This is a genomic window from Zooshikella sp. RANM57, from assembly GCF_050749885.1.
Classification (GTDB): Bacteria; Pseudomonadota; Gammaproteobacteria; order Pseudomonadales; family Zooshikellaceae; genus Zooshikella.
The window spans coordinates 230,687-346,029 of sequence record NZ_JBOIUB010000006.1 but is presented as its reverse complement, the minus strand read 5'-3'; the positions used below and the strand labels follow the sequence as shown (position 1 = coordinate 346,029).

At 40.8% G+C, this 115,343-nt stretch carries 93 protein-coding genes (2 of these 93 running past the window's edge); 56 read left to right on the top strand and 37 right to left on the bottom strand.

All coding sequences use genetic code 11. The annotated features are described in order from the left end of the window. The 4 genes from ACQ96U_RS14930 to ACQ96U_RS14915 all read left to right on the top strand — a co-directional run. A protein-coding gene (locus ACQ96U_RS14930; protein WP_431722072.1) for a sulfite exporter TauE/SafE family protein crosses the window boundary here: on the top strand, nucleotides 1–141 show its end. The gene continues 663 nt to the left of window position 1, outside the view; only the last 141 of its 804 coding nucleotides appear in the window; the start codon falls outside the window, past its left edge; it ends in the stop codon at nucleotides 139–141. A gap of 81 nt (nucleotides 142–222) precedes the next feature. Further along, entirely contained in the window at nucleotides 223–1,077 is an 855-nt protein-coding gene (lgt, locus tag ACQ96U_RS14925) for a prolipoprotein diacylglyceryl transferase (RefSeq protein WP_431722071.1), read from the top strand. A gap of 2 nt (nucleotides 1,078–1,079) precedes the next feature. Further along, nucleotides 1,080–1,913 (top strand): thymidylate synthase, encoded by an 834-nt coding sequence (locus ACQ96U_RS14920; RefSeq protein ID WP_431722070.1) that lies wholly within the window; start codon nucleotides 1,080–1,082, stop codon nucleotides 1,911–1,913. A 452-nt stretch (nucleotides 1,914–2,365) separates the two neighbouring features. Next, nucleotides 2,366–3,178, top strand: a complete 813-nt coding sequence (locus ACQ96U_RS14915) for a hypothetical protein (protein ID WP_431722069.1) — start codon at nucleotides 2,366–2,368, stop codon at nucleotides 3,176–3,178. Nucleotides 3,179–3,506: 328 nt separating this feature from the next. Here ACQ96U_RS14915 and maoP read toward each other — a convergent pair whose 3' ends face one another. Together maoP and ACQ96U_RS14905 are read right to left on the bottom strand one after the other, a co-directional pair. Beyond that, complete coding sequence (gene maoP / locus ACQ96U_RS14910; RefSeq protein ID WP_431722068.1) at nucleotides 3,507–3,821, bottom strand: DUF413 domain-containing protein; 315 nt, start codon at nucleotides 3,819–3,821, stop codon at nucleotides 3,507–3,509. Nucleotides 3,822–4,197: 376 nt separating this feature from the next. Further along, nucleotides 4,198–4,434, bottom strand: coding sequence for a hypothetical protein (locus ACQ96U_RS14905; RefSeq protein ID WP_431722067.1), 237 nt, complete (start codon nucleotides 4,432–4,434; stop codon nucleotides 4,198–4,200). Between the two features lie 812 nt (nucleotides 4,435–5,246). On the opposite strand from ACQ96U_RS14905, the gene ACQ96U_RS14900 reads away from it, so the two are divergent. Beyond that, nucleotides 5,247–6,035, top strand: a complete 789-nt coding sequence (locus tag ACQ96U_RS14900) for an alpha/beta fold hydrolase (protein WP_431722066.1) — start codon at nucleotides 5,247–5,249, stop codon at nucleotides 6,033–6,035. A 100-nt stretch (nucleotides 6,036–6,135) separates the two neighbouring features. Continuing rightward, on the top strand, nucleotides 6,136–6,894 hold the full coding sequence (locus ACQ96U_RS14895; protein WP_431722065.1) for a substrate-binding periplasmic protein: 759 nt from the start codon (nucleotides 6,136–6,138) through the stop codon (nucleotides 6,892–6,894). A 37-nt stretch (nucleotides 6,895–6,931) separates the two neighbouring features. On the opposite strand, the gene ACQ96U_RS14890 is transcribed toward ACQ96U_RS14895, so the two are convergent. Next, nucleotides 6,932–7,249: a DUF6482 family protein gene (locus ACQ96U_RS14890; protein WP_431722064.1), complete on the bottom strand. Its 318-nt coding sequence runs from the start codon at nucleotides 7,247–7,249 to the stop codon at nucleotides 6,932–6,934. A 166-nt stretch (nucleotides 7,250–7,415) separates the two neighbouring features. Next, on the bottom strand, nucleotides 7,416–8,057 hold the full coding sequence (locus ACQ96U_RS14885; protein WP_431722063.1) for a hypothetical protein: 642 nt from the start codon (nucleotides 8,055–8,057) through the stop codon (nucleotides 7,416–7,418). 346 nt (nucleotides 8,058–8,403) lie between these two features. Between ACQ96U_RS14885 and ACQ96U_RS14880 the strand changes: the two genes are divergently transcribed. The 5 genes from ACQ96U_RS14880 to ACQ96U_RS14860 all read left to right on the top strand — a co-directional run bounded on the left by ACQ96U_RS14880 (nucleotide 8,404) and on the right by ACQ96U_RS14860 (nucleotide 13,650). Beyond that, nucleotides 8,404–9,027: a DUF2799 domain-containing protein gene (locus ACQ96U_RS14880; RefSeq protein WP_431722062.1), complete on the top strand. Its 624-nt coding sequence runs from the start codon at nucleotides 8,404–8,406 to the stop codon at nucleotides 9,025–9,027. Nucleotides 9,028–9,225: 198 nt separating this feature from the next. Continuing rightward, nucleotides 9,226–9,966, top strand: coding sequence for a response regulator (locus ACQ96U_RS14875; protein WP_431722061.1), 741 nt, complete (start codon nucleotides 9,226–9,228; stop codon nucleotides 9,964–9,966). After that, nucleotides 9,953–11,398 (top strand): ATP-binding protein, encoded by a 1,446-nt coding sequence (locus ACQ96U_RS14870; protein WP_431722060.1) that lies wholly within the window; start codon nucleotides 9,953–9,955, stop codon nucleotides 11,396–11,398. The genes ACQ96U_RS14875 and ACQ96U_RS14870 overlap by 14 nt, the downstream gene beginning before the upstream one ends. 96 nt (nucleotides 11,399–11,494) lie before the next feature. Beyond that, nucleotides 11,495–12,754 carry an ABC transporter substrate-binding protein gene (locus tag ACQ96U_RS14865; RefSeq protein ID WP_431722059.1) on the top strand — a complete coding sequence of 420 codons (1,260 nt, stop codon included), beginning with the start codon at nucleotides 11,495–11,497 and terminating at the stop codon, nucleotides 12,752–12,754. A 122-nt stretch (nucleotides 12,755–12,876) separates the two neighbouring features. After that, the gene (locus ACQ96U_RS14860; RefSeq protein ID WP_431722058.1) at nucleotides 12,877–13,650 is read left to right on the top strand and encodes a substrate-binding periplasmic protein; all 774 of its coding nucleotides are present in this window, start codon (nucleotides 12,877–12,879) and stop codon (nucleotides 13,648–13,650) included. Between the two features lie 199 nt (nucleotides 13,651–13,849). Here the strand turns inward: ACQ96U_RS14860 and pyk are convergent, their stop codons facing one another. Next, nucleotides 13,850–15,292 carry a pyruvate kinase gene (gene pyk / locus ACQ96U_RS14855; protein WP_431722057.1) on the bottom strand — a complete coding sequence of 481 codons (1,443 nt, stop codon included), beginning with the start codon at nucleotides 15,290–15,292 and terminating at the stop codon, nucleotides 13,850–13,852. 17 nt (nucleotides 15,293–15,309) lie between these two features. Continuing rightward, nucleotides 15,310–16,314: a type I glyceraldehyde-3-phosphate dehydrogenase gene (gene gap, locus ACQ96U_RS14850; RefSeq protein ID WP_431722056.1), complete on the bottom strand. Its 1,005-nt coding sequence runs from the start codon at nucleotides 16,312–16,314 to the stop codon at nucleotides 15,310–15,312. A 154-nt stretch (nucleotides 16,315–16,468) separates the two neighbouring features. Here gap and edd point away from each other — a divergent pair, with 154 nt between their 5' ends. Together edd and ACQ96U_RS14840 are read left to right on the top strand one after the other, a co-directional pair. Further along, nucleotides 16,469–18,295 carry a phosphogluconate dehydratase gene (gene edd / locus ACQ96U_RS14845; RefSeq protein WP_431722055.1) on the top strand — a complete coding sequence of 609 codons (1,827 nt, stop codon included), beginning with the start codon at nucleotides 16,469–16,471 and terminating at the stop codon, nucleotides 18,293–18,295. A 103-nt stretch (nucleotides 18,296–18,398) separates the two neighbouring features. Continuing rightward, on the top strand, nucleotides 18,399–19,367 hold the full coding sequence (locus ACQ96U_RS14840) for a glucokinase (RefSeq protein ID WP_431722054.1): 969 nt from the start codon (nucleotides 18,399–18,401) through the stop codon (nucleotides 19,365–19,367). A gap of 191 nt (nucleotides 19,368–19,558) precedes the next feature. Here the strand turns inward: ACQ96U_RS14840 and ACQ96U_RS14835 are convergent, their stop codons facing one another. Genes ACQ96U_RS14835 through zwf form a run of 3 tightly spaced genes read right to left on the bottom strand, consistent with a single transcriptional unit; the run spans nucleotide 19,559 to nucleotide 22,458 of the window. Beyond that, nucleotides 19,559–20,227 carry a bifunctional 4-hydroxy-2-oxoglutarate aldolase/2-dehydro-3-deoxy-phosphogluconate aldolase gene (locus ACQ96U_RS14835; protein ID WP_431722053.1) on the bottom strand — a complete coding sequence of 223 codons (669 nt, stop codon included), beginning with the start codon at nucleotides 20,225–20,227 and terminating at the stop codon, nucleotides 19,559–19,561. A 22-nt stretch (nucleotides 20,228–20,249) separates the two neighbouring features. Continuing rightward, nucleotides 20,250–20,993: a 6-phosphogluconolactonase gene (gene pgl, locus ACQ96U_RS14830; RefSeq protein WP_431722052.1), complete on the bottom strand. Its 744-nt coding sequence runs from the start codon at nucleotides 20,991–20,993 to the stop codon at nucleotides 20,250–20,252. Further along, nucleotides 20,977–22,458: a glucose-6-phosphate dehydrogenase gene (gene zwf, locus ACQ96U_RS14825; RefSeq protein WP_431722051.1), complete on the bottom strand. Its 1,482-nt coding sequence runs from the start codon at nucleotides 22,456–22,458 to the stop codon at nucleotides 20,977–20,979. The genes pgl and zwf overlap by 17 nt, the downstream gene beginning before the upstream one ends. Nucleotides 22,459–22,832: 374 nt before the next feature. Here zwf and ACQ96U_RS14820 point away from each other — a divergent pair, with 374 nt between their 5' ends. Continuing rightward, nucleotides 22,833–23,711 carry a MurR/RpiR family transcriptional regulator gene (locus ACQ96U_RS14820; protein WP_431722050.1) on the top strand — a complete coding sequence of 293 codons (879 nt, stop codon included), beginning with the start codon at nucleotides 22,833–22,835 and terminating at the stop codon, nucleotides 23,709–23,711. 205 nt (nucleotides 23,712–23,916) lie between these two features. Here the strand turns inward: ACQ96U_RS14820 and ACQ96U_RS14815 are convergent, their stop codons facing one another. The 3 genes from ACQ96U_RS14815 to ACQ96U_RS14805 form a co-directional block, all read right to left on the bottom strand. Further along, nucleotides 23,917–24,756 (bottom strand): OmpA family protein, encoded by an 840-nt coding sequence (locus ACQ96U_RS14815; protein WP_431722049.1) that lies wholly within the window; start codon nucleotides 24,754–24,756, stop codon nucleotides 23,917–23,919. A gap of 117 nt (nucleotides 24,757–24,873) precedes the next feature. After that, nucleotides 24,874–25,155 (bottom strand): DUF427 domain-containing protein, encoded by a 282-nt coding sequence (locus ACQ96U_RS14810; protein ID WP_431722048.1) that lies wholly within the window; start codon nucleotides 25,153–25,155, stop codon nucleotides 24,874–24,876. A gap of 414 nt (nucleotides 25,156–25,569) precedes the next feature. After that, nucleotides 25,570–25,773: a hypothetical protein gene (locus ACQ96U_RS14805; RefSeq protein ID WP_431722047.1), complete on the bottom strand. Its 204-nt coding sequence runs from the start codon at nucleotides 25,771–25,773 to the stop codon at nucleotides 25,570–25,572. A gap of 73 nt (nucleotides 25,774–25,846) precedes the next feature. On the opposite strand from ACQ96U_RS14805, the gene ACQ96U_RS14800 reads away from it, so the two are divergent. Beyond that, the gene (locus tag ACQ96U_RS14800; protein ID WP_431722046.1) at nucleotides 25,847–28,030 is read left to right on the top strand and encodes a response regulator; all 2,184 of its coding nucleotides are present in this window, start codon (nucleotides 25,847–25,849) and stop codon (nucleotides 28,028–28,030) included. A gap of 79 nt (nucleotides 28,031–28,109) precedes the next feature. Here ACQ96U_RS14800 and ACQ96U_RS14795 read toward each other — a convergent pair whose 3' ends face one another. After that, the gene (locus ACQ96U_RS14795) at nucleotides 28,110–29,048 is read right to left on the bottom strand and encodes a cation diffusion facilitator family transporter (RefSeq protein WP_431722045.1); all 939 of its coding nucleotides are present in this window, start codon (nucleotides 29,046–29,048) and stop codon (nucleotides 28,110–28,112) included. A 330-nt stretch (nucleotides 29,049–29,378) separates the two neighbouring features. On the opposite strand from ACQ96U_RS14795, the gene ACQ96U_RS14790 reads away from it, so the two are divergent. Next, on the top strand, nucleotides 29,379–30,482 hold the full coding sequence (locus tag ACQ96U_RS14790; protein WP_431722044.1) for a hypothetical protein: 1,104 nt from the start codon (nucleotides 29,379–29,381) through the stop codon (nucleotides 30,480–30,482). Between the two features lie 48 nt (nucleotides 30,483–30,530). Further along, nucleotides 30,531–31,052, top strand: coding sequence for a dihydrofolate reductase (locus ACQ96U_RS14785; RefSeq protein WP_431722043.1), 522 nt, complete (start codon nucleotides 30,531–30,533; stop codon nucleotides 31,050–31,052). Between the two features lie 102 nt (nucleotides 31,053–31,154). Here ACQ96U_RS14785 and ilvD read toward each other — a convergent pair whose 3' ends face one another. Further along, nucleotides 31,155–33,011, bottom strand: coding sequence for a dihydroxy-acid dehydratase (gene ilvD / locus ACQ96U_RS14780; protein WP_431722042.1), 1,857 nt, complete (start codon nucleotides 33,009–33,011; stop codon nucleotides 31,155–31,157). 739 nt (nucleotides 33,012–33,750) lie between these two features. Between ilvD and ACQ96U_RS14775 the strand changes: the two genes are divergently transcribed. After that, a complete protein-coding gene (locus ACQ96U_RS14775) occupies nucleotides 33,751–35,046 on the top strand; it encodes a hypothetical protein (protein ID WP_431722041.1) in 1,296 nt (431 codons plus the stop codon). 21 nt (nucleotides 35,047–35,067) lie between these two features. On the opposite strand, the gene ACQ96U_RS14770 is transcribed toward ACQ96U_RS14775, so the two are convergent. From ACQ96U_RS14770 to ACQ96U_RS14745, 6 genes are all read right to left on the bottom strand, one after another. Then, entirely contained in the window at nucleotides 35,068–35,892 is an 825-nt protein-coding gene (locus ACQ96U_RS14770; RefSeq protein ID WP_431722040.1) for a LysM peptidoglycan-binding domain-containing protein, read from the bottom strand. A 140-nt stretch (nucleotides 35,893–36,032) separates the two neighbouring features. After that, complete coding sequence (locus ACQ96U_RS14765; protein ID WP_431722039.1) at nucleotides 36,033–37,565, bottom strand: hypothetical protein; 1,533 nt, start codon at nucleotides 37,563–37,565, stop codon at nucleotides 36,033–36,035. 831 nt (nucleotides 37,566–38,396) lie between these two features. Then, nucleotides 38,397–39,710 carry an amino-acid N-acetyltransferase gene (gene argA, locus ACQ96U_RS14760; RefSeq protein ID WP_431722038.1) on the bottom strand — a complete coding sequence of 438 codons (1,314 nt, stop codon included), beginning with the start codon at nucleotides 39,708–39,710 and terminating at the stop codon, nucleotides 38,397–38,399. A 144-nt stretch (nucleotides 39,711–39,854) separates the two neighbouring features. Beyond that, complete coding sequence (argE, locus tag ACQ96U_RS14755) at nucleotides 39,855–41,036, bottom strand: acetylornithine deacetylase (RefSeq protein ID WP_431722037.1); 1,182 nt, start codon at nucleotides 41,034–41,036, stop codon at nucleotides 39,855–39,857. 113 nt (nucleotides 41,037–41,149) lie between these two features. After that, complete coding sequence (locus ACQ96U_RS14750) at nucleotides 41,150–42,421, bottom strand: inorganic phosphate transporter (protein ID WP_431722036.1); 1,272 nt, start codon at nucleotides 42,419–42,421, stop codon at nucleotides 41,150–41,152. Between the two features lie 28 nt (nucleotides 42,422–42,449). After that, entirely contained in the window at nucleotides 42,450–43,130 is a 681-nt protein-coding gene (locus tag ACQ96U_RS14745) for a TIGR00153 family protein (RefSeq protein WP_431722035.1), read from the bottom strand. 239 nt (nucleotides 43,131–43,369) lie between these two features. Here ACQ96U_RS14745 and ACQ96U_RS14740 point away from each other — a divergent pair, with 239 nt between their 5' ends. The 11 genes from ACQ96U_RS14740 to ACQ96U_RS14690 all read left to right on the top strand — a co-directional run bounded on the left by ACQ96U_RS14740 (nucleotide 43,370) and on the right by ACQ96U_RS14690 (nucleotide 58,487). Beyond that, nucleotides 43,370–44,008 (top strand): inorganic triphosphatase, encoded by a 639-nt coding sequence (locus ACQ96U_RS14740; protein ID WP_431722034.1) that lies wholly within the window; start codon nucleotides 43,370–43,372, stop codon nucleotides 44,006–44,008. A 2-nt stretch (nucleotides 44,009–44,010) separates the two neighbouring features. Continuing rightward, nucleotides 44,011–45,819: a GspE/PulE family protein gene (locus tag ACQ96U_RS14735; RefSeq protein ID WP_431722033.1), complete on the top strand. Its 1,809-nt coding sequence runs from the start codon at nucleotides 44,011–44,013 to the stop codon at nucleotides 45,817–45,819. Between the two features lie 142 nt (nucleotides 45,820–45,961). Then, on the top strand, nucleotides 45,962–46,876 hold the full coding sequence (locus tag ACQ96U_RS14730) for an SPFH domain-containing protein (protein WP_431722032.1): 915 nt from the start codon (nucleotides 45,962–45,964) through the stop codon (nucleotides 46,874–46,876). Then, the gene (locus ACQ96U_RS14725; RefSeq protein ID WP_431722031.1) at nucleotides 46,876–47,373 is read left to right on the top strand and encodes an NfeD family protein; all 498 of its coding nucleotides are present in this window, start codon (nucleotides 46,876–46,878) and stop codon (nucleotides 47,371–47,373) included. The genes ACQ96U_RS14730 and ACQ96U_RS14725 overlap by 1 nt, the downstream gene beginning before the upstream one ends. Before the next feature lie 262 nt (nucleotides 47,374–47,635). Next, nucleotides 47,636–48,499 (top strand): hypothetical protein, encoded by an 864-nt coding sequence (locus tag ACQ96U_RS14720; protein WP_431722030.1) that lies wholly within the window; start codon nucleotides 47,636–47,638, stop codon nucleotides 48,497–48,499. Nucleotides 48,500–49,004: 505 nt separating this feature from the next. Further along, on the top strand, nucleotides 49,005–49,724 hold the full coding sequence (locus tag ACQ96U_RS14715) for a hypothetical protein (RefSeq protein ID WP_431722029.1): 720 nt from the start codon (nucleotides 49,005–49,007) through the stop codon (nucleotides 49,722–49,724). A 67-nt stretch (nucleotides 49,725–49,791) separates the two neighbouring features. Continuing rightward, on the top strand, nucleotides 49,792–51,654 hold the full coding sequence (locus tag ACQ96U_RS14710) for a carbohydrate binding domain-containing protein (protein WP_431722028.1): 1,863 nt from the start codon (nucleotides 49,792–49,794) through the stop codon (nucleotides 51,652–51,654). A gap of 930 nt (nucleotides 51,655–52,584) precedes the next feature. Then, entirely contained in the window at nucleotides 52,585–53,274 is a 690-nt protein-coding gene (locus ACQ96U_RS14705; RefSeq protein ID WP_431722027.1) for a hypothetical protein, read from the top strand. Nucleotides 53,275–53,313: 39 nt separating this feature from the next. Continuing rightward, a complete protein-coding gene (locus tag ACQ96U_RS14700) occupies nucleotides 53,314–55,203 on the top strand; it encodes a carbohydrate binding domain-containing protein (RefSeq protein ID WP_431722026.1) in 1,890 nt (629 codons plus the stop codon). A 502-nt stretch (nucleotides 55,204–55,705) separates the two neighbouring features. Further along, nucleotides 55,706–56,356: a hypothetical protein gene (locus ACQ96U_RS14695; RefSeq protein ID WP_431722025.1), complete on the top strand. Its 651-nt coding sequence runs from the start codon at nucleotides 55,706–55,708 to the stop codon at nucleotides 56,354–56,356. 484 nt (nucleotides 56,357–56,840) lie between these two features. After that, nucleotides 56,841–58,487 carry a M20/M25/M40 family metallo-hydrolase gene (locus tag ACQ96U_RS14690; RefSeq protein WP_431722024.1) on the top strand — a complete coding sequence of 549 codons (1,647 nt, stop codon included), beginning with the start codon at nucleotides 56,841–56,843 and terminating at the stop codon, nucleotides 58,485–58,487. 102 nt (nucleotides 58,488–58,589) lie between these two features. On the opposite strand, the gene aceF is transcribed toward ACQ96U_RS14690, so the two are convergent. Together aceF and aceE are read right to left on the bottom strand one after the other, a co-directional pair. Further along, nucleotides 58,590–60,212, bottom strand: a complete 1,623-nt coding sequence (gene aceF, locus ACQ96U_RS14685) for a dihydrolipoyllysine-residue acetyltransferase (RefSeq protein ID WP_431722023.1) — start codon at nucleotides 60,210–60,212, stop codon at nucleotides 58,590–58,592. Nucleotides 60,213–60,248: 36 nt separating this feature from the next. After that, a complete protein-coding gene (gene aceE / locus ACQ96U_RS14680) occupies nucleotides 60,249–62,903 on the bottom strand; it encodes a pyruvate dehydrogenase (acetyl-transferring), homodimeric type (protein WP_431722101.1) in 2,655 nt (884 codons plus the stop codon). A 269-nt stretch (nucleotides 62,904–63,172) separates the two neighbouring features. On the opposite strand from aceE, the gene glnE reads away from it, so the two are divergent. The 16 genes from glnE to ACQ96U_RS14600 all read left to right on the top strand — a co-directional run bounded on the left by glnE (nucleotide 63,173) and on the right by ACQ96U_RS14600 (nucleotide 82,471). Then, on the top strand, nucleotides 63,173–66,145 hold the full coding sequence (glnE, locus tag ACQ96U_RS14675) for a bifunctional [glutamate--ammonia ligase]-adenylyl-L-tyrosine phosphorylase/[glutamate--ammonia-ligase] adenylyltransferase (protein WP_431722022.1): 2,973 nt from the start codon (nucleotides 63,173–63,175) through the stop codon (nucleotides 66,143–66,145). A gap of 80 nt (nucleotides 66,146–66,225) precedes the next feature. Next, nucleotides 66,226–67,149 carry a branched-chain amino acid transaminase gene (locus ACQ96U_RS14670; RefSeq protein WP_431722021.1) on the top strand — a complete coding sequence of 308 codons (924 nt, stop codon included), beginning with the start codon at nucleotides 66,226–66,228 and terminating at the stop codon, nucleotides 67,147–67,149. Nucleotides 67,150–67,260: 111 nt separating this feature from the next. Continuing rightward, nucleotides 67,261–68,328, top strand: a complete 1,068-nt coding sequence (waaF, locus tag ACQ96U_RS14665; RefSeq protein ID WP_431722020.1) for a lipopolysaccharide heptosyltransferase II — start codon at nucleotides 67,261–67,263, stop codon at nucleotides 68,326–68,328. Nucleotides 68,329–68,352: 24 nt separating this feature from the next. Further along, complete coding sequence (gene waaC, locus ACQ96U_RS14660) at nucleotides 68,353–69,390, top strand: lipopolysaccharide heptosyltransferase I (protein ID WP_431722019.1); 1,038 nt, start codon at nucleotides 68,353–68,355, stop codon at nucleotides 69,388–69,390. Between the two features lie 11 nt (nucleotides 69,391–69,401). Then, nucleotides 69,402–70,535: a glycosyltransferase family 4 protein gene (locus ACQ96U_RS14655; protein WP_431722018.1), complete on the top strand. Its 1,134-nt coding sequence runs from the start codon at nucleotides 69,402–69,404 to the stop codon at nucleotides 70,533–70,535. 2 nt (nucleotides 70,536–70,537) lie between these two features. Continuing rightward, nucleotides 70,538–71,350, top strand: a complete 813-nt coding sequence (gene rfaP, locus ACQ96U_RS14650; protein WP_431722017.1) for a lipopolysaccharide core heptose(I) kinase RfaP — start codon at nucleotides 70,538–70,540, stop codon at nucleotides 71,348–71,350. A gap of 24 nt (nucleotides 71,351–71,374) precedes the next feature. Beyond that, nucleotides 71,375–72,127: a lipopolysaccharide kinase InaA family protein gene (locus ACQ96U_RS14645; protein ID WP_431722016.1), complete on the top strand. Its 753-nt coding sequence runs from the start codon at nucleotides 71,375–71,377 to the stop codon at nucleotides 72,125–72,127. A gap of 8 nt (nucleotides 72,128–72,135) precedes the next feature. Further along, a complete protein-coding gene (locus tag ACQ96U_RS14640) occupies nucleotides 72,136–73,629 on the top strand; it encodes a lipopolysaccharide kinase InaA family protein (protein WP_431722015.1) in 1,494 nt (497 codons plus the stop codon). 139 nt (nucleotides 73,630–73,768) lie between these two features. Then, complete coding sequence (locus tag ACQ96U_RS14635) at nucleotides 73,769–75,532, top strand: carbamoyltransferase family protein (protein ID WP_431722014.1); 1,764 nt, start codon at nucleotides 73,769–73,771, stop codon at nucleotides 75,530–75,532. A 64-nt stretch (nucleotides 75,533–75,596) separates the two neighbouring features. Continuing rightward, nucleotides 75,597–76,712, top strand: coding sequence for a glycosyltransferase (locus tag ACQ96U_RS14630; protein WP_431722013.1), 1,116 nt, complete (start codon nucleotides 75,597–75,599; stop codon nucleotides 76,710–76,712). After that, nucleotides 76,703–77,608, top strand: a complete 906-nt coding sequence (locus ACQ96U_RS14625; RefSeq protein WP_431722012.1) for a GNAT family N-acetyltransferase — start codon at nucleotides 76,703–76,705, stop codon at nucleotides 77,606–77,608. The genes ACQ96U_RS14630 and ACQ96U_RS14625 overlap by 10 nt, the downstream gene beginning before the upstream one ends. Nucleotides 77,609–77,615: 7 nt before the next feature. Further along, entirely contained in the window at nucleotides 77,616–79,052 is a 1,437-nt protein-coding gene (locus tag ACQ96U_RS14620; protein ID WP_431722011.1) for a PIG-L deacetylase family protein, read from the top strand. Continuing rightward, nucleotides 79,042–80,241: an O-antigen ligase family protein gene (locus tag ACQ96U_RS14615; RefSeq protein WP_431722010.1), complete on the top strand. Its 1,200-nt coding sequence runs from the start codon at nucleotides 79,042–79,044 to the stop codon at nucleotides 80,239–80,241. Before ACQ96U_RS14620 ends, ACQ96U_RS14615 begins: the two co-directional genes overlap by 11 nt. Beyond that, entirely contained in the window at nucleotides 80,234–81,346 is a 1,113-nt protein-coding gene (locus ACQ96U_RS14610; protein ID WP_431722009.1) for a glycosyltransferase, read from the top strand. Before ACQ96U_RS14615 ends, ACQ96U_RS14610 begins: the two co-directional genes overlap by 8 nt. Nucleotides 81,347–81,357: 11 nt before the next feature. Continuing rightward, nucleotides 81,358–82,155, top strand: a complete 798-nt coding sequence (locus ACQ96U_RS14605; RefSeq protein ID WP_431722008.1) for a hypothetical protein — start codon at nucleotides 81,358–81,360, stop codon at nucleotides 82,153–82,155. After that, the gene (locus tag ACQ96U_RS14600; protein WP_431722007.1) at nucleotides 82,142–82,471 is read left to right on the top strand and encodes a hypothetical protein; all 330 of its coding nucleotides are present in this window, start codon (nucleotides 82,142–82,144) and stop codon (nucleotides 82,469–82,471) included. The genes ACQ96U_RS14605 and ACQ96U_RS14600 overlap by 14 nt, the downstream gene beginning before the upstream one ends. A 58-nt stretch (nucleotides 82,472–82,529) precedes the next feature. Here the strand turns inward: ACQ96U_RS14600 and ACQ96U_RS14595 are convergent, their stop codons facing one another. The 7 genes from ACQ96U_RS14595 to ACQ96U_RS14565 all read right to left on the bottom strand — a co-directional run bounded on the left by ACQ96U_RS14595 (nucleotide 82,530) and on the right by ACQ96U_RS14565 (nucleotide 88,449). Continuing rightward, the gene (locus ACQ96U_RS14595) at nucleotides 82,530–83,426 is read right to left on the bottom strand and encodes a DUF6625 family protein (RefSeq protein WP_431722006.1); all 897 of its coding nucleotides are present in this window, start codon (nucleotides 83,424–83,426) and stop codon (nucleotides 82,530–82,532) included. A gap of 1 nt (nucleotide 83,427) precedes the next feature. Further along, complete coding sequence (locus ACQ96U_RS14590; protein ID WP_431722005.1) at nucleotides 83,428–84,300, bottom strand: glycosyltransferase family 2 protein; 873 nt, start codon at nucleotides 84,298–84,300, stop codon at nucleotides 83,428–83,430. After that, complete coding sequence (gene rfbD / locus ACQ96U_RS14585; protein WP_431722004.1) at nucleotides 84,293–85,198, bottom strand: dTDP-4-dehydrorhamnose reductase; 906 nt, start codon at nucleotides 85,196–85,198, stop codon at nucleotides 84,293–84,295. Before rfbD ends, ACQ96U_RS14590 begins: the two co-directional genes overlap by 8 nt. Continuing rightward, nucleotides 85,191–85,748, bottom strand: coding sequence for a dTDP-4-dehydrorhamnose 3,5-epimerase (gene rfbC, locus ACQ96U_RS14580; protein WP_431722003.1), 558 nt, complete (start codon nucleotides 85,746–85,748; stop codon nucleotides 85,191–85,193). Before rfbC ends, rfbD begins: the two co-directional genes overlap by 8 nt. A gap of 2 nt (nucleotides 85,749–85,750) precedes the next feature. Beyond that, nucleotides 85,751–86,620 carry a glucose-1-phosphate thymidylyltransferase RfbA gene (rfbA, locus tag ACQ96U_RS14575; protein ID WP_431722002.1) on the bottom strand — a complete coding sequence of 290 codons (870 nt, stop codon included), beginning with the start codon at nucleotides 86,618–86,620 and terminating at the stop codon, nucleotides 85,751–85,753. Between the two features lie 131 nt (nucleotides 86,621–86,751). After that, a complete protein-coding gene (gene rfbB, locus ACQ96U_RS14570; RefSeq protein ID WP_431722001.1) occupies nucleotides 86,752–87,768 on the bottom strand; it encodes a dTDP-glucose 4,6-dehydratase in 1,017 nt (338 codons plus the stop codon). 6 nt (nucleotides 87,769–87,774) lie between these two features. After that, nucleotides 87,775–88,449, bottom strand: a complete 675-nt coding sequence (locus ACQ96U_RS14565) for a hypothetical protein (protein WP_431722000.1) — start codon at nucleotides 88,447–88,449, stop codon at nucleotides 87,775–87,777. Nucleotides 88,450–88,766: 317 nt separating this feature from the next. Between ACQ96U_RS14565 and msbA the strand changes: the two genes are divergently transcribed. Beyond that, nucleotides 88,767–90,548 (top strand): lipid A export permease/ATP-binding protein MsbA, encoded by a 1,782-nt coding sequence (gene msbA, locus ACQ96U_RS14560; protein ID WP_431721999.1) that lies wholly within the window; start codon nucleotides 88,767–88,769, stop codon nucleotides 90,546–90,548. Nucleotides 90,549–90,564: 16 nt separating this feature from the next. Further along, on the top strand, nucleotides 90,565–92,004 hold the full coding sequence (gene hldE / locus ACQ96U_RS14555) for a bifunctional D-glycero-beta-D-manno-heptose-7-phosphate kinase/D-glycero-beta-D-manno-heptose 1-phosphate adenylyltransferase HldE (protein ID WP_431721998.1): 1,440 nt from the start codon (nucleotides 90,565–90,567) through the stop codon (nucleotides 92,002–92,004). Nucleotides 92,005–92,038: 34 nt separating this feature from the next. Here hldE and ACQ96U_RS14550 read toward each other — a convergent pair whose 3' ends face one another. Genes ACQ96U_RS14550 through ACQ96U_RS14540 form a run of 3 tightly spaced genes read right to left on the bottom strand, consistent with a single transcriptional unit; the run spans nucleotide 92,039 to nucleotide 94,996 of the window. Then, nucleotides 92,039–92,998 carry a hypothetical protein gene (locus tag ACQ96U_RS14550; protein ID WP_431721997.1) on the bottom strand — a complete coding sequence of 320 codons (960 nt, stop codon included), beginning with the start codon at nucleotides 92,996–92,998 and terminating at the stop codon, nucleotides 92,039–92,041. Then, on the bottom strand, nucleotides 92,991–93,773 hold the full coding sequence (locus ACQ96U_RS14545; protein ID WP_431721996.1) for an aldo/keto reductase: 783 nt from the start codon (nucleotides 93,771–93,773) through the stop codon (nucleotides 92,991–92,993). Before ACQ96U_RS14545 ends, ACQ96U_RS14550 begins: the two co-directional genes overlap by 8 nt. Beyond that, nucleotides 93,773–94,996, bottom strand: a complete 1,224-nt coding sequence (locus ACQ96U_RS14540) for an FAD-dependent oxidoreductase (protein WP_431721995.1) — start codon at nucleotides 94,994–94,996, stop codon at nucleotides 93,773–93,775. The genes ACQ96U_RS14545 and ACQ96U_RS14540 overlap by 1 nt, the downstream gene beginning before the upstream one ends. A gap of 160 nt (nucleotides 94,997–95,156) precedes the next feature. On the opposite strand from ACQ96U_RS14540, the gene waaA reads away from it, so the two are divergent. Next, nucleotides 95,157–96,476, top strand: coding sequence for a lipid IV(A) 3-deoxy-D-manno-octulosonic acid transferase (waaA, locus tag ACQ96U_RS14535; protein ID WP_431721994.1), 1,320 nt, complete (start codon nucleotides 95,157–95,159; stop codon nucleotides 96,474–96,476). Between the two features lie 142 nt (nucleotides 96,477–96,618). Here waaA and ACQ96U_RS14530 read toward each other — a convergent pair whose 3' ends face one another. Then, nucleotides 96,619–98,013: a TolC family outer membrane protein gene (locus ACQ96U_RS14530; RefSeq protein ID WP_431721993.1), complete on the bottom strand. Its 1,395-nt coding sequence runs from the start codon at nucleotides 98,011–98,013 to the stop codon at nucleotides 96,619–96,621. 529 nt (nucleotides 98,014–98,542) lie between these two features. Here ACQ96U_RS14530 and ACQ96U_RS14525 point away from each other — a divergent pair. The 5 genes from ACQ96U_RS14525 (at nucleotide 98,543) to parC (ending at nucleotide 105,244) form a co-directional block, all read left to right on the top strand. Further along, nucleotides 98,543–98,992 (top strand): DUF1249 domain-containing protein, encoded by a 450-nt coding sequence (locus tag ACQ96U_RS14525; RefSeq protein WP_431721992.1) that lies wholly within the window; start codon nucleotides 98,543–98,545, stop codon nucleotides 98,990–98,992. Between the two features lie 293 nt (nucleotides 98,993–99,285). Next, nucleotides 99,286–100,092: a 3',5'-cyclic-AMP phosphodiesterase gene (gene cpdA, locus ACQ96U_RS14520; protein WP_431721991.1), complete on the top strand. Its 807-nt coding sequence runs from the start codon at nucleotides 99,286–99,288 to the stop codon at nucleotides 100,090–100,092. Nucleotides 100,093–100,374: 282 nt separating this feature from the next. After that, entirely contained in the window at nucleotides 100,375–101,010 is a 636-nt protein-coding gene (locus ACQ96U_RS14515) for a YqiA/YcfP family alpha/beta fold hydrolase (RefSeq protein WP_431721990.1), read from the top strand. A gap of 12 nt (nucleotides 101,011–101,022) precedes the next feature. Then, the gene (parE, locus tag ACQ96U_RS14510) at nucleotides 101,023–102,909 is read left to right on the top strand and encodes a DNA topoisomerase IV subunit B (protein WP_431721989.1); all 1,887 of its coding nucleotides are present in this window, start codon (nucleotides 101,023–101,025) and stop codon (nucleotides 102,907–102,909) included. Nucleotides 102,910–102,985: 76 nt separating this feature from the next. After that, on the top strand, nucleotides 102,986–105,244 hold the full coding sequence (gene parC / locus ACQ96U_RS14505) for a DNA topoisomerase IV subunit A (protein ID WP_431721988.1): 2,259 nt from the start codon (nucleotides 102,986–102,988) through the stop codon (nucleotides 105,242–105,244). An 83-nt stretch (nucleotides 105,245–105,327) separates the two neighbouring features. Here parC and ACQ96U_RS14500 read toward each other — a convergent pair whose 3' ends face one another. Continuing rightward, nucleotides 105,328–106,557 (bottom strand): hypothetical protein, encoded by a 1,230-nt coding sequence (locus ACQ96U_RS14500; RefSeq protein WP_431721987.1) that lies wholly within the window; start codon nucleotides 106,555–106,557, stop codon nucleotides 105,328–105,330. Between the two features lie 319 nt (nucleotides 106,558–106,876). Between ACQ96U_RS14500 and serB the strand changes: the two genes are divergently transcribed. Next, the gene (serB, locus tag ACQ96U_RS14495; protein ID WP_431721986.1) at nucleotides 106,877–108,082 is read left to right on the top strand and encodes a phosphoserine phosphatase SerB; all 1,206 of its coding nucleotides are present in this window, start codon (nucleotides 106,877–106,879) and stop codon (nucleotides 108,080–108,082) included. Between the two features lie 154 nt (nucleotides 108,083–108,236). On the opposite strand, the gene ACQ96U_RS14490 is transcribed toward serB, so the two are convergent. The 3 genes from ACQ96U_RS14490 to epmB form a co-directional block, all read right to left on the bottom strand. Next, on the bottom strand, nucleotides 108,237–110,321 hold the full coding sequence (locus ACQ96U_RS14490) for an EAL domain-containing protein (RefSeq protein WP_431721985.1): 2,085 nt from the start codon (nucleotides 110,319–110,321) through the stop codon (nucleotides 108,237–108,239). A gap of 210 nt (nucleotides 110,322–110,531) precedes the next feature. Beyond that, nucleotides 110,532–112,322: a hypothetical protein gene (locus tag ACQ96U_RS14485; RefSeq protein WP_431721984.1), complete on the bottom strand. Its 1,791-nt coding sequence runs from the start codon at nucleotides 112,320–112,322 to the stop codon at nucleotides 110,532–110,534. A gap of 224 nt (nucleotides 112,323–112,546) precedes the next feature. Continuing rightward, nucleotides 112,547–113,563: an EF-P beta-lysylation protein EpmB gene (epmB, locus tag ACQ96U_RS14480; protein WP_431721983.1), complete on the bottom strand. Its 1,017-nt coding sequence runs from the start codon at nucleotides 113,561–113,563 to the stop codon at nucleotides 112,547–112,549. Nucleotides 113,564–113,594: 31 nt separating this feature from the next. On the opposite strand from epmB, the gene efp reads away from it, so the two are divergent. Continuing rightward, nucleotides 113,595–114,170 (top strand): elongation factor P, encoded by a 576-nt coding sequence (efp, locus tag ACQ96U_RS14475; RefSeq protein ID WP_431721982.1) that lies wholly within the window; start codon nucleotides 113,595–113,597, stop codon nucleotides 114,168–114,170. 414 nt (nucleotides 114,171–114,584) lie between these two features. Beyond that, nucleotides 114,585–115,343, top strand: the 5' portion of a protein-coding gene (gene epmA / locus ACQ96U_RS14470) for an elongation factor P--(R)-beta-lysine ligase (protein WP_431721981.1). It continues 234 nt past the right edge of the window; the window shows 759 of its 993 coding nt (coding positions 1–759); it begins with the start codon at nucleotides 114,585–114,587; its stop codon lies off the right edge, out of view.

The following is a 115,343-nucleotide window of genomic DNA, read 5'->3' as shown; positions in this document are numbered from 1 at the left end:
TTATTAGGCATCAATGCCACGAGTATCTGGTTTGCAAAACTCGGTGCTAAGTTTGCACATCAATTACCAGAAGATAAACTGCAGCTGGCATTTGCTGTTGTTTTGTTTGTAGTGGGTATTGATTTTTTGCTGTTCACATAATAGCCATCGAAGCAAGCTGCTAAGCACGTTATAATGCCTGGATGACTCATTATTCTTCATGACGAGGAGAAGGATTACACTGTGTATGTACATGATATAGATCCTATAGCACTCCAATTAGGTCCTTTAAAAGTACATTGGTATGGTTTGATGTACTTAGTTGGCTTTGCTGCGGGCTGGGCATTAATGTCGTATAGGGCCAAGCGGTCAAATGGGCTTTGGCAGGTGGAGCAGGTTTCAGATCTACTGTTTTATATTGCACTTGGTGTCATATTAGGTGGACGAATTGGTTCTATGTTGTTTTACCATTTTGATGCCTGGCTAGAGAACCCGTTGCAAGTATTTAAGGTTTGGGATGGCGGGATGTCATTTCATGGTGGGTTACTTGGCGTACTCATCGCGATGTATTTTTATGGCAAAAAAATCAATAAATCATTTTTCCAAATGACAGATTTTATTGCGCCCATGGTGCCGTTAGGGTTAGCGGCAGGAAGAGTCGGTAACTTTATTAATGGTGAACTCTATGGTCGAGTGACTGATGTATCCTGGGCAATGATTTTTCCTCAAGGTGGTTCGATACCTCGTCACCCATCTATGCTTTATGAAGGCGCTTTAGAAGGGGTTTTGTTATTTATCGTACTCTGGTGGTATTCACGTAAGCCAAGACCTCGTGTGGCCATTTCAGGTCTCTTCTTGTTAGGTTATGGGCTAGCCCGTTTTACTGTAGAGTTTTTCCGTGAACCGGATAGTCATTTGGGTTTTATAGCGTTTGATTGGTTGACGATGGGGCAGTTACTCACAGTGCCCATGATTATCTTAGGCATTGCTTTTATTGTTTATGCTTACCGTTGCCGTGCGTTGGTGGATGGAATGAATACAGATGACCGCACGTATATGCAACATCATGCGTCAGTAGCTAATGAGCAGGTGAAATAAAGATGAAACAGTATTTAGCCCTTATGCAACATGTGTATGAGCATGGCGTTTATAGAAATGACCGGACTGGGACAGGCTCTTACAGTGTTTTTGGCTATCAAATGCGGTTTGATCTACAACAGGGATTTCCCTTGGTAACTACCAAGAAATGTCATCTGCGGTCAATTATTCACGAACTGTTATGGTTTTTAAAAGGTGATACGAATATTCACTACTTGCAGGAAAATGGTGTCTCTATATGGAATGAATGGGCTACAGATGAGGGAGAGTTAGGCCCTGTATATGGTAAGCAGTGGCGTTCCTGGGAAGGTGCTAATGGTGAAGTTGTAGATCAGATTAGCCAGCTTATTTATGATATTAAAAATAATCCTAATTCTCGCCGACTAGTGGTAAGCGCTTGGAATCCTACGGTATTACCTGATACGTCGTTATCACCAAAAGACAATGCAGCAACTGGGAAACAAGCACTGCCACCTTGTCACTGTTTGTTTCAGTTCTATGTTGCTGATGGAAAACTGTCGTGCCAGCTTTATCAAAGAAGTGCTGATATTTTTATTGGTGTACCTTTTAATATTGCATCTTATGCACTATTAACCATGATGATCGCCCAGGTATGTGATTTGCAACTTGGTGAGTTTGTTCATACATTAGGTGATGCACATTTATATGCTAATCACTTGGAACAGGCTAAAATGCAGTTGGAGCGAACCCCTCTGCCATTACCAATAATGCGAATTAATCAAGATATTAAAGATTTATTTGCATTCACCTTTGAAGATTTTTCTTTAGAAAACTACCAATTTCACCCGCATATTAAGGCGCCAATTGCTGTGTAATAGAAAAGCATAGTAATGCAAATGATTCGCTTTTTTTGATAGTTGGCTAATAAGTTTGTGAAGGGCACTTATTTATTATAAGTGCCCTTTTTTTATGCATGATTACGCTTTATTACAGATATCGTTGTCGTGAAGATTTAGTGTCTCAAGTAAAGTGCAACTTGGTTATCAAATTTTTTGAGGGGGAGATTTTTTTATTGAGCCCGTTCACAGAGTAGGCCGATACTAATTATGTTAACTTTTGTCTTAATGTAGCATTCTTGGGATTAATAGTCGCGTTTCACTAAACTTTTCTTGTTATTTAGCCTGTTGTCATTACCCCTGAAACTTTATGTATTTCCTGACGTAAGCTGTTGTGATCAGGCAAACGTATAGTGTTGTTTAATTGTATACCTATTAGAAAGGATTTTAGTAGGTATAAGTTGGTACTTATGAGAAGGAACACAAGACTGATGTTGACGAAATCCTGGAAATTAATACGTCGTGTATTTGGTGTTAGCAGTGTTATTTTTATTATGCTACCTCATATTGCTAAAGCACAAGATATGAACAATGAGGTAGGATTATTTTTTAATCAGGCGACGTATCAGTGTATGTTGACTCAACAAGCCATTAAGGATTATATGTTGTTAGGCGTTGAAGTGGATGTTGCTCAAACGTCAGTTGAAATGGACGAAAGTATTAAAGCTTTTGAAAACATGCTTAAAGATTTTAAGAAAAAGGAATTATCAGAAACTTTAAAAAGTGCTATGAAAAAACTTGAGCAAGACTGGCAATTGACTAAGCCATTTTTAACGAAAAAAGCGACTAAGTATGGTGGAGAACAGCTGTTAGTAAGAAATGTTGAGTTATATAAAAGTTGTAGTCAGTTTGTTGAAACTGTGGCTCAAGGTATTTCATCACGTCATAAAAATATGTTGATGGCAACAGCTAAACAAAGAATTTTAGCGCAGCAAATGGTTTTATATTACACAGCTTATACCTGGGGATTTAGAGATCCTCAAATAGAAGATGCATTATCAAAATTCAATAAAGAATTTCATGTTGGTGTAATTTTACTTGGTAAAAATAACACTAACGTGGCAGATATAAATAATGCTACCAAAAAAATAAAGTCACATTGGATATATGCTAAAACAGGTATGAGTAAGTACCATGAAAAGCAGTTTGTTCCGCATTTAGTTGCGTCATCAATGGGCTCTATTGTTAGAGAGTTAAATAAAATTGTGAGCTTATATCAGGATTTAATTGACAGAAAGGTTTAGATTCTGAAACTGACTTGGAAGATAGTCAGTGTTTTAATAGCGTTAGTTGGACCGTCAATAGATGAAGCCCCAGTCGCTAAGTTTTATCAGTGGCTGGGGGAAAGTGGGTTAATTATTCTTGTAAAAGTGGCATTTCCACGATCCATGGTGGTAAGCCTTAGGTTAGTTTATATAAAAGTGCTTCTGTAAAAATAATATAGTAATGGTACTTACATATGTACGTCTACCACTAACCTGTCATTTGAGTGAAATAGAGCTGTCCATACAATCGCTAGTAGCATGAAACATCTGACAGCTAAAATATTAGTTTCTTATCTGCTTAGAGGAACTAATCCTCATCAAAATAAACAGCGGTATAAGCATCTTCCATATTAATTTTATTGAGATACTTCATCCATGTTTTTTCCACAAAGGTTGAAGGTGCTGCTTCGCCGCGAACAACTCTGACAAAGTTAGCTTCATCCTCTGATAGTGGTTCTCGAGAACCCTCACTGAGTGATTTTAAGGCATCACCTAGAGAAGTCAGGGTGTTAGCTTCTCTTATTGAGAAAAAACCAGACCGCTGAAATCCATAAGGAAAGTGTGCATCATCAAAGAAGCGTTTGGCGGTCTTAAAGCTTTGACTGAGTGTAGCTGTACTCATCGGCCATATCCTATCGAATGTGACTAACCTATAGCATTTCTATAGTGAGTAAACCACCAGTATTCCTGAGTTGGTTCAAGGTAATCAATATGCCAAAATTCAGCTAATGTCAATTACAAAACACACTAATTTTTGGCAATCGATAGGCGCTATTTTACAGGGACTCAAAAGCGTTCATTTCAGTGTTAAGCAAACACTAATAAGAAACGCTCATTTTAGTAACTAGTACGTCGCGCCTGGTAGGCTAACTGGGACTTAACTGCGGTTGTGCTGTTTAGCTTGTTGGCGACGTATAGTTAAAGAGAGAAAAGTGTAATCAGCTTTGTAACAGAGCGTTCTTTTTTTGCAAATCTACACCGCAGTTAGAAAGCGTTGATTAAGGGTTAAAGTCGTCGGCTTCACCCATTAGAAAGGCTATGCATTTTTTAGTGTAGTTTTCCTGTTTTTCTGCAGGCACTTTATCTTCTCTTGCCCATTCCTTACAAGTTTCTGCAGCTTCTTGGCGGATTTCTGCCTCAGTGGCATTTTGATTTGAGCGAGCTTCAGCCAAGGCAAGATTGCTCCAGCAAAAAGAGAGAATAATGCTCAATGCTGTAGAGAGTAATAACTTCATTAATGCAGATCCTTTGTATAAAGTGTGATCAGTATGAAAGGTATTGTATTATTCAAAATAATGAATACTTTTCAGTTCGTAATTTCCGTATTGTTTTAGGTATAGTGATAAATGCTTTGTTTTCTAAATAAATTATCGTAAGGGGGCACTTTTACATCAAGGTAAGCCATTAAAAATTGCTGCATCAAAAAAGATAATTTTAACTTTAGTCACCCTCTTCGATAGGTAATATCAATTTATTAAGGCTGCTCTAATTTTGTCCATATTGTGATGCTTTAATCAGTATCACTTAAAGTGTTAATTTTAGCGTTATATATAGTTTAATACTCAGCTTTTATAAGCAAATCGTAGAAAAAACAGTTAAGTTAACTGTCGATATTATGATCTGACTATTGCAAGCTTTTTATGTTGCAATGGTGGAACAATAATTTTTTATTTAGTGAGTAACTTTGCAGTTTAACCTTTACCTGGTCGAAGAGAGGGATAGTGTGTTTGCTTGATATTTTGTGCACTAATTATTGTTTGGGTGGTGTATAGTAACTATTTAGCTTAATATGGTGTAGTCAATGTGGCTTTCCACTACCGCTTGAGTAGCTTTTTATAAACCCTCAACGTTATTTCCCCACATTATTTGTGAATTTATGAAGTGTATTGACTGTTTCTTCAGCATAAAAGGTTAATAAGATAAGCTGCTCATTGTTAGTGATGTTATATTATGGTTGATTTCACTAAACCCTGTTAGTAAATGTACGCATAGCTAAAGCAATATCGACCACGAAGGTTAAATAATCAACACACTTTTTTGAGGCAGTATGCTTGATCTGTATTATCGTCACCAAGGGCTGCAAGGTAATCCGCCAGTGGTTTTACTACATGGTCTATTTGGTTCGCTGGAAAACTTAGGTTCTGTGGCCAAGGCACTTGCAGAGGAGTTTTCTGTTTATTCAGTTGATTTACGCAACCATGGTCGTTCCCCTCACCATGACATGATGAACTACGAATTAATGGCAGGTGATATCATTCGGCTGTTAGATACGCTTAGCTTGGCTAAGGTTATGATTGTGGGACACTCAATGGGTGGAAAGGTGGCTATGGAAGTTGCCTTGCGGGCACCTGATCGTGTTTCAGGGGTAGTTGTTGCTGATATTGCTCCTGTTCGTTACTCACCGCACCACCAACAGGTTTTTGCTGGACTTCAAGCGTTGACATTATCATCTATTACTTCTAGAGCTCAGGCTGACCGGGATTTATCTGTCTATGTCGATGAATCTGCTGTGCGGAGTTTCTTGTTAAAAAACTTAGTTAAAACGTCAGCTTCTGGCTTTCAGTGGCGAATGAACCTTTCTGCTATTGCTAAGCATTATGAACATATCATGGCAGGGCAGAGTAGTGACTCATCCTATGAAAAGCCTGTTTTGTTCATTAAGGGGGGGGCTTCTGATTATATTCAGCCACGCCATCAGGAGGCTATTTTGTCGTTGTTCCCTTCAGCGGGTGTAAAAGTGGTACAAAATGCGGGCCATTGGCTGCATGCAGAAAAGCCAACTATTTTTAACAGATTGGTCAGTCAGTTTTTGAATTCAATATTGCTTACGGCATAAAAGCGTTTTGCTTCTGACATGCCTTTAAAATCCTTCCCAAAGAGTATTGCTTGTGTTCTATGCTAAAGAGTGAAAATACTGCTATTTGTGATATTAAAACATGGTCAGTAAGTGGGCTTTACTCTTTGTAGTGTTGTTTATTGGTCCTGCGTGTTGTGGGAGTGAACCCCTGGTGATTGCAGCAACGGAATGGGCTCCTTATTCAGGTTCACAGTTACTCAACAAAGGCTTTTCTCCAGAATTATTTACGGTTGTGATGTCAAGGAAAGGCTATGAGGTTGATGTGGTTATACTGCCTTGGTCAAGAGCATTGAAAGGCACTTATGAAGGTACATTTGATGCGTTACTTGATGTTTGGTATAGCGATGAGCGAGCAAAAAAGCTAATTTTTTCCAAACCTTATATGACAAATCGGGTTAAATTTATTAAGCGTGTGGATAGTAAGATCAAAAGTACGGACTTTGCTGACTTAAGGCATTATGAGATAGGTGTGGTCCGTGACTATGCGTATGAGCCTCAGTTTGATCAGAGTCCAGTGCTTAAGAAGTCTTCAGAAAGAACATTCCTGGTGAATTTATACAAACTTGTTAAGCGTAGAATAGATTTGACGCTAGAGGATGAATTTGTCGCTCGTTTTGAAATTGCTCACAAAGCCCCCGAACTTCAAGACCTGGTTACTTTTTTACCAACACCGCTATCAGAAAATAATCTTTATGTAGGATTCAGCAAAAAGAATAAGCATGTGGAAACCTTGGTGAGTGACTTTGATGATAGTTTAAGAGCGCTCATTCTTGATGGAACCTATGAACGTCTTAAAGCAAAGCATGGTATTTTATGGCGTTGGGATTATTATCCTTAGCAGTGGCATAGCATAGCGCAGCGCATTCAACGAAATGTTAATGAAGGCTTTGATTACTGTTGATAGGAAAGCAGTCTTTTTGCCCCATACTCTCGCTGTCATGACTGGTAAGTCCGATCATTTCATCATAGGCTGAGTAGTGTATATGCTCAGTATCACATATCTGAAGCCCATCAAATGCATCTCGTACGCTGGATAAACTAGGAAAAACCCGCGGTTTATTATCTTTGTCATTTAAAATCAAGAATTTTCGATCATGAATCTGAACCTCTGCCATGTATATATCACCTTCAAAAGACAGGATTAATAACCGGTGGATGGGGAGGTGGTGGTTACGAATACGTTTCAGGTTCATTGAGAGCCCCCATAGGGTGCCAGCTTGGTGGCTACCTTTTAAATGTAGTCAAGAAAGCTGTGCTCAACCAACAATAAAAGGATTAGGTGAGTTTTGCCAATCAATGGATGGATAAGGGGTATAGCTATACTGTATTAGTATTAAAATTATTACAGTGTTGCAAACGTTAGATAGGAAGAAAAGTCGTTGTAGCTACTCCTCTCACCAAGAAGTTGATTGTTCGATCATTTTTGCTTGATACGATCTGTGCCATCATATCTTGCAGCATGATCATTTTACCGAAAAGCCGTTCAAAGCTAAGGTTAACAGCATCCTGCTGTAAGGAATTGGTAATCAAGAATGGTTTACCAGAAGCATTTTTTCGAGATTGTAAACGCCAGGCAAGAATTTCTATGTTTCGAGCGCTGTTATAGAGTTTCTGTTGGTCTAGTTCATCCAGAATGAAAAACTCATCATGATAGTCATAGCTTTGGCGAATCATATCGGTTAAGCCTGCCATCATTGCCATGACCCGATCGCCTGTAAATGAGCCATCAAACGCAAGCAGGATTGCATCTGTACCTGCTTTACGATTTAGTTCAGGTAGGCGCACAGGGCCATAGTGATTAAAAAGAAGGGCTTGGCGTTGTTTTATCGTTGCTCCAGATTTATACAACTCCCGAGGGTTTCGCTTATATAATTTTTCCATTAGTGTGGTTAGGTGTTTTCGTATTTCTGCTCGAACAGTGTCGGCGACAAAGTCTGTATCAGACTTAGCAAGATTTTCTACACGAAAAGGCTGGTTCCCACAACCTGAAAGTAGAGCCATACAACAGAAAATGTATATGCACTTTTTGCAACGCTGAAACACTGTGCTCACCAATTAAAAAAACATATTGCAAATAATTATAGTTAAAAAGAATAACTCGCTGTTAATAAGTAGGCTCTACTCATGTTTAGAAGTGCCCTTATTTTAAATACGTTCGTACATGTTGAATCACTGCTATTGGTTTTTGCAGCTTTATAAAAAGGATGTCATTTTCGCTGACGGTTAACAGCAAGTGTAAGTTGAAAATGATAGGTTTCCTGTTATGTACTACTAGACAGTCATCTCTAATTTTTTTTGTTTTGAGTATAGTATTAATTTCATAAACAAGATCTGAGTAAATATTTTTATGCGAAGTAATTTATACTCTTTTGCTTTTGCGCTGCTGTTGTTACTCATTAATGGTTGTAGTGTTATGACAGAAAGCGAGTGTCGGATGGCTGATTGGCATACTGTAGGTTTTGAAGATGGTACTCAAGGCTACTTAAGTTCCAGAATTGGAGTCTATCGTAAAGATTGTTCGGACTACTCAGTCGTTCCTGATTTGGAAGCTTATCAGGCTGGTTACCAGTTAGGTCTACAACGTTACTGTACTGAGTCCCGAGGGTATGCCGAAGGAGAGCAAGGAAAACAATATAAAGGCGTTTGTCCTGGTTCACTAGAAACGCGTTTTTTATCCGGCTATCAGAGGGGATATAACGTATACCAGGCTAGACAGCGCTGGTATGCGATAAAACAGAGGCTTTCGGCATTAAGGCAGGATTTGAATTCATTAAGAACAGAACTTTCAGCAAAAGAACATGAACTTATAGAGCAGGGCGATCATATCCAGAAGCGATCAGAGCTAATGGACTCTATGAATCGCTTACGGGCAAGAGAGTTTCAAATCCAAAGTGAGCTGTTTAGGTTGCAAAGTGATGCGCGCTGGGCGAAAGAAGAATATGAAATTATTCGCCTTAGAAACAGTAGGTAAGTGTTCCTGTGGTTATTTTGTTATAGTATTTAAAACATCTGCCCAGATTGTTTCATACCTTTACTGAGTTATCATAGTTAATTGCAGAGAGTAACAAATTAAGTTTGCCTAAACACAGTCTTTCGTTGATTTCACCCATAGATATTGCCTGAGTGGGTAAACTTTTGTAACGGTTGTATAGTTTTATTTTGGCTTAATATGCATAAAAACAAAAAAATCCTAGTTGTTGATGACGATACCGAAATTAGAACGCTGTTACGAGAATACCTTGAGCGCTCGGGATTTTCAGTGTTAGAGGCGGCTGATGGGGTATCTCTTTTTGAACAGTTTCCTGCTGAAGATATCGATATCGTCCTTTTAGATGTTATGTTGCCTGGTGATGATGGTTTTACGCTGTGCCAAAAGATTCGTAAGGTATCATTGGTACCGATCATTATGTTAACGGCAAGTTCTGATGATGCAGATCGGATCGTTGGGTTAGAAATGGGGGCTGATGATTACATGGCAAAGCCCTTTAATCCAAGAGAGTTACTCGCCCGAATCAAGGCTATCATGCGTCGGGTTGAGACCCATCAGCAGCCCGTTGAAACGAAACCTGCTAGCAATCCTCGTTATTACAAGTTTGCAGGCTGGACCTTAGATACGACAAGCAGACAGTTAATGCGTGAAGGAGAACAACAGTACCCACTCACCGGCGCTGACTTTGCTTTGTTAATGCTTTTCCTTGAGCATCCTCAACGTATACTCAAGCGTGATGAGATCTCTGACTTAACCCGGGGTAGAGAGTCCAGTCCGTTTGATCGTTCAATTGATGTTCATGTTAGCCGACTCAGGCATCGGTTAGGTGATGACGGCAAAAATCCTCAAATTATCAAAACGGTTCGTGGCGCAGGCTATGTGCTTGCTGTAGAAGTCAGTGTGGCTGATGAGTTGGATTAGACGTTTTTGGCCGAAATCGTTAGTAGGGCGTTTAGCCAGTGTATTAGTGCTCGCCATAACTGCAGTGCAATTGATTAGTAGTGCTATTTGGATGACTCAGGCACGCTTTGCTGAGGAGCAGGAAGTCAGCCGTATGGCAGAGCATATGGCATTAAGCATGGCTTCAACCGTTAAATTTTTTAATTCTCTTCCTGTTAAATATCGACATATTGTACTTGATCAGTTGCGTAATATGGGAGGAAGCCGTTTTTTTGTCAGTATTAATAAAGAGCTTATTTTAATTAATGAGTTTCCAGAAAAACGGATTCACCATATTGTGATCAGTGAGTTCAATAAAGTGCTAAGGCAAGAGTTAGGTAAAACTCAGCATATTATTGTCAAGTTTTCTGATCCAGATACCCTTCATGTGTTTAATAATGATGTGTTGTTGACGGACTTGCCTCCACGTTGGGCTCATCATAGCCTGTTAATGAAGCCGTTATCGCCACCCATTCTGGTGACACAAATTAAGGTGTCAGAGAATGAATGGTTATATGTGGCTGCTTTAATACCTCACCCTTCGTTTATTTCTGAGCGAGAGTTTTTATCTACAGAGCGGCTGATCTTTTTAGGTTTGATGCTGATTGTTTTGTTAATGGTGTCGTTTTGGGTCGTGACATGGCTGGCTAAACCATTAGAGCGGCTGTCAAAAGCCGCAGATGAGCTTGGGAGAGATCTTGAACAGCCACCTTTACCTGAAGAGGGAAGTCAGGAAATGGTTTGGGCTGCAAAAGCCTTTAATGCAATGCAATATCGGTTACAGCGTTATATTGATGATAGAGCACGATTATTTGCAACTATTTCCCATGATTTAAAAACACCTATCACTCGAATGCGTTTACGGGCAGAAATGTTATCTGACGATATGCAGCGAGAACGATTTTGTCAGGATTTAGCCGATTTGGATTTAATGGTAAAAGGGGCTTTGCAGTGTGTAAAAGAGACGGATGTTCATGAAAACCAGGTGCCTATCGATATTATGGCGATGCTAAGGCGATTAAAAGATGATGCTTCAATGGCTGGGCATGAAGTCACTTTGATAGGCAGTAATTGTAAGATGTTTATTGGTAAACCATTAGCAATTAAACGAGCACTGACTAATTTACTGGATAATGCGATTGCTTATGGTAAGCGAGCAGATGCATCTGTTGTTGATTCTCCTCAAAAACTCGTCATCACCATTCGTGATTATGGTCCAGGGTTGCTACAAGATGATTTAGAAAAGGTGTTTGAGCCTTATTATCGTAGTCAGGGAAATGTTTCTAAATCAGGTATAAGAGGATTAGGGCTAGGCATTGTTCGTAGTATTGCTCGAGCACATGGTGGGGAAGTCATTTTAAAAAATCACCCTGAAGGGGGATTAATAGCTGAACTGACGTTACCCCGAAAATAATTTAATCCTTATTTTAGCTGAACGATAAGTGCTGCAATTTTAATTATTGTTGTTTAGCCTGCACTATATAAAAAAAAATTAACTGAGATGTAAGTTATGAGTCATTGGCTAAAGCACACCACAGCTTTGTTATTAATGTTAATTGCTCAAACCTCTTGGGCGACGACAGAAGTTGAAATTTTACACTGGTGGACCTCTGCAGGAGAAGTTCGTGCAGTCAATGAGCTTAAAAAGGCAATGGCAAACGTTGGTTACCAATGGGTAGATTCAAGTGTAAGAGGTGGTGGGGGAGAAACGGCAATGACTGTTTTGAAGTCTCGAGTATTAGCTGCTAACCCACCATTAGCCGCTCAAATAAAAGGTAAGGAAATTCAAGAATGGGCTAAATTGGGATTCTTGTCTGATTTATCTTCTGTGAGCCAAGAACAAAACTGGTCGGCACTATTGCCGCCTTTTGTTGCCAAGATAATGCAGCATAAAGGTAAGTTCGTTGCAGTCCCTTTTAATATTCACAAGGTTAATTGGATTTGGCTAAATAAGGATGTGTTCCGAAAATATAATCTGCCGATTCCTACCTCCTGGGTCATGTTAAATGAGGTTGCTACTAAATTGCAGGCAAAAGGGGTTACCCCAATAGCGCTAAGTAATCAGGCATGGCAACAAGCCATCATCTTTGAAATAGTTGCGCTTGGTATTGGTGGTAGTGAGTTTTACCACAAGGCCTTTGTCGAAAATGATATTGATACACTTGAAAGCCAGAAAATGATTAAAGTTTTAAAACAGTTCAAGCGGTTAAGTGTTTACTATGATGATGAAGCTCAAGGTAGAGACTGGGATGCAGCCTCTGAGATGGTGATTGAAGGCCGTGCGGCCATGCAAATAATGGGGGATTGGGCCAAAGGTGAGTTCTTGGCGGCAGGAAAAGTGGCGGGCGTGGATTTTACGTGTATTCCTGCGCCAGGCACTGAGGATAGCTTTATTTATAATATTGATAGTTTTGTGATGTTTGATGTACAAGATTCTGAGAAGCAAAAAGCACAGTCAGCATTAGCAAAAATAATAATGACACCCGATTTTCAAAAAGCCTTTAATTTACGTAAAGGCTCTATTCCGGTTCGTAATGATGTGCCATTAGATCAGTTTGATGAATGTGCTCAATTATCTCATCAGTCATTGGAGGCTGCTGCTAAAACAGGAAATTTATTACCGAGTTATACTCAGTATATGGCGACAACATCTGATACTGGTGGTGCTATTTACGAGGTAATAACGGCTTTTTTTAGAGACCCCAGTATGACGCCTGAGACGGCGGCCCACCGGTTGGTCGCTGTTGTAAAAGCCGCTATGGGAAATTAATTAACACTCGGTCAATATCACTCTACTGTAGATAGTTTATTTAACTGATAGTCAGCGGTGTAACTGCTTATTTTTGACTATAGTTGCTATCAATTGAGTTTACTTTGCCGTGGGTTGTAAGTTTGAAGTCTACCTACCTGATTATTCTTTTCATCTTTAGTGCTATTGTTTTTCGGCCATCGTTAGCTTCTGAACAGCCTCTTTTAATTTTTGCAACAGAACCCTGGCCTCCTTACTTTGGACCCAGTTTATTGCGCCAGGGATATATGGTTGATGTTTTGCAAAGTGTTTTAAATTCTGCAGGGTATCAAGTAAGGATTGATTATATCGGATGGAAAAGAGCATTAGCTCAAGCTAAAAAAGGGAAGTACACAGGAATTATTGGCCTTTATTATACAGAAGATCGTGAAGCTCACTTCAGGTTTTCACCACCACTTGCCAAAAGCACGGTTTGTCTTTACCAACGATACAGCAAAAGAAATCAATTAATGCTTGATGATATTTCCCAGTATCGTTTAGGGGTTGTAACAAATGATACGTTAGCAAAAGGGATTCTTGATAGTAGGGGACTGGTTGCTACAGTCGATGCAAGCCAAACAGTCATTGTTGATGCTTTGCTCTCAGGTAATTTAGATGCATTAGTTGCGACTGCTGAAGTATTTGAATATTCATTAAAATCCCACTCTGATCAACAGTATAGGAATATACAAACTATGTCTCCTGTACTCTCAACACATGATTTATTTATTGGGTTTTCTAAAACCTGGCCTGGTATTGATCATGTTGTGTCTAAGTTTGAGGAGCATTATTTAAAACTACAGGAGCAAGGTGTTATTAAAGCGATTCAGGTATTACACAATATAGATAAACAATATGACGTAAAAGGCAGGGAGTAGGAAAGTTGTTGGTTTAAAAAGGACAGGGACTCAATGGTCCCTGTAAAGTCCACAGGACTGAATAACAGCCTTGCACTTGGGAGAAATGGGATGCTTGGCATCCCTGAAGTAATATGGCTAGCATATTACTTCAAAATAAAATCACTATACCCTTACGGGTATAAGTGTCATGCCGTCATTCACAAGGTTGTGAATAACATTAGTCAACACACAATACTTTAAGCGTATTGGTTCCACCTTGAGAGTGGGCGCGGTCACCTTTAGTGATGATAATTAAATCACCAGTGCTGACATGACCTGCATTTTTGAGTGCCTGAATTGCATGACGGTTAACTTCTTTACCTGGGATTGTGTCAGTTTCAAATGGAATTGGCATTACACCACGGTAAAGGGCAACACGGTTTTGCGTATCTTTATGCCGAGAAAAGGCAAACACTGGAATAGAAGAGCGAATTCGAGACATTAACAGTGGCGTTGCCCCTGACTCAGTCATACAAATAATCGCTTTTACACCTTGCAGATGGTTAGCTGTGTACATTGCTGCGAGTGCAATGGACTCATCAATATTCTGGAAGGGTTCATCCAGGCGGTGTTTTGAACGGTGAGCCGCAGGGTGTAACTCAGCACCTACACAAACACTGGCCATTGCTTCAACAGTTTGCACTGGGTATTTACCAGCAGCTGTTTCAGCAGACAGCATAACTGCATCTGTTCCATCCAAAACGGCATTAGCTACGTCAGACACTTCAGCACGGGTTGGCATTGGACTAGTGATCATTGACTCCATCATTTGAGTCGCAGTGATTACCACGCGATCCAAGCTTCTGGCACGATCAATAATGTGTTTTTGCACAGCAACCAGCGTTGCGTTGCCAATTTCAACACCTAAGTCACCACGCGCAACCATTACCCCTTCAGAAGCACGAATGATTGAATCGAGTACTTCATCATCAGCAACAGCTTCAGCACGCTCAATTTTGGCAATCAAACCTGCTTTAGAGCCAGCTTCTTGCAAAAGTTGACGCGCCTCATCCATATCTTCTGCTGAACGAGGGAAAGATACTGCTACATAGTCAACACCGATTTGGGCGGCGACTTTGATATCTGCTTTATCTTTATCCGTGAGGGCTTTGGCAGATAAACCACCACCTTGACGGTTAATACCCTTGTTATTGGAGAGAGGGCCACCAATTAGTACTTCTGTGATGACTTCATGCTCAGTAACACCTGTCACACGAAGTTCAACACGACCATCATCCAATAGCAGAATATCGCCTGGACGGGAGTCCGCGATTAATGCTTCATAGTCGATACCGACGCGTTCTTTGTCTCCAGCATTCTTGTCCAGAGATTTATCCAGAGTAAACGTCTGACCAACTTCCAGCTCAACTTTGCTTTCTTGGAATCGCGCTATGCGAATCTTGGGACCTTGAAGGTCCCCAAGAATCGCCACGAAAGCATTTTGACGTTTAGCGGCTTCACGTACTAGTTCAGCGCGTTTTAGGTGATCTTCAGGTTCGCCATGTGAGAAATTCAGGCGAACCACATTAACGCCCGCTTTGATCATTTTCTCTAATGTTGCTAAGTCATTAGAGGCAGGACCTAAGGTGGCTACGATTTTAGTTCTACGAATGCTTCCCATGGCTTATGCTCCTACGCTTATGCAGGTGCATTAATTAAAGCAATGGTGTTGTCTAGCATGCGGTTTGAGAAGCCCCACTCGTTGTCGTACCAGGCCATAACTTTAACCAGGTTACCGTTAACGCGTGTCTGGGTTGCATCAAATGTAGAAGAAACAATGCTGTGGTTGAAGTCAATAGAAACCAGTTTTTCAACGTTGTAGGCTAAAACTGGAGAAGCATCAGCTGCTTTCTTCATGATTTCGTTGATTTCTTCAACGCTAGTTTCACGCTTAGCAACAAAGTTGAGGTCTACCAAAGAAACGTTGATTGTTGGTACACGAACAGCCATACCATCCAACTTACCATTCAGCTCAGGTAATACTAGGCCTACTGCAGCTGCTGCACCAGTCTTAGTTGGGATCATAGACATAGTGGCTGCACGAGCACGGTACATATCGCTGTGGTATACGTCAGATAGGTTTTGATCGTTAGTATAAGCGTGGATAGTTGTCATCAAACCGCTGTCAATACCTACTGTATCGTTCAGTGCTTTAGCAACAGGCGCTAAACAGTTTGTAGTACAGGAAGCGTTTGAAATGATTTCATGAGACTGACGTAGTACGCTGTCGTTAACACCATATACAACAGTAGCATCAACGTTAGAGCCTGGTGCAGAAATAATGACTTTTTTAGCGCCTGCAGCAAGGTGAGCACTGGCTTTTTCACGGCTAGTGAAGATACCTGTACACTCATAAACAACGTCTACATTTAGAGAACCCCAATCAAGCTTAGATGGGTCACGCTCAGAAGTAATGCGGATTTCGTCACCATTGACAACCATTGTGCTGCCTTCAGTGCGAACTTCGCCTTGGAAGCGGCCATGTACGGTGTCATAACGAGTTAAGTGAGCATTGATTTCAGCATCACCTAAATCATTGATAGCAACAACTTGAATACGATCGCGGTAGCCGTTCTCATAAAGAGCACGAAGTACGTTGCGACCAATACGACCGTAACCGTTAATAGCAACACGAATGGTCATGGAAGAATCCTCCTACAAAGACTGCTATATTTTGTAAGTAATATTACAAATAAAATGGACTTTCGACAATAAATACTACTGAGAAATCCGTGATAAGTTATGTAATATTACCATTTGAAAACGTTATCTTACTTTTGACTGATGAGGAAGCGTAATGCACCCTACAATCGCAAGCGTTACTCAACGGGTCATTGCCCGAAGTTCTGCAAGCCGTAAAGCCTACATCGAGCGGATGCAGCAAGCTGCAAAGCAAGGTCCTCAGCGTTCCACACTCTCATGCGGAAACTTAGCTCATGGTTATGCTGCTTGCCAGCCGCAGGATAAACAAATTCTTAAGCTCTCAACACAAGCTGATGTAGCTATAGTCTCAGCATATAATGATATGCTATCTGCGCATCAGCCGCTGGAAAAATACCCTGCCCTTATTAAAGACGCCGTGCGAGAGCTTGGGTCCGTTGCACAGTTTGCAGGTGGTGTACCTGCGATGTGTGACGGTGTCACTCAAGGGCAACCAGGTATGGAGCTTAGCCTCTTCAGTCGAGATGTGATTGCGATGGCAACTGCGATATCACTCTCTCACAACATGTTTGACGCGACCCTTTGCCTTGGTGTCTGCGATAAAATTGTGCCAGGGCTTTTGATTGGCGCATTAAGCTTTGGTCATCTGCCTTGCATCTTTGTGCCAGCAGGACCAATGCCATCAGGGTTACCAAACAAGGAAAAAGCCCGAGTGCGTCAACTTTACGCGGAAGGCAAGGTTGGCCGTGAAGCGCTGCTTGAAGCGGAATCTAAATCTTACCACTCTTCTGGTACCTGCACATTTTATGGCACAGCAAATAGTAATCAGTTATTGATCGAGATCATGGGTTTGCATTTACCTGGCGCATCATTTGTAAACCCTGAGACCTCATTGCGTGACGAACTGACATGCGAAGCTGCTCGCCAAGTTACACGGATAACTGCTTTGACGGAAAATTACATACCTATGTGGAAGGTAGTTTCAGAAAAGTCAATTATCAATGCAGTTGTCGCCTTATTAGCAACAGGTGGCTCAACAAACCACACCATGCATTTAATAGCAATTGCTCGAGCGGCAGGTATACAGATTACCTGGGATGATTTTGCAGAGTTATCGACCGTTGTGCCTTTGTTGACGCGAATATATCCAAATGGACAAGCAGATATCAACCATTTTCAAGCAGCGGGTGGCATGGCATTTTTAATCAGAACTCTTTTACAGTCTGGGTTGCTTCATCACGATGTGGACACCGTCATTGGCAAAGGGTTGGATGCGTATACACAAGAGCCTGTATTGAAAAATAATAAACTTATCTGGCGTTCAGGGCCTGAAGAATCTCATGATCTTGAGGTATTGAGATCTGTGAGTGAGCCTTTTAGTGCTGAAGGAGGCTTACGGCTACTAAAGGGTAATCTGGGGCGTGGTGTGATTAAAGTATCTGCGGTTGCTCAAGAACATCAAGTCGTTGAAGCTCCAGCCATTATTTTTCATAGTCAGGAAGCTATGGCTGAAGCCTTTCAGCGTGGTGAGCTGAACCAGGATTGTATTATTGTTGTTCGCTTTCAGGGGCCGCAGGCAACAGGAATGCCTGAACTACACAAGTTGACGCCATTTTTAGGTGTATTACAAGACAAAGGTTATAAAGTAGCACTGGTTACTGATGGTCGTATGTCTGGTGCTTCAGGGAAAGTCCCTGCAGCCATTCATGTGTATCCTGAAGCCGCACAAGGAGGACCGTTAGCTAAATTAAAAAATGGTGATATTGTTTGTTTGAATGCTGAACTGGGTGAGTTAACCGTGAACGTTTCTACAGAAGAGTGGCAACAGCGCACGCCAGTTGTTGCAGACTTGTCTGATTTTCATCATGGTATGGGACGAGAGCTATTTACTCAAATGCGACAGGTGGTGGGGGGAGCAGAATTTGGAGCAACCGTTTTTGATTTTGATATTGAAGGTAAATAATTTTTATCCTTCAATTTGCGTATAAAATAAAATGGTCTGGCTTTACGTTGTAATTGGTTGAGCATACTGTTGATGAATTAATAATAGTAGTGAGGAGGTAGTAGTGTCATCTCAAGTTGCATTAGTGGGAGATATTGGCGGGACCAATGCTCGTTTCGCATTGTTTGATTTAACCACGCAATCGTTGCAGCAGATTCAGGTTTTAGCGTGTAAAGATTATGACAATATTGACCAAGCGATAACTCATTACTTAACTCAGCAACATGCCTCACCTCATAAAGCCTGTCTTGCTTTTGCCTGCCCTGTTCATAATGCTCAAGTGCGTATGACGAATAACCATTGGCATTTTGATAAGCAGACGTTGAGAGATGACTTAGGGTTAAAGCAGCTCCGCGTTATTAATGATTTTACTGCGCTAGCGTTGGCATTGCCGGCATTGTCGGCTACAGAAGACCTTTGCCAGATTGGTGAGGGTGTTGCTGTCGAAGACAAGCCGAAGTTGGTGCTTGGGCCAGGCACAGGAATGGGGGTTGCTGGCTTAGTGAGAACACAACAAGGCTGGTTGCCTATTCCTACAGAAGGAGGGCATGTCGATTTTGCGCCTCGAAATGAATTGGAAGTTGAAGTTTGGCGGTATTTGCATAGATGTTTTGAGCATGTTTCTGTTGAGCGAATACTGTCGGGTAGTGGCTTGGCCAATTTATATCAAGCCTTGGCAGCCGTTTCAGGGCAGCAGGCTTCAGTGGTCGATCCATCTCATATCACAACAGAGGGTTGTACGGGGTCAGATAAAATAGCCACTCAAACACTGGATTTGTTTTCAGAGATTTTAGGTTCTGTTGCAGGCAATGCGGCACTGACCATTGGTGCACTGGGTGGTGTTTATATTGCTGGAGGGATTATTCCCAGATTTAAAGAGCACTTTGTAAAGAGTGGGTTTAGAAATGCATTTATTGAAAAAGGACGGTTTAGAGAATACCTAAGTGCAATCCCAACTTACCTTGTGCTTGCTGAATATCCTGGTTTATTAGGTGCTGCTCAGGGCTTACTTTCTTCAGAAAGGTTGGGCTAATGGTGCCATTTGATGATTGAGTCAAAGATGTATAAAAAGCACGATTTAAATCTATAAGATAAAAAAAACTCCGCATAAAGCGGAGTAAAAATGCCAAGAGTAGTGTTAAACAACACTTGTCCTAGAGCAGTTTCCCATTAATGGGAAGGAGACACATTATTCAGAGGACAGCTGAATAACGATGAGAAAAACTAACTGTTAGCTTTGTTTAGCGCTTGAATACTGAGCTTGCAGAGCTCAGTAATTCGCTGCCAGTCTTTGTTACGAACGGCTTCACTTGGTACTACCCATGACCCACCTACACACATAACATTGGGTAATCCGAGGTATTTACCTGCATTTTCAGCGTTAATGCCACCTGTCGGACAAAACCGTACATCATTAAAGGGACCAGCCAGGGCTTGTAGCGCTGGAACACCACCTGCCGCCGCCGCGGGGAAAAACTTAAAACGTTGATATCCTAGTTGCCTTCCTTGCATAAGCTCAGAAGGTGTTGCTATGCCTGGTAATAAAGGAATGGTTGAGTCGATTCCTGCTAGCAACAGTTCCTGGGTTAAACCTGGACTAATCGCAAACTGAGCTCCTGCATCCGCGACAGCGTTTAACATAGTTGGGTTGGTTACAGTGCCTGCCCCAACAATCGCTTCAGGAAGTGCTTTACGAATCACATTGATAGCATCTAAACCTGTTTGCGTTCTTAGGGTGATTTCCAATATTGAAATACCACCATCAAGGAGTGCTGTAGCGAGTGGCAGCGCTTCGGAAATGTCATTAATAGTAATCACTGGCATGATGGGAGACTGTTGGCAGATCGTATCTATCTGCTTGGTCACCTGTGTTGTCAGTGTTAAGTTTGTCATGTTTGATCCTGAGCGCATGAGCTTAAGGGCTCCAATAAACAACAAAATTAATGGACGGATCTTTTAGAAATGCGCGAATAGGCATATCTGTTGGATCTTCAGCCGCTAATGCTTTTTGTAATGTAAGTAATTTGTCTTCCCCAACAATATGCAATATCACCTGCTTAGCGCTGGACAGCAGTGGGTATGTCAATGTAATACGTTGATGACGAGCTGTGGTCGGTTGACATGATAGGCATAGTTTATGAGTTGTTGGGTTAAGTCCTTCCTTCAGCGTGGCAGTATTAGGAAATAGTGATGCGGTATGACCATCATTACCCATACCTAAAATTACTACATCAAAGGGTTGTGGTAGTTTTTTTAATGCTGAAGAGCAAGCATTAAGTCCGCTATCAACATCTACGGCAGGTGTTTTTAAGCCGATAAACCTGGCAGCAGAAGCCTTTTTTTGAAGCAGTTGTGTTTTAACTAGTTGAGCGTTGCTATCAGCATGGTTTTCATCGACCCAGCGTTCATCTGCTAAGGTGATATTCACATTGGCCCAGTTTAGGTTACAGCCGGCAAGCACATTAAACAGTGGAATGGGGGTGCTACCACCCGATACAACAAGTGTTGCTTGATTATGAGTGTTTAAGCCCACTTGTAAGGTCTCTTTAATGTTGTCAGTTAATGCAGCGACTAGCTTTTCACTATTTTTGAAGCTAAATAAAGGATGCTGCAGCTTGGCTGTCACCTCAGTAAGTACTTGTTCAAACGGAGTCTTCATGCCAGGACTTTCCATCACGGGTAATCATTGCTATTGATGAAACGGGGCCCCAGGAGCCTGCGGGGTATTTTTGTGGGCGAGCATTTTGGCTCTGCCAGCCATTGATAATTTGATCACACCATATCCAGGCGTATTCAATTTCATCACGACGAACAAATAAGTATTGGCTGCCTTGCATAACCTCCAAAAAGAGTCGCTCATAGGCATCTGGAATACGTTGGGTATGGAATGTATCTGAGAAATTAAGTTTGAGTGGGCCAGGTTTAAGACGCATCCCTTTTTCCAGACCTTGATCCTTTGTTAGCACTTGAAGAGAAATGCCTTCATCAGGTTGAAGCCTGATAATGAGTTTATTTTCAACAATATCCCGTTGCTCGGGGGCAAAAATATAATGGGGTGGTCTTTTGAAATGAATAATGATTTGAGAAAGCTTTTCTGCCATACGCTTTCCCGTTCTCAGGTAAAAAGGCACATTGGCCCATCGCCAGTTGCAAATTTGTGCTTTGATAGCCACAAATGTTTCCGTACAACTTTGAGCGTTTTGACTATCAAACTCATCCAAATAACCTGGAACAGGTTCACCTTGGATACTGCCTGCGCAATACTGCCCTCGAATAACGTGGTGGTTTAGCGAGTTGGTGTCAATCGGCTTGAGTGCCTTAAGTACTTTAACTTTCTCATCTCGAATACTGTCTGCACTTAAGTCATTCGGTGGGTCCATTGCAATTAAACACAGTAACTGTAGCAAGTGGTTTTGCACCATATCCCGTAACTGACCCGCTCGATCAAAGTATCCCCAGCGGTGCTCAATACCAATGGTTTCTGCAACAGTGATTTCAATATGATCAATATGATTATGATCCCACTGAGAGCCAAACAAACTATTTGCAAATCTTAGTGCAATTAGGTTTTGAACGGTTTCTTTTCCAAGATAATGATCAATTCGATAAACCTGCTCTTCAGTAAAGTACTTTGCGACTGCATCGTTAATCGTTTTAGAAGATGCGAGGTCATAGCCAATAGGCTTTTCTAATACGATACGTGTTTGTTTATTAATGCTGCCTGCGTTATGAAGGTTTTGGCAAATTTCACCATAGATAGCAGCCGGTGTAGCAAAGTAACAAATTAAAGGGTTATCAGTTTCGCTCAGCTTTTGGTGAAGCGCCTGATAAGCTGTGCTATCGGTAAAATCAATTTGGAAATAAAACAGCCTTGAAAGAAAACGGCTGAGTACAGACTCGTCAATTTCACTCGTGGGTGTAAATTTGCAGAGATGTATGCGAATAGTCTCTAAGAAATTTTCCTGATCAATAGGCGAACGGGCTAAGCCAAGTATTCTCAGCTGAGGGGCTAACAGATTTGCTTTATCGAGTTGATAAAGCGCAGGAAAGAGTTTCCGCAGGGCCAAGTCACCTTGGGCGCCAAAAAGTGCGATATCACATTTTGTTTTGGCTACTGTGGACATGAAGTTAACCTGTTTGCGGTAAATTGTAATCTGATATGTGGTTATAAAATTACAAAAGTGATTAAATTTTAGTTTCTAAGTGGGTTTTTTGCAAATAATTTTGTAAAGTTTACTACATATTGGCATGTTGTGGTTTAATTACCTTCAAGTGGCGATTGTTAGGTAGCTTAAGCATAGGCTTCAAGCTATCATAGCCGCATTCATATCCATTGCCTGGTAACGTTGACAGCGTTATAGCTCAATTATGCTGCAGTCCTCTAAGGTTTGCTTACTTTAACTGAGCTTTTACTTGAACATCGAGTGATTAAGTTTGCTGTCGTTTGTGTGATGGAGCATCTAGTATTTAGTAAATTAAACAAAATCTGTATTTACTTATGGCCCTACCCAGTCAGTCATCCAATCTTTTGGAGCGGATACGCGAAAACCTTGAACAATTAAATCGTTCTGAACGCAAAGTGGCTGATGTCATTTTGAAAGATCCTCAATCTGCTACGCGTTATAGTATTGCTGCACTCGCTCAGGCGGCAAGTGTTAGTGAGCCTACCGTTAACCGCTTTTGTCGCAGTTTTGATGCAAAAGGTTATCCGGATTTTAAGTTGCAACTGGCCCAAAGCCTGGCCAGTGGTACGCCTTATGTCAGCCGAAGCGTAGAAATTGATGATACGGCTGAAGAATATACTCAAAAAATCTTTACGACGAATATGGCCTGCCTGGATGCAGCTCGTCAGTCTATGGATGCGTCTGTGATTAATCGGGCGGTGGATTTTTTGATTCAAGCCAAGCAAATTAGCTTTTTAGGGCTTGGTGCTTCAGGTCCTGTTGCCATGGATGCTCAGCATAAGTTTTTCCGTTTTAATATCCCAGTGATGGCTTATGATGATGTGTTGATGATGCGTATGATGGCCTCTGTAGCTAACACTGGGGATGTCATTGTTATCATTTCCTATACAGGAAGAACCCGAGAGTTGGTTGAGATTGCAAAAATTGCTCGGGAAAGTGGGGCAACAGTCATTGGTATCACTGCACCAAATTCCTACTTAGCGAAGGAATGTTCGTTAACCATTGATGTTATCGTTCAAGAAGATACTGATATATATATGCCAATGTCTTCTCGTATCATTCACTTAACAGTATTGGATGTTTTGGCTACAGGAGTAACATTGAAGCGTGGTGTTGATTTTCAAAAACACCTGAAACGTATCAAAGAGAGTTTACAAGCTAGTCGGTTACCTGTATCTCCAATCAAAACTTGATATTATACTCTTCACGAATCATTTTTAGGGTTTGTTGTCCGCGATCTTCACCCCAGTCACTTATTAATATAAGCTCCTGGGGCTTCATCACTTGACGGCCGCCCCTAAAAAACCTTCGTTATGGGTATAGTAATTATCTATAGCTGATTCAGTTTGTAAAAAAACACCCATCATGTGATGGGTGTTTTTTTAAGCTTATTGCTTTTTAATGATCAACGACATTAAGTTCTACACGACGATTCATTGCTCGGCCAGCTTCTGTACTATTACTGGTAATTGGTTTTTCTTCACCATAGCCCACAGCACTAAGGTTGCTGCTGTTGACTCCACGGGAAACGAGGAAATTACGTACAGCTTCTGCTCGGCGCTGTGACAGACGCAAATTGTAGCGATTACTGCCGACATTATCCGTATGTCCAGAAACTTCTATTTTAGTATTAGTGTGCAAGCGGAGTTTTTCTGCAACTTTACTTAGGTATTCATGAGAGGTACCTGTTAATCTGGCAGAATTAAACTCAAACTGAACACCTTCAAGCGCAAGTGCCTCTGAGCAGCCAATGGCATTCACTTTTACACCAGGAGGTGTATTTGGACAATGATCCTTCATGTTTGCGACACCATCATTGTCTGAATCTAATGTACAGCCTCTATTATCAACCTGAGTATTTAATGGTGTATTTGGACATTGGTCACGATAATCAGGAACCCCATCATTATCTGAATCAACTGGGCAACCATTGTAATCGACTTTAACGCCGCGTGGTGTTGCTGGACATTTATCTTTACTATCAACAACACCATCATCATCGGTATCATGCTCAATCATTGAGCAGAAAAATCCCCCTAATAATGCACCGCCAAGTGCGCCTACTGCTGCTGCTTCACCATCATCTGCTGATGAACCTGCAACGGCCCCCAAGCCACCGCCTACGAGTGCACAATTACGCCAGTCTTCATGCCACGGACCATTTGTGGCACAGCCAGTAAGAAATATAGGCAAAAAAACCAAGAGTCCTAGCGTCCTGCTTTTTACGGATGGTTTCATTTTTTTCTCCATTATTATCATGGTTTCAGCTATCTGGGTTCATGACCAGTATAGATAAGGTTTATTAGTTTGCCGCAATAACGTGACACTAACATTAGCATTATCTAGTTTCAGTGGTTAACGTGTGATTACTACGCCATGCCAAAAGGCAATATAATGTTTAATTTTTTTGGCTGCAGGCTTAGGGTCGGGGTATGACCAAGCAGCATCTTCATTTAATTTATCTTCGACTTTTATGTGAAAATAATGGGCCACTCCTTTCCATGGACAATCCATTTGTGTATGACTTGCAGTGAAGAATCCGTTGTTAACTGATGAAGGCGGAAAGTAGTGATTACCTTCAACGATGATTGTTTCATTGCTTTCTGCCAGTGTAGCACCATTCCACACGGCTTTCATAAGTTCACTCCCACCAATTTACAATACACAATATACTCTACTTGAGGTATGCCAATTATTGTGAAAGTAAACTAACGTCTTTAGCTGAATTTTTGTTTAAATTTCAGTGATTATTAATACGACTTTTAAAGCAGTTTACCTATCTTGCTAAGAGGATTAGTTACATTACACCCTTTAATATACGGAAATTCACTTTCTTGTTAAAACACTGACTCCTTTATTGAGCTGTGTTACTGTATAGTGAATATGCTTGTATGGATATTGACAAGCTGTATAGAGCCTATGCTTTTATAATATGAAATATAATCATAATAAAATTGAAAATTGGGACAGCTCAACCAAAAGGGATCAAGCAGTGTGGATGAATGATGTTAAATATCGCTCTATTTTAACGTCCAAATGGACGGTAAGTCGTTATATAAACTTATGGTTTTCACTTGGCGTCATTGCATACTCGTTTTTACCGCTTTTATTGTTATTTGCTGTAAGTAAAGGATTTACTACAGATTTTGTAAGTTCGACTTTTTTTGAGTGGCTTGGCAGTTTTGGAGAGCATACTGGGCATTTTGCGCTTTCTTGGGTTGCTTTACTATGTGCTCTGCTGATGTTTTCAGTCATGTGTCTGCTTGCTTCATTAGCAAATATTTCGACTGTATTAACGTTGGCTTTGGCACTTGTTTGTATTGCGGTTGTGGATGTTTTTTTTGATTACAGGGTATCTCTGCTGCATGGTCAGTTAACCGATAAGTTATTTAATATTGCGTGGGCTATTGGGAAAATTCATGCGTTATCTATCATTATTTTTACTTTAATTGCAGTTAAATGGATACCAAATAATCGTAGCCACGGGTTATTAGTAGTATTATACGCCGTATTAGTCGCTTATCTTGGCACTATACTGCAGCAGGGATATGTTGATGCTAATAGAATAACTGCAAGTGCTGAGGTAGGAGCGGCTGTACTCAATATTATCATTGAGTTAGCACCTGCTATTTTGTGTATTATTGGTGGTGTTTTTTTAATTCACTATATCAGAGAACGTAAGCAAAGTTTTTTTGTGCAAAGTGTATTGTTATTTCTTTTTCCAATTTTTAGTGCACAGTTGCATGTTGCTTTTGGTAGTGTGGTTTCTTACCATCAACATCATATTATAGCTAAACTTTTGATTGCGACCGCATTTGTTATTCCTTTAATAGGTGCTTTCATGGAGGCTATCTATAAAATAAAGGTGTTTAAAAAAATATTGAATGACAAAAAAAATGAAAATATTCAACTTTGGCAGTCTAATAAAAAATTACAAAAATCTAAATCGCAACTGAGTTCTATTTGCCAGTCAGTGAAAGAGCATCAAAAAGGTGAAGCCGGCCTTTTAGTCAACCTGGGTCAAGAAATGAAAGAGCCGGTTAATAACATAATGGCGATGACTTCTTTGCTGGAAGAAAATAAGTTAGAACAGCTTGAAAAACTGTCAGTTAAAGCTATTTATTCTGCTAGTGAGAAATTATATAGACTAGCGTCTGAAGTGACAGATTATGGAAAAATAAAAGCAGGGAAAATAAATATATGTCATGTTGAGTTTGATTTTTATCAGGTGATTGAAACGGTTGCTGACCAATTGACCTATAGAATAAATGAACAGCCTGTTTCTGTGTCAATTGTATACGCTGATGATATTCCTGGTCCAGTCAAAGGAGATTCCAAAAGAATTCAGCAGGTAATCTATAACGTTGCTATAGCGTTACATTGTTTTGGAAAACGCAGAGAAATATGCATCAACACTCAGTTACTTAATCAACAAATTGATTGTGTAACACTATTAATTAAAGTTTATAATGTCAATCAAACTAAAAAAATGGATACAGGAGTGTATGATGTAGAAAAACAAATGCCAAATATTTATTTGGCTGTTGCGTGTGAATTAGTGAAGCAGTTGCAGGGGGAGTTAACCCAAACTAAACAGGGTGAAGTAGCTATCAAACTATGTTTACCCCTGGCTCCGGGTGTGCCAATTAAAGTTAAAAATAAAGTCGATTTACAGGGCGTTCGTGTTCTAATTGTTGATGATGTTACAGAAAACTGTGAACTATTGGAGCGTTTGTTGAGTAGATGGGGGATGGTCTGTGATATTGCTAGAACGGCGACAGAAGCTCTGGAAAAGATAACTCAACAGGCTTTAAGTAAACATCCCTACGATATTGCTCTCTTGGATTATAAGATGCCTGCGATGGATGGAGAAATGTTAGGACGTGGCATTAAAAGTGATCCTGTAATTGCAAAAACCAAATTAGTTATGCTTACATCTGCTAATTATCAACGTAATATAGAAGATTTAAAAAGAGCAGGGTTTTCTGGGTATTTACTGAAACCTGCCCGTTCACGTTTATTACTTCAGTTGCTGGGTAAAGTATTGCTGTCTGAGCCTGATGTACTAGTAACACGAGAAATGTTAAATGATGGATCAGAAACGGTTTTGGTGAATTCAGATCATCAGCCAGGCAATATTAATATTTTAATTGCTGAAGATAGTTATTCACATCAACTGGTTATTAAAACGCTATTAAAAAAATTAGGATGTAATGTGACCGCTGTTGATTGTAAAGAGCAGTTGATATTACAAGCAAGTCAATTTCGCTATGACATAATTATGTTGGATACGTTATTGAAACCAAAAAGTACAGTACCTACAGTGGATGAACTGAAAAGTTTATTAATAAATGAAACACCGGTTATTGGCTTAATATCAAGTGATAAGCAAGGAGAGCTTATTGCTAGTTGTGAATTATATGAAGACTTTATTTACAAGCCATTTTCGCAAAACGTTTTAGCGAATATGTTGAACCACTGGTGTAGTGAGAAGTTCTCAACGATTCAATAATTTGCTACTAACACGACATATTAGGCATATATCCCCTTCATAGAAAAGGGGATATGCCACTAAATTCAGTGTCAATTGATCATGCGTTCAAAAGATTGTTGTCATTAGTCATGTCTTTTCGTGATTTTACTTCAATAAAAACGCGTTTGACGAGTGGGTACTCCGTTTTAATTTGGCAGTCAAGTTGAGCAATGGTTTTTTCTACAACGCCGGCAGGTGTTTGATCTTCAAAATCTAAACTAATTGTTGCGAGAATGAAGTTAGGTCCCATATGCATTGTGGCAATTTCATTGACATGCTCAACATGAGGTTGGTTAGTAAGTAGTTTACGTATGCCTTGGCGGGTCGCAGGTTTTGCACTTTCACCAATCAATAGGCTCTTAGTTTCATAGGCGAGCCAAGCTGCTGTTCCTGCCAAAATACAACCAATCAAAATTGAGGCAATGCCATCATAGATAGGATTGCCTGTTAGATGTCCTAAGGTGATGCCGATTAGCGCAACAATCAGGCCTAAAATTGCGGCACTATCCTCAAAAAATACGACAAAAATTGAAGGGTCTTTGGCCTGATGGACTGCTTGAAAGAGTGAGTTTTTACCACGAGTATGCTCGAACTCTCTCCATGCCATATACCATGCAGCACCCTCAAACAGAAGGGCAAGCGTTAATACGATATAGTTTACCAATACGTTTTCTAGTGGGCTTGGACTCATTAAATGGTGAATGCCTTCATAAATCGAAATGCCAGCGCCTGCTGAAAAAATTAATATAGCGACCACAAAACTCCAAAAATAGACTTCTTTTCCATGCCCAAAAGGGTAGTCTTCGCTGGCGGGTTTTTCAGACTGCTTAAGGCCAAAAAGCAAAAGTATTTGGTTGCCGCTATCCACTATTGAGTGAATGGCTTCAGAAAACATTGCTGAGCTTCCAGTCATTATGGAAGCCACAAACTTAGTAATCGCTACTAGCCCATTACCAATTAATGCCGCGATGACGACCTTTTTGGACCCCGATGCCATTTAAATTTCTCCATTTACATTCGGTTGAGGAGGTCGATGATAAAAAGTCATTTGTAAAAATCAATTTGAATAAGGGATTAATTTGCTGTTAGTAATGTTTATTAATACTCAATGCGTGATGTTATGCAAAAAAAAATATTATTTTGCTGTGCAACAGTGAGGCTGAAAGTGGGGTTTCAATAACACTCATTTGGTTAACGCTTCTCTTTACCAGCGTTGCAGTTATCGCTAATGGGCTTTGTGTTAAGTGCTTTCTAGAGTCTATTTTTATTTGCAACATTAAAAGATATAGATAAAGCTAAAAGAAAAGCGGCTAGTTTAAGGTTGGTTATGAATTCCAACACGATGTTGTTGCACCCATTTTCCCTTAACTCCGATGAGCATGAAGTATTAGTACAGAATGCGAAGGTGGGCATGTGGCTGTATCTGGTTATATGGCTAGCGATTGTCTTTTGGGGAGATTTGCTTCAACAGGTACCATTACTAACAACATTGATGACTGCTTGTCTGGTGTTACTTGCTTCAGTTCGTTTTTCTTTAGTGCACAATTTTGCACGTTGGTATCTCCATTATCCTTTGGCATGGGTGTGTGGCATGTATTGCTGCATTTTATTTAGTGGTTTGTTGTGGGGGGGGATGACTGCGATTGCGCTCTCTAGCCTGTCGTTTCAAAGCTTGGCAGTTGCATTGCTCGCGGCGACGGCAGGATTTATCTCCGCAAGTTGCGTGCTGTATACGTTTAGTGGTTTGCTGACCATGGGTTATCAAACCTGTTTGTTATTTCCTCCATTGATTACATTGTGGCTTCAAGGCGGCGAAACAAATTACTGGTTATCAGGTCTGTTGTTGGCATATTGGTTCGGAATGGTCGCTATTTTCTGGGTACAGCATAAACAATATCGGTTGTTAACGCATCAGCAACATGCACCTCAACTTACAGAAAAAAAGCTTTGTTTAACGGAGGCTCACCCTATTACTGGATGGGTGAGCTTTGGTTATTTACCTGGTGTGGTTAATGCTGAGGTTAAGCGAAGCTCTCGCAGTGGCGCGCCATTAGCGTTACTCAAGCTGGTGATGACGCCTCATGATGAACGTAAACTTGATAGGGATGAAGTAGAGTCTGTCCATTCGGAGTTGGCAAGCGTAATTAATAGTGCGGTTACACGTGCTAGTGATTGGATATTTTATGATGAAAATGGAAGTGTGTTTATGGTATTGCCAGAAACACCAGCCGCAGCAGCTTGTCATATGGCGGATAAAATAATTAATTGTTTACCCAAAACCCTCTATCAACGCTATTTGTTTAGCATTGGAGTGCTTGCGGGGAGCATTTCATGGCCAGTCTCAAGTAAAATATTGTTGCAACGTTTAGCAAGTGTGACCAGCGATGTGCACAGGAATCAACAGGCTGTAGCCTTTTCTACCATCACCTGATAGTGTTCATGCTTTTCTTCTTGTCTGTTATCGCTTGAGAGATCCTATATGCAGGTTGCAATGATTGCTGCTTTAGCGGCGAATCGTGTTATTGGAGTTAATGGGAAACTTCCTTGGTATATTCCTGGAGAGTTAAAGTATTTCAAGCATGTCACCATGGGCAAGCCTATTATTATGGGCCGTAAAACGTTCGTTTCACTGGGTCGTCCACTTCCTGGCCGCAGTAACATTGTTATTACTCGTGATCAAGCGTATCAACATGAGGGAGTCCAGGTTGTTCACAGCTTAGAAGAGGCATTAACGCTTGCTGAAAACATCGCTTTTATCAATGGCGTTGATGAAGTTGTGATTATTGGTGGAGGAGAAATTTATCGTCAGGCTCTGCCAAAAGCGACGCGTCTTTATTTAACCCAAATCCACAAAGAATATGACGGTGATGCTGTTTTTCCTGAATGGTCTAACAATGAGTGGCAAATGGTAAGTGAGCAAGCTAATCACTATGAGCCTCAGGCACTCGACTATAGCTATCAAGTATGGCAGCGCGCTGATACCGATGGAACAAGCATATAATCAAGTAGAGATAGACTAGGTCAGGACGACGAGGCAAGACATAAGATGAAAACATGGGCCTGAAAGTGAGGCCCATGGTTGGAAGTAAGCTGAATAGTTTAGTTAGCGTCGATTCAAACGGTCCAAGCTACGGACTCCACCTTTATCGGCACTGGTTGCTAATGCGGCGTAAGCTTTAAGCGCCGTTGACACACAACGTTTACGTGGGCTTGCTGGTTGCCAGGCTTGTTGTCCTTTAGCTTCCATTGCTTTGCGTCGTGCTTCAAGCGTTGCACTATCAACTTGAAGCGATATAACTCGGTTGGGGATATCAATCAGAATCTTGTCGCCATTTTCAACCAGCGCGATGGCGCCACCTTCTGCTGCTTCAGGGGATACATGACCAATGGACAGCCCTGAGGTACCACCAGAAAATCTACCATCTGTCAGTAGAGCACATTGTTTGCCCAAACCTTTTGATTTGAGGTAGCTGGTGGGGTAAAGCATTTCCTGCATACCAGGACCACCTTGAGGACCCTCATAGCGAATGATCACCACATCGCCTGCTTGCACCTGATCTTCCAGAATACCTTTTACCGCAGCGTCCTGACTTTCGAATATCCGTGCATTACCTTCAAATGCCCAGATACTGGGATCAACACCTGCTGTTTTAACAATACAGCCATTTTCAGCAATGTTACCAAAGAGCACCGCAAGTCCGCCTTCCTTGCTGAAGGCATGTTCTACACTACGGATACAGCCATGTTCGCGGTCAAGATCTAGAGAATCCCAGCGACAGGATTGACTAAATGCTTGCTGGGTAGGAATGCCTGCAGGTCCAGCAAGGTAAAAGCTGTGAACTTCAGGCGTTTGTGTCCTTGTGATATCCCATTGGGTAAGGGCATCACCTAAGGTTGGAGCATGTACTGTTGAAACATTGGTATGCAGTAGTCCACCCTTTTCTAATTCGCCGAGTATCGACATGATACCACCCGCGCGATGAACATCTTCAATGTGATAATCAGGAGTAGAAGGCGCAACCTTGCATAAATGGGGCACTTTACGTGAAAGCCGGTCAATATCGGTCATGGTAAAATCAACTTCAGCCTCCTGGGCTGCTGCCAATAAGTGAAGGATCGTATTGGTTGATCCACCCATAGCGATATCAAGTGTCATGGCATTTTCAAAAGCGGCTTTTGTAGCGATTTGACGAGGCAGAAAACGTGCTTCGTCTTGCTCGTAATAGCGCTTGGTAATCTCAACAATGAGTTGTCCTGCTCGCTTAAAGAGTTGTTCACGGTCAGCATGTGTGGCGAGTGTTGTTCCGTTGCCAGGTAGCGAGAGACCAAGTGCTTCTGTTAAGCAATTCATTGAATTAGCGGTGAACATGCCAGAGCAGGAACCACAGGTTGGACAGGCGCTGCGTTCATAAGCTTCAGCCTGTTCATCGGTTACCGTGGGGTCGGCGGCAGCCACCATCGCATCGACTAAATCGAGCTTAATGGTTTTGTCTGCCAGTTTGGTTTTACCCGCTTCCATGGGACCGCCAGAAACAAAAACCACAGGGATATTGAGGCGAAGGGCGGCCATTAACATACCAGGGGTGATTTTGTCGCAGTTGGAGATACAGACAAGGGCATCTGCACAGTGTGCGTTACACATGTACTCAACAGAGTCAGCAATAATTTCACGAGAAGGCAGGCTGTAGAGCATGCCATCATGGCCCATAGCAATACCATCATCAACTGCAATGGTATTAAATTCTTTAGCGACACCACCCACTTTTTCAATTTCACGAGCAACCAGTTGGCCAAGGTCTTTGAGATGGACATGCCCAGGCACAAACTGAGTAAAGGAATTTGCGATTGCGATAATGGGCTTGTTGAAGTCATCATCTTTCATTCCTGTGGCACGCCACAGTGCCCGGGCGCCAGCCATGTTACGTCCATAGGTTGACGTTTTCGAACGATAAACAGGCATTTGGTAAACACTCCTAAACAACACAGATAGTTATTTCTACCCTTCACGAATTAAAAAACCTTCGTTATGGGTATAGTTTTATAAAGCCAGTTTACGCAACTGTGATGTGTGAATAAAGAGCTGAGTGACTGGCAGGTTTAGATGAAATGTTAAGAGAATGGCTATACACAATTGGGTAGGGGAAGAGAAGCTAGTCCCTGAATATTGCTCTTTAACGATCCTTTGCTTTAATAAAAGTGAGTTGAGTGTGAGTACAACTCTGCATTCAGGTGCATGCTAAAACACTCAAGAGCCAGTGAAGATGTTAGCAAGAAGGTTGAAAATTAAACGACTGTTGCTGCTTTAACACGATTCAGTATCTTGCTAAGATTCAATTTTAACGCTTTTATTGCTGGAAAATGACACAAAAACATATCACTCAAAGCTGGACTGCTGAAATCCACAGTGTGTTGTACTAGCGTCATATTAAGATAGCGTAGAAACAACAAATTACGCTTTTTGCATGAAATGGTTTGTATTATTGCTGCTTTTTGCCAATGCTTTAGGTATAGCATAAGCATAGTGGTTTACATAAAGCTTAGATTACAGATTCCGTATGAGGCAGGAGAAGTCTGACAGTTCATTTTAAAGCGAGTTATTCATTATAAACATGCCTTTAATTGGTGGATAAACAAGTAGCTGTGACATATGTTTTTTGAACATGTGTAAATACTGGGTTTTATTTGGGGAATACTTAACGATGGGTAAAAAAATTGGTCTCTTAATCGGTATAGTTATTGCGGTTATCGTGGGGGCTAAGTTTTATGTGGAGTACACTGTCAAGAAAAATGTAGATAAGTTTGTTAGTGTCTTATCACCTTATGTTCAAGTCCAGTATAAGGATGTATCTACAACAATTGATGGTGAAATCGCGATTAATGATATCAAGCTCTATCCTTATAAGGAAAAACAAACTTATACAATAGAAAAAGCACTCCTAAAACTGCCTTCCATTTGGGATTTTCTGAATCTTGATTTAGCAAACTCAAAAAAAATACCTGAATCATTGACCCTCGCATTGCAAGGGATATCACTGCCTTTGAATGAAGAGCTTATTGAAGATTTCTTCCCAAGCCAAGCGGATGTCAGTGATAAAGTGTTGAACATTGATAATAAAGCACTGCGTAAAATGGGTTATAACATAATGACCATAGATCTAAGTGCCAGTTATACCTATGAGCAAATCAATCAAGCATTAAAGTTCAACGCCAAAGCATCTACGCGTAATTTTTTCAGTTTTGAATTCGCTACCAAATTAGCAAATTTGCCAAATTTGACACCCCAGCAGTTTATGTTTGTTGAGCCTGAACTGCAAAGTGTGCGGTTTACCTATCGAGATGACTCTTTTAATAAGCGCTGGTTAAAGTATTGCCAAAACACACATAAGTTAAAGGAAGCTGAATGTATTGAACATGTTATTGCCTCATTTGATCATTACTTTGATGAATTTCAGCTTAAGCTTTCTGAGCCTTTTAACAAGCGTTTTTCTGACTTTATGAGAAACTCAGGTGTAGTGAGCTTTGATATTGATATTGATGATGGGGCTGACTTGCGTTCTTTAGACTTTATGCAAGGTCTAGAAATTCTAGTTTTCAAAGATGTACTTGTTTCGGTAAACAATGAATACATTCAGCCACTTTTTGTAAGGTCATCAACCTATGCTACTTCAAGCAATACTGCTTCTACGGGAGAAGATGGTCAATCAGACTCTAGATCATCAATATTATCAACCTCTGAAATAGAAGCAGAGGGATATGAAATAGAAAAAGAAGTAAAAAAGAAACTTGATAAAGTAGAAGATGTTAAAAACTATATCGGTCGGAATGCCTACTTATACTTAACAAATAATAAAAAGGTAGCGGGAACCGTTATGGAGGTTAAAAATAATCGAGTCGTTCTTAAAAGTTATGCAGGATCACAGTATTCCTCTTTTCACTATTCATTTAAAAAGATTAAATATATTGAGGTAGTCACGCAAGACTATCGCGCTTACTGATTTATCAATAAGGAAAATATGTCAAGTGTTTAATGCCTGCTGATAGGCATCTGCAAGCTTTATGTCATAGTGATTTTTGGCATAAGCAGGACCATTATAACACTTGGCAAACTTAGCCCAGTCATGATTTCGTAAAGCTTGAAGCATAGTCTTATGTGCTTCAATAAATGTTACAAATGCCATTAGCTGGGCTTCTTCACTGTTGCACATCGCTTCAACAAATGTATCCACTGTTTCAAAACCTGCAAGTTGGTAGTTAAAGCCCATTATTTGAAACTTTCCCCAAGAAGCTGATTTTAACGCTTCTTTTTTATTGAGTAATTTTGCTTCCTCGAGTCGTTGATATTCTTTTAAACCACCTTTGTAGAGTTTTGGGTTCCATTTTCGAGAGGATATATGTGGATAAGCTTCATCAAATTGATGCTGTGTTAATCGGCTAAATATGTGCGCTTCAAATAATATCGCGGGTTTATTTTTAGCAATAAATGCTTTGCCACAGCTTTCAACAACAGCCACGGCTTTAACCACCGCATGATCGACCCCAAGCTGATTAGCTGCGTGTTGATAACAGTCAGCATGATTGATTGATGATGTTTCAATTGTTGGCTTTGTATTTTTTATTTTTGGGGGAGGTGTAACATCCTTAGGTGACAGTGTTTTTTTTTCAGCTGAAGGTGTTTGGTCTATGTGAACATCTGGAATTAAAAGTGTGTCGCCAGCGTAAATTAAATCAGGATTTTCAGCAAGGTGAGGATTTGCTGTAATGAGTTGTTTTAATGATAAACGATATTTTGCTGCAATTGAGGTTAGTGTATCACCACGTTTAATTAGGTATTTAGTTGTCATCTTACTACCCAGCAATTGCCAATATCATTAAGGGTAGCAGACTAACTGTTTTGCAGCTGGTTTAAGGATAGATGGTTTAAAATGTTGAAAAGGTATGGAGTGACTCCATACCTTTTTGGTAGAAATTAATCTACAACGTTTTACTGACCGGCTGACCAGTTAAACAGTTGCTCAACAATACTTGTTAATGGTTGGTCATAGCGAGATACATAGGTAGCGTAGCCTTTCCAGTCAGAAGGAATAGGCTGGCCTTTTTGCCAATTACCACCTGGGTTATACATGGATACTGCACGGCCGTCAGGTCCTGGTGTCCACAGGAAGTCAGGATGACGGTTATTGTACCATTCACCACCCACGATATTACCTTGACCATCTAATTCTAAGTCATAAGTATAACGTACGGTTGTTTTACCATCATAACGAGGTGTATCTGTGCTACGATGTGTTGGGCTGGTTTCAACCATATAGGTCATGCTCATTTGAACGCCCACTACATAAGTAGCATTACCACGGTATTTAGTAAACTTATCGCGGCTGAAGTCAGCCAGTTTAATCATGGCATCTTTAGCGCTATTGAATGCTTTACCTGTTTCGGGGTTGAAGTAAGTGTAAGAATATTGATAAACAGGTTGATTCCATACTTGATAGTCATAAGTAGCATCAAGTACAAAGCTGCGTTTGTTAACACCGATTTGGTTTACAACAGATTGGTGCCAGCTACCAGGGTTATTATCAAAACATTGTTGATCAATTACACGACCATTTTCGTCTTGTTTTGGATTTTTGGTATTACAGCGACCACCAATAAAACGTGTTCTGGGAGATGCTTCTGCCCATAACAGTGTGCCTAATGCTTTAATATCAGAAGGGTAGAATTTAATGTCTACACCATCAGGTGATTTTACAGTAACTGTATTTTTAGGGCGAGGTAACATATAAGCTGCTGGAGCCCAACCATGACATAGACCCATCCAGCGCTCAACACTGCCATTACTGTCAAAATAGCCTTTACCCATTTTCCACATTGAACTTGTTAATGTGTAATTGCTATCACCTACCAGTAGATCATATTTTTCAGAAGGTGATAAAGCATCAATATTGCCATTATTTACATAGTTTTGTGGAGGATTTGTTTGGTTGGCGTAAGTCCAATAATCATACCAGTTACTTTGATAACCTAAGCCTGAATCTCCGTAACGATCACCTAATGCACCTTTGTAGAGAGGCCAGTAAGTATCAGACCAGGGTTGCTCATTTAACTTAGCTGAACGTAGATTTTTGGCATCAATAGTGTGAATGTTTTTAATAAGTTGATTACCATTATCTACTAGTCGAGCGGGGTTATCATTGTATTGGATTGGAGAACGTTTTTTACGACTTTTTTTGTCGCTAGATGGTTTATGAATGATGTCTGTTCTAAATAAATCTTTTTCTAGAACAAAGTCATTGGACTCAATTTGTTCTTTGGTGAAAACTGTAGAAGCTTCTATTTTTTCACCATTTAGATTGTATTTAGCTGGAACTTCATTCATGACCTCTTGAGTACTTTGATAAAAGCGATTTAAGTACTCGCTCACTGCTTTTTGTTCATCAATACTTACTGATGCACTGGCTTGCGATGCAATGGCAAATGCAAGTAATGATACAGGAAAAAGAGGTTGAGTTAGTTTCATTTCTACTTCCTTATATGAGTAACAAAAGATTGTTTAGCCCATTTCCACTTGATATGGCTTGCTTTTAATGTTGAGTTTTTAGCTTTATGTATTTAGAGTCTCAACGATTTTATTCTTCAATGAATTTTTGAAATTATTATTTTAGGTGTTACCTGTTGTATTAACTTACAAAAGTCCGTTTAGAATATTTTTCATAAAAAAATACTCATAATGTCGGCTACATTGGAGATAAACAAACCATAATCTGACAAATACACCTATGTCAGAGACAAGTGATGTATTAATGTGGTGTGAATTATGTCACAAAGTGTAAATGGATGGCTAGTCTTTTTTTCAAACAAAATTGATTGAAGTCATCTTCTGTATAGTTACTTATTGGTTAAAAAATATCTACTTGGCTGGAATGAGTTAAAGTTTATTCTCGCTAAGAATGTAGCGTTAGAGTTTAGCCTTTCATAATAAAGCATTTTTAGGGTAAAAATGCTTTCTCAAAAAGTATGCCAAACAACAATGTAAAAGAGGAAATTTTTTTTGGAAAAAAGAGCATATTTGCGAATTAATAAACTTCATGAATCATATATGCATAAATTACCTAGTGTTTATCCTTGTTTGTTTTTGGCCGGATACTACTTTCTTTTAGATTCACGACAAATTAGTAATACATGTTACCAGTGTTTGATTTTTATACGTAGTGTGTAAGCGTTTTGTGAGTTAGACAGGCACACCTTCCGTGGTGCTTGCCTTTTAAAGCGATCTTTCCCTTTATTACCTTTACAGATTAAAATTTATTATTGATTGCAATGAAATATGCCTGTTCATGCATATCAATTTTTATTTTAACTTTTTGACGAATACTTTCGAATTTCTCTGGAAATTATAGAGTGCCTGTTTTTTCTCTGGAAGGTCAGTTACTTTGGCTGTCTGGAAACCTCTTTCAAGAAACCAGTGTGCAGTTCGAGTTGTCAGCACAAATAAATTTCGAATACCGTGGTTAATAGCATATTCTTCACAGAAGGTAAGTAGCTGATCACCGTGTGAATGGCCGCGGTAGTCAGAATGAATGGCAAAGCAAGCCAGCTCAGCACTGTCATCAGTGAAGGCGTGAATGGATGCGCAGCCTATTGTCATGCCATCGCGCTCTATTAGCATAAACTGATTAATTTCTCGCTCTAGCTGTTTTCTTGAGCGACGAACTAAAATACCTTGCTCTTCCAAAGGCTGAATTAATTCCAATACACCACCGATGTCTTCTATTGAAGCTTGTCTTACTTCTTCATAACCTGTGTGAGTAATAAGTGTACCGGAACCATCTCGTGTAAAGAGTTCCTGTAATAATGCACCATCAATACTATGACTAATAATATGGCTGCGTTTTACATTAACAGCGCAAGCCGCTAAAGAAGATTGCATAAGTCTGAGTGCTTCTTCATTTTCTTGTTCTTGGATGACTACTCTTGCTTTTGCGGGTGTCATTGCTTTTAAAAGCTGCCCTGAGCGACTATAAACGCCTTGTGCTTTGCCAAAGACGATAAGTTTTTCGGCCTTTAATGCAATCGCTGTCTGGGTGGCGACATCTTCTGCGGCTAAATTAAATACTTCTCCTGTTGGTGAAGAGCCCAAGCAATTGAGTAGAACAACATAGCCTTGATCTAACTGCTGATGAATGACTTCATTATCGATCCGTCTGACTTCTCCTGTATGCTGGAAGTCAATACCATCTAAAACACCCAGTGGTTTGGCGGTGACAAAGTTACCACTAATGACTCGAATGCGAGCGTTATGCATAGGCGAGTTTGCTAACCCCATAGATAACATCGCTTCTGTTTTGGTGCGAATGTTACCTACAGCATCTTTTACAATTTCTAAAACATCCTTATCTGTCACTCGTATATTTTTGTAGTAAGCACATGTTATTTCACTGTGTGCAAGCCGCTCATCAATTTGTGGTCTGGCACCAATGACTAATACAAGACGTACACCCAAACTGTTAAGCAAGGCAATATCATGGATTGTATTGGCAAAGTTGTTATCTTGAACGGCTTCTCCACTTAACATCAGCACGAAGGTTTTTCCTCGGTGAGCATTAATGTAAGGCGAAGAGTGGCGGAAAAAGTGAATGTACTCAGGTGAAGAAAAATCTACCATGCTAACAGGCTCATCAAAACGGTTTATGCTTAACGTACATCAAACTGAATTATTATACCTAATCATCTATTAGCGGCTAGTTGCTAAAATCTTTTTGTTTTCGATTTAGATAAAATAATTGGGCAATTATGCCCAATTAAATGGTTAGGTCACTTTTAAACCTGCTGAAGAAATGCAGTAGTGATGGATTAGCTGCTGCAGGATTTTTATAAAAGGGTTAATGCGTGATAATGGTAAACATTCGTCAGGCTGATGTGCTTTAGCTATATCGCCTGGACCCAGTACCACAGTATCCATACCTAAAGATCGTAAAAACGGCGCTTCGGTTGCGAAAGCCACGCTTTCTGCTTGTTGTTGTGTCAGTTGTTGACAATATTGTACAAACGGACTTTTTGCTGGGGTTTCAAATGCTTCAACGCTTGGAAATAGAGGATTGAGCTCGATATCAATTGATCGTTGTTCAGCAATAAGAGCAAGTCTTTGGCGTATGCTATCCCTTAACGCTTCAGTACTCATACCAGGTAAAGGCCTTAGGTCAAAGGCTAACTCACAGCTACCACATATGCGGTTTGGGTTGTCTCCACCATGGATACAGCCTAGGTTCATCGTTGGTGTAGGAACGGTAAAAAGCGGGTTATTAAACTGGCTGGCAAGTTTCTGGCGAAACTGCATGAGATCACCCAGTACATAATACATGGCATCTAAAGCATTATTGCCAAGACTGGGATCACTGGAGTGCCCTGATGAACCAAATATTGAGACTCGTTCCATCATGATCCCTTTATGCATATTAATAGGCTTCATGTTGGTCGGTTCACCAATAAGGGCAAATCTGCCTAGTTTTTTTTGGGCATCAACTAAAGCGCGAGCGCCATCCATTGAAGTCTCTTCATCCGCAGTAGCAACGACGACAAGTGGGCATTGAAATGTTTGTGTTAATAAAGGTTTTACTGCTTCAATGATGAGGGGAAAAAAGCCTTTCATATCACAAATACCTAAGCCAAAGTAGGCATCATCACGTTCAGTCAGCTGAAAAGGGTTGCTTTGCCATAGGTGTTCATCACAGGGCACTGTATCAGTGTGACCAGCTAATACTAATCCGCCAGTTCCTTCACCATAACGGGCGATCAGGTTTAGTTTTTTATTATGAGTCGTATGAACGGGCATTAGCTCAACCTGGAACCCTAGCGTTTCAAACCACGTGGCTAACTGAGTTATGACGGGTTGATTGGTTTGATCCAATTGAGGATTGGCACTACTGACAGAGTTAGAGGCTATAAGAGTAGCCAGCATTTCGGGAAGAGGAGGAAGAACCGATGTGCTCATAGTGGTTTCCAAAATTTTTCTTATGATAGTTATTGCACACCTTAAAAGAAAACCAGCCACTTAGAAAGTTGGCTGGTTTTTTTTGAGCTTATATTTGAAAGGCGAGTTTGTATTTAAGTAAATAAGCCTTTCAGTATGTAAAAGAAAATAATGGCAAGGCACGCACCTGCTGGAAGTGTGATAACCCAGGACATGATGATACTACCAATGACGCGAAGGTTAAGTGCACCAATACCACGCGCAAGGCCAACACCCAATACCGCCCCTACTAAAGTATGTGTGGTTGAAACAGGAAGCCCTGTGCCGGATGCAAGTACAACAGTTGTTGCTGCTGCTAGTTCTGCAGCAAAACCACGGCTTGGTGTGAGCTCTGTGATTTTCTTACCAATGGTTTGCATTACTTTATAACCATAGGTAGCAAGTCCTGCAACAATACCCATTCCACCCAGCAAGAGTATCCACCAAGGCATACTCGCTTTGGCAAGAACTTGGCCTGATGAACTAATAACGCTATAAATAGCCGCTAATGGGCCAACAGCATTAGCTACATCATTTGAACCATGCGCAAATGCCATAGAGCATGCAGTGAAAATCATGAGTACCGCAAACAGTTTTTCAACACTGGTAAAATGGAAGTCTTTATCTGCTTTAGGGTCAGGTTTGATACGACTTAAAATAACTTTACCCAAAGCCATTACCGCTAAGCCGAAAAGAAGAGCAACTAAGAAACTCTGGCCATACGAGAGGTCAAGACCAATATGCTTTAAGCCCTTAACCAGCGTCACCATTGCAATCATGAACCCGGTGAAAAACATGTACATAGGGACAAATTTCTGCGCACACTCAAAGGGTTTTTCTCGATTTAAAATGAGTTTTTGAACACTGGTGAAGAGGCCGAATGCGATGGTGCCTGATAAAAGAGGAGAAACTATCCAACTTGCTGCGATAGTGCCTACTTTCCCCCAGTTAACCACATCAACAGATATGCCTACCGCGGCGAAGCCGACAATAGCGCCAATGATGGAGTGTGTGGTGCTAACAGGCCAGCCTTTTAGTGACGCGACTAGTAGCCAGCATCCTGCAGCGAGGAGGGCGGAAAGCATTCCGAAAACAAGGAGCTCAGGTTGTTCTGCCAAAATAGGCAGGTTGGGATCCACAATGCCTTTACGAATGGTTGCAGTAACAGATCCCCCAGCTAAATAAGCACCAGCAAATTCAAACAGCATAGCAATAAAAATTGCTTGCTTTACTGTCAGGGCTCTTGAGCCAACTGATGTCCCCATTGCGTTAGCGACATCATTAGCGCCAACGCCCCAAGCCATGAAAAAACCAAAAAGACAGGCCATGCCCAATAATAGCGGGCCATATTCAGCAATAATGCTCATAGTCAGTTACCGAATTACTGAGATTTTTTTACCGGGCAAGTAATAGTTGTAAGTGACTACCAACTCGAGATGCTCGATCTGCCAAGTCCCCTATCCAATCAATAATTTTGTAGAGGAACATGACATCCACGGGAGGTAAGTTTTTTTCCTGTTCAAACAGGGTGGCGCGAATAGAGATTTGTAACTCATCCGTGTCACTTTCGATGGCATCCAGTTCCTCAATCATCTTTTCAACAATGCCAACTTCTCGACCAGCAAAGCCTGTCTCGACCAGCTCGTCTAGCTCACTCATTGCTTTTAATGCTTGTGCAGACGTATCAACAGAACGTTGAACATACTTAAGGAAAGGAGCATGAAGTTCAGCAGGTACTTGCATTTTTCGGCCTAGCATGAGGCCTGCAATATCCTTCGCTCGATTGGCGACTTTATCCTGAACAGTAATGATGTCCAGTAAGTCGGTACGAGGTACGGGAAGAAATAAGCTCTTTGGCAAAGAGAGGCGGATCTTTTTCTTTAGAAGATCAGCATCGCCTTCAAGCCGAGCTATTTCAGCCTGTATTTTCGCAGCTTCATCCCAGTTATTATCCAGGACGGCTTCTATAAATGGTACTAATAATGTTGCACACTCATGCGCTTTAGAGATGTGCTTTTGGATCGGCCCTATCGGCGAGCGTCCAAACATACTTAAGAGTAGGTTGTTCGCAGGCATGACAGCTTTTTCCTGTGAGAATTTGGCGCAAGTATAAGTGCTTGGTGAAAATGAAACCACCCCTAATGTAAGAAAAAATAAACAATCTTTAGTACTTTATTAGAAAACCTAGTGTTCTCAACGCCTTAGTAGCATTATTCATTATGCTAGGCACGCTACTTTGAGTTTTTTTACTCATAGGCGTCTGACAAGTTTAATATCACTAGCGTTTTAATACTAATTGCTTACAGGAGAAAGAAATGGGGGCAGAAACAGAATTAAAGCTGGCTATAAATGAAGAGAACATAGCGTACTTTCGTCAACTTTCAGTACTCAACAATAAAGCCAGTAAGTATGAAGGGAAGCAACAGCTCATTAATCATTATTACGATACAGCGGATCAGCAGCTTCATAAGCAACGTGTTGCTTTGCGAACTCGCTTAACAGGGGATGGACGTTGGTTGCAGACATTGAAAACACGGGGGAACAGTGTAGAGGGTTTGTCTGTACGTGGTGAGTGGGAGTGGTCTTTATCATCATCTGAGTTAGATTTTTCTTACTTAACGACAGAAGTATGGCCAGAAGCATTACAAAAAATTAGTCCTGCAGACCTGCAGGTAACACTGAGCACAAACTTTGAGCGTGAGAGCTGGCGAGTCACTTTGGTTAATGGGGCGGTTATTGAGATTGTTTTAGACATTGGAGCAATCTTGGCAGGTGGTGCTCAGCAACCTATAAGTGAAGTTGAACTTGAGTTAAAGCAGGGGTCTATTGATGACTTAAAAGGGGTAGCACACGAAATAATGAAATTTATCCAATTGGAGCCGTGTGATTTAAGTAAAGCTGAGCGAGGTTATCTATTATTAAACATAGGTAACAGTAGTGAAGTGAATGAATAGTAATGAAGAAGGATGCACAAGTGGCAGTAATACAAGCACGGGCTGGTGCACAACGGCCTGATCAGGTTTTAGACTTACGGGGGATAGTCGAGTCACTCGTCAGTGATGGGCTGTTAACAGAGGCAACAGCAGAGACGCTGCTATCAAAACGTCGTAATGCCCTGCAATCTAAAATGCATCCGCTAGAGTATTTGGCAACGCAAAAGCTTAAAAATGAGTCGCATGAGACTCAGGTATTGGATATAGACAATCTTTCTGAGTGGCTGGCCAAAAAGGCACATCAACCCTACTACCATATTGATCCCTTAAAGATTGATGTTCAGTCAGTAACAAAACTTATGTCCCATGCTTATGCTGAACGTCATCAGATTCTGGCTGTAGAAGTAAATAATGATGTGGTGGTCATTGCCAGTGCTGAACCTTATATATTTAGCTGGGAAGATAATTTACGGCATGTATTGCGTAAAGAGATCAAGCGAGTAGTCAGTAATCCTGCTGACATTCGTCGTTATTGTGTTGAGTTTTATAAAATAGCGCAATCTGTTTCTAGGGCTACTGGTTCTGGTTATTCAAGCATGCTCAATAATTTTGAGCAAATGCTTGAGCTAGGTAATCTACAGGCGCCTGATGCCAATGATCAGCACATTGTTAATATTGTTGATTGGTTATTGCAGTATGCTTTTGAGCAGCGCGCCAGTGATATTCACATTGAGCCACGACGTGAGAAAGGTATTTTACGCTTTCGTATTGATGGTGTTTTACATCAGGTTTATGAGCTGCCTGCTCAAGTCTGTGCAGCCGTCACCAGTCGTCTAAAAATACTGGGGCGGATGGACGTTGCCGAAAAACGTAAACCACAGGATGGGCGGCTTAAAACCAAAAGTCCTGAAGGTAATGAGGTGGAACTTCGTTTATCAACATTACCTACTGCATTTGGTGAAAAGCTGGTCATGCGTATTTTTGACCCCGATGTATTGCTGAAGACGTTTGCAGAGCTGGGGCTTGCGCGTGAAGATGGTGACCGTTGGCAGGAAATGATTACACAACCCAATGGTATTGTCTTAGTCACAGGACCAACAGGTTCAGGTAAGACGACAACACTCTACTCTTCATTAAAAGAGCTGGCTACACCTCAGGTGAATGTGTGTACCATTGAAGACCCTATCGAAATGGTTGAACCTGCTTTCAACCAAATGCAGGTGCAGCATAATATCGATCTTAGCTTTGCCAGTGGTGTTCGAGCACTTTTACGGCAAGACCCTGATATCATCATGATTGGTGAGATTCGTGACCTTGAAACGGCTGAAATGGCTATGCAAGCAGCTTTGACGGGTCACTTAGTGTTATCAACTCTGCATACCAATGATGCCCCTTCTGCAATCACCAGGCTTATGGAGCTGGGCGTTCCTCCCTATATGATTAAAGCAACAGTGGTTGGTGTTATGGCTCAACGTTTAGTCCGGACGTTATGCCCAGCCTGTAAGCAACCAAGTCAAGTTGATGAGTCGGCATGGCGGGAACTGACTCGCCCATGGTCTGCACCGGTACCTGGTCATGCCTGCCAGCCAGCAGGGTGTCTAGAATGTAGAGAAACGGGTTACAGAGGACGTGTTGGAGTCTATGAGATTTTGCGTTTAACGAATAGGGTCAAAAATCAGATTAGTGGTGAAACCGACCTTACTTCAATGCGTAAGCTTGCTTATAAAGAGGGAATGCGCAGTTTAAGAGTGAGTGGCGCACAGAAAATTGCAGCAGGCTTGACGACAATCGAAGAGGTGTTACGCGTTACTCCCAGCTCAGAGAATCATTAAGACACTCTCTCTTTATGTATTTTATCTTTATGTATAGGTGCTGATATTAAATGTAAATACCACATGTTGTGAATAATGTGCCAAGTTATAACTGTGATAAATTCATCGCAACATTTTCTTTAATGACTATTTGGAGACAGTAATGGAACTGCCTATTGTTCTTATTGTACTTGTGGTATTGGCTCTATCTTTGCTGTTTATGGCTTTTAAGTCTGTTAATCAAGGCTATGAGTGGACTGTGGAACGCTTTGGCCGCTATACCCGAACGTTAACACCTGGGCTTAATGTCATTATTCCATTTTTTGACCGAGTGGGTCGAAGAATGAATATGATGGAAACCGTATTAGATATTCCTCCTCAAGAGGTCATCAGTAGTGATAACGCGATGGTGACAATTGATGCTGTGTGCTTCTTTCAGGTAGTGAATGCGGCACAAGCCGCTTATGAAGTAAATCAGTTAGAGCATGCAATACGTAATCTGACGATGACCAATATTCGTACAGTATTAGGTTCTCTTGAACTGGATGCAATGTTATCTCAGCGTGATCAGATTAATGAGCGGCTATTACATACAGTGGATGAAGCAACAAATCCATGGGGAGTAAAAGTCACACGGATTGAAATTAGAGATATTACACCGCCTGCTGACCTGGTTGAAGCCATGGCAAATCAGATGAAAGCTGAGCGGGAAAAGCGTGCGGCTATTCTTGAGGCACAAGGAGAGCGGCAAGCAGAAATTTTAAAGGCAGAAGGTCAAAAACAAGCTGAGATACTGCGAGCAGAGGGGGAGCGTCAAGCTGCCTTTTTAGAAGCAGAAGCACGAGAGCGTGCTGCGGAAGCCGAAGCAAAAGCGACGAATATGGTTTCTCAAGCAATCGCAGAAGGTAATATCCAGGCAGTGAATTACTTTGTGGCTCAAAAATATGTTGAGGCATTAAAAGACGTTGCTTCTGCTGAAAACTCAAAAGTGATTATGATGCCTCTTGAAGCGTCTAGCATAATTGGTTCTGTGGCAGGTATTAAAGAACTTGTTCAAGAAAGTATGGCGAAACAATAATGCTAATAGAATGGCTATCGCATATCTCATTTTGGGTGTGGTTTGGTATAGGGCTTTTTTGTCTCATTGTTGAAGTGTTTGGAACGGGCGGATATTTCCTGTGGATTGGTATTTCAGCAGGAACAGTAGGTTTACTTAAGTGGTTATTTCCTAATTTAAGTTGGGAATTCCAGTTAATCATATTCTCTTTAATTGCTCTCATTAGTGCTTACAGCTGGTGGCGATATTTAAAACACAAACCTTCTCTCCCGAATCAATCAAACTTAAATCAGAGAAGCCAGCAATTATTAGGACGATGTTATGTGGTGAGTGAAGCGATTGTTGGTGGACGCGGTAAAATAAAAGTGGGAGATAGTTTTTGGATGGTAACAGGACCTGATTCTCCTGAAGGGGCTCAAGTAAAAGTTGTTGCTGTAAATGGTATGCAGCTTCAAGTTGAAGCGGTTAAGAGTCGGAGTATTGAAAATGATGTGCAGGAGAAAAAAATACCTGATTAAGTACATATGTGGTAAGTGATTGATTTGATTCTATTAAACTGGAAATAGAACAAATGTTCTTATTTCTCTGTAGGTGAGACTGTATTAATCCCTGCTGAATGTACTAAAAAATCCTCCGAGCCGATTAATGAAAGCTCGGAGGAATACGAAGTTAAACTATGCTATGGACTGCGCATAAAAGAATTGGTGAAGGATTTAGTATACCTAGTGTGGAAGGTATATTTTCAACTGAAGAATTATTGCGTAATAAGTGAGGTCAAAAATGATCAACAGTTGGTTTGGAGCAAAGGTATGGTTGTGGATAGCAGCTACTGTTTGTTTCACGTTTGGTAGTTTATGTATGGCTGATTTGCCTGCAGAAATTGAAGTTGACCGCTTTATTTTGGCAGCAAAAAAGCATATTGAACAGGGACATTACAGCCAAGCTGAGCAATATTTACAAAAAGCTATTGCGTTACAAGTTACACCACCAGATGAGTTTTATTTTATTTATGGCAAGGTTTTATTTCAAAATAGAAAAATGGATCAAGCGCAGGAAAATGTTGAACGTTATTTAAAGCGAACAGGGAAGGAAGGAGAGTATTATCAAGAAGCGTTAGGAATGTTTACGAATATTGAAGAATATAAACAAAAAGATCAGCAGAAAAAAGCTGCGATTAGTTCGGCAGATAAAAGCGATGTTATAAAAATAGAACCAAGTAAAATGGATAAGGTTGTAAACAATCTTAAAGCTCAATACAAAACATCAAGTGAAACTGTTGCCTTAGAATCTTATATTAATGAGTTGCTTTCTGAATATGCCCTGCGAAAAGGCAAAGTAATTAATTTAAATAAAGAGGCAGATGAACTGTACACTATTAATGCTAAAAATCCTGGAGAGTTAATAGTAACTAAGGCCACAAGAGTGGCAGGTGATGGCGATAAACAGTTACAAAATTCAGTTTTAAAGATTTATGGCGTTACTACAGATATTAAATATAATTGTTCAAATGTGGATAATACTTGCTGGATTAAACATCCTGTTACTCTAGAGCGATGGATGGCTATCCGAAGTGGTGAAAATATTGCTAATAAATTATCTAAATTTATTGGTGAGCTTATAAAATATAAACAAAAAGAAGGATAAATAAATTTAACGATAAAAAACGCAGAGCTTTAAAAGGGTGTCTACCATAGTTTTTCTGTCACCAGTGTGGTGATTCTATTTTGGCTATTATATGATAATAGGTGAATACCCTTTGAGCTTGCTTTTGCTAAGGTTGTTAGCTTTTACCCGATGAGGTTCAATGGTGTATTCTTAGCTATCGGTATGGTTATTATGTAATAGTTCACATTACTTGATACTATTATTGGTAGTTAGACGTTTCTCATATTTTTACCTTTGTGTAGTGATCAGTGCTTCTCACAAAGAGAATTTCTTATATCCCTGAATCACCTGTCTTACAGTAAATGATTACTGTCGCTTAAGCGGCGTGAACATATCTACAACATATACAATTACTGAAGTGTCTTTTATTTTATTGTGCAAGATATCGCATAAAGCATAATAAGCCCTCTTTATACTCCTTAGAAGTGTTTCCTGAGCTTGTTTACCAAGAGCTGTAGTTTGCTTCTCAAGAGGTTCTATTTTTATGAAGAATTCGAAAATAATTATAGGTGCTGGTGCACTGCTGGTAGGTGTTTGTGCTGCCGTAGTTTTGACACCTGCACTAAAGACAAAGCCTGCCAGTAGTGTTCAATCAGTCAGTAGCACGGCGGGTGAAAAAGCACAATCTGTGGCTCCCGTAAATTCGGGTAATGCTTCGGTTGCGCCTAGTCAAGAGGACGCAACGGCTGAAGCTGTCGCTAAACAAGAAGATATTCCATTACCTGAGCCTGGTCCACAACTAGCTGAAGTTGATCCAAATGAAGTGATCAATATGTGGAAAGTGGATGATCAACACCCAACGACTGAAGATGCTGGTGTGACAGCTTACAATGTTCAAGTTGATCCAACTATTGTTTCCAGTCTTCAAATGGGCCAAACCCTGGAATTTGAAATACCTCAATTGAATCAGTCGTATAAAGCTCAGCTTACTTCCACACATAACCAGCTAGATGATGTTCATGTTTTTAAAGGTAAAATTGAAAATGGAAGTAACGTTGAGAATGTGATTGTTACTCGTGGAGAAATTGAAACGTATGTAACCGTTTCAACTGAGCAAGGGGTTTACACCACTCGCATTGATAACAAAACCGGTAGAAGCACTGTGGTGAGTGAAACAGACCGCTTACGCACAATTACTAATTTTAATGATGCTCTACCTGCACCTGAAGTCCCTATAACGCCACCTCAAAAAGATAATGGCTAAATAAATAATTTTAAAAGATTAAGTAGCCACTGCAGTGCTTAGGGTTGTATGTAGGAGAAAAGAAGAAATGGTAAGCCAAATAAAACGATCGATAATGGGGCTGAGTTTTTTAACTGCCTCTATTCTATCTGCCTCAGCTGTTGCTGAGACAGTTGATGTTATGCTGATGTATTCGCCAGAAGTAGCAGAAAACACAGACATAAAAGCAAAAATGGCATCTTGGGTAGAGTATGCAAATACAGTCTATAAAAATAGTGAGCTTAATTTAAAGCTACGCTTAGTGCATTCAGGAACACTAAGCAAAGACTATGGAAACATTGATCAGGAAACACTTAAGAAACTGACGGATGACAGTGAGGTATCTAAGCTGCGGCAAGAGAAGGGAGCAGATATTGTCAGTTTTGTGACTACCCGTACAGGAGACAAGTGTATTGTGTCTTGGATGCCAAAGGGTGAAAACGGAAAGTTAAAAGAAACAGCAGGTAATTTAGCGTTTAATATTTTCGGTGACTCTTGTGGTGAAAGTGCTCTGGTACATGCAATAGGTCATAATTTTTCTTTAGGTCACTCTGCTCGACAAAACTCAGAAGGTGGAATGTACGCATGGGCTAGAGGTCATGGGCAAGATGGTTTATTTACCACCGTTATGGCCTCTTCAAATGCCTATGGTGATGCACCTCAAGTCGCGGTGATGTCGACTCCTGTGTTGAAAAAGTGTAAAGACCAAACGTGTGGTGTTGATAAGGAAAGTGAAGAGGGGGCTGATGCTGTCTCAAATATGAAGCAGGTAGCAGCACAAATAGCTGCTTATATGCCAACCAAAGTTGACGATGGTGGTAATCCTCCAGATGATGGTGACCCTGGAGATGGAGATACCCCTGGAGATGGAGATACCCCTGGAGATGGAGATAAACCCGGAGATGGCGATCTTCCTGATACTATCTGTAAAAAACCAGATTTAGAAAAAGATAATTTAGTATTGCAGTCAGACTTTAATAGTATTGATAAATGGCAGCCTTTTTACACAAGTGCCACTCAGTTAAAGCAGCATGCTGTAAAACGAGAGTGCGGACGTGATAATTTGCTACATATCACCAGCCGTAAGCAATATTATGATGGCGTGATTCAAGACTTGACAGGAAAACTTGAAGCGGATCAAAAGTACACGTTAACAGCTAAGCTGGGCATGAAAGCGGGTGATGATGGCAAAGAAAATCGAGACTTTGGTCTAGTTGCATTGCTTATAAAAAATGACCTTGGTGCTTACTACTATCAGTACCTGTCAATTAAGTCCATTACCACAAATGAAATGACTGATATTAATGAGACTTTTTCTTTGCAAGCGCTAGGTAAAGTAGAGAAAGTTAAATTACTGATTTTTGGACCTAAAGGTCAACGTGATTTACTGGTTGATGAAGTTAAAATTTCGAAATTCTCCAGTGAGACACCTGAGCCGCCCACAAATCCTCCTTTGCTTGAGCATTCGTTTGAGGAGAGTGATCATGGTTGGAAGCCTGCATTTGGTTCAGGAGCACTAGAACGAAAGTCTGACTTTGCTCATGGTGGCCAGTGGTCTTTAATGTCATCTGATCGAAGCCATTGGTATTCTGGACCCTCAATTAACTTGAAAGGTCTAATTGAGGCAGGTAAAGCCTATACTTTATCTCTTGCCGCAAGCCTGGGTAAGGACTCTAAAGCAGAAGAGAATATTGATATTCAGCTCTTCTATGTAGACGAAGAAGGATACCACTGGCAACGTTTAACAACTGAAAAGCTTGCAGCAGGTGGTGCTTGGTCTGAAATTACTACAACCTTGCAGTTTGCTCCTAAAGGAACACTGAAATATGCAAACTTGTACATTTTTGGGCCTGAGCCATCCGCATCACTTTTTATTGATGATATTAGCTTGAAGCTCAATTCTGAAAAGTAGTGATTTGAATAAGTAAGTAGGGCGGGTACATTGTGCCCGCTTTTTTATTTCCGTCTAAATATATTTGAGAAATTTGTCACGCTTGTGTGTAGCGACAAGGATACATATCACCATCCAAATTGAGATCTTTATCTCATTAATGTCGAAAAGAGCATCATCTTAAATGCCAGTGTGAGTAAGTTCATTTATATTCAACATGGAGAAACTTATACTTCCACCAGCATTAAGGGATAAGTAAACATGGATCGGTTTAACTTAGATGACTAAGTTAATCCTTTGATAAATTTGGTGCTACTTTGGTGTTATTAAAGAAAGTAGGCTGGAAGTATATCAAGGCAACATTAGATCACTGTTCTATTAATAAATGAGTAAGAAATAAATAAAGTACTGGGGTTTAGCCGAGATGGTTGATAAGAATCTAATAAAAGCCTGTGCCTTGATTTTTGTAGGTGTTTGCGCAGCGTTTATGCTATCACCTTACCTGCATACATCTGAAACACCCTCTGAAGTTTCTTCTGTTGTTGCTCCTTAATGTGGCTTTTTCAACAAGACAAGAGATATTCATGTCTTACTGTTAAACAGTAAGTTGTTAGGATAAGCCTGTATTTGTACTTTTGTCCTATTTGGCTTTCGATCAGTCTTGCTATTTAGAGTGTGTTTAATCTTTGTTAGCATGGTTTATTAAAACCATTTGTCTCTTAGGTATTACGCTTTAACCTGAATTAGAGTCATATTCCCCTTGAGTGTTCACCTTAAACCGGAAAAGTGTGAACCTGTTCGCTAAAAATCATTACTCCAAATAATATACTTATTCTGTCTTATTTAACGTTGAGAAAGTGACAAGGTATGTCGCAGCACATTAGTGCCATTTTATAGGGAGTCATCGTAGTACAACGTTGTCAGACAATCTCATTTCTTGGAGAATTTTACGTGAATTACACTAACCTGATGCGTACGACACTGTCGGTATTAGGCGTCTCACTATTTTCTTTTTATTTGGTGGGGTGTTCAGAGTCTACAGATAAAGCAGAAGTCAAAAAAGTAACTTCTGAAGTGTCTAAAGTCAGTACTGAACAGGCTGCAAGTCAAGCTTCACTACAAAATAATAAGTCATCAGAAAATAATCCTAAAGCAGCAGTAACAGAAGAAGTATTACCTGAGCCACCTGCTTCAAAAAAAGCCGTAGACTTAACTAAAGGACAACATCAGCTTTGGCAGCTTCAAGATGCAGATATTGAGAACAAAGAAACTTATGCCGTTCAAGCTGATCCAGCAGTACTGTCTTCATTTGTTATTGATGGCGTTGTGACAATGCAGGTAACACCTGATCATACCGTTGCAGCCAAGTTAGTTGAGACTTATAACGGCGACATGGGGGAAATGGTGTGGAAGGGAGAGATTGTTGATGGTGATAACACAGAAAGTATGTTGGTAACAGAAGGTGAGCGTACCACAATTATAAGTTTAGCTACGCGTTATGGTAATCAAACTATCGTAATTGATAAGGATACGGGAAAGGGGCGTGCAACAGATGAAGATAAAATTGCACAGAGTCAAAACCCTGACCATGTTGATGCTGTTCCTGTTAAAGACGACTTACTTAAATCACAACCAAAATAAATAACATTTAGATTGAAGAGCCATTCCGGGAGCCCTGCAATGAGTTTTTTGTTTCGAAAAAAAGCATTAGTGTTATCACTGGCGAGCTGTTTTGCTATGTCAGCACAAGCGGGTGATAATGTTGTTGATATCATGGTACTTTATACTCAAGATGCTGTTAATTATGTAGTAGCAGGTGATATTGACGCACAAATTGCTTCTTATATTAATTATTCAAATGAAACATTTAAGCGCAGTAATGTTAATTTGAAGTATCGACTTGTCCATAAGCAACTATTTAATCCAAGTAATATAAGTCGTTATAAAACAGTAAATAATAGTTCTCTGGCTGCATTTGCAGAAAATAGTGAGGTTGCCAACTTAAGGAAAAAATACGGGGCTGATATTGTCACGTTAGTCAACCTTCGGGAAAAAGTCGTTAAAGGAAATGCTGTATACTACACATGCGGTATAGGTTACGTACCTGGGGGTTATAATAATACCTTTTATTCGAACGCGAGTGCTAATGCCTATAACCTTGTTGGTGTAGAATGTGGTAATCGGACATTTTTGCATGAGTCAATGCATAATGCGGGTGCTGGACACTCTGCAGAGCAGGATGACTATAATTCAGAAAGTTATCGGGTAGATAAGTCTGCTCGTGGTTATGGTCAATATAACCGCTTTGCAACTATCATGGCATATCCTCATGTTTTTGGAAGTGCTAAGGCCGTTCCTTATATTTCTAATCCTTCTCTTTACCAGTGTGATGGTGATGCATGTGGTGTTCATGGTAGTGCTGATGCGGCAAAGCACTTGAATAAGATGGGTGGTAAAGTTGTTAACTTTATGGCAACAAAGGTAGTTGATACCTCTACGCCTACTGATGATGGAACAACTTCTGAACCTGAAACACCAAAAACGGATAACCCAGAAACACCAAAATCAAAGCCTAATCCTAAGCCAAAACCCAAGCCTGTTTCTGTCTGTGAAAAAGACGAGTTAGAAGGTAACTTACTCGAAGATGGTGATTTCAACAATGTTGGGGCATGGGAGTCTTACACTCGCTCTGAAAACATTGGCTCAGTCTATACTACTCGTGACTGTGGAAAAGACTATATTGCCCTAGTAAGTAATCGTAACTATTTTTACAGTGGTGCAGTACAAGATATTACTACCAAGGTTGAGTCAGGTGTTGAGTATACCCTTTCTGCCAAAATGGGCTTAAGTGGTAACTATCGCTCGCGGAGTACAGGTAGCTTAGCTATTCAGGTCTCTGATAGCCGAGGTACTTACTACCACTATGTAGCGAATAAGTCTTTGGCAGCCAATACGCTTTCTAAACTATCTGGCAAATTCAAAATAAATCCAAGAGGCACATTACACTCTGTTCGTGTTTTAGCTTATGGGCCTGATGCGGGTACTGACTTTTTCCTGGATGAAGTATTACTGAAAAAAGTTGACCAGCCAAAAGTTAAAGAAACACCAAAACCTGTTATTAGCTATGTGTTGGATGAAAACTTTGAGCGTGGTACAGGTAACTGGTTTGGATATGGTGCTTACGCGACTAACTCATGGCAATATGCCACATCTGGTTATCGTAGCTTGATTGCATATAGTCGTTCATCTCAATACAGCGGCCCAGCATTGAACCTTCATGGTATTATTGAGCCAGGTAAGCGCTTTAAGATGCAGGCTAAGTTAAGACTGGGCTACAGCTTGCAGCAAACTGAAAATGTTGAAGTTGTTCTGACCTATGTAAATAGCAATGGCTACCGTAAATGGGAAACTGTATCTGCTAAGAAAGTAAATAAGGGGCAATGGTACGACATTGAAGGTACATTTACTGCACCAAGTTATAACTTGCGTAGTACCTATATGATGATTGTTGGACCATCTGCTGGCACTGAGTACTATCTGGATGATGTTAAAGTGAATCGTGTTCAGTAGTATAGCGGTGTTATAATTTGTAATACGTTAAAAACAGGTGCTTAGGCACCTGTTTTTTTATATCGCATAGCATGTCAGCTTGAATACATACGCAACCAGTAGCTTAACAGGCCCTAATGCTTTAGATGTGCTGTTAGTCTTTCTGTATACACTGTGGTCTTCCGTGCAGTGCTTTCTTGTTTTCACAATAAACTGACTATTTTTAGGTAGGCTGATGAAAAGTGTTTACCTACGTGACAATAATTATGGGGAATGGCTAAAAATAAGACAAGAGTTTGATTTTAACTGTGATGCAAATCAATTCGGTATACAAAAAGTAATAAATAAGCAACAGAATGTGTGTTTTTTCACAACCGCATTAGGGGTTAACCTATAAACTTCACAAAACAAAATTGATTTAGTGCTAAGTACTTAATTGAAATATGTGCGATTTAAATTATGAAATCTTACGATTTTCAGCCTGATAATGAGTAATCATTATTATTTATCTAGGGATCGATGCATGAAGGTATTCTTTTTTGGCTGTTCTGGATTGTTATCATTGGCATGCAGCACATTTGTTGCATTGACTTCTATTAATTTATCCGAGCAAAACCACAGTGCATTACAGGTCAAGGAAACGGCTACCACAACGATTTCAAGCGTTGATACCTCTAAAGCTGGAACGGTTCAAAATACAGTGCTTGGGTCATCTGCTAATGAACTGCAACAAGCTGACCTAATGGGTGACCACATTTGGTCGGTTGACCCTGTTCCCTCAAAAGTTGAAGATGGAGTCCCCCTTCTAAAACTTCAAGCAAACCGTCAAGTATTGGCGTCTCTAAATCTTGGTCAAGTTTTACAACTTAAAGTACCTGGATTAAGCAAAGCACTTCAGGCTGAGCTATTTTCCACACATAACCAACGAAATAATATGCAAGTTTGGTCTGGGCGCTTACTAAACAGTCAACCAGGAGAGAGTATTTTAGTAACAAAAGGAAGTCATGAAACTTATATCACGATTTCTACCAAACAAGCGGTTTATTCTGTCCGAATAAATAATGAAACAGGTTACGGTACAATGATCAATGAAACACAGGCGCTTAATGACCTGGTGGATAGATCTAAAGACAAAACAAAGTCTGATTCTAATCAGTTCGCTCAAACAGATTAATAACTAAAAAGCCTTCCTTATACACGGTAATAACTTATCCTGCTTTATTCTTATCCAATATAAATGTTAAGTTTATATTCTTTTAGCTAGTTAATTTTGATTTCTTTTGCAAAAAAATATTTTCTGAAAATTGCATTGTGTAATTTGGTAATATTTTATTGTTATTCTTTATTAATGGCTTATTTTTTTAATGGTTGAAATGGCGGTAAATAGTTTTCTGAGTTTTGCTCATGTGTGAGAAAGTTGCAAGTAGTTGTTGAAGATATATTAAATTTAAAAGTGTTTTATTTTTTATAGGTTATTTCTTATAAGGTGTTAGGTGAAAAACTGATGCTGTTTCTAGCTAATTAATTCTTGCTATTTTATATGTTGATTTAAAAGTCGATTTCTTTACTTGACAGTCGCGCAAAAAAAATATTTGCTGTTAGAGGCGCAAAGCTTAAAGTTAAAAAAACAAGGATGTCACTTTTACAGGGAATTTTATATGAAAATCAAAAAGCTTTCAGCAGGAGTAATTGCTTCGTTGGTCTTAACGGGGAGTCTTGTGACTTCAAGCCTTAGTATTGGAAGTGGCATCACTGAAGAGAAGCAAAAGCTGTGGGTAACAATGGGTTCAGATGCTTATGCAGGTATACAGCAACTCATGGGCAACCAGCTTCCTAAATACAATGTTTCAAGTTTAGCCCAGACTGATGTTACTGTGACACAGCTAGACCCAGCCCACCTTGATTTAATTTCGTATTATATGCATGCCAAGTACAAGCGCTGTGGTGGTTTCATGGTGCATGACTCTTATGCTGATGCAGTGAAAGCTGCCAATGAAATGTTGGCGAACAAGACGGAATCATTAGTCGCTGTTGACTATACGATAGACCAACAAAAAGTGGTTAATGGGTTTTTACCTCAATTACAAGAAAGAGATATTCGTACGACAATTGAAGGAATGGCAGATTTTCATAACCGCTATTATCGTAGTGATACAGGTGAGGAAGCATCTAGTTGGATTAAAAATAACTGGGAGCGTTTAGCGCAAGGACGTACTGATACAAAAGTTGAATTATACAGTCATAGTGGATGGAAACAGCCTTCGGTTATTATGACATTACAAGGTGATGGTAGTACCGATGAAGTGGTTGTCATCGGTGGACATATGGACTCTATTAATCACACTGTCAATGATAAGTTAAATGCCCGTGCACCTGGTGCCGATGATAATGCATCAGGCATTGCCGCTATTACGGATGCCATAAAAGTAATGATGGCGAATAATTACAAGCCAAAACGAACCATTAAATTTATGGCTTATGCTGCTGAAGAGGTTGGCTTATTAGGTTCAGATGACATTGCAGAAGACATGAAAGGCCAGGGTGCAAATGTAGTGGGTGTCATGCAGCTTGATATGACTAACTACCAGGGGTCTTCATATGATTATGCTTTAGTCACTGACTATACCAATTCTGCGCAAAATGAATTCTTAAAACGACTAATCGGAGAGTACCTTTCTCAATACAGCTATACCACAATGCGTTGTGGCTATGCTTGTTCTGATCATGCGTCCTGGCATCGTCAAGGATACGCTGCGAGCATGCCGTTTGAAGCGCCTATGCAACAGAGTAATCGTTATATTCATACCGCCAATGACACCCTTGATAAGTCAGGCAATAATGCAAACCATGCATTAAAATTTGCTCAATTAGCCACTACCTTTTTGGTTGAGTTAGCTAAGAGTGCTGGTGACGACGATGGTGATGGGGATGACCAGGGTGAGTATAAACAGTTTTCCTCTGCCCTTGGTTTTTGCCTTGATGTCCAAGACTCGAAAGCACCTTTAGCGAATGACTGTAGTAAAACGGATGGTCAGCTGTGGATGCTAGGTAATGATGGGGCAATGAAGTCAAAACTGTATAAAGATTTATGTTTGACTGTGACAAGTAGTAGTGGAAGTAGTGGTTCAGTGGCTATGGAAAAATGTTCTGGCAGTAATAGTCAGCAATGGAGCCTCAATGGTGAAGCATTAATGAATGATAGTCTCTCTGATCGTGTACTTACCATTTATGGGTATATGCAAGGGGCTAAAGTGGGTATGTGGTATAACTGGGATCAGGATTACCAACGGTGGAGTTGGAAATAATTTTTTAAATCAACTGTCGTTTTCTCAAAATAAAACACGATTAAATGAAAAAGCCCATCAGTTGATGGGCTTTTTTTAGCAACTAAATAGCAATGGTGAATATTAAAGCAATAGCTCTCTAATATCCCCAAGTGCAGCAGCAAGTACTGAAGCAAAGCGTGCGGCATCTGCGCCATTAATTGCTCTGTGGTCATAGGACAAACACAGTGGCAGCATTAGACGAGGGATAAACTCTTTACCATTCCAGATAGGCTTCATGCTGGCTTTAGATACACCCAAAATACCCACTTCTGGTGCATTAACGATAGGTGTAAATGCAGTTCCACCAATGCTACCAAGGCTTGAAACAGTAAAGCATGCCCCTTGCATTTGTGCTGGAGTCAGCTTTTTGTCTTTCGCTTTTCCGGCTAGCTCAATTGTTTCTTGTGCGAGCTGCGTTAAGCTCTTCTTGTCCGCATCACGAATAACAGGTACCAGTAATCCATCAGGTGTGTCTACAGCAAACCCAATGTGGTAGTAGTCTTTCATGATTAATGCATCACCTGTTGGGTTCAGTGAAGCATTAAACTGTGGGATAGCTTTAAGCGCGTGAACACAAGCTTTAATGATAAAAGGCAATGGCGTCATTTTAACGCCTTTTTCTTTTTGTGCTTTACGGAATACTTCTAACTCTGTGATATCAGCTTCTTCAAACTGCGTTACATGAGGAACATTCAGCCAGGAGCGATGTAAGTTAAAAGCACCCACTTTACGTAAACGTGTTAGTGGTTCTTCTCGCACTGGACCAAATTGGCTGAAGTCAATCGCAGGTACAGTAGGAATTGCACCCATACCTTCTGCAACGGGTGCTGCTTTAGGTTTATTTAACTGCTCACTGACATACTGTTGTACGTCTTCTTTGAGAATACGTCCACGAGGACCAGAGCCTCTGACGAGTGCCATATCAACACCAAACTCACGGGCTAATTTGCGTACAGCCGGACCGGCATGAATACGCTTGTTAGGCTCTTGGAGCTGAGAAGAGGCTGCAGCACTGGCTGTTTGAGCTGAAGCTGCAGGCTTAGCGGGTGCTGTTGGTGCGCTAGCAGTAGGTGCTGCTGCTTCTTTCTGTGGCTGAGGTGCAGGGGCTGCGGGTTTTGCAGCACCTTTTACTTCAAGCTCCAGAATCGCATCACCCATTGAAACTTTATCATCGACCTTAAGCAGAATTTTTTTCACGACACCTGCTTTAGGTGCAGGGACTTCCATCGTGGCTTTATCTGACTCAAGAACAACCAAAGAATCTTCTGCAGCAATTTCATCGCCGACACTGACACATATTTCAATGACAGGAACGTCATCACTACCAATGTCAGGAACATTGATTATTTCTACTGTTGTCTCGGTAGGTGCTTCAGCTACTGGGGCTGGAGCATCTTCAGTTGCTGACTGACTTACAGGCTCTTCTACTGCAGGTTGGCTTGTGGTATCTGTTTGAGCACTACTACCTGCAGTTGCCAGAACGATAATGTCGTGTCCTTCAGAAACCTTGTCCCCCACTTTGACCAGGATCTCTTTGATTTGGCCAGCCTTAGGGCAAGGGATTTCCATCGATGCTTTATCTGACTCTAAAACAATCAGTGATTCTTCTTCCGCAACGTCATCACCTACATTGACGGAAATTTCAATGATTTCGACGTCTTCACTGCCACCAATGTCGGGTACTTTAATAATCTCGTCTGTCATTTGCGTGTTACCTTAATTAATCCGTGACTGAAGGTGTTAGCACTTAACGGGGTTATTTTTTTCAGGGTCAATGCCGTACTTCTGCATTGCCTTGGTAACCACGCTGGCTTCGATTAGCCCTTCTTCTTTCAGCGCATTTAAGGCAGCGATAGTGATGAAGTAACGATCTACTTCAAAGAATTCACGCAGTTTTTTACGAGAGTCACTACGGCCAAAACCATCAGTACCCAATACCACATATTGTGAAGGAATAAATTCACGAACCTGGTCAGCGTAAAGCTTCATGTAATCTGTTGCAGCAACAACAGGCCCTTGGCGGTTAGCAAAGCAGCTAGTCACATAAGGAACTTTCGCTTCAGACTCTGGGTGCATTTGGTTCCAACGCTTGGCTTCTAGTGCTTCACGACGAAGTTCATTGAAGCTGGTTGCACTCCAAATATCAGACTCTACTTTAAAGTCTTTTTTCAGTAATTCTGCTGCAGCACGCACTTCTTGCAGGATGGTGCCACAACCCATTAACTGAACTTTTAGCTTAGCTTTACGTGAGTTCTCTTCGAGGCAGTATAGTCCTTTCAGAATACCATCAATCACCGCAGGATCTTCTGGAAGAGCAGGGTGTTGGTAGTTCTCGTTCATCGTTGTGATGTAATAGAACACATTTTCCTGTTCGGTATACATCCGGCGAATACCATCACGAACAATCACAGCCAGTTCGTAGCCATAGGTTGGGTCATAGCTTATACAGTTTGGAATGGTCGAAGCCAAAATATGACTGTGACCATCCTGGTGTTGTAAACCTTCGCCATTGAGTGTGGTACGGCCTGAAGTTGCTCCAATGAGGAAGCCTCGTGCCTGGATATCACCAGAGGCCCAAGCCAGGTCACCTGTACGTTGGAAACCGAACATTGAGTAGAATGCATAGAACGGAATCATGGGGACATTATTGAAGCTATACGCCGTAGCTGCAGCAACCCACGCAGAGTGTGCACCAGCCTCATTAATACCTTCTTGCAGAATCTGACCTTTTTTGTCTTCTTTGTAGAACATGACTTGGTCAGAGTCGACTGGATCGTAAAGCTGTCCAGCAGAAGAGTAAATACCTAACTGGCGGAACATGCCCTCCATACCAAAAGTACGCGCTTCGTCAGGAACGATAGGTACAACGTGCTTGCCAATGGCTTTGTCTTTAACCAACGCATTCAAGATGCGAACAAAGGCCATAGTGGTTGAAATTTCCCGCTCACCGCTACCTTTAGTGACTTGTTCAAAGGCTTTTAGCTCTGGTGTAGGCAGTGAAGAACTCTTAGTCCGGCGCTGAGGGATATAGCCACCCAGTGTTTCACGACGCTTGCGCATGTAGACCATTTCTGGGCTGTCTGCGTCTGGGCAGTAGTATGGGACATTCTCAAGTTCGTCATCTTTGATGGGGATATCGAAGCGGTCACGGAATGCTTTCAGTTCATCTAGCTTCAGCTTTTTCAGTGAGTGTGTGGTATTAGCAGCCATACCACTACCAATTTCGTAACCTTTAACGGTCTTGGCAAGAATAACTGTTGGCTGACCAGTATGGTTAACTGCAGCATGGTAAGCAGCGTAAACCTTATAAGGGTCGTGACCACCACGGTTGAGCTTGTAGATATCGTCATCTGACAAGTGCTCAACCATTTTCAGTGTTTCATCGTGTTTACCAAAGAAGTGCTCACGGGTATAAGAGCCGCCTTTAGCTTTGTAGTTTTGGTAGTCACCATCAACGCACTCGTCCATACGTTGTTGCAATAAACCATTGTCATCTTGAGCAAATAGAGGATCCCAGTGGCGGCCCCAAACTACTTTAATAACGTTCCAGCCTGCACCACGGAACTGACCTTCAAGCTCCTGGATAATTTTGCCATTACCACGAACTGGGCCATCTAGACGCTGTAAGTTACAGTTAACCACAAAAATAAGGTTATCCAGATTTTCACGGCCAGCCATACCAATGGCTCCCATAGATTCTGGCTCATCCATTTCGCCATCACCCAGGAATGCCCATACTTTACGGTTGCCGGCTTTAGCCATGCTACGGTTTTCCAAGTACTTCATGAAATGAGCTTGGTAAATGGCTTGTAACGGACCAAGGCCCATAGAAACGGTTGGGAATTGCCAGAAGTCAGGCATCAGCCAAGGGTGTGGATAAGATGATAAGCCATTGCCATCAACTTCACGACGGAAGTTATCGAGCTGTTGTTCGGTGATGCGGCCTTCTAAAAAGGCACGAGAATAGATACCTGGTGCAGTATGGCCTTGGAAGTAAATCAGGTCGCCATCATTTTCATCGTTGGGACCTTTAAAGAAGTAGTTAAAGCCAATGTCATACAAGGTTGCACTGGATGCAAAACTGGAAATGTGTCCACCAAGATCATCTGGACTCATGTTCGCCCGCATAACCATCGCCATTGCATTCCAACGAACCAGCGAGCGGATTCTGCGCTCCATAAATAAGTCGCCAGGCATACGCGCTTCACGGGATGAAGGGATAGTGTTGCGATATGGCGTCGTAATAGCGTACGGCAACTGAGTTCCTTTGCGGCTCGCATATCGTGCAAGGCGAGTCAGCAAATAATGCGCACGATCTTCTCCCTCTTTTTCGAGTACTGACTCTAGCGCTTCGAGCCACTCTTGGGTTTCAATAGGATCCACATCATTCTGCATCATTTAAATTGCTCCAGGTCTTAGAAGCCTTGGGATCAGGCGTATAATGATTATAGCTACAAGGTTGTTAGCGCTTGATTATCTAAGAATTGAAAAGATTATTACGATTTTAATCTTTTTTATGTAGTAATACTACAAATTGATCCAATTTGAGGTCTTTAAGGCTGAGTTTATGTAGTAAAGCTACAAAAAAAGTAAGGTTAAAAACTGTTCAAAACCTTTAGGTTGTACCTTCTCATCTGTCAAGTTTGAGTCAATAAGGATTAGCAATGCGATCATTGCCATTAAACGATTGTCCCCAGGAGATTAGTTCGTTAGTGACTTTTTACTGGGAGCAGTTTGTACAAAATTGCCGCGACAATAACACAACTTGCAATGACTTGGATAGATTGCCAGACAGTTTTTGGGCTGATTTGGTGACTGTGTGGGGAGGGAGTAGCTATGTTGCTCAGCAATGTTGTCATCACCCTGATTGGCTATTAGCGCTAGCGTCTGAATATGATCCACAAAGCCAGATATCAAGCAGTTCGGTAATACCAACGTTATCATCAATTCTTGCTGAGATTGATGATGAAAATCGAGTGATGGAGGTTGTACGACAGTTTCGTCATAGAAAAATGGTAGGCATCATTTGGCGTGATTTAGCTAATAAAGCAACATTAACTGAGACAACTTCAGCATTAACTCGGCTTGCTGAAGAATGTATTGATGGCAGTTATCACTGGTGTTACCAGCATTTCTCTAAACAGTGGGGAACACCTGTCTGGCAACAACCAAGTCAGCAGGGTAAACCACAGCATATGGTCATCCTTGGTATGGGGAAGCTGGGAGCCGGGGAGTTAAATTTATCCTCGGATATTGACTTGATATTTGCTTACCCTCAAGCAGGGCAAACGGAAGGACTACAAAAGGTTATCAGTAACCAGGAGTTTTTTGTTCGTCTTGGGCAAAAACTGATTAATGTACTGGATGCTAATACAAAAGATGGTTTTGCTTTTCGGGTTGATATGCGGTTACGTCCTTATGGGCAAAGTGGTGCATTGGTTTTAAATTTTGATGCTATGGAACAGTACTATCAGGACCAAGGGCGTGACTGGGAGCGCTTTGCCATGATCAAGGCGCGGGTGGTTGGCGGAGATAAAAAAGCAGGAGAAGATTTACTTGCCAGGTTGAAGCCATTTGTATTCAGACGCTATGTGGATTTTAGTGCCATTAATGCACTGCGAGAAATGAAACAAATGATTAGCCGTGAGGTGGTACGTAAGGGGCGTCAGCACAATATAAAGCTTGGACCAGGAGGTATCCGTGAGGTTGAGTTTATTGTCCAGGCTTTTCAATTAATCCATGGTGGTCGGGACCCGGCTCTGCAACAAAAGTCAGTATTTAAGTTACTAAAGGTGTTAGCGGGTCAGGGCTATCTTCCGCTCGTGGCTACCCAAGAGCTTGAGCGTGCTTACCAGTTTTTACGTAAGTTAGAGCATGTGCTGCAAGCCTGGGCAGATCAGCAAACTCAAGACTTACCAACCCATAAAACACAGCAAGACAGACTCGCCTGGAGTTTGGGATTTTCAGACTGGAGTGCGTTAGTCCTGGCTTTGGATACGCACCGCAAAAAAGTTAGTTACCATTTTTCACAAATGGTAGCAGAACCCAGCGAAGAACATGCATCTGATGAAGTGTTGTCCTGTTGGCAGTCTTTGTGGCAAGGGCAACTAAATGAAGACGAAGCTATTCAACAGTTGGAAACTCATCAGTTTCAACAGCCTGAAACAATTTTTCAGCATTTACAGCAAATGGCCAATGGTAAAGCTGTACGAATGATGCAGCGTAAAGGTCGGCAGCGATTAGATACTTTCATACCCATGTTACTTGCTGCGGTTGTACACCAAAGCGATCCCAGTAATACATTACTAAGAGTTTTACCTTTAGTGGAGCGAGTCTTAAGGCGAACTGCGTATTTATTGTTGTTGATTGAGAATCCAGAGGCTCTTCAGCAACTTTTAAAGCTGTGCGCTGCCAGCCCCTGGATTGCCGATATCATTGCTCGCTACCCTGTTTTGCTTGATGAATTTTTAGATGTGGGGTCACTTTATTCTCCACCCGATAAAGAAACATTGGCCGATGAGCTTCGACAGCAATTAGCGAGAGTGCCAGAGGAAGATATTGAGCTACAAATGGAAAGCTTGCGTTACTTTCGTATGGCTCATGTACTTAGAGTGGCTGCCTCTGAAGTCGCAGGTACTCTGCCTTTAATGAAAGTCAGTGACTATTTAACCTGGATTGCCGAAGCAGTGTTAGAGCATGTGTTGTACATTGCGCTGCATTACGTGCAAAGCCGGTATGGTTTTCCTGGTGGGGTGGAGGGTGATCAAGTTGAGTTTATTGTTATCGCTTACGGAAAATTAGCGGGTATAGAACTAAGTTATGGATCTGACTTGGATTTAGTATTTGTATATAACGCACCTCATAACAAAGCTTCTTCTGGTCCTAAGGAAATAGATAACAGTCTTTATTTTATGCGCCTCGGACAGCGCATGATTCACATCCTTACTGCACAGACACCTTCAGGACAACTTTATGATGTTGATATGCGGTTAAGGCCTTCGGGTGCATCAGGGTTATTGGTCTCAACTATTAATGCTTATGCGGAGTATCAAACTGATAAAGCCTGGACCTGGGAGCATCAAGCACTCGTCAGAGCAAGAGTAGTTGCTGGATCAGCCCCATTAACAGAGCAATTTAACCGAGTTCGTGCTGAGGTGCTGAGTCAAGCTCGTGACCAGGAAAAACTCAAAGAAGAAGTCATTTCTATGCGTAATAAAATGCGCGATAACTTAGCCACCAAGGAAACGAGTGGGGGGAGGAATGAGACTGCCTGGTTATCTGAGGCCAAATTTAATCTTAAACACGATTATGGAGGTATCGTTGATATTGAATTTATGGTGCAATATATGGTCCTGGCTTGGTCGCACCAAAATTCTGACTTACTGACCTATACCGATAATATTCGGATCTTGGAGGAGTTAGAAAAAGCAGGCCTGTTAGCACCTGAATCTGCTAACCTGCTCCGCGAGGCTTACAAGGCTTATCGTTCTGCGGCTCATCGGCTGGTGTTACAAAATCAGTCTGGTGTGGTTACCGGCGATTCCTTTCATGAATATCGGCAGGGTGTCATTGCACTCTGGCAACAACTACTTGGGGATACCCCTAGCCCAGTAGCTCATGAGAGTGGTGCCGACTAAACTTATACCTTTTGCATGAGTTCTAATAACCAATTGTTAAACCTGACATAGAGAAGCAGATTGAACAAGGAGTCTCATTTATGACGATGGCCGATCGCGATGGTCTGATTTGGTTTGATGGGGAGATGGTGCCTTGGCGTGAGGCTAAAACCCATGTGCTAACCCACACACTACATTATGGTTTGGGGGTGTTTGAGGGGGTTCGGGCTTATCATACTGACCGTGGACCTTGTATATTCAGGTTGCAGGAACATACAGATCGTTTGTATCGAAGCGCACATATCCTGGGAATGAAAATCCCGTATAGCAAAGAAGAACTTATTGCTGCGCAAAAAGCAGCAGTTAAAGAAAATAAGCTAGATAATGCCTACTTACGGCCAATGTGTTTTTATGGTTCTGAAGGAATGGGGCTGCGTGCGGATAATCTTAAAGTGCATGCTATTGTTGCTGCCTGGGAGTGGCCTAGCTACATGAGTCCTGAAGCTTTAGAACATGGTATTAAAATCCGTACCTCTTCGTACACTCGCCACCATGTCAACATTACGATGTGTAAAGCAAAAGCAAATGGCAACTACATTAATTCAATGCTGGCACTGAAAGAAGCACAGGACTGTGGCTGTGAAGAAGCACTCCTCCTGGATAATGAAGGCTATGTCGCTGAAGGCAGTGGTGAAAATATTTTCCTCGTTAAAAACGATAAATTATATACGCCTGAATTAACATCCTGTCTGGAAGGTATTACCCGAGATTCCATTTTGCAGTTTGCTGCTGAGCTGGGTATTGAAGTGATTGAAAAGCGGATTACCCGTGATGAGGTTTATGTCGCTGACGAAGCCTTTTTTACTGGAACTGCAGCTGAAGTTTTACCTATTAGAATGCATGATAACCGTGTTATTGGTAAAGGCGATCGTGGTCCAATCACCACGAAATTACAGCAAATGTACTTCGATCAGGTCACGGGTAAGCGCGATGCTAATCCCGAATGGCTCACACCTGTGTTATGATTCCTCGTTTGACGGAATGTCAGTCACTTTTTCCTGTATCTGGATGTCCAGATACAGGTTGCCTGAGTTTAGGCATGAAAAGACTAACCCTAATGTAAATTGGTTGCGCGCGTGAAGATCCTTGTGGTTGGTCCCTCCTGGGTGGGGGATATGGTCATGGCACAGACATTGTTTATGAGTCTTAAGGCTCAACATCCTGGCTGTGTTATTGATGTTTTGGCGCCAGAGTGGAGCCGTCCTATTTTGCAGCGAATGCCTGAGGTGCATAAAAGTGTTGCTATGCCTGTGGGGCATGGTGAGCTTAAGTTATCTGCACGTTGGCAACTGGCCCGAAAATTACGTTATAAGCATTATGACCAAGCGATAGTTTTACCAAACTCACTGAAGTCTGCATTGATTCCTGCGCTGGCAAAAATTCCACAGCGAACGGGGTGGGTGGGTGAATGTCGTTATGGGCTTCTCAATGATATACGTAAGTTGGAGAAATCAGCTTTACCATTAATGATCCAGCGCTTTATTGCACTGGCGTATCCTGCTAACGCACAACTGCCTGTTGATTTACCTGCTCCTGCGTTGCATGTTGATAAAATTTCTTTGCAAAAAGCATTAGCACGCTATGAGTTACTGGCTGATGATCGCTCACCAGTACTCGCACTTTGTCCTGGTGCTGAATTTGGACCTGCGAAACGCTGGCCTGAGCAGCACTACAGTGCGGTAGCTACGCATATGATTCAGGCTGGTTGGCAAGTATGGTTATTAGGTTCTGCAAAGGATCAGGAGGTGACTGCAAAGATTGCCTCGCAGATTCCAGAGCAGTGGCAGAATCAGGTGCAAAATTTAGCTGGACGGACCTCTCTCGCAGAAGCGATTGATTTACTCTCGATGGCTTCAGCTGTGGTCAGTAATGACTCAGGGTTAATGCATATTGCGGCAGCCTTGGAGCGACCACTCGTTGTGGTTTATGGCTCTACATCACCTGACTTTACGCCCCCTTTAAATCAACAGCAGGCGGCAGTGCGTTTAGGTTTAGAGTGTAGCCCCTGTTTTAAGCGTGAGTGTCCCTTAGGGCACTTAAAGTGTCTCCACCAGCTAACGCCACCAGTGGTGATTGAAGCACTGCAAAAACTGGTGTCTGTGACTAAAAAGCCTGTAAAGAGCGCTGCTAGTTCATGTGGATAATGTTCAGTTAGATATTGAGCTGCAATGAAAAAAGTACTTGTTGTAAAAACCTCATCGCTTGGTGATGTCATTCATACCTTACCAGCCTTAACTGATGCACAAGAAGCTATTCCTGGTATTCGATTTGACTGGGTTGTGGAAGAGGCTTTTGCAGAAATTCCCCACTGGCATCCTGCGGTAGACAAAGTTATTCCTGTCGCCATTCGGCGTTGGCGGAAAAATATTGTGAAAACCATGAAGCAGGGTGAATGGCAGCGGTTTAAGCAGCAGCTACAGGCAACAACATACGATGCTGTCATTGATGCTCAAGGCTTATTGAAAAGTGCATGGCTGACATATTTAACACATGGCCAAAGCTATGGCATGGATAAATCTTCTGCTAGAGAAGCACTAGCAGCTCACTTCTATCAAAACACTATACCTGTTGTGAAAGGTATTCATGCCGTTGAACGGGTCCGTCAGCTATTTGCCAATGCTTTGGGTTACAAGCTACCAAGTCAACAAGGAAAGTTTGCGCTTAATAAAACAATGCTCCTTGCTGACTCCCCTGAAACGAATCAACCCGTTTCAGTATTACCTTCCAGCCCTTATGTTGTTTTTTTGCATGGTACAACACGTGAGCAAAAGCATTGGCCCGAGCCTTACTGGTTTGAGCTGGCAGAAAAGTTCGCAGAACAGGGGCTTTATATTGTATTGCCTTGGGGGAATGAGGTAGAAAAGCAGAGAGCTAATCGTATTCAATCTAAGGTTTTATCAAAAGCTGTGGTTTTACCCAAACTGAACCTTGCTGGTATAGCTAATGTATTGGCCAAAGCGACTTGTGTGATCGCAGTAGATACTGGATTAGGTCATCTTGCAGCTGCTCTGGATAGACCATGTATTTCTTTATATGGGCCAACGAGTCCTCGTTTAGTCGGTACTTACGGTGAAGGCCAATGTCATTTGACCGTTGATGATGCCAACGCGACTAATAATAAGCCACTTCCTGCTGTTGAACCGGCTATTTTTCGTAGCTTAATGCCAACTCAGGTATTTCAGGCTGTCCAGCCATTCTTAGCCTAGATCGTTGTTCTATGAAGTTAGCATTTATTCTCTTTAAATATTTTCCTTATGGTGGATTGCAACGCGATTTTTTGCGTATTGCGCTTGAGTGTCAGAGTCGCGGGCATGACATTGTGGTTTATACCATGGATTGGCAAGGTGAAAAGCCTGCTGGTTTTGTTATCCATCAAATGAAACCAAAAGCATTAGCAGCTCATAAACGGGATAAATGCTTTCATCAAGCAGTGATGAATCATATTGAGCAAAACGCAGTAGATTGTGTTGTTGGCTTTAATAAAATGCCAGGGCTGGATATTTATTATGCTGCTGATGCTTGTTATGAAGATAAAGCACGTTTGCAGCGAAGTAAATTATATCGCTTGATGCAGCGTTATAAACATTTTTCGGCATTTGAGAGAGGGGTTTTTAGCCCTGAAAGTGCAACTCACATTTTATTGATTGCACCTGCTCAGCAAGCCTTATTTGAACAGCATTATCATACCCCATCTGAACGTTTTCATATATTACCACCAGGAATTTCACAAGATCGTTGTGCTCCAGAAAATGCAGAAGAAATCCGTCAGCAGTTGCGTGAAGAATTTAATATTGCAGCAAGTGATAAGTTTGTATTGATGGTAGGGTCTGGCTTTCGTACAAAAGGATTGGATAGAGCGCTTAATGCTATTGCAGCTTTACCTGATCAATTGAAACAAAGCATACATTTTATGGTGATAGGCCAAGATAACGCTAAACCATTTTGGCGGCTTGCGCGTAAATTAGGCATTGAAAAACAGTTATCTGTTTTATCTGGGCGAGATGATATTCCACGCTTTTTATTGGGAGCCGATTTACTGATTCATCCGGCTTATCACGAAAATACGGGTACGGTATTACTTGAAGCGGCCGTTGCGGGACTCCCAGTGCTGACGACGGACGTCTGTGGATACGCGCACTACATAGATAAGGCTAATATTGGTTGTGTGGTGCAATCACCTTTTAAGCAAGAAGATTTAAATAAGCAGTTACTGGCAATGCTCTCTGATCAGGAGGCGTATCAGCAGAGACATGAAAATGGTTTGCAGTTTGCCAAGCATGCTGATATTTACAGCATGCCACAGCAGGCAAGTACATTGATTGAACAGTTAGCCAGCCAGCGGGGTAAGTAGCTTTGACTATTTATTTACGAAAAGAGTTTGAAGAGCGTTGGGCTGGGCTGGATCCCTTTGAGCAAGTTAAGCTATTACAGGGAAAGGTATTTCGTGAACTGGAGGCTCGTCGTACGCTTCAGTTTAAGACTGCAGGAAAAAGCTATTTTGCAAAAATCCATGGTGGTATTGGCTGGAAAGAAATAATCGCGAACCTTCTTCGATTCCGTTTGCCTGTACTGGGTGCAGAAAATGAGTGGTTAGCGATTAGGCGCCTGGAGAAAGCTGAAGTACCCACAATGACAGTCGCCGCATATGGCAAACGAGGGAAAAATCCTGCACAACAGCTGTCGTTTATTATTACTGATGATTTAACGAATACCATCAGTTTGGAGGACTACACGCTTGATTGGTTAAAGCACCCTCCATCTTATGCCATAAAATATCAACTGATTAAAAAAGTTGCTGAATACACAAGGAAAATGCATCTGAGTGGCGTTAATCATCGTGATTATTATATATGTCATTATTTATTACGTTTACCAGATGATGGTTCTCAGTTAACAGTAGAAACGATAAAGCTCAACTTGATTGATCTGCACAGAGCACAGGTTCGCTCTAAAACACCAACACGCTGGATTAAAAAAGATTTAGCGGCACTTTACTTTTCAGTATTAGATATTGGCTTAACGTACCGGGATGTCTTGCGGTTTATTCGTTATTATACTGGCATACCACTAAGGCAGGCTCTGAAAAATCAACGCTATTGGCAAAGCATTACTCACAAAGCAAAGAAAATGTACCTTCGAAAACAGCGGAAGGGTGATGCCATTTAGCGTATGAACTTGAGGAGTAGTGGTTTGATAACAACTAAGTGGACGGTAACGCCAAGCTATCAACAAGGTGATGCGGGGGATGCTTTTTCTAGTTTGGAAAAAGTATTTTCGTTACCTGGTGAGTTAATTACAACAGACCCTATAAGTGCTGTATATAAGGTTAGGGTTGGCGACAAATACTATTTTGTTAAACGCTATACGGCGGGCGGCAAAGGCATTCGACGTTACCTTGGACCAAGCCGGGTAAAAATGGAGTGGCAGAATCTTTTATTTTTTCAAAAATTAGGTCTTCCCACAGCCCCTATTGTTGCCTATGGAGAGTCCAGGTTTTTAGGTAAAACCCTCTGTGGAGCACTTATCACGGAAGAACTGGTTGGGACTGATGATTTGGCTTCTTTAGCTCAGGCTGAGGCCTCTTGTTTAAAAGATCATAATTGGGTTACAGCGGTTAGTAATCAAGTGGCTGATGCAACGAGAGTACTACATAGGGAAAGATTCGCACATAATGACTTAAAGTGGCGTAATGTCTTAGTTACGACTGGACCTAATCCACAAATTTATTTAATTGATTGCCCTGCAGGCACTCGCTGGTTTGGTCCGATGCTGAGCTATCGTAAAATTAAAGACCTGGCGTGTCTAGATAAGGTTGCTAAGTATCACTTAACCCCAAAACAACGCCTAGCATTTTATAAGCGCTATCAGCAATGCGGTAAATTGTCTATTGCTGATAAGCATCAAATTCGTAAAATCGTGCAGTTTTTTGCTGGCCGAGAATAGGTGTATTGGTGACGAGTACGACGAGTTTAGGCCCAATGCTGTCCATAAATGATTTGGTTGAGGCCAATCGTGATGTGCGATGCCCTTTTCGTATAGGCTTTCAAGGTGCTGATAGTCCTACTTTAACCCAGCTGAACTGTGAATATATTTTTAGGCTACTACCCAAGAAGCGCTTGGTCTGTCGTGCAAATACGAATGACAAACAGGTTTTAGTAAAGCTCTTTATGGGAAGTAATGCTGAGAAGTATTTGCAGAGAGAATTGCGAGGTGTTAATGCATTACAACAAGCGGGCCTGCAAACTGCAGATATAATTGCTTATGGTCCTGCAGCTCAAGGAGTTGGGCAGGTACTTGTGCTCTCGTACTTGAAGGGTACTGAAAGCTTACAAGCTCAATGGGACTATGTTAGTGATCAGCAATCACGTTTAGCTATTCTTAGACGGATAATGCCTTTAATTGCAGGTATGCATGAGGCTGGAATTAAGCAAAACGATATTCACTTGAATAACTTTCTTGCAGATGAGCAGGGACAGTTGTTTGTTGTAGATGGTGATGGGGTTGAAACGACTCATCAAGGTTCGTCCTTAGCGGAAAGTGAAATAATAGATAATCTGGCTTTATTATTTGCACAACTACCTCCTGAGTATGATGACTTTGTAAGTGAATTAATCACTGTTTATAATGCGCGCACTACGCATTTCAAGGTTGAAGTTGAAGCACTTTTATCCAGGCTAAAGTTTCGTCGTCACTGGCGCTTGCAACGTTACTTAAAAAAGACCTATCGTGACTGTACAGAGTTTGTTGTGAACCATAATTGGCAGCGTTACTGTGTAACTCGTCGAGAGCTGGCGACGAGGGAATGGCTTGAGTTTCTAGCAAATCCTGAAGCCTATATGGGTACAGGTAAAAGACTTAAAAGTGGTAATACAGCAACGGTAGATTTGGTGGAGGTTGCTGGACGTCAGGTTGTGGTTAAACGTTACAATATCAAGAATTGGCAGCACCGTTTAAGTCGCTGCTGGCGCCCTTCTAGGGCATGGGCGTCGTGGCGTAATGGGTATATGTTAACCATGCTGGGGATTTCGACCCCCCTTCCATTAGCCATGATTGAAGAACGTTTCGGCTGCCTTCGGGGGCGAGCTTATTTGGTTTCAGATTATGTTGAAGCCCCTGATTTATTGCATTGGTCTCAGCAAGAGGGTGCTCAGGAACAACTACCCAACATTAAAAGTCAGCTAAGTAAGCTTTTTTCTATTTGGCTGAACAATGGTATTAGTCATGGTGATCTTAAAGGAAATAACCTGTTAATCAGTGAAAAAATGGATATACAGGTTATTGACTTAGATGCAATGCAGATGCATTCAAATCAGAAACAGCATCAGCATTATTTTCGAAAAGACATGCAGCGATTTTTAAAAAACTGGACCAATAGTCCTGGATTGTGTGATGCCTTTGAACCGTTGGTTCAGCATATCAATGCACAGATAGAGCAGTTAAAATAGAAAAACTTAAGTATTAAATAAGTAAGCTTGATTCAAGCCCACTGCATTGAGTTTGCAGTTATAGCGATTTACCTGCATAAAAAACGATAAGTGTAGACATTAAGCTTGAAAGGCTTGAAAAAACAAAGAGGAAAGTCGTGTGGCATTAACGGTTTTGGGGTTATCTGGTGCACTGGGGCATGATCCTTCAGCAGCTATATATGTAGATGGTAAGTTGGTTGCGGCTGTCGAAGAAGAGCGTTTCCTTCGGGATAAGCATGCTAAAAATAAAATGCCAATAGAATCTACCAAATTTTGTTTGGCTCAAGCTGGCATTACTCCGCGAGATATTGATGTTGTTGCTGTGCCCTATGCTCCTATTTCACTAGCAACACCTGCACGTTGGCATTATGCAAAACGATACTGGTATGCTCCTGACCGCTCTCTGGATGCATTGTTAAATGGTAATCGCCGCTATCGTCGTTATGTTGGTCGTATCCGTGAAATGTTAGAGTCATTGGGTTTTGACTGGAATAAAATAGAGTTTGAGCCAGTAGAACACCATTTAGCCCATGCCTCAAGCGCATATCATCTAAGTGGCTTTAAAGAAAAAACAGCCATTATGGGAATTGATGGTAAGGGTGAATATGCCACAACCTTTTTCGGTTATGGAGAAAATGGCAAGATCCATAAAATTAAAGAGTTTTATGATCCGGACTCGTTAGGTGGTTTATACGGCGCTATTACCGAATATCTTGGTTTTGACATGCTTGATGGTGAGTATAAGGTGATGGGAATGGCACCTTATGGCGATCCTGACAAGTATGACTTATCACGACTTATTAAGTTTGATGGTAAAAACTTCGAAGTAAATACTGATTATGCCAATGTTATCGGACTGAGACGTTATAAAGAAAAGGGGCGCGGCTTTTATTTTAGTCCTAAGTTGATTGATTGGTTGGGACCTCGCCGTAAAGGCGATATGGCAGACGATCCATACATACATTATGCAGCAGCTATGCAAAAGCTGTATGAAGATGTCTCATTAAAATTAATGGATTACTATTTAGGCGATATTATTAAAGAGACAGGTTTGATTGCGTTTTCTGGTGGTGGGGCTTTAAATGTAAAATTAAACCAAAAAATTATTGCTCGTCCTGAGGTAAAAGAATTATTTGTGCAACCAGCTTCAGGTGATGCAGGAACTGCTGTGGGTGCTGCGTCTTATGTTGTAGAGAAGCGTGGTATTAAAGTTGAAAAAATGGAGCATGTTTATCTTGGTCCATCATTTAATAATGAGCAAGTAATTGAAGCATGTGAGCAACATGCAGAGAAGCCAAAGTTTTTACAAATTGATAATGTACCACAACGTATTGCTAAAATTTTATCTGAAGGAAACCCTGTGGCTTGGTTTCAGGGGCGGATGGAGTTTGGACCTCGTGCGCTAGGTCATCGCAGTATTTTGGGGTGTCCAAGCTTTAAAGGTATTGCAGACCGAATTAATGAACAAATTAAATTCCGTGAGCGGTGGCGTCCCTTTTGTCCAAGCATGCTGGATAGAGTTGCAAAAGAGATGTTCAAGGTGGACCATCCCGCGCCATTCATGACATTTACTTTTGAAGTAAATGAAGAATGGAAAGAAAGAGTACCAGAGGTTGTTCATGAGGATGGTACGTCCCGAGGTCAAGCGGTTAAGCAGGAATTTAATCCTCGTTATTATGCGTTGTTAGAAGAAATGGAAAAGCGGACAGGTAATGGTGTCGTTTTGAATACGTCATTAAATCGACGTGGTGAGCCAGTAGTATGTACACCGACAGATGCTTTGAACATGTTTTTTGGTTCAGATCTGCAATACCTTATTATGGAAGATATTTTGGTTGTCAAAGCTGAATTTCCTGCAGATATCCAAGAACCCATAAACTAATAATTAAGTAGAACAACTATAGCTCCTATTAGGAGCTATAGTTGTTTTTGAAAAGGTTAAGTCTATGTATGTATTGCAGCTTTGTCATGATTATAAGCCCCCTTTTTTAAGTGTGGCTAATCAATATGCTGCATTGTTTGAGGACACCCCTTTTAAGGTTGTTACAGTTTACTTAAAAGGGGAGCCGAAACCGGAAGTTATTGAGGCTTCTAACTCCGCAGAAGTTATTTTTTTAAATTATTCATCAAGGCAACTTCGTGGCTTGAAAAGAAAGCAAATAGCTGATTTAAAAAAACTAAATAATAAATTTAACTTCAAGTTTGTTTTAGCTCACCGATATAAAGCATTATTTATTGCATCTCATATACCTGGAGTTCCATGTGTTGGTATTCATCATGCATTTGGTGACTATCAGCGTTTAACAAGACGTTGGTATGCGAATAAGCATCGTGAGCGTTTATTTTTATTAGGTGTATCTGATGCAGTACGTGATGATATGCGTAGCTGCTTAACAAAATGGGATCCATCAAAAATTCAAACGCTCTATAATCGAGTTGATTATGAATTACTTAAGTCTCAATTAATTGATAGAGAATCTGCTCGTAAAAAATTAGGCTTGCCTCTGGGTAAATTTGTTTACGCAAATGTTGGCCGGCTGCATCCAGATAAAGATCAGGCAACCTTGATTAAAGCTTTTTCGCAAGTTATTCAAAAACAGCCCAATTCACTGCTTGCAATAATGGGAAGTGGTCGTCTCCAGAATGAGCTTGAAGGATTAGCTAAAACACTGGGGATTATGGATAGTGTTTTATTTTTAGGGCAGGTTAAAGAGGCTGCTAAGTATTTTAAAGCATTTGATAGTTTTGTTTTATCTTCTGACCATGAACCTTTTGGTATGGTCTTATTGGAGGCTATGGCGGCAGGACTACCTATTATTTCAACAGATTGTGGGGGGGCGAGAGAAGTTGTTTCAGAGTGTGGTTCTCTCTTTCCTCTGGGTGATGACACAGCGCTGGTAAATAAAATGCTTGAGGTTCAACGTTTTGACTCTGTAATGATAAACCAGCTGGTGGAAAGTATGGACAAAAAGGTAATCAATAATTTTTCCTATACTGCTGTTAAGGATTGTTTTTGGCAAATACCATTTGTTCAACAAATTAGTGGAGTTTCATGCCAGTGAACTGGTTGATTAAATGGCATATGCGGCATTGGAGTACGATTCCTTATTCTGCTTACTGTAAGGCATACAATCAATGGGGAGGGAGTTTTATTACCCACCCTGAAGTTATACAGGGTATTTCTGAACTACTAGAAATACCCGTCATGTACCAAGGACGCTATGAGGATGATAAGTTAGTAGCGGCTGTACCTACTTGGGGAAACTATATTGCAGGTAGTAAGACTGCATTAAAAAAACTCGGTAAACGAGGATTAATTGATGTTGGTAATCCTGAAGTGATATTGCCAATGAGCCCTAATATAAGAATTGTATTGCCTTACAAATCTGACTTTATTTCAGCTGAGCATCAGCCTCAACTTATTAATTTAAAAAGTAAAGGAAAGGCCCTTTGTTTCGCAAAAGGTTTCCATGCTGAGGGTTTTTCGAAGAAGTTTAAATATAATCATCGAAGAGAAATTAGATTATTTCAAGATGAGGGAGGCGAATTTACACCATTAAATAGTATACCTGCAGACCAACTGTGTGCGATTTATCTTGAACTTTTTGAAAAACGTTGGGGATTTAGTGCTAAAGGCGCTACTTTAATGCTAAAACTTCTTGAGAAGTTATATTCATTCTTAACTGGAAGCATTTTATATATAGCCGGTAAACCTATTGCCATCCAGCTGGTGTACCAAGTTGAAACGGTTCATCACCTAAGTGTGGAGTATGTAAATGGCGGAGTTAATCCTGCCTACAAGAATTATAGTCCGGGTAGTATTTTAAGTTTTACAAACATACAACAAGCACAAGAGTTTGCTGACAGCAAGAATAAATCATTACGTTACTCTTTCGGCTTAGCTGATAATGACTACAAACTTCGTTGGTGTAACAAAAGCCCAGTTTTTTTAACATGAATTTAATATGAATACTCAATCTGCTGCCTGGCTGAAAAAAAAGAAACAAAAAAACAAAATTAAAGCGTGCCTAATTATGTTGATAAGCATAGTGGGCGTTGCTCTTGGACTCTATTGGCAATCATTGTTATTGCTGTTGTTATTTTATATTGCACATGAGCTTTTTTGGTCAGACCATATTTTCTATAACCCTAAATCAGATTATTTATACAGCTTTCCTAATGCTATTTGCACAAAAGTGAAGCTGGAAGATGGTACCTTATGTCTGGTTAAGGGAGATGAATTAGTCAAATGTGACACGGCAGTACTTGTTATATCAATAAAGAGTGAGGTGTTTTTAGGCGCTGTATTCGATCCATATGTTGAAATCAGTGATGGTAAGCACATTGCGAAGCAGTATTTTGAAAGGGGATTAAAGGGAAAGAGATATATTAATATCAGTGATTGTCTGGAAAAACTCAATGATGGAGAAACTGTTTCTGTCAAGTTTAAATACTGTCAGGCTCAATTGTCCAGCGATATTGTAGTTTATGGATTTTGTAATGATGACTTTGTCAATAAGAAAACTTTAATTATTGCTCCACATGCTGATGATGCTGAATTAGCTGCTTTTGGCTTGTATAGTCAGGTAAAGGATGTTGCGATTGTTACGCTCACCGCTGGTGAGGTTGAAGCAGAAAGTTTCTCACATGTATATGCTGATGCTAAGAAGGCATCATTATTAAAAGGGCGGCTGAGAGCATTTGACAGTATTGCCGTTCCACAATGGGGGGGCGTTAAACCAAAGAATATCATCCACCTTGGTTATTTTTGTTTGCGTCTAAAAGAGATGTTTGATGATCTGAGTAAAACGACTATTTCATTAACGGCTGGAGTTGACTCAACAAAAGTGTTCAGAGAGTTTAATTCATTTTCACTTCCTAGTGATAAGAATAACCATGCTTCAGGAGAAAATTTGATAAGTGACTTGAAATTTCTGATTGAGAAGTATCAACCTGAAGTTATTATCATGCCACATACCCAGCTAGATCCTCATGAAGATCATATCTATACATCTCGGTTTGTTGAGTTAGCAATTAAAGGGTCTTCTTTTAAAGGTGTTAAGTATATACTTGGTTACGCTAATCATTTTCACTACACTGATATGCACCCCTTTGGACCTCCACATTCTATAGCATCTTTACCCCCAAATGTAGATATGATGCAGAGTCTTGATGGACTATATTCTTTTTCGTTAAGTGAGGATGTGCAAAAGAATAAAATTTATGCATTGGAAATGATGCATGATTTAAAAAGGCCTGTGAAACTTAAAAAATCTATTAGGTCTCTAGTTCAGAAAGTAATAGGAAGATCATATAGTAGATATGGATATGACGCATACTTTTCGAAAAATATAAAAAATAATGAACTTTTTTACTTAAAAAGGTTGAGAGATGAATATTAATCTAACATGTAGTTACGTTAGAAATTTTTTTTTGGTTTTGCTTTGTTTAGGATTTTTAATATTTTTTGCAGGTATTCAAGTTGTACCAGATGCAAGCAAGTGGCATACACAACTATATCTACTTGAGTTTCTTCCTGCGTTGGCCCTTTTCTTTCTTAGTTTTGTACACACAAAACTATATGTTAGATCTATTTATGTAAAGTTGTTATTGTTTTTGTTTGCTTACTTGCTGTTGAGTGAATTGATAAATCAAAGTGGTGATGCCTTAAAAGAATTTAAACAGATGCTACTCATATTTTTATTTTCTTTTTCTATATTTTATTTGATAGATAAGTTTGGTTATGAAAAAGTATTTTTTCCTTCGATTGTAATCGCCTGCTTGTTTGCATTGATAAGTATAGTTCAGTTCTTTTTTGAAAATAAATCATTAGATGCTGTTAGGTTTATTGGGAATGGCGTTCTAAGTAATCCTTTGTTGAGTTCACACTATTTTGGCTCATTGTGTGTTTTGACTTTAGGAACGCTTTTCTGTGCAAAAGACAGGAAAGTAAGATTTGTATTATTAGGGTGTGTGATAATATTTTTATTATGCTCATTGCTTACCAAATCAAGGACAACAATGGTTGGGTTATTGGGTGTTGTTGTTATCTATATTTATTTGATTATTATGGATAAAAAATCAGCTTATTTGAAGTGGGTGGCATTAATAATAACGTTATTTATTTTGTTTTTTATTTTGTTTGGGGACGAAATTATATCCAGAGGGGTATCATTAAGGCCTGATATATGGAGTGCATCCATTGATTTGATTATAAATAAACCCTTGTTTGGTTATGGTGGCAATGCAGGTTTTGAAGTGTTCATATCCAAAGTTAGCACCAGTTTTTATGATCCTCATAATATTCACTTAGCTTTTGCATACCACTATGGATTAATTGGGTTGTTATTCTGGATTTCTTTATTAGGTGTTTTGTCGATAGCTTGCTTGAGGTCTAGAAATTTATTAATTAATTACATTGGTTTACCTTTGCTTGTATATGGTGCTATTGCAGGTCTCACAGAAGGAGGGAATATTGTTGGCAGACCCAAAGAAGTCTGGTTTTTAACTTGGTTTCCGATCTCGATAGCTATAGGGCTTTTGGTAGTTGCAGGTAAAAATAGTAAAAAGCTGGTAAATCAAAATGGATAGAATAAAAATTTTACAGTTGCAACAAAAATACTATGTCAGAACTTCGGACTTGCATGAAGAAATTATAAAAGCGTTACCTAAAAAAGATTATGAGGTGACTGCAGGCTATTTTACTGGTGAGCCAGCCAGAGATAATATGATTACGGTTGCAGAAAAGAAAAAATATTTTAATCTATCGAAAAAGCAAATGAAAGGCTTTCGTTTTAAAGCAATTTACCAACTTTGGAAATATTGCAAAGATAAAGCATTTGATGTGATTATAACTCACAGGTTCAAGTCGTATGATGTTATGCTTATTGCAAATAAACTGCTTAAGGTAAAAAATTGTATTTCAGTAGTTCATGGTATTGGAGACTTTGACCGGGTTTATAGGCGATTAATTTCTAATTTACTTGTTGATGAAAAATGGACAATTATTGCTGTCTCTAAAACAGTAAAAGAATATCTTATAAAACAATGTAAATGTTTCAATGATTACAATGTAAAAGTTATACCTAATGCTGTTGACCTTGAGTATATTGAATCAAATATGCTTGAAAAAAATGCTGCGAGACAGGAAATAGGTGTTGATGAGAGAGATATTATAATTGGAACAATTGGGCGATTGGTGAAAGTAAAGGGACATGAATATTTAATAAAATCGTTTGCTAAAATTGCACAAGAAGATAACAAAATAAAATTACTTATAGTTGGTGGTGGTGGGCTTGAGTGCTCACTAAGATCTTTAGTAGAAGATTTAGAAATAAGCGATAAAGTCTTATTTGCAGGTGAAATCTTTAATGCGTATAAGTTTCTTAAAGCATTTGACCTGTTTGTGCTTCCTTCACTAGAAGAGGGTATGCCATTAGTGTTATTTGAAGCACTAATAGCGAAGGTACCTATTATTTCAACAAATGTTGGTGGTATTCCTGAAGTTCTCAATGCTGAGATAGCAAAATTAATTCCTCCAAGAGATATTGATAGCTTAACTGCTAAAATGAAAGAAATTTTGGATTTGTCAGTTTGTGAAAGAAAAAAAATTGTTAATAATAGCTATCATTATGTTAAAGAGAATCACTCTATTCAGAAGTATAGAGAACAGTACAAAAATATAATTGATATATAGTGGCAGTGTATATGACTGATAGACAAGCTAAGAATGATCTCCTGTACTTAGTGTATGGAGATAATGAGGTCTATTACAAACAGGCTTACTTTAGTATTTTAACTGCGTTGAATTGCTTAAATGTGAGCAATTTGGTAAGGATATGTGTGCTTACTGAAAAACCTGAGTTTTTTAAAAAGTTACCAGTTTTCGTTGAGAAACTTACATGTGACCAAAAAACTGAGTGGATGGGAGGTGGAACATATATACATAGAATAAAAACGTTGTCGCAAATATATTGGATGAAAAAGTATAAATCAAATACAGCATTTATAGATACGGATACGTGGTTTATTAAAAGTCCGGAACATATTTTTTCATTCGTTAATAATGACTCGTCCGTTATGTATGAATATGAGTCTGATGTTAAAGCATCTTTGCCTAGTTTATGTCATAAAGTGAAAGATCATGAGTTTAGTTTGGGGGATGGGCGAAAACTTAATTTTCAGGAAGGTCAGTTATGGAACTCTGGCGTTATTGGTCTTTCTTTTGACAACCGTTCTCTACTAGACGATGCGCTTTCTTTGATTGATAAGTTATATTTATTAACAAATGAGTATGTGACTGAGCAACTTGTGGTTGGTGAAGTTATTAGACAAAATACTAACCTTCAAGGTTGTCGTAATGTTTTATATCATTACTATGGAGCAGACCTATTATTTATTAATGATAAAATTTCTGTTTTTTTAAAGGAAAATGTTAACAAAGATGTAGCAGGGCAAGCTAGTTTAACGGCTACTTTTCCTTACGGTAGATGTGGAAAAAAATAAATTTCATGTTTTATTGATAAAGTTAATATCAAAAATTCTGGGTATTGATAAAGAAACAATGAGAGCTATTCAGGGTATTAAAATTTTTCTTTTAGACAGTGAAAATAGCTATTTTAAAGCGGATCAGTATAATTGGTTGATAAGATCTTATAATATCTTAAATGATGATTCTAATAATCCTAAATTATCTGTTAAGGCATATTCCTTTATTATTTTTTATGTTGGAAAGTTAATTAAATCGGAAAAGTTGCCTGTTGAAGAAAAAAAGGCTTGGATTACTATAGAAAGGAAACTGAGCTCGCTAGCAGTAAGGTGATCTATTTTAAAATATTGACATAATAGCTAAAGTTGCAGTTTCCTATAATGAGTTGGTTTTATGCTGGTAGAAAACCTTTTTCAGAAATTATCCAGCCGTCAGTAACCTTATTAGGTGGGACGTGGTTAATGTGGTTCAAGCTTTCCCATGCCGCCTTCTTCCCATATTTCTTGGGTAGCCAAGCGGCTGACTTCCAGTTCATAAAATGCAGATATAAAAACTCTCTATCACCATCAATATTATTTGTAAGCTTCCCATTCTTCCAATGCCATACTGTAGGGTGTTTTTCAGAACCATTTATCCATAAAATAGGCGAAAGAATAGTGCTATATTGTTCTTTAAAGTAGCAGTTTCTGTTGTACTCATTGAACATACCATAACATTTTCTTAACCAACTGGTGTATTTTTTATGGCGTAAGTATATTTTAGAAAACTTTGATTCATCGATACCATGATGCTTGGTATCTGCCATGAGCTGTTGCCAGTTTTTAATTAATTTGAATGCGGTTCGATTTTTTTTAGTATTTTTAAACAGAGCCAAATGACCTGAAATTCTATCCCAGTGAGTTGATATTAGGTTATGTGTTAGTACTTGCTCGTTATAAAAAGATCGTATATTTCCGTAAATAACATCAATATCACCAAAACCATAATAGTCATAATGTTTGATTTCGTCTTGATGTATAAAGCCTAAGGCTGGTTTTATATCACATAATTTATATGGATCAGCTTCTGCGAAATTAATATCTAATGCATCACTTATTTTTCTTTTGTAATCTTGAAAAGAAATAAAAGTAATTTTAACATTATTTGCTGTATTGTTAGGGGGAGGGCAGTCACTAAATAATAGCCAGTCAATGGTTGGGTTATGCTTGCAGGATTCTATATATAAGTCAATCCATTCAGGCCATTGCCCAAAATACGGTATGATGATTGCTATAGTTTTTAATGACATATTATTTTTTTAAGTATGAAACTGGGAGGTTAAGTAATCCTTTTACAACTTTTATATTGTAAAATTTAGGATCAATTGATCTTAAGATAGTTAATGCATATTTTGCATCTTTTTTGGAAGTTTTAACAAACATACTGAGTAAAAACTTATTTTTGACTTTGAGGTAATCAGGCTTATCTTTATATTTATAATAAGTTTTTAGGATTTCTTCAGTCATTAATTGGTAATTTTTATAGGTGTTGCTACTATGCTCCCGATAGTAGGCTAGAATATCACTTAAAATTGCAATTTTATAGCCATGAGAAGTGATTTTTAACCAAAGATTTAGGTCTTCCAGGCGAACATCAGTATCAAATCCTCCAACGGTGTTTAGTACTTCTGCCCGTATCATAACTGTTGGTGCTGCAGGACCTTCTTTTGATTGAGTGAACATTTTGTGAAAATCAACTTCTCGGTAAGGCTTAAGTCTTTGTTTAGATTTCACTTGGTTCTGTTCATCAATACAAATAATATTGCCACCACACACTGCTATATCTTCACGTTTTTCTAAGAAATTAACTTGTTTTTCGATTTTGTCATGAAGAATAATATCATCAGACCCTAAGGGGCAAATATACTTTCCCTTAGCGAGAGCAATAGCCTCATTTAAACTTGCTGAAAGGCCTTTATTTTCTCGATGTTTAAAAAAGAAGTTAAACTCTTGGCTTAATGCTTGTAGGATTTCAGGACATTTGTCTTTTGAACCATCATCAATAACAATCAGTTCAATATTGCTATAAGTTTGAGTTAAAACACTTTTTATGCAGTCAGTGATATAGTTTTCATGGTTATAACAGGATATTACGACTGAAACTAAAGGTTGTTGGTTAACCATTGATGGATTCCTGCTTGGCTTTTGATATTAATACTAATACATCGTCCAGCGCATCCTTCCAGCTGCGAATATCTATATCAAATCTGGTTTCAGTATCACTGATATCTAGCACAGAGTTTTTGGGTCTGGTTGCCTTTTGCGGATATACTTCGGAGGTTACAGCATTGATTAAAGGTTTTTTTTGTATAATGTTTAGGTCATAGCTTTTATAAATAATTTCAGATGCAAACTCATGCCAACTACAAATACCTTTATTTGAAAAATGGATAGTATCTAAGCCAGTAGGTTGATTTTGAAAAAGAAAATTCAGTGTAAAAGAGGCTAAGTCGTGTGCTGAAGTGGGCTGTCCTATCTGATCTTTTATAATTGATAGTTCTTCTTTTTTTGATGCTAGACTTATCATTGTTTTAACAAAGTTTGTATTAAAAATACTGAAAACCCAGCTTGTTCTAATGAGAAGTCCATTGGGGTTAATGGCTAGTATTGCCTGTTCACCTAACCATTTTGTTTTCCCATATACGTTAAGGGGAGCGCATTTAGCATGGGTATTGTAAGGCTCTTTTTTTTTGCCAGAAAACACATAGTCTGTCGAGAAGTGAACTAGGAAAATACCTCGTTTTTTACATTCAACAGCAAGGTTGTTTACTGCAGTGCTGTTAATTGCCAAGGCAGTATCGTAATCACTTTCTGCACCATCAACATTCGTATAAGCAGCCGTATTGATGATGTAATCTGGTTTTATTTTATCAAGTTCATTACTGACTTCTTGTGGATTAGTTATATCCAAATTATGTTGGTCTGTGGGTATAAACGTAAATGACGGAAATTTATTTGATTCACGTAATATTGATTGACCAAGCTGTCCATCAGCACCAGTAAGCAGAATTCTTTTATTCATAGAGAGGTAACTCCTTTTCGCTTACCTTGTTTAGCATAGGAAGCTTTAAGTCCTTTGGCGATAGTCTGTGATTTGGTATGTCAGGCCAATCAATTTTAAGCGTGGGATCTTGCCAAAATATACCGTATTCATCCTCTGGGTGATAATAGTCTGAACATTTATACTCAAAATCAGCTTCTTTCGACAAAACGATAAAACCATGAGCAAACCCTTCTGGAATAAAGAGCTGCTTGTGGTTATCGGCTGATAATTTAACAGCTACCCACTGACCAAATCGAGGAGATCCTTTGCGAATGTCGACAGCAACATCAAGTACTTCTCCGCGAGTGACACGCACGAGCTTTGCTTGAGGGTTATTTAGTTGATAGTGTAAACCTCGAATTGTGCCTGCTTGAGATTTAGAGCGATTATCTTGGACAAATGTCACTGTAATGCCATGCTGCCTATAGCGTTCAGCATTATAAGTTTCGTAAAAGAATCCTCGATTATCTTCAAAGACACGAGGTGTTATTTCAAGCACTTCCGGAAGTGATGTTTCTTTAACAATCACGATTATCTATCCTGCTTAATCAGGCTTCTTAAATAAGGGCCATAGTCACTTTTATCAAAATGCTTGGACTGCTGAATAAGCTGATCATCATTAATCCAACCTTTTTGCCAGGCAGTTTCTTCTGGAGCACAGATTTTAACCCCTTGTCTGGTTTCAAGTGCATGAACAAACTGTGAGGCTTCAAGTAAAGATTGATGAGTGCCTGTATCTAACCAAGCAATGCCACGGCCAAATATATTAACATTTAAGCGTTTTGCCTTCAGGTATATATTATTGATGTCGGTGATTTCCAATTCCCCTCTAGCAGAGGGTTTTAGATTTTCAGCAAAAGAGATGACATCATTGTCATAAAAATACAAGCCAGTGATGGCGAGGCTTGAGTTTGGGTTAGCAGGTTTTTCTTTAATATAAAGAGGGACTTTATTGTCATCCAGAAAAATAACACCATAACGTTCTGGATCGCTCACATGATAGGCAAAAATAGTTGCTCCAGGGGCCTTTTGAGCTTGGATCATTTGCTGCTCAAGGCCTTCTCCGAAAAATATATTATCGCCTAAGATTAAGCAGCATTTATCATTTTGTAGAAAGTCCTTAGCAATAATAAATGCTTGAGCAATACCTTCAGGATTAGGCTGGATGAGGTACTGGATATTTATACCCCATTGTTGTCCATCACCAAGAATTTTATTGAAAAGGGGGTAATCCTCTGGCGTTGTGATCAACGCGATATCTCTAATATCTGCCTGCATGAGGGTTACTAATGGATAGTAAATCATCGGCTTATTATAAATTGGTAAAAGATGCTTAGAGATACCTAATGTAATTGGATAAAGCCTGGTTCCTAAACCACCTGCGAGTATTATGCCTTTCATAGTTTAACCATATATTTACCCACGGAACTGAGGTTAAAGGCTTTTTTTAAGTATTGAGCGAGTAGACTAAACGTATTGCTAGCAGTTGATTTAAGTGAGCCTTTACCATTTTATTCACAATGGGATATTTCTTAAAATTGTTTGTTTTTTACCCAGTCTAAGTTATTTAAATACCATTGAATGGTTTTATCTAAGCCTGATTGAAATGTCTCTTTTGGCTTCCAGTGTAGTTCAGTTTCCATTTTGGTTGCATCTATTGCATAACGTGTATCATGACCAAGACGGTCTGTAACATGTTGAATGAGTTGCTCAAAGTGTTTTATGCCTTGAGGCTTATCTTCAATGGCGGTATCTAATAAGGTACAAATTGTTTTAACCACTGAAATATTGGTTTGCTCATTAAATCCACCAATATTGTATGTTTCTCCAACCCCACCATGGCCAAGCACAGTCATTATGCCATCAACATGATCATCAACATAAAGCCAGTCTCTCACTTGCAAGCCGTTCCCATATACCGGAATAGGTTTACCTTGAATAGCATGCATGATGGTAAGCGGGATAAGCTTTTCTGGGAATTGATAGGGACCGTAATTATTTGAACAGTTGGTGGTGATTATGGGGATATCATACGTCTTATGCCATGCTCTCACCAAGTGATCTGACGCGGCTTTGGAGGCTGAGTATGGGGAGTTTGGCTTATAGCGGCTTGTTTCAGAAAACAGACCTGTTTCGCCAAGGCTGCCAAAAACCTCATCTGTTGAAACATGGACAAATCTGAAGTCACTCTGATTGTTTTGTTGAAGGTGCTGTTTAGTCACTTCTAATAGATTATAGGTACCAATAACATTGGTATCTAAAAAGGCACGAGGATTTTGAATAGACCTATCGACATGAGACTCAGCTGCTAAATGAATAACAGCATCAGGGTTTTCCTTGGTAAAAATGTCCTGCAGCTCGTCTTTGTTGCAAATGTCTGTATGGTAAAAGGCATAACGATCAGACAAGCTACAGTGAGCAAGATTATCAATACAGCCTGCATAGGTGAGTTTATCAACATTAACCACATGATTTGATGTATTGTTGATAAGATGTCGAACTAACGCAGAACCAATAAAACCTGCACCACCTGTGACAAGGACTTTCATGTTAACTTAACACCTAACGAGAGTATTTAATGCATTGCTGATGGTTTGCTGATTTTTATTAGAAATGTAGCTTTGACTTGCTTTTAAATAAGCATCAATAAAGTCTATAGGTGACTGAGCAAAAAGCAGCGAGACATCATCTTTGTATCGAATGAGATGGTTGAAATTACGTATACGCTTGTTAATGGAAAGAGGCTTTCTGTAAAACTTCAAGTCTGCCACATCAATTAAACCTAGTTGATTATTATCTTGCAGCAAAATGTTACCCAAATGTAAGGAACGGAAATATATCCCTTTATTATGTAACGTGCTGATAAATTCAGCGATGCGTTTAATTAAGGTAGGCTCAATTGAACCAGAATTTGCTGCAGCAGCTGCTTCCCTAACGGTTTTTCCACTCAATGGTAAATAACGAACAATACAGCGTGGAGGCTTATTTATTTTAAACATGTCAATAACTTGAACACAGGGTATGCCTAGTTCGTTTAAGGCATGCGCGTTTTTAACAAAGCGTTTAGCATAAGGAAAAAAAAGAGCGGAAGAGATGAGCCGTTTATTGCGGAAAAGTTTGATATAGGATCCATCCTGTAACGTAACGACCTTTTCTCCGCAAGCATCTTCCTCAATGACAGTGGCTCCATCTTTTAACTGGTTGTATTCGCTTAAAGAGAGTAATTTCATTGCACCACTGTATAAGATTTACATGATATCAGTAAGGAAGCAGCAAGATTATGACTGAAAGTTAACTGGGGAGGTCCACTTTTTAACTTCATAAGTCAACTTATTGAGTACGACAAACACCTAAAAATGTTGTCCTGATTAAAGAAATTAGGAAAGAGGTGCTGCTGATTTAGCCTGTTTGTAACCTAGGCTATTGTACGCATGGACTTTTATAAAGCAAGAAGGATGTCGAGAGATGTGTTGTGTGTATTATGACGTTCTGATGGCAATCTGTGTTAGAATCCTGCGCCTAATACCACGTTATTGATTGAGGCATTATGAGTACAGATCCAAATTACCCTTCACAAAGTGGTTTGAATGTTTACTTACGTCTGCTCTCTTATGTCAAGCCTTATACAGGTTGGTTTTCGATTAGTATTTTGGGCTATATCCTTTTTGCCTTAAGCCAACCATTATTTGCCAAAATGATGGAATATTTTGTAGCAGGCCTGGAAGGTGCTGATTCAAGCTTGATTTATTGGGTGCCAATTGGGACGGTTATCATTGCCCTGTTTAGAGGATTGGGCTCTTATCTGGGGAACTACTTTATCGCACGGGTATCCTTGGGGGTTGTGCATGACTTGCGCTGTGCATTATTTGATCAACTGGTGTTACTACCTAATCATTACTTTGATAACAATAACTCTGGGCATCTGATTTCTCGTATTACTTACAATGTTGGTATGGTCACAGGGGCGGCAACAGACGCTATTAAGGTCGTGATAAGGGAAGGTTTCACGGTGACTTTTTTGCTGGGCTTCCTCTTTATTACCAACTGGAAGTTATCCCTCATCTTTGTGGGCATGGCACCACTCATTGCTTTGGTTGTCAGCAAGGCTGGTAAACGGTTCCGCAAATTAAGCCGGAAAATTCAAAATGCTATGGGTAATGTTACCCATGTTGCGTCAGAGACCATCAATGGTTATCGGGTTGTCCGCAGCTTTGGTGGCGAAGACTATGAGCAAAAGCGTTTTCATGAAGCGAGCACGTTAAATACCAAGCAAAATCTGAAAATGGTTAAAACATCTTCAGTTCATACACCTACACTGCAGTTTTTGGTACTTACCTCTCTTGCATTACTCATGTTCCTAGTACTTTTTATGCGTGGTGAGGCAACAGCTGCTGAGTTGGTAGGGTTTGTAACTGCCGCAGGTATGCTTCCCAAACCTATTCGACAGCTGAGTGAAGTGAATGCCACGATTCAAAAAGGGATTGCTGCCGCTCAAAGTATCTTTGAACAGATAGATGAACCGGCTGAAGAAGATAGTGGTGAGCATGTAGTGTCACGTACTGAAGGTAGACTGCAAATTAACCACTTAAACTTTTCCTACCCAAATACTGAAAAAACGGTTCTTAAAGATATTTCTCTACATGTAGAACCTGGTGAGACCGTTGCCTTAGTGGGGCGTTCAGGTAGTGGCAAATCAACGCTTGCGAGTTTAATCCCTCGGTTTTATGACATCGTAAGTGGGGAAATCCTGCTGGATGGTACTCCAATTCAGCACTATAAACTTCGTAATTTACGTCAGCAGATTGCACTAGTGACTCAGCAGGTAACGCTGTTTAATGACACCGTAGCCAACAATATTGCTTATGGTGATTTGCAGCACCGATCTTTGGATGAAATCCAGAAAGCAGCTGAAGCAGCTTATGCCATGGAGTTTATAAAAGACTTGCCTGAAGGATTGAATACCCTTGTAGGAGAAAATGGCGTGTTGTTATCTGGAGGGCAACGGCAGCGGTTGGCTATTGCTCGGGCTATCTTGAAAGACGCACCTTTACTTATCCTTGATGAAGCAACTTCAGCTCTTGATACGGAGTCTGAGCGAATGATTCAAAAAGCGCTTGATCAAGTGATGAAGGGAAGAACCACCATTGTCATAGCACATAGGTTATCCACTATCGAAAATGCAGACAAAATTGTAGTTATGGATAAAGGAGAAATTGTTGAAGTGGGCACGCATCAACAACTTCTTCAGCAGTCGGGTCATTATGCCAAATTGCATCACATGCAGTTTAAAGAAGAAGCATCCGAGTCCTCAGAAATCGCCGTTAACTAAATATGAGATTTAACTAATGAAGTTGACTATGCCTCGTTTTGATCGCAGTAGCGTGCTTGTTGTTGGCGATGTCATGTTGGATCGGTATTGGCATGGCGCTACCTCTCGAATTTCACCTGAAGCTCCAGTTCCTGTGGTCAGGGTGGGTGAAAAAGAAGACCGGCCAGGAGGTGCGGGCAATGTGGCATTGAATATTGCTGCTTTGGGTGCACCTGCCTATCTAGTGGGTGTAACAGGGGAAGATGAAGCGAGTCATGTGTTACAAACTTGTCTAGAGGCTGCTGGAGTATGGTGTAGTTTCCAGCAGGTTAAGGACGAGCCAACAATAACCAAGCTCAGAATTATCAGTCGGCATCAGCAGCTAATACGTCTTGACTTTGAAGAGGCCTTTCAGTCCCTTGATGAAGAGGGTTTGACTGAGCGGTTTAGTAGCCCTTTACAAAGTGTCGATGTAGTGGTGATTTCTGACTATGGTAAAGGTGCTTTAACGAATCCTCAGCGATTGATTCGAGCCGCAAAGGCTGCTGGAAAACCTGTTCTAGTGGATCCCAAAGGAACCCATTTTGCTAAGTATCGAGGGGCCACGTTAATCACTCCTAATTTATCAGAGTTTGAAGCAGTTGTTGGGGCTTGTCCTGATGAAGCCACGCTCACGAAAAAAGGGATGGAGTTGTTAGCAGAACTTGAGCTGGAAGCACTATTAGTCACCCGAAGTGAGCACGGCATGACTCTATTACGGCCTTCGGGTATCCCATTACATTTACCTGCACAAGCGAAAGAGGTCTTTGATGTGACGGGGGCTGGTGATACGGTCATTGCAGTTCTTGCTTCAGCTTTGGGTGCAGGTTTGTCACTTCCTGAGTCAGTTGCACTAGCTAACCTGGCTGCAGGTATTGTTGTAGGCAAGCTGGGAACTGCAACAGTAAGTGCTCCTGAGTTGCGTCGTGCACTTCAAGGTGAGCCAGATCTTGAGAAAGGTGTAATGACAGCGGATCAGCTCTTAAGCACAGTGGAAGAGGCAAGAGCGCAAGGTGAAAAAGTTGTCTTCACTAATGGCTGTTTTGATATTTTACATGCAGGCCATGTGGGCTATTTAGAGCAAGCACGTGCACTGGGTGACAGGCTTGTCGTGGCGATTAATGATGATGCTTCAGTGCGCCGTCTCAAAGGTGAAGGACGACCTGTTAACCCCGTTGATCGACGTATGACGGTATTGGCTGGGTTGGCGGCGGTGGATTGGGTTGTGAGCTTTAATGAAGATACTCCTGAATCCCTACTGCAAAAACTAAAGCCTGATGTTCTGGTAAAAGGTGGGGATTATACTGTTGATGAAGTCGTTGGTGGAAACATTGTGCAAAGTTATGGTGGCCAAGTGGCCGTATTGGATTTCTTAGATGACTGCTCAACAACTGCGATAGTGAACAAAATTAAAGCACCTAAGCTAAGTAATGAATAACGGACTTTGTTTGGTGCATACTGCTTTGAGCTTGCTAAGCATTAGTTCCTTTCTGAAAAGGTCTGTTATTGCTATTTACCCAAATACCTTGGCTATCGCAAAAATACTCTGACAGGTAAAGTCTTTTAGTATCAATTATAGGTATGAGTTGGCCACTGTGTAAGGTGGCTACTTTGCCTGTTAGTTGGTCACTCTCATTAATTTCTGCCCAAATCACCAATGCATTCTCATTAAATCTAACTTCAACATGTTGTGACTGATCATTCCAGACATCTTCACAATGGAAGAGTGATAGCTTTTCCTTCTGAATAAAGTCAGAAAGAAGTTTAAGCTCAAAGTAGCTTACTAGCTGAGCAGATTGTGTGGATTGATGCAGATAAAGATGGCACTGCTCTCCCTTTAGTTGATTTTTGTAATATGTCGCTATTCTGTGATGGGGGCGTTGTGCCTGTGAAAGCATGATTGTTGTTTGAGATTGTGAGTGGAGGGGGACTGATGGGTAAACACGAGGGAGGGGCTTTTGGTCAAAGCTTGTGACCAGGCACTGCCTTCTATCAGGTGTTAGCCATAGCAACTCTTCGGCAACTTCTTGTAATACAGTATTTTGTGGTGAAGATAATGACTCTGAGGGTACGTAGCCTGAAGGGAGCTTGAGTACAGTATCGCCAAAATCTGGTCGGATCTGAGGGACTAGTAGCAGCCAGCGACAGCCCTGCAAGCGCACAGTAATATGTGCTGAAACCCCAAGGTTATTAAGTAGGATGCAGGCCACATTACTGGAGCAATTGGCGGGTTTAAACGTTGATCTGCTTGCTGAAGCCCTTAGTTGCTGCAACTGAGTAAAAGATAATGCTCCCCCCCAGCTTTGGAAATGAGCTTGGTAGCTTGAATCAAGGCGCTTAATTAGCCAGAGACTTTGGCGATATGTTGAAAAAAGACTACTGCTGTATGTGTGCAGCAAAGTACCAGAAGCAAGCATATTTAAATTAATCAAGGACCTCTGAAATACAAGCGGCATTATGAGCCAAGTGGGCTGGGGTAATGGTTCCCACAATAGTGCTTGTAACCGCTGGGTGGGCAAAGATGAACGCCATACTCTTTTTAACTGGGTCGCCATCCTCTAGGCAAATATGGCCGCTACCTAACGCTTTTTTGACAAAGATGGCTTTACGATTAGCGGCTGCGTAATCAAGAACAGGTTGCTCTGTTTGATCTGTCAGGTTATAGGTTGCCATGACAATATCCGATTGGCTTGCGGCTAAGATACCACCCTCAACGGTTTTGGTAGACATACCAAAGGCACGTATTTTTCCAGTTTTTTTGAGATCACTTAAGTAATCCAGGATACCAAAGTGCTGGATAATCTGCTCGTCATTACCATCTGAGTGCACGAGCACCATATCCAAACAGTCTACGTTGAGGCGTCGGCAACTTTGCTCAATGCTTAGCTGTGCAGCTTCTGGAGTAAAGTCAAAAGAGGACTGGCCTTGTTCAAATGACTCACCCACTTTTGTACAGATGAGCCAGTCATTTTTAACTTTTGGTAAGAGTGAGCCTAAACGCTCTTCGCTAGCACCATAAGCGGGGGCTGTATCAATCAAGTTAATACCAAGCTCTCTTGCGTGAGATAGTAAATTTAATACAGCTTTATCATCTGGGATTGAAAACGGTTTGGGGTATTTAACCCCTTGGTTTCGACCCAGCTTAACGGTACCTAGTCCTAAGGCTGAAACCCACAAATCAGTACTAGCCACTTGTCGGCGTAGCATTAGAAAAAGTCCTCCCAAAATGGTGGAGCGATGGGTGCCAGTGGCAGGTTACTTGGTAAATCTTGGGTATTACTTTGGTCAGTAGCTGGCTGCGTACTTGGAGTAATCGCATCAAGTTGCAATAGATTGATGACTTCATCAGCAAGGTTGGGTGCTAATGCAAGCTTAGTTGGCCAACAGATAATGCCATTGTGCATAGGTTTGCAGTAAGCCGCATCTGGACGAATATAGGAAAGCTGCTTAGGCTCTGCACGGTTGACATGTAAGGTTGCCCATTGAGCGCTGGAAAAATCGATCCACGGGAGTAACTTCTTCAGTTCTTTCTGAGCAATTTCAATCTGTTCGCTTGCAGAGCGTTTTACCCCTGTCTCTGCGATTTCACCACCTAAATACCAAACCCAATCACCTTCTGCTGTTGGATGACTGGATACTGTAAGTCTAGGTACAGTACTGGTACCAATACAGTGGGCATACAGAGGATCAGGGTGGCTATGTTTAACCATTACCATATGGAGTGGACGTGTTTGCTGCTTAGGCTCATTGATCCCCCACTTGTTCATGAGTGAAGCTGTACCTTCTCCAGCGGTGAAGACATATCGTTTTGCAGTGAAAAGGTACTCAACATCTTGATATTGAAGCTTTATACCCGTTATTTCGTGCTGATCATTGGTTAGCAGCTGGGTTGAGTTTTTCCAGTCAACCTTAATGGCTTGTTGTCTTATTGGCTTTACTAGTTCATCAACTAAGCTAGGTATATCCAACACTAACTCATTAAGTTGATAAACACTGCCTTTGAATTGAGGGTGTTTAAAAACTTGAGGAATACTGTCAGGCTTTAGTGGAGTGACACGCCCTCTTAAGGCTTTGCTGGCAAAAAATGTGGTGAGTTTTGATCCAATTCCAGCAGTAGACCAGAGGTAGTGATGGGGGGAGAGCACTTTAACTTGGCTGAGATCAAACTCACCAACACCATCAAGACACTTGCGCCAGCGGTCTGGCATGCCAGCAATACATTCTGAAGCTTTGGTTAAGTTGCCTGACAGGGCATACTTGGTGCCACCATGGATGATGCCTTGCGATCGAGAGGTTTGAATGCCTCCAAGTTGGTGTTCTTCAAGTAACAGGGTTTGGAGTCCATGCTGTCGCAGGGCACTGGTTAACCAAAGGCCTGCAATACCTCCGCCTATCACAATTACATCAGTTTCTATACGTACTTGCTGCATATGCATCTAACTGCTTGCTCAACCAATAAGGAATCTGGGAGTATACGCCAGCAAGCTGAATTGGTCATCTCTCTGCAGGGTTGATGAGTTAGTATGCTGTGCTGTATTCATCATTAATCATCGTAACTTGGTTTGATTCATCGTTGGTTGGGAGAAGTCATTGCTTTCACGCCTGTTTTATACGTTGTTATTTTATAGCCTAATGCCATTTGTGCTGTTGAGGCTTAGCTATCGAGCGATTAAAGCCCCTGACTATGCGAAACGTTGGGGAGAGCGTTTTGGTCGTTTTGCTTCCCGAGATTTAAGTCGGCCGGCAATTTGGGTGCACTCCGTTTCCGTTGGTGAAACCATTGCTGCGATTCCACTGATAAATAAACTAAAAGAATGCTACCCCCAACATCAGTTGGTAGTGACGACAATGACCCCTACGGGATCGGCACAGGTAAAAAGTAAGTTAGGGGATCAGGTGTTTCATGTCTACGCTCCTTATGACTTACCAGGAGCGGTGCAGCGTTTTTTAACAAAAATTCAGCCAGAGTTAGCGATTATGATGGAGACAGAGCTTTGGCCAAACATCATTGCAGCTTGCGACGCTCAAGAAATCCCTGTGATATTAGCAAACGCCCGCCTTTCTCAAAAATCAGCCAATGGTTATGGGAAGTTCAGGTCACTAGTAGAACCTATGTTGAGTCAGCTATCTCTTGTCGCGGCTCAGGACCAAGCATCTGCTAACAGGTTTAAAGATTTAGGAGTTGAGTCGGATAAGGTCTCAGTGACTGGAAGCATTAAGTTTGATCTTCAACCAGATCATGCACAAGTTACTACAGGGCAGGGCTTGAGGCTGCAATGGTTAGAACAAAGTAAGAAACAAACGGTTTGGGTAGCTGCAAGTACACATCCTGGCGAGGACGAACTTGTATTAGCTGCTCACCAACAGCTGCTGAAGTCACATCCAGATTCACTACTGATACTCGTGCCGAGGCACCCTGAGCGCTTTAACCAAGTGGCAGCATTACTTGAGCAGAATGGCGTCAACTATATTCGTCGTACCAGCCAACAATTACCGAATGAGCAAACTCAAGTTATCTTAGGTGATACTATGGGTGAGCTACTGATTTTCTTTGCTGCATGTGATGTGGCTTTTATTGGAGGTAGTTTAGTGCCTCATGGCGGCCATAATATGCTGGAGGCATCAGCGCTTGGTAAACCTGTTCTGACAGGGCCTCATGTTTTTAATTTTATGGAGATCAGTAAGCTGCTGACTGAAAGTGGTGGATTACAATGGGTTAATGATGCAGAAGCCTTAGCTATGGCAGTTGAAAAGCTATTAAAGTCTCCAGCTCAAGCAGAAGCAGTAGGGCAGAATGGATTGCAATTGGTTTCTCAGCACAGAGGTGCGGTTGACCGGCTACTTGTCCACATTGCAGCAGTCATTGGTTTGGAACGAGGTGCCACTATAAACTCCCATTTCAAGGAGTAACTCAAGTTAAGTTAAAATAAAGTGAACCAGAAAAGTAACTTCTTTTAACGTTAATAAACAAAGGGCAAATTCAAGCCTAAGAAGTTTCACCTGTATTGAAACATCTAGGCTTGAGTATGCAGTAAAACACTTATATGGATTGTTATCGATAGTTTAGTGGTGGGAGTAGTTCAGTATTTTGCTTTTTTGTAATCCAGTTATTCAGCGTTTTTAAGTCACGTTCATCTAAGGTTCCAGAGGCTCTTCTTAAGCGCAAAGAGTTAATAATATAGTCGTAACGAGCATTGAGGTAGTCTCGTTGTGAGTTATAGAGAACTTGTTGTGCTTGCAACACGTCAATGATATTCCGTGTACCGACCTCATATCCACTTTCTGTGGCCTCAAGCGCACTTGTAGAAGAAATAGTGCTTTGCCAGCGTGCATCAACTTTCTGTACATCGGCAACAATGGTGTTGAAGAGGTTACGTGTATCCTGGAAGGCACTGCGCTGAGCAAACTCCTCTTGTTTTTGAGCTTGTGTCAGTTTATGTGTGGACTCTCTAACTTGAGAGCTGGTTAAGCCACCAGAGAAAATGGGTAGATCTACTTGGAGCTTGTACACAGTGGTATTCGATTTGCCAGAATAATCATCAATTGAAGTGCTACTTGAAGCACCTGCGGTGTGATCATACTGTGCAATAGCATTAACCGTTGGCGCATGGCCTGATTTATTTTGTCTTAACTGCTCTTCTGCTGCTCGAACGGAGTCTCGTGCAACTTTTATATCCAGGTTCTGCGTCATTGCATTGTCAACCCAGTCCTTCCGGCGGTTTGGGATAGGGGTTTTGACAGGCATTTGCTTATCAAGCTTGCCAATTGACGATATGTAATTACCGGTAATGGTCCTAAGTTTTTCCAGACTGACATCAACATCATTTTCGGCCACTATCCGATCAACGCGTGCAGTGTCATAACTTGCTTTGGCTTCTAAGACATCAGTTTTTGCCACAAGCCCCACTTCGAAGCGTTGCTCAGCTTGATCATATTGGCGTTTGAAGGCAGCTTCTTTAGCCTTAGCTGTGGCTAACGTATCTTGTGCCCGTAAAACATCAAAATAAGCTTCTGATACACGTAAGATAAGTTTTTGTAATTCAAGCTGAAATTGGTGTTGGGCTTGCTCTGTTAAAACTTTAGAGCGTGTGTAACTAAACCATTTACTTAAATCAAACAGAGGTTGTTGCAGGGTGGCAGACCAACCATGTGAGTTATAACTACTGGTCCGATTAGTAGAGGCTAAATCATTGGCATCTAATTGGTGTTGCTTTATTTTCTGTGTATTGGTACTGGCTGAAATCTGCGGCAAAAGCTGAGATCTGCCCTGATCATCCAGCTCTTCACCTGCTTTTAGTGCGGCTTTGGCTGCAGCAAACTCAGCATCATTTTCCAGTGCGAGTTGATAAACCTCCATTAAATTAAGAGGCTCTTCTGCAACAGAGGACAGGGGGACGAGGACTAATGCTGTCACCAGAAACCATTTGGGTGAACGTCGCTTTTTCATAATAAAAAGATTCCTGAGCTTTTGGGGTTCTCGTCAGATCGGTTGGCAAGAACGAGTGTGCTGTTATAACAAAAAACTGTACTTAAGTTGTTAATTATTGCGCCAAACAATATTCAATAAGAGAAGATTATCAAATATTGATGTGTAATAACAAAGAGTAACAAACTTTAGAAAATGGGAATGGATAATGGCGTTACTTGATGGCTTTATGCTTGAGTATTAAGTCATATTAAATATTAGTAACTCTTCGTTCTTAAAAAAATGGTTAGGGGCGTAAGCTTAGTGCCTATGCAGTAAAGACCCTATTAACCAAAGGTCTTATAAAGTGCTTTCTGGAGAGCGTTGAGTGATAGAATAAGATGAAGCAGGGAGAGTTGTTATTACGGGTGTTTATTTCCCTAAACTGGGCTTCAATGTTATGCTTTTCATAGCAAATGTTGAGATTAAAAGCCTTAATAATCAGGAAATTACCAAGTATAAAGCGTTTTTTTTGTCAAGTTTTAAGTTATTACAAAGTAGTGAGCAGAACATGGGTAAAGCTGAATACAAAGTTGATCTTGTTGAGCTACAAGCACAGTGTGAAACAAATTATGCTCGCATACTTAAGCTGTTGCCAGACTTGGCAGAAAAGGAACAGGCTCATATGGCTGTACGAGTGGGAAGCCGACAGTTCATGGTGACATTTACGGTGGTTGAACGTTGTAAATATACTACTGTTTTAAGTATGAATTATGAGCAAGGATCTGGCTCGTGGTTGGTGCTCCCGCTTTTTCAGGTTCGACTTTACCATGATGTGAGCATGGCTGAAGTAATCAGTATTCAAAAACAGCGTAATACCGCACCTAAATACCCTTATCCAAATCCTCAAATGCTTCAACCTGACGAAAAAGCACAGCATAATCGCCTGCTATCCGAGTGCCTGGTAAACTGCTTGGAGCATGGTTATGATCTTGATATGGTTAGCATACCTTCACAGTGAGGCAGTTTTTATGTGAACTGTGTTTGATTATGTGCGATCTTAAGTTGGGGATGGAAACAAGATTGCTATAGTAGATAAATTGATTGTAAACAGATCAATCGTGGATACATTAGGAGTCAGCAGAACAAAGCAAGTTCGCGGTACCAGACAGGTTAAGAAGAATTATTTTGATTTTTGTAAATAATTTTATTGAGTGCTTGCTTTTGACTGTTGTATTAAAACTTACGCTTGCGTGAGTTTTAAGTGAATTAAAATCGTTGGTCAGCTTTTCACTCGATTGCAGGAGTCAGACGTTGTCTGCCGACAATTCTAATAATACAGTTACCATTATTCAGATTACGGATAGTCACCTCTTTCAAGCGGCTGATGGTCGTTTATTGGGTATGAATACCCAAGATAGCCTCAAAGAGGTTATTAAAAAAATTCAGCATAATATTGATAGTGTTGATTTGATATTAGCGACAGGCGACATCTCTCAGGATGGTTCTGCGCGATCTTATAAAGAGTTTGCTCGGCTGGTTAATGGAATGGGTGTAGCCTCTTATTGGTTGCCAGGAAACCATGATGAATATCGAGTGATGGCTCAGTTATTTGCTGGTAAAACAAATTTGTATAAAAAAATTACCATCGGAAACTGGCAAATCATTATGCTGAACTCAAGTGTTCCAGGCAAAGTATTTGGACAGTTGAGTCAAGCTGAGCTGAATTTTTTAAATAATTCACTCAAAAATGCTGAAAAGCCAAATGTACTCATTTGTCTCCATCATCACCCGATACCAGTCAACAGTGCCTGGATTGATCAAATCGGTTTACGTAATTCAGAAGTATTTTTTGAAACCCTTGCTCAATATAGTAGTGTTCGCGCTATTGCTTGTGGGCATATCCACCAAGAGTATGATCAAGTTCATAATGGTATTAGAGTCCTAGCCTCGCCATCGACTTGTGTGCAGTTTTCACCTGGTAGTGAGACTTTTCAGGCGGATGTCAGTGCGCCTGGTTATCGTGTTTTTCACTTGAGAGATGATGGAGAAATAGACACACTTGTTGAGAGAGTTACTCACATAGACTTTGAAATTGATTACAGTGTGAAAGGTTACTAGTTTACTTTTCAACTAGGTTAACCAAGCATCAAGTTGACAGTTTCTTTCCTCAAAATAAACAATTGAATTTAATATCGTGTAAAAACGCTAACTGTTGTGTTTGTATACAACCTAGCGCTGTTAGTCCATCATCATTCTCCCATGATTTAACCTAATATTTAGCTCAGTCAGACCAGGTATGTATGCTATTCAGGCAAGTACAGCTTAGCGCTAGCATTATACTTGTCCTTATTGGCGTGCTGCTGGTATAGCTAGGGCTACACGCGTGACTCAAGGTAAGATATGCACAGTAAACCTTTAATCATTTATATTCATGGCTTTTTGAGTGCACCTTCTTCAAAAAAAGCACAGCTCCTGATGGAATCTTTGGCACAACAGTGCTTTAAATATCAGTATATTGTGCCTCAACTACCGTGCTACCCGACACAAGCAGCAGAATTTTTGTGGGAACTACTTGCTACGAAGAGTGTAGCTTCTGATGTATATTTGATCGGCAGTTCATTAGGTGGTTATTATGGTGTTTGGCTACGAGAGCGCTTACTTGCTAAAAAAACTGGGTTGGGTTGCGTAAAATTAGTTGCGATTAACCCTGCAATAAAGCCTTATGAATTGCTATGTAATTATTTGGGAAACAATGTTAACCCATATACAGGGGAAAGGTTCACCCTTACAGAGCAACACATTACTGAACTAAAAGCACTTAAGGTTAGTCACTTGAGTCGTCCAGAGGACTGTTTGCTGATGGTACAAACAGCAGATGACGTATTAGATTATCGTCAAGCAGTCGATTTTTTTAAAAGCTCACCACAGGTTATTGAGCCAGGTGGTAGCCACCACTTTGACTATTTTGAGCAACATCTTGAGAAAATCTACAACTTTTTCGGGGTGTTACCACCTGTCGATCATAACAGGGGCTAGTACAGATTAATTATGAGTACATATAACGCTGAATCCATTGAAGTATTAAGTGGTCTTGATCCAGTTCGCAAGCGGCCTGGTATGTACACGGATACAACTCGTCCGAACCATCTCGCCCAAGAGGTGATTGATAACAGTGTGGATGAGGCTTTAGCAGGGCATGCAACCCATGTAAAAGTTACCTTACACCCAGATCACTCCTTGGAGGTTTCTGATAATGGGCGTGGGATGCCTGTCGATATTCACCCAGAAGAAGGTATTTCAGGTGTTGAGTTAATTCTCACGCGTCTTCATGCGGGTGGTAAGTTTTCAAATAAAAACTATCAGTTTTCGGGTGGATTGCATGGTGTCGGGGTGTCAGTTGTAAACGCACTTTCTAGCCATTTGGAAGTCACCATTAAGCGTGGTGGTCAAATCTATCGTATGGGCTTTTTGAAGGGTGATAAAGCTCAAGACTTGCAAACAGTTGGCACATGTAAAAAGCGGGATACAGGGACAACGGTGCGTTTTTTACCTGATGCTAAGTATTTTGACTCATCAAAATTTTCAGTAGCACGATTACATCATGTGTTGCGTGCTAAGGCTGTGTTGTGCCCAGGTCTTCATGTGGAGTTTGAAGATCTCACTACTAATGAAACGGTGAGCTGGTACTACGAAGATGGGTTAAAAGACTATCTTATTGCGACCACTAAAGATGCAGAGACATTACCTCCTGATCCATTTGTAGGCTCAATGGCTGGCAAGACTGAAGCGGCTGATTGGGCTGTTCAGTGGTTGCCAGAGGGGGGAGAACAAATAGCGGAGAGCTATGTTAACCTGATTCCCACTGCACAAGGTGGAACCCACGTTAATGGCTTGCGGACTGGGCTTTTGGAAGCCATGCGCGAGTTTTGTGAGTTTCGGAACTTATTGCCCCGAGGGGTAAAATTAGCACCCGATGACATCTGGGATCGCTGCTGTTATGTACTATCCGTAAAGCTGGCAGATCCCCAGTTTTCGGGACAAACGAAAGAGCGCTTGTCATCTCGAGAGTGTGCAACTTTTGTTTCTGGTGTTGTTAAAGATGCGTTTAGCTTGTGGTTGAACCAACATACAGCACAAGCAGAACAGCTTGCAGAACTTTGTATCAGTAATGCTCAGCAGCGGTTGAAGGCATCTAAAAAAGTTGCCCGGAAGAAAGTCACGGCTGGTCCTGCGTTGCCTGGCAAGCTGGCGGATTGCTCAAGCCAGGATCCTGCTTATAGCGAGTTATTTTTAGTTGAAGGGGATTCTGCAGGAGGGTCTGCTAAGCAAGCGCGGGATCGAGAGTTTCAAGCCATCATGCCGCTTCGAGGCAAGATTCTAAACAGCTGGGAAGTGGATTCGGGCGATGTGCTTTCTTCTCAGGAAATTCACGATATTGCTGTGGCCTTGGGTGTTGATCCTGGTACAGAAGATATTTCTGGGTTGCGCTATGGCAAAGTCTGCATTCTAGCGGATGCGGACTCTGATGGTTTACATATCGCTACATTGCTTTGCGCACTCTTTGTTCGCCACTTTAGAGCACTGGTCGAAGCTGGGCATGTGTACGTTGCTATGCCACCTCTTTACCGAATTGATGTGGGTAAAGATGTTTACTATGCACTGGATGATGCTGAAAAACAGGGCATTCTTGATCGCATTGAGGCAGAGAAGAAAAAAGGCAAAATCAATGTGCAGCGCTTTAAGGGGCTTGGTGAGATGAACCCTTTACAGCTAAGAGAAACGACAATGTCCGTCGATACTCGACGGTTAGTTCAATTAACATTAGATGATGCGGAAGCAGCCTTCGAAACATTAGATATGTTACTTGCCAAAAAACGAGCTGCTGATCGTAAAGCTTGGTTGGAATTAGTAGGTAATCAAGCTGAAGTAAATTAGTCTGCTTCTTTAGTTGATATACCCTGTACCAGTCAGGGTATATAAGCACTAGCAAAGTTTAAGTGAGTTGGTTGCTATGGAAAATATTGTGATTGGCGATGATGGTGTAGAACGTCAGTCGTTGCATTCTTATACCGAGAATGCCTACCTGAACTACTCCATGTACGTCATTTTAGATCGAGCGCTGCCGCATATTAGTGATGGGTTAAAACCTGTTCAGCGCCGTATTGTGTATGCGATGAGTGAGCTTGGCCTAAAAGCAACGGCAAAATTTAAAAAGTCTGCACGTACAGTCGGTGATGTACTTGGTAAATATCACCCTCATGGAGACTCTGCCTGCTATGAAGCCATGGTGTTAATGGCTCAGCCTTTTTCTTATCGCTATCCATTAGTCTCCGGCCAAGGTAACTGGGGATCACCTGATGATCCAAAGTCATTTGCGGCAATGCGTTATACCGAGGCCAAGTTAGCAAATTATGCTGAAGTATTGTTGGGTGAGTTGGGACAAGGAACTGCTGATTGGGTGCCTAACTTTGATGGCACAATGTCAGAACCTTCCTGCTTACCAGCCCGTGTACCCAATGTGTTATTAAACGGCAGTACGGGTATAGCGGTAGGGATGGCGACGGATATTCCTCCCCATAACTTGCGTGAAGTTGTTGATGCTTGTATCCATCTGTTGGATCACTCAAATGCGACAGTGGAAGATGTGTGTAAGTTTATTCCAGCGCCGGACTTTCCTACTGATGCGGAAATTATCACGCCACAGAATGAAATCATTAAAGTCTATAAGACAGGTCGTGGTTCATTAAAAATGAGAGCGGTTTACCATAAGGAAAATGGTGACATAGTCATAACCGCGTTACCTCATCAGGTATCGGGAGCAAAGATTCTCGAACAGATTGCTGCACAAATTCAAAGTAAAAAATTACCCATGGTATCGGACTTACGGGATGAGTCTGATCATGAAAACCCAACGCGACTGTTGATTGTACCTAAATCCAATCGGGTGGATGTTGAGCGTTTAATGGCGCATTTATTTGCAACGACTGATTTAGAAAGATCATACCGTATTAATTTAAATATGGTTGGGTTAGATGGCCGTCCACATGTTAAGCCAATTAATGAAATATTATCTGAATGGCTGACATATCGTACAGAGACTGTTCGTCGTCGTTTGCAGTATCGTTTGGATAAAGTCGTTAAACGTCTACATATTCTGGAAGGGTTATTAATTGCTTTCTTGAATATTGATGAAGTCATCGAAATTATTCGTACAGAAGACCAGCCTAAGCCCGTATTAATGGAGCGTTTTGATTTATCCTCTGAGCAGGCTGAAGCTATTTTAGACTTGAAATTAAGACATTTAGCTAAGCTGGAAGAGATGAAAATTCGTGGCGAGCAAGATGACTTAGCTAAAGAGCGAGATAAACTGGAAAAAACCTTAGGTTCAGCTGCTCGCATGCGTACCTTGATTAAAAAAGAGTTAATGGCTGATGCTAAAGCGTACGGTGATGATCGTCGTTCACCTATTGTGAGTCGCGCAGAAGCAAAAGCAATGGATGAAACAGACATGCTTTCTTCTGACCCAGTAACGGTTGTACTTTCTGCAAAAGGTTGGGTCAGAACGGCTAAAGGACATGAAGTAGATCCTACAGCGTTAAATTATAAGGCCGGTGATAAGTACTTGATGTCTATGCATGGACGCAGCAATGTACCCACTGTCTTTTTAGACTCTACTGGTAGGGCATACACCTTGCCAACGCATACCCTGCCTTCTGCCAGAGGCCAAGGAGAGCCACTTACTGGACGTCTAAATGTGCCTTCAGGTGCAGACTTTATTGGTATTTTGTCAGCCGAAGAAGACTCAAGCTACTATTTAATGGCATCTGATGCTGGCTATGGTTTTGTGGTTCCGACGAAAGAGCTTGTCACCAAAAACCGTTCAGGTAAGGCGGTATTAACTTTGCCTGATGGAGGGGGTGTGCTCACCCCTGTTGAAGTAAAGGATATTGAGCAGGACTGGCTAGTAGTTGTTAGCAACGAAGGTCGAATGCTGGTATTCCCCTTGTCTGAGCTACCCGTGATGGCGCGTGGTAAAGGTAATAAAATCATTAATATTCCTGCCCCTCGAGTTGCAGAACGAGAGGAGTTTGTGGTGGCCATGACGTTGTTTTCACCTGGAGATAACCTGACACTGAGATCAGGAAGACGGAAGTTAACACTCAAGCCAGCGGATATTGAGCACTACCATGGTGAGCGAGGCCGTCGAGGAAGTAAGTTGCCTCGGGGCTTTCAAAAAGTGGACTCAATTGAAATAGAAGCAAAAAGTTAGAGCAGTATATTTTATACTGTGGTGAAGAGAAAAAAGCAGCCAATGTTGGCTGCTTTTTTTTTGTAGTGGTTTAGGGAATTTAGTTATACCGGTTCCGGGGATGGCTGGTACAGGCTAAATATTTTAGCTTCTGGGCCAATAGGACTTGCTTCGAAAGTAACCTGTTTGCAAAATGAAAGGTCGTCTTTATGTATTAAAGGGCTGGTTTTTGCAATAGACGCCAGTTGTAGAGCAACAGCTAAGGGATTATGAGCCAGTAATGGATGTGCATTCTCCTGAGACTGCTGATCTGCAAGTTCAAGTGCAACACCGCAGCCTATTTTGAGGGTATCCAGCTCAGCATCTTTTTTTCTAGTTTCCAGTGTATTGATGAAGGATAGGCTGTGATCGACAAGTTCAGAAAAGCTTTGCGTGTCAGAAAAGTGTACGACAGCATGCCCATCTGCAGTGAAACTTAATTGGCCATCATACTCGTCAGTCGTAACCTGCAATATTTCAGTAAAATGACTGAGTAAATCCTGAAAGTCTCCCGTAATCATATATTGCTGTAGCGTTGTGAGATTATGAAGGTGAATGCCAACAATTGCAGTTTGTTGAACATGTTCTTGAGTACTTTCACCTTCAGGAGGGGGCAGTATTGCATTTAATGCACGTTGAACACTGCCTATTTCATCTGGGTGTGTTGATTGGCTTAACGTATGCAAAATACGCTCATCTTTGCGGTTCAATGCGTTTGCCAGTAGCGTGAGACGAAAAGTAAGCTGGTGAGTTTGTCGCATTAAAAGAATCAGCCCACAGATTAATAGCAGTACACCACTGAGAATGACCATAAACATGGCCTCACGCGCGGGTTTGGTCGTCATAGCCTGATCGAGTCGGACTCGAATGTGGCCCACCAAGACATTTTGGTAGTGAACAGGCGTTGAAAAAATAGTGGGATAGGGCTGACTTTTGAGTTTTGACTTAGTTTTAACCGTGGCTAATAAGCGATTATCTACACTAAATACCTCAGCACTATAAATATAAGGGTTTGAGACAAGCTGGTTTAAAAGCACATTTAGACTGAGTTGATCACCACTGGTGATTAGACTTGCAGCACTCTCGGCCAGTTGGTGGGTGATGGTTTTACCAAACGCATATGCTAAATGCTTATTTCCTGCCGAGATTTCTTCATGGGCAATGAAGGCAAATAAGCAACCAAAAACCCCTAAAATCAGCGTGAATAAAATGGCAAATTTTTTTCTGATGGACAACTGCCAATGGCGGAGTCGGCGAAAAAGTTGAATAAATATGTTGTTCGTCGGTTCTAACACGTTAATACCAGGGGTGGAGGTAATAAAAAAGAAGGATAATGTCTTATAACTTAGACAATCATAGTTGGGTTATTTTACATTATTACAAGAGATTAAAGGTCTAAATTTGGTTTAAGCATAAGTATACCCTCCAAACAGTATTTGGCATTTTTTTAATGAGGTGTTGCTTTTCAACTATGCTTTAAACACTTCACTTACTACATACGATTAGCTACATGTGTAGTGTTTAAGTATGGTGTATTGTGAGTGAATGCGTAATATAACTGACCGTAATATTGCTTTCCTGTTCACTGATTATTAACAGAAGAGGGGTTATAGGGTGGCAGATATTGTTGTACTCAATCTGCAAGGTAAATACCAACCAACCATTGCAGATCATTTCTTTCAGGTGCTGGCAGGCCACCAGGCTCAAATTCTGGATATTGAGCAATCAGCTTCTCATGAACATTTCAGTTGTGCAGCATTACTAAGCTTGGCTGATAATACTGATGCCGCGTTGCTTTTTAAGGACGTTGTCTATTTTGGCCATCGTTTTGGCATTAATGTACACATTGAGCCTATAAGTGAGGATGACTATCAGCGCTGGCTTATTGATAAGCAGCATCCTCGCTATATTGTTACGCTACTTGCCAAGCAGGTTACTGCGCATTACTTGATGTCAATTAGTCGATTGGCATTGGAGCATGGACTCACTATTGAGCGTATGGAGCGTCTCTCTGCGCCTGTTGATGTTAATACGCCACCTGCCGTTTCATGTATTGAGCTGATGTTGCGAGGTTTGCCTGAAAGCTTGCCGCAGCTTAGAAACCATTGTTTACAAGTTGCTCAGGAGCTGGATGTTGATCTTGCTATTCAAAAAGATAGTGTTTATCGAAGGAGCCGTAGACTGGTTGCTTTTGATATGGACTCTACCCTGATACAGGCCGAGGTGATTGATGAGTTGGCCAAAGAGGCTGGAGTTGGGGGTAAAGTAGCAGCAATAACAGAGCAGGCAATGCGTGGCGAGCTGGATTTTAAGGCGAGCTTTGCTAAGCGAATGAAGTTGCTAAAAGGTCTGGATGAATCTGTACTGGCTAAGGTTGCTAAACGACTTCAGTTAACGGAAGGTACGGCTAAACTTATTCCAACTTTACATAAATTGGGTTATAAAACGGCGATTATTTCTGGCGGATTCACTTATTTTGCCCGTTATCTTCAGCAAAAGTTGGGTATTGACTATGTCTTTGCCAATGAGCTGGAAATTGTTGATGGCAAACTAACAGGGGATGTGATTGGTGAAGTCATTGACGGGCAGCGGAAAGCTGCTTTGCTGCAGTCACTTGCCTCTCAAGAGCATTTAGTGATGGATCAAGTCATTGCTGTGGGTGATGGTGCCAATGACTTACCCATGCTCGGTGTTGCGGGACTTGGCGTTGCCTTTCGAGCTAAACCCATGGTTAAAACCGCTGCCAAACAATCGATCTCAACCTTAGGCTTAGATGCTCTACTCTATTTGCTAGGGTATCGAGATCAAGATTTACCTTGAGCTTTAAAGTTTTAGTTATCATTGTTAAGAAAAGTACCCCCTTGTGTTGGGTTTTACATAAGGGGGCAACGTTTTCCTAAACCGCAAGTGTCGTGCAAAATGTCATATGATTCATTAAAACGTTTACGGTTTTTAGTGGGTTACTGAGGAAGGGTTAATCTTCGTCGCTGCTAAAGTCATAGTCCATTTCACCCACAGGTCCTTGCAAATAGTAACCTTGAATATAATTAACACCCGCCTGCCAAAGTGTTGCTAATACAGAAGCATTTTCAACCAAAGGTACTATGGTGAGCTTACCCTGACTATGGAGGGAGCTGATCATTGTTTTGAGGTTTTCCTGGGTTTCAGGGTTGCTTAAGTCCTGGGTGAACGAACCATCTGTTTTGACATAATCGACTGTAAGATGTTTTAGATTATTGAAAGGATTGATTGCACAGCCAAAGTGCGTCAACGCTACTTTACAGTGCAGTTCGCCAAGGGCTTTGGTTAACTCTTTCGCCTGCTTAAGATAGGTTGTAGCGTCTTCTTCACTGATTTGGAAAATTAAACTATCACTAGGTAGCCGCGCTGCTTTAAGTGCAACACTGACCCAAGGTACCAGCGTTTTATCTTGTAGTGAGGGGCCTGAAATATGAATAAACAGTCGTGTGTTGTGGCCTTTTGCACGATGTACTGCAAGTAATTTAATTGACTGTAATATAACCCAGCGGTCAACTTTTGCAGCTAATTTAGCCTTTTCCGCTGTCGTAAAGATTTCTTTAGTGGGAATTTCTTTTCCATCAGAATCAAATAAGCGGAGCAGGACTTCATAATGTTCTTCACTGTCTCCCCTTAAACTAATAATAGGCTGAAACAGTAGTTTAAAATCATTTTTCTCTATTCCTTGCTGTATCATCGCGAGCACATTACCTTCGCTGGCTAATTCTGCAAGGTCATCTTGAGCGGTATAAAAAGCAAATTTATTTTCACCCTGGGATTTCGCACGTTCTGTTCCTTTTTGGGCGAGATCTAAAATTTCTTTCACTTTATTCGTCGTTTCATTAACGATGGTGATACCAATGCTCACTTTAATCTGTACTGTTCGACCAGACACTTCAGATAAATGATCCTCAATACTTTTACAGATAGCTTTTGCTAAAGTAGTGAGTGAATCATGGCTATCGGTATTTAACAGCGCCATAAAAATATTATCGCCATAGCGGGAGATAATATTGGGGGTAGTAATATGCGTTTTCAAAAGTGAACTGATATCAGCCAGTACTAAATCCGAATCTGCTAGCCCAATTTGCGCACGAATCGCATCAAAATTATCCAGAGATATATAAAACAGACCACTGTTGCCTTTACAGTCGATGGCACGCTCAACCGTTTTTTCAAGCTGTTCAGTAAAGTACTGGCGATTATAAAGCCCGGTGACAAGATCTTGGGTACTGATTTCTTTTAGTTTTTCTTCAAGCTCAGCATTGCCTTTATCAACACGAATAATTAATTGAGTACAGGGCTCTCCGTCATAAGTTGCAGGAGAAAAGGACATTCGGGCTTTGAATTTTGAATCATCAGCTTTAACTCCATGACAAACCAGGTCTTCAGAGTTGCTGTCACCTTGCTGATAATTTTTCAGGAAACTTTTGAATTGAGCCTGATCTTCTGATGCCAGTAGGTCAATAATTGGCAAGCCTTCCATTTCTTCAGAATCATCATAGCCAAACAGTTCTACATAAGACTTGTTGACATAAATATGCATACCATCATGAACATATGCGATGGCATCTACAGAGCTATTTAGAAGTAACTGACAGCGTTTTTCAGCTTCACGAAGTGATACTTCTGCTTTACGACGCATTCGGCGTTCTTGTAAATTATCGACTTCGCGGAATGAAACAAGCACCAGGCGGCGCTCTTCACCATAAAGTACGATGTCCTTATAGCCTTGTTGCAAGGCTTCTGTGAATCCGTCTGAATCATAGCTTTCTTGAAGCAATATAACGGGAAGATCTTTATTGAGTTTTTTTACTGTTGCAAGTGCTTGATCACCATTTATTTCATCCATGGGATGACTAGCGATCAATAAATCCCATAATTGGCCATTTAAAACTTCTTCTAGATCAACAACTGAGGTAACGCGATGGGCACGAGTTGCTCTGCCTGCATTACGAAAAAGACTCACAACTTGCTCAGCTTCATTTTGTGAAGCTTCAATAATTAATAGACGAATAGTGTTGGCTTCTACTTGTTGCATATTTGTTCCATTTTCTGGAGTTGACCCACTCCAGGTACAACTAGGGCAATTAATTGTCTTGCACGAAAGAGCAAACAACTGTGGGATTGTTTCTGATTAAACTTATCTTTCAAGTTCAACTCAAAAGTGTGAAGGAAGCGCACATTACACACCTAAATTATCGGTTTGTCACACACCTATAGAGTAGCAGTTCACATAAAAATAAGTTTGTTAAAGGATATCCCAAATCCCCCCAAACTCATCGTCATCATCTTTGTTTTTTGGTTTTCCCGTGCCAGGTTGCTTACTGATAGTAGAGTTTGGATCAGTTAAGTGAAATTCAAACTGATTGAAACTAGGGGTGGAAAGAAGCAGGTTGGTGAGTTGAGCTTTATGAATTACACCATCAAGATTAACTTTTATTTTGTGCCCTACCTGAAAGGGGATACGTGGAGTGATCAATGAGGCAGGCTGATCAAGAGCCTTAATCTCTGGCACAAAAAAACCGCGCATATACTGGCTGCTATCTTCTATTTTACGCAAAAGACACATTGCACAGGGTCGAGCATTGCAAGTTAGCAGTTCGATACCAAGCTCTACCTGGTTTTCAGCTTCAAGGTGGAGCCAGCGAATAATGGCTAAGTTCCATGAGTTATACTCAACTTCGTGTATACCAAGAAGTTCCCCTGTTTGCAGGTGTTGGGGAAGATGGCCCTGCCAGCTGACACAGTAGCCACCTGGACTGGTATTTAATAAATTAGCACTAAATACTGGAAAGATAGGTTTGTGTTTTCTTTCTTCTTCTGGGGTATAAGTTATATTTGCTTCATCTTCGGCCAGTACTCGCTGTTCGTTATGGCGAGCATCAAAAGCTGGAGACCACACATCATATTCTTTTTTATCAAATCGCTCTTTCTGGCGTTCGGGAATATGATCCGCTACATGCTGAACCTCCAGCCAGAGACGAAATTCTTGTTTGCCACATAAGTAATAGTGAGTGGCTGTCAGCCCTACAGACAGTTCAAGTGAACCATTTGCAGGTATACGTTTGAAACTCCGTTTTTGTATGGGACCCCAAGCATGAGCCAAGTGTAATAGTAATTCTTTACTGATGGCTTTAGGGATTGTCAGTTCACACTCATCAGGGTCTTTTAGAAATAAGTTGAGTGCTTCCGTTAACTCTGTTGGTTCAAGTGTTCGATGATGGGTTTTTAGCGTTTTGTTGTAGAGTGCGCGATAGGCTGGACCCATATCACTCTCTAAATCGATGATAAATGTTGTTGGAATGTTGTCTCTGGCAGGCGCTAAAGCCACAGCGTCAGTCCAGTATTCAAGGGCATTAAAGATTTGTAATAAGTCACCTTGGCGAACTTGATTGGGCCGACTACAGGCAAGTAATAACATGCGTTTGTAATTAGCTTCAATAGAGTAGTCATGAATAAACGTATTTTGAGGGTCATTCACTTCTTGTTGGAGTAATTGCAGTGACTCCGCCAAGCGATAGAGCTGATGTAACTCATGCCAAAGGTTTTTGGGAATAGGGCAGTAGAGCTGGTATGCACGTAATAGGGTATGCGATGTGTCGCTCATTGCGCGGTGTATAGTGTTTACCAATAACGCTTTATTGCCTTCGGGCTTTTTACCACCAAGCAGCATATCCCTGACAATATGCTTGTAACCAATGGTGAGTTGGTACTGAATTGTCTGGGCTAAATTGGCAATTTTTCTCTGTTGCTCGGTGAGCACAATTGAGTGTCCTAAAAAGTGCTTACCAAGCTGATCACAGACGTAGTAACACTGAGGCCTGAACAACTCCATTATTTCAAAGCGTTGAGTATGGGAGATTTGTAACTGATTAACTTCCTGTAGAGCGTTATATAATTGCTTGGCCATCACCCCTAGGTTGGCTTTGGGCAAGTCAGTTAACCAGATCTCAATTGCATCTGGCGTCGTATCGGCAAATGTCAGGCTGGTACGGCATTGCTTGGGTACTTTTAAATCAAGCGATTGATGAGTGCTCATTTAGTAAACTACAGTGTCAACGGATTATCATCGAACGTTCTTATTAATTATATAGACCACATTTGACGACTGTGGCGGTTATACTGCATATAAGTGTAAGACATCAGTTGTATATGATAAGGATGACATTGTTATTGAACTCACTTCATGCCTGCTTTAAGGGAGTGAGAGCGGAGTGATGTTGGCATGAGTGAGCGATTTATTAAAACAAAGTTTTGAAAGAACTAAAGTAAAGGTTGAAGGGGAAGTTTGCTGGCAGCACCTGCCTGCTCGACGGTAAGTTTAGGTATCAAGTAGCCACTCCCCAGTTTCATCATTTGACCAACAATACGCTGTGCTGTGGTATGGTCTATATCAAAGTGTGCAGCACCCTGTACTTTATCCAGAACATGTAAATAGTAAGGGTATACACCCCACGATATGAGCTTTTCACTCAAGTTGATGAGTACCTCTGGATTGTCGTTCACACCTTTAAGCAATACCGTCTGGTTAAGCACCATGCAACCAGACTGCTGGAGTTGTTGGAGCGCATAACCAACATTGTCATCAATTTCATTTGGATGGTTGCAGTGAACTACGACGAGTGTCTTAAGGCGAGTGGATGTCAGCCAGCCTAACAATTCAGTACACACTCGTTCAGGAATAACAATAGGCAGTCGAGTATGTACTCTTAACCGCTCAACATGTGGTATTTCTGCGATTGCCTCTGTTAACCATTTAAGCCTTTGGTCATTTAATGCTAATGGATCTCCTCCACTATAAATAACTTCACGAATTGTGTCGTCTTTGGTGATATAATCCAGCGCCTCCTGCCACTGGCGTTTATTTAACCGATTTTCCTCGTAGGGAAAATGACGCCGGAAGCAGTATCGACAGTTAACGGCACAGGTGCTGCCTACAACCAGTAATACCCTACCACTATACTTGTGGATAATTCCCTTATGAGTGTTTTTGGGGCGCTCTACTAAAGGGTCTACACTATAACCTGCTGTAGAAATGAGCTCAGCTGCAGTAGGTAAAACCTGTTGTAAGAGTGGGTCATTGATATCCCCCTTGCGCATACGTTGTAAAAAAGGGTGGGGCACTCTCAGTGGAAATGAACCACTTGCCTCTAAAGCTGCTGGAAGTAGGTCAGCATCTAAGCCAAGTAGTTCGAACAGTTCATGTGGATCGGTAATTGAGTCTGAAAGAGTTTGTTGCCAGCGACTACCCTGCACACAGGCTGCTGTTCGCGTTATCATAGGCTCTCAAATAATCTATTGGTGAGGAAATATGGCTAGCTATTCTACCAATGAATTTCGCTCAGGTCTCAAAGTCTTATTGGAGAATGAGCCTTGTGTAATCTTAGAAAATGAGTTTGTTAAGCCTGGCAAGGGACAAGCATTTAACCGGGTTAAACTTCGCAATTTAAACTCTGGCCGGGTTTGGGAAAGAACATTTAAATCTGGAGAGTCATTGGAAGCCGCTGATGTGGTTGATAAAGAAATGGAGTATCTTTATACCGATGGCGAGTTTTGGCATTTTATGCTCACCGATGGTTCTTACGAACAGTATGCTGCTGATAAAAAAGCTGTAGGTGATACCATTAACTGGCTTAAAGAGCAGGATGTTTACGAAGTTACACTTTATAACAATGCGCCCATTACTGTATCGCCTCCAAACTTTGTTGAGCTAGAAGTGGTTGAAACAGATCCAGGCTTGAAAGGGGATACAGCTCAAGGTGGCAGCAAGCCAGCAACATTGAGTACCGGTGCTGTGGTTAAAGTGCCTCTATTTGTCAATCAAGGCGAAATACTGAAGATTGATACTCGTACTGGTGATTATGTGAGCCGTGTAAGTAATAAATAGTGAGCATTTAAATGAAAGTGGAGAGGACTGTTTTTGCTTCCTTAAGCCACTTTCATTAATGCTGAAATAACCGTGATTTTTAACAATAATCCACTGAATTTGTGGTTTTCTTATTATTGTAATTTCCTTTATGCGGCCTTGACCGTTAAACGCTACTCTTTAAACAATATCAACTCAGTATGGTGTTAATTTTGGATTGCTTTGTGGCCTCTAAAGACACCAGCACTTAATAAGCTCCTTTGATCGTACCTTGTGAATCATTTTTAGGGGACTAGGGCTATTTTACCCAGTCATTTAGAAACGTTTATGGGTTTTTTTATTTGATCACAGCCTCTAAAACGCCATTGTTAATGGGATATTTTCACTAGGTAAGCATTCATCACGATCTTTTCTTGGCTAATGGGGTGATCAGCCATGACTACAGAAACCAATTGGCAGCCAACAGCTTCTTTGGAAACGATAAAGCTGCGAGCCGATTTATTGAGCAAAATTCGTAGCTATTTTCTGCAGCAGAATGTTTTAGAAGTTGAAACACCCGTAATGTCTCATGCTGCTGTCTGTGATGTGCATATTGAATGTTTTTCGACTGATTTTAAGCCAGTAAGTCAATTTGAAGGAAAGACAGTTTATCTTCACACCTCTCCTGAATATGCAATGAAAAGGCTTTTAGCGGCAGGTTCTGGGGATATTTATCAAGTATGTAAAGTATTTCGTAATGGTGAAGCGGGTGGTCGCCATAATCCTGAATTCTCCATGCTTGAATGGTACCGGGTTGGGCTTGATCACCACCAGCTAATGGATGATGTTACAGGATTACTTAGCCATGTCTGTGATTTTACAGAGCTAAGGCGTGTTTCTTATCAACAGTTATTTGAAGAGCACTTGGGGATAAACCCTCACCGGACAGCCACTCAGCAGCTTATTAAGCTAGTGAAAGAAAAAGTGGATTCTGAGCTTTCGGGTTTAGAGCGGAATGCGCTTTTAGAGCTACTTTTTACCCACTTAATAGAGCCTTCTCTGGGGTGGTCTGCTGAGGGTAAGTTGGCAGGTGTTTATGTCTATGACTTTCCTGCCTCTATGGCCGCATTATCTCGCGTTCAGTTAGACACCGAGGGACAGCAGGTTGCCAGTCGGTTTGAGCTGTTTATTGATGGGGTGGAGCTGGCAAATGGG

What these genes read in the sequence shown, in the direction of transcription:
- efp (WP_431721982.1), top strand. Translation starts at nt 113,595, where the DNA reads ATGGCTAGCTATTCTACCAATGAATTTCGCTCAGGTCTCAAAGTCTTA.
- aceE (WP_431722101.1), bottom strand. Translation starts at nt 62,903, where the DNA reads ATGCAGAATGATGTGGATCCTATTGAAACCCAAGAGTGGCTCGAAGCG.
- pgl (WP_431722052.1), bottom strand. Translation starts at nt 20,993, where the DNA reads ATGAAGACTCCGTTTGAACAAGTACTTACTGAGGTGACAGCCAAGCTG.
- ACQ96U_RS14835 (WP_431722053.1), bottom strand. Translation starts at nt 20,227, where the DNA reads ATGACAAACTTAACACTGACAACACAGGTGACCAAGCAGATAGATACG.
- ACQ96U_RS14695 (WP_431722025.1), top strand. Translation starts at nt 55,706, where the DNA reads ATGAAGGTATTCTTTTTTGGCTGTTCTGGATTGTTATCATTGGCATGC.
- rfbA (WP_431722002.1), bottom strand. Translation starts at nt 86,620, where the DNA reads ATGAAAGGCATAATACTCGCAGGTGGTTTAGGAACCAGGCTTTATCCA.
- rfbD (WP_431722004.1), bottom strand. Translation starts at nt 85,198, where the DNA reads ATGAATAAAAGAATTCTGCTTACTGGTGCTGATGGACAGCTTGGTCAA.
- edd (WP_431722055.1), top strand. Translation starts at nt 16,469, where the DNA reads ATGCACCCTACAATCGCAAGCGTTACTCAACGGGTCATTGCCCGAAGT.
- ACQ96U_RS14785 (WP_431722043.1), top strand. Translation starts at nt 30,531, where the DNA reads ATGCAGGTTGCAATGATTGCTGCTTTAGCGGCGAATCGTGTTATTGGA.
- gap (WP_431722056.1), bottom strand. Translation starts at nt 16,314, where the DNA reads ATGACCATTCGTGTTGCTATTAACGGTTACGGTCGTATTGGTCGCAAC.
- parC (WP_431721988.1), top strand. Translation starts at nt 102,986, where the DNA reads ATGGAAAATATTGTGATTGGCGATGATGGTGTAGAACGTCAGTCGTTG.
- ACQ96U_RS14890 (WP_431722064.1), bottom strand. Translation starts at nt 7,249, where the DNA reads ATGAACCTGAAACGTATTCGTAACCACCACCTCCCCATCCACCGGTTA.
- ACQ96U_RS14815 (WP_431722049.1), bottom strand. Translation starts at nt 24,756, where the DNA reads ATGAAACCATCCGTAAAAAGCAGGACGCTAGGACTCTTGGTTTTTTTG.
- ACQ96U_RS14730 (WP_431722032.1), top strand. Translation starts at nt 45,962, where the DNA reads ATGGAACTGCCTATTGTTCTTATTGTACTTGTGGTATTGGCTCTATCT.
- ACQ96U_RS14870 (WP_431722060.1), top strand. Translation starts at nt 9,953, where the DNA reads ATGAGTTGGATTAGACGTTTTTGGCCGAAATCGTTAGTAGGGCGTTTA.
- ACQ96U_RS14700 (WP_431722026.1), top strand. Translation starts at nt 53,314, where the DNA reads ATGAGTTTTTTGTTTCGAAAAAAAGCATTAGTGTTATCACTGGCGAGC.
- ACQ96U_RS14885 (WP_431722063.1), bottom strand. Translation starts at nt 8,057, where the DNA reads ATGGCTCTACTTTCAGGTTGTGGGAACCAGCCTTTTCGTGTAGAAAAT.
- ACQ96U_RS14880 (WP_431722062.1), top strand. Translation starts at nt 8,404, where the DNA reads ATGCGAAGTAATTTATACTCTTTTGCTTTTGCGCTGCTGTTGTTACTC.
- ACQ96U_RS14920 (WP_431722070.1), top strand. Translation starts at nt 1,080, where the DNA reads ATGAAACAGTATTTAGCCCTTATGCAACATGTGTATGAGCATGGCGTT.
- ACQ96U_RS14895 (WP_431722065.1), top strand. Translation starts at nt 6,136, where the DNA reads ATGGTCAGTAAGTGGGCTTTACTCTTTGTAGTGTTGTTTATTGGTCCT.
- ACQ96U_RS14765 (WP_431722039.1), bottom strand. Translation starts at nt 37,565, where the DNA reads ATGAAACTAACTCAACCTCTTTTTCCTGTATCATTACTTGCATTTGCC.
- ACQ96U_RS14775 (WP_431722041.1), top strand. Translation starts at nt 33,751, where the DNA reads ATGGGTAAAAAAATTGGTCTCTTAATCGGTATAGTTATTGCGGTTATC.
- ACQ96U_RS14590 (WP_431722005.1), bottom strand. Translation starts at nt 84,300, where the DNA reads ATGGTTAACCAACAACCTTTAGTTTCAGTCGTAATATCCTGTTATAAC.
- ACQ96U_RS14525 (WP_431721992.1), top strand. Translation starts at nt 98,543, where the DNA reads ATGGGTAAAGCTGAATACAAAGTTGATCTTGTTGAGCTACAAGCACAG.
- ACQ96U_RS14795 (WP_431722045.1), bottom strand. Translation starts at nt 29,048, where the DNA reads ATGGCATCGGGGTCCAAAAAGGTCGTCATCGCGGCATTAATTGGTAAT.
- ACQ96U_RS14625 (WP_431722012.1), top strand. Translation starts at nt 76,703, where the DNA reads ATGCCAGTGAACTGGTTGATTAAATGGCATATGCGGCATTGGAGTACG.
- ACQ96U_RS14615 (WP_431722010.1), top strand. Translation starts at nt 79,042, where the DNA reads ATGAATATTAATCTAACATGTAGTTACGTTAGAAATTTTTTTTTGGTT.
- ACQ96U_RS14565 (WP_431722000.1), bottom strand. Translation starts at nt 88,449, where the DNA reads ATGAAATTACTCTCTTTAAGCGAATACAACCAGTTAAAAGATGGAGCC.
- ACQ96U_RS14820 (WP_431722050.1), top strand. Translation starts at nt 22,833, where the DNA reads ATGGCCCTACCCAGTCAGTCATCCAATCTTTTGGAGCGGATACGCGAA.
- glnE (WP_431722022.1), top strand. Translation starts at nt 63,173, where the DNA reads ATGCGATCATTGCCATTAAACGATTGTCCCCAGGAGATTAGTTCGTTA.
- ACQ96U_RS14655 (WP_431722018.1), top strand. Translation starts at nt 69,402, where the DNA reads ATGAAGTTAGCATTTATTCTCTTTAAATATTTTCCTTATGGTGGATTG.
- parE (WP_431721989.1), top strand. Translation starts at nt 101,023, where the DNA reads ATGAGTACATATAACGCTGAATCCATTGAAGTATTAAGTGGTCTTGAT.
- ACQ96U_RS14900 (WP_431722066.1), top strand. Translation starts at nt 5,247, where the DNA reads ATGCTTGATCTGTATTATCGTCACCAAGGGCTGCAAGGTAATCCGCCA.
- ACQ96U_RS14545 (WP_431721996.1), bottom strand. Translation starts at nt 93,773, where the DNA reads ATGCTACGCCGACAAGTGGCTAGTACTGATTTGTGGGTTTCAGCCTTA.
- ACQ96U_RS14540 (WP_431721995.1), bottom strand. Translation starts at nt 94,996, where the DNA reads ATGCAGCAAGTACGTATAGAAACTGATGTAATTGTGATAGGCGGAGGT.
- ACQ96U_RS14610 (WP_431722009.1), top strand. Translation starts at nt 80,234, where the DNA reads ATGGATAGAATAAAAATTTTACAGTTGCAACAAAAATACTATGTCAGA.
- maoP (WP_431722068.1), bottom strand. Translation starts at nt 3,821, where the DNA reads ATGAGTACAGCTACACTCAGTCAAAGCTTTAAGACCGCCAAACGCTTC.
- ACQ96U_RS14485 (WP_431721984.1), bottom strand. Translation starts at nt 112,322, where the DNA reads ATGAGCACTCATCAATCGCTTGATTTAAAAGTACCCAAGCAATGCCGT.
- ACQ96U_RS14805 (WP_431722047.1), bottom strand. Translation starts at nt 25,773, where the DNA reads ATGACTGAAAACATCAGCAGAGCACATAGTAAAGCAACCCAAGAAAGC.
- ACQ96U_RS14770 (WP_431722040.1), bottom strand. Translation starts at nt 35,892, where the DNA reads ATGACAACTAAATACCTAATTAAACGTGGTGATACACTAACCTCAATT.
- ACQ96U_RS14875 (WP_431722061.1), top strand. Translation starts at nt 9,226, where the DNA reads ATGCATAAAAACAAAAAAATCCTAGTTGTTGATGACGATACCGAAATT.
- rfbB (WP_431722001.1), bottom strand. Translation starts at nt 87,768, where the DNA reads ATGAAAGTCCTTGTCACAGGTGGTGCAGGTTTTATTGGTTCTGCGTTA.
- ACQ96U_RS14810 (WP_431722048.1), bottom strand. Translation starts at nt 25,155, where the DNA reads ATGAAAGCCGTGTGGAATGGTGCTACACTGGCAGAAAGCAATGAAACA.
- ACQ96U_RS14905 (WP_431722067.1), bottom strand. Translation starts at nt 4,434, where the DNA reads ATGAAGTTATTACTCTCTACAGCATTGAGCATTATTCTCTCTTTTTGC.
- hldE (WP_431721998.1), top strand. Translation starts at nt 90,565, where the DNA reads ATGAAGTTGACTATGCCTCGTTTTGATCGCAGTAGCGTGCTTGTTGTT.
- epmB (WP_431721983.1), bottom strand. Translation starts at nt 113,563, where the DNA reads ATGATAACGCGAACAGCAGCCTGTGTGCAGGGTAGTCGCTGGCAACAA.
- ACQ96U_RS14630 (WP_431722013.1), top strand. Translation starts at nt 75,597, where the DNA reads ATGTATGTATTGCAGCTTTGTCATGATTATAAGCCCCCTTTTTTAAGT.
- ACQ96U_RS14715 (WP_431722029.1), top strand. Translation starts at nt 49,005, where the DNA reads ATGAAGAATTCGAAAATAATTATAGGTGCTGGTGCACTGCTGGTAGGT.
- ACQ96U_RS14515 (WP_431721990.1), top strand. Translation starts at nt 100,375, where the DNA reads ATGCACAGTAAACCTTTAATCATTTATATTCATGGCTTTTTGAGTGCA.
- argE (WP_431722037.1), bottom strand. Translation starts at nt 41,036, where the DNA reads ATGAGCACATCGGTTCTTCCTCCTCTTCCCGAAATGCTGGCTACTCTT.
- pyk (WP_431722057.1), bottom strand. Translation starts at nt 15,292, where the DNA reads ATGGGAAGCATTCGTAGAACTAAAATCGTAGCCACCTTAGGTCCTGCC.
- ACQ96U_RS14605 (WP_431722008.1), top strand. Translation starts at nt 81,358, where the DNA reads ATGACTGATAGACAAGCTAAGAATGATCTCCTGTACTTAGTGTATGGA.
- ACQ96U_RS14595 (WP_431722006.1), bottom strand. Translation starts at nt 83,426, where the DNA reads ATGTCATTAAAAACTATAGCAATCATCATACCGTATTTTGGGCAATGG.
- zwf (WP_431722051.1), bottom strand. Translation starts at nt 22,458, where the DNA reads ATGTCCACAGTAGCCAAAACAAAATGTGATATCGCACTTTTTGGCGCC.
- ACQ96U_RS14915 (WP_431722069.1), top strand. Translation starts at nt 2,366, where the DNA reads ATGTTGACGAAATCCTGGAAATTAATACGTCGTGTATTTGGTGTTAGC.
- ACQ96U_RS14740 (WP_431722034.1), top strand. Translation starts at nt 43,370, where the DNA reads ATGGGGGCAGAAACAGAATTAAAGCTGGCTATAAATGAAGAGAACATA.
- ACQ96U_RS14725 (WP_431722031.1), top strand. Translation starts at nt 46,876, where the DNA reads ATGCTAATAGAATGGCTATCGCATATCTCATTTTGGGTGTGGTTTGGT.
- ilvD (WP_431722042.1), bottom strand. Translation starts at nt 33,011, where the DNA reads ATGCCTGTTTATCGTTCGAAAACGTCAACCTATGGACGTAACATGGCT.
- ACQ96U_RS14790 (WP_431722044.1), top strand. Translation starts at nt 29,379, where the DNA reads ATGAATTCCAACACGATGTTGTTGCACCCATTTTCCCTTAACTCCGAT.
- msbA (WP_431721999.1), top strand. Translation starts at nt 88,767, where the DNA reads ATGAGTACAGATCCAAATTACCCTTCACAAAGTGGTTTGAATGTTTAC.
- argA (WP_431722038.1), bottom strand. Translation starts at nt 39,710, where the DNA reads ATGGTAGATTTTTCTTCACCTGAGTACATTCACTTTTTCCGCCACTCT.
- ACQ96U_RS14720 (WP_431722030.1), top strand. Translation starts at nt 47,636, where the DNA reads ATGATCAACAGTTGGTTTGGAGCAAAGGTATGGTTGTGGATAGCAGCT.
- ACQ96U_RS14670 (WP_431722021.1), top strand. Translation starts at nt 66,226, where the DNA reads ATGACGATGGCCGATCGCGATGGTCTGATTTGGTTTGATGGGGAGATG.
- aceF (WP_431722023.1), bottom strand. Translation starts at nt 60,212, where the DNA reads ATGACAGACGAGATTATTAAAGTACCCGACATTGGTGGCAGTGAAGAC.
- ACQ96U_RS14620 (WP_431722011.1), top strand. Translation starts at nt 77,616, where the DNA reads ATGAATACTCAATCTGCTGCCTGGCTGAAAAAAAAGAAACAAAAAAAC.
- ACQ96U_RS14710 (WP_431722028.1), top strand. Translation starts at nt 49,792, where the DNA reads ATGGTAAGCCAAATAAAACGATCGATAATGGGGCTGAGTTTTTTAACT.
- ACQ96U_RS14490 (WP_431721985.1), bottom strand. Translation starts at nt 110,321, where the DNA reads ATGCAACAAGTAGAAGCCAACACTATTCGTCTATTAATTATTGAAGCT.
- waaC (WP_431722019.1), top strand. Translation starts at nt 68,353, where the DNA reads ATGAAAAAAGTACTTGTTGTAAAAACCTCATCGCTTGGTGATGTCATT.
- ACQ96U_RS14690 (WP_431722024.1), top strand. Translation starts at nt 56,841, where the DNA reads ATGAAAATCAAAAAGCTTTCAGCAGGAGTAATTGCTTCGTTGGTCTTA.
- ACQ96U_RS14745 (WP_431722035.1), bottom strand. Translation starts at nt 43,130, where the DNA reads ATGCCTGCGAACAACCTACTCTTAAGTATGTTTGGACGCTCGCCGATA.
- ACQ96U_RS14865 (WP_431722059.1), top strand. Translation starts at nt 11,495, where the DNA reads ATGAGTCATTGGCTAAAGCACACCACAGCTTTGTTATTAATGTTAATT.
- ACQ96U_RS14750 (WP_431722036.1), bottom strand. Translation starts at nt 42,421, where the DNA reads ATGAGCATTATTGCTGAATATGGCCCGCTATTATTGGGCATGGCCTGT.
- ACQ96U_RS14735 (WP_431722033.1), top strand. Translation starts at nt 44,011, where the DNA reads ATGAAGAAGGATGCACAAGTGGCAGTAATACAAGCACGGGCTGGTGCA.
- ACQ96U_RS14530 (WP_431721993.1), bottom strand. Translation starts at nt 98,013, where the DNA reads ATGAAAAAGCGACGTTCACCCAAATGGTTTCTGGTGACAGCATTAGTC.